A 115343-nucleotide genomic window follows, 5' to 3' on the forward strand; every position below is an offset into this window, starting at 1 on the left:
TATGTTGGGCATGGCACTGTCTGGGTGAATGGCGATAATGGCTATATTGCCATGCAGGTCAGTGGGTTAGAAGTGCTTCCGGGGGCCGGTCTCACGGATTCAGGACTCACCAAAACTTAGGAAATCTAATCAGCCAAAAACTTCACCATCAGACAATATTACTAGAGCCATCCTATGCTTTTAATATGACATTTTAAGTTCAACAAGCCACTCACCGCCTCGACGTTGTTTAAGCATCAAATATATTTTCACCTTATCACCTCAGCCATCCGTACATACCACTACCCGATCACGCCCTGCTCGCTTGCCCACATATAACAGTTCATCGGCGCGCTGGATCAGGTCTTCAAGTTCACTATGGCCATCCTGGGCAGTGGCTACACCAATAGTCACGCTCAGGCGCAGCGATGCCATGTCGCCCGTACTGGCCAGTTCTGCTACCCGCTGCTTCAAGCGTTCGGCTACCTGCTGAGCATCGCTGGCAGTCGTATTGGGCAAAGCGACGATGAACTCTTCCCCACCAAAGCGGCCGATGACATCACCCGGCCGCAGCGACTGCTCGCATACCTCGGCAATACGCGTCAGCACCCAGTCACCATAGAGATGTCCCCAGGTATCGTTGATGCGCTTGAAATGGTCCACATCGATCATGAACAAGCTAAAAGGCGCTTTCTCGACGCCACAGCGCTGCAACGATTTGTTGGCCAGCATCATGAAGTGCGCACGGTTATTGAGCCGCGTCAGCGCATCGTGCTCGGCCACGTGGCGCAACTGTTCTTCCAATGCTTTTCGGCGAGCTATTTCCTGATGCAGTAGCTGGTTCTGACCACGCTCTTCACAAAGCAGGGCATACTGCTTGCGCTGTAGGCTCTCAAGGCGCAACAGGGCGCAGAACCCCACCACGACGCCCATGATCAATAGCAGCGCAATACGCAATGCAACAATGGCATCGATACCCGTAAATTGCAGTGCCGCCAAAAGAAATCCAATATTCAAGAACAGGCTAGCGGGCAGCGCCACGGTGAGCAGATTAGGGATCAACAGAAAAAACGCCATGGTAGCGACCACCACCGCCGTGATTTGAGTAGGCAGGCTTTCAGGGCGCAGCGGAACGATCAGGATGACGCCAGTGGCCAGCACCCATAATGGCAGCGCATGCAGCCAGTGGCGGTAGACATTCCCACCCCAATGCCTCACGAAAAATGCCACCCACAAACAGCTCCCAACCACCACCGCACGCATGGCCATTATTCTTTGGAACCGCTCACCGGGTCCCAACAAAAAGTAATCAGAAATAGCGAACATGGCGAATACCAGCGCCGCCACACTGACAGCGAGGCTAAACGTATGCCGTGCCCCCTCCATCATGGTGCGACGATAATCCTGCTCCAGCATGGCGTCGCAGAATTGTCCCGTCCATTCATGTACGCGATATTGTTGTTTTAATGCCAACTCCGCCACTCCCTTCAGTATCGCGGCCATATTATTGTGGGCCGATACGTGCATGTATCGGCCAAAATGGCTCACGAAATCACGATGCAGGCTCCCCTACTGCGCCTGCGGTTTGGGCTTACGATACACTGCTTGCCGCGCATAAGGTTAGACGAGGTTTCCACGTTTCCAGCGTTCGTCCATCCACCATGCGAGCTACCTGACTCTCAACACGATAAGCTTGACGCACACCCTCGATGACGGCTTGTACCATGACCACCCACTGGATTCTTGGCCCCGGGGCCATCGGCCGCTTGTTGGCACATTCACTGGCACCGCTTGCTGAGGTGGCCGTCATTGGCCGTCGCCCACTGCCTGGGCAGCAAATACTGACCACGCCGGAAGGCGAAACACGTGCGCAACACTTACCTTCGTTCACCGCTGAACGATTGGCGGCTGGTGCGGCGGCACCGCCAGCTTTCGTGCACATCACTACCAAAGCGATGGTTGCCGAGGCGGCGCTGGCGAGTGTCGCCTGCGTACTGCCCCCCTCGACTCCCCTGGTGCTATGGCAAAACGGTTTTTATGCCCAGCCGCGCATCAGCCAAACGTGGCACGGCCCGGTGCTGTGTGCGACGACCACGCAAGGCGCTTATGTAACCGGCGATGATCGTGTCGTCCACGCTGGTCGCGGGCCTACGTTTGTGGGGGATTTGGACAATCAGCACACAGCATTAGCGACCACCCTGGCAGCACTGCTGAGTAACGCCGGATTTACCGCCACGGCGGTAGGTGATACTCGCAGCCGCCTATGGCAGAAATTAGCGGTGAACGCGGCAATCAACCCGTTGGTAGCCCTGCATGGTGTGCGTAATGGAGCGCTGCGCGGCGATACCTACTCAGGCCGTGTGATAGCTGTGGTAGAGGAAGTGGCGACGATTCTAGAAAAAGAAGGTATTGCACCGCCAAACGGTGGTGAAGGGAAAGCCGCTTGGCTGGCGTTGGTGTGGCAGGTGGTAGAAAACACCGCAAATAACAAGGCTTCGATGTTGCAGGATGTGGAGGCGAGGCGGCTTACCGAACGCGGCGCTATTTTGGGGCCGTTGATCGAGAGCGCGGAACGGCATGGGCTGGGGTGTGAGGTGTTGAAAGGGTTGGATCAGGAGCTGGCGTTGCTGGAGGCGGAGTTTTAATTGGGTTTGGGTGGTTTGATCGTCGCGCGCTAAAGCGCCCTCCCACAAACACACCCAAAGTGAGTGCTGTACTAACGGCCAACAGATTGATTGAGCATGACGACAGCCGCCCCGGCAGTTGCGCCCCCTTTCCTTCACGTTACAGGAATCATCACGACCTTACGGTACGCGGGGCGTTCGGCGAGCTGCTCTGTCCAGCGCTGTAGATGGGGGTAGGTTGACCAGGTGAGGCCGCTGTTGAAGAGGTTGTAGGTGAACGGGGCGATGGCGATATCGGCCAGGCCGAAGTCTTCACCGGAGAACCAGGGCTGCTGGCTCAACGTGGTGTCCAGTTGAGCGAAGAGTTTTTCACAAGTGGCGATGGCGGGATCGAGTACCTGACTGTCGCGCTGCTCGGGTGGAGTGCGTACATAGCCCATCAGAATGGTGCGATGGGCAGGCGTGAGCAGACTGGTCGACCAGTCCATCCACTTTTCCATGCGTGCCCGCTGGGCGGGTGCCTCGATCCATAAAGGGTTGGGGCCGTACTGCGCCGCCAGGTAGCGAAGAATGGTATTGGACTCCCACAGCAGGCTTTGAGTGGCGTCATCCTTGAGCAGGGGTACCAGGCCACTGGGGTTCATGGCGAGGTATTCCGGCGTGTCGTTTACCCCGTATTGCAGACCTGCCATGATCTGCTCGTACGGCAGTTGCAGCTCTTCCAGTGCCCAGAGCACTTTCTTGACGTTGGTGGAGTTGTTGCGGCCCCAAAGTGTAATCATGGCAGTCCTTGTGTTTGGCTCAATCGGTTGTTGAGTGTGCCTTGGGTGGGTGTGAGTGGTGAATGGCATACTTACGGGGCAAGGGGCTTAGTCAAGGGATTAGCCAACCGGTCGCGAGCTAAAGCTGCCTACCACCCCACCCATATGCCCATACTCACGACTCACTTTTTACGACTCACTCCTCACTCTTTATCACTCAACTACTCGCTTTTATCCTGATACAGCTTGAGCAGGCTGGAGAAATCGAGTTTGCCGTTGCCACCCGCCTTGTGCAAGGTGAACAGCGCTCGGGCAGCGGAGCCCATGGGAATGGCAGCGGCGCTTTGCTGGCTGACATCCATGGCCAGGCCCAGGTCCTTGATCATCAGATCCACCTGGAAGCCGCCCTGATAACCTTTGGAGGCGGGAGCGTTTTCCATGACTCCCGGATAGGGGTTGTAGACGTTGAGCGCCCAGTTGCCACCGGAACTCTGCTTCATGATTTCCGACAGCACGGCGGGGTTCAGGCCGTTCTTGACGCCCATGTTGATGGCTTCACAGGTGCCTGCCATGAGGATCGAGAGCAGCATGTTGTTGCATACCTTGGCCACCTGCCCTGCCCCGTGGTCTCCGGCGTGGAAGATGTTCTTGCCCATGGCCTGCAGCACGGGCTGCGCCTGAGTGAACTGGACATCCGAACCGCCCACGATGAAGGTCAGCGTGCCCGCCTGGGCACCGCCCACGCCACCGGAGACTGGCGCATCCACGAAGCCGATGCCCTTTTCAGCGCCAGCGGCGGCGACTTGACGCGCGGTGTCGGCGTCGATGGTCGAGCAATCGATCACCAGGGCGCCCGCCTTGATGACGTCGAACAGCGGCGCGTCGCCCTCCATGTACAGCCCCCGCACATGTTTGCCCGCCGGCAACATGGAGATCACGAAATCGGCATCGGCCGCTGCGGCCTGGGCGGTGGCGGCGGTGTCACAGCCTTGGGCACGGGCGGTTTCCAAGGCCTCGGCGGCCAGGTCGAAGGCCCGCACTTGAAAACCGGCTTTCACGAGATTGGCTGCCATGGGGCCGCCCATATTACCCAGGCCGATGAAGGCTACGCTGGTCATGTTGTTATCCTTGTTGAGATTGGTCAGCAGTCGATTGAATAGCGCTCTCGAAAGAGACAGCGCGCGTTATTGAAGATCCGCCAGAGGGCTGGTCTCCCAGGGGGATGTCAGCAACTCCTCCATGAAGCTGGGCGGCACCGCGGCCACGTCCGGGAAACGCCAGCGCGGCTGGCCATCCTTGTCGACCAGTAGTGCACGCACGCCTTCGGGGAACTCCTCATGGCGGCAGCACTGCACGGAAAGCGCCAGCTCGAACTGGAACACTTCAGCCAGCGACATGTGCCGGGCGCGCTTGAGCTGCTCATCGATCAGCCGCAAAGAGATCGGGCTGCCATGGGCCAGAGTGCGCTGGGCTTTACTGAACCACTGGTCGTCGCTGTCGACTCCCAGCACCGCCGCCACCTGCTGCTCGACGGTATCGTGGTCCATCAGCTCGCGTATCAGTGAAGACGCCTTGTAGACAGGCGCTTCCAGCTCGGCAAACGCCGCCTGAGAAGCCTGCTCCAACTCGCGCAACACGCGGTTGACCACGCCATGAGCGTCGGTTTTCTCCCCCTCTCCCCAGCGGGCGTCCAGCAGCGCCTGGGCCAACGCCTCGCGGTGGTGGCTGGCAATTGCTCGATCTGCCAGACCCAGATGCAGCGCATCGGGGGCATTGATCTGGCCTCCGGTCATGGCCAGAAAACGCCCGGTGCCATTGGGCAGGCGATTGAGAAACCAGCTGGCCCCCACATCGGGGTACAGGCCAATGGTCACTTCCGGCATGGCCAGCCGCGACGTTTCAGTGACGATACGGTGGCTGCTGGCACTGAGCAGCCCCATGCCACCGCCCATCACGATGCCATGCCCCCAGCAGATGATCGGCTTGGCGAAGGTGTGCATCAGGTAGTCGAGCCGATATTCACGCTCGAAGAAACGCTCGGGGAAGTCCGGCTCACCATCGCCGGTGATGGCCTTGTAGAGATTGACCACGTCGCCCCCTGCACAGAAGGCTTTTTCGCCTGCGCTGTCCAGCAGAATGGCCACCACACGCTCATCCTCCTGCCACTGGGTCAAGCGGGGCAGCAGCGCGTCGATCATCTCCAGGGTCAGCGCATTCAGCGAACGCTCGGCGTTGAGCGTGATCTCGCCGATCACATGGCCGTCCTGGGTCGTGTGCTCTTCAAACAGTACGCAACTCATTGCCTCATCCTTATCTGCTCGGGCGCCGGGGCTACAGTTCGGCGGCGCCATCGGCCAGCACACGGCGGGATATGATCAGCCGCATGATCTCGTTGGTGCCTTCCAGAATGCGGTGTACGCGGGTATCACGCACGTAGCGCTCCATGGGGTACTCCTTGATGTAGCCATTGCCACCGTAAAGCTGCAAGGCTTCATCGCACACCTTGAACCCTACATCCGTGGCAAACCGCTTGGCCATGGCGCAGTAGGCCGTGGCATCCGGGTGGCCAGCGTCCAGCTTGGCCGCGGCCATGCGCACCAGTTGGCGGGCAGCCACCAGCTCGGTCACCATGTCGGCCAAACGGAACTGCAGGGCCTGGAAATCGGCCAGTCGCTTGCCGAACTGCTTGCGCTCCAGCAGGTATTCACGGGCTTTGTTGAGCGCTTGCTGGGCGGTGCCGATCGAGCAGGTGGCAATATTGATGCGTCCACCGTCCAGCCCCTTCATGGCGATCTTGAAGCCGTCGCCTTCCTTACCCAGCAGGTGGCTGGCAGGCACACGCACGTCTTCGAAGGTAATCATCCGGGTGGGCTGGCTATTCCAACCCATCTTGTCTTCCTTGCGGCCGTAGCTGATCCCGTCACTCTGGGCATCCACGGCAAAGGCAGACACACCGCCCGCCCCTTCGCCGCCGGTACGGGCCATCACCACCAGGAAATCGGTGCTGCCTGCCCCGGAAATGAACATCTTGCTGCCATTCAGCACGTAATGCTCACCGTCGCGCCGGGCGGTGGTCTTGAGCGATGCGGCGTCGGAGCCCGCGTTGGGCTCGGTCAGGCAGTAGGAGCCCAGCAGCTCACCGGTCGCCAATCGCTCGCCCCACTGCTCCACGGCTTCTGGCGTGCCGAAATCCGCCAGCATCCAGGTCACCATGTTGTGGATGGTGAGGTATGCCGTAGTGGAGGTGCAGCCCATGGAGAGTTGCTCGAAAATGATGCTGGCATCCAGCCGCGAAAGCCCCAGCCCGCCCACACGCTCCGGGGCATACAGGGAGCAGAACCCCAACTCGCCTGCCTTGCGAATCACGTCCACCGGGAAAAAAGCCTCGGCATCCCATTTAGCGGCGTGGGGCTCCAGCTCATTCTGGGCAAACCCACGCGCCATATCGGCAAAGGCAACCTGGTCTTCACTCAGCTCAAAATTCATGGCGGTCTCCGCTGCGGCGAGCCCCTGAACTCAGTCAGAAGCCTCGCCCACTATTATCGTTATCGGTCACGTTGACGTTTACGTTAACTTATATTTTTAGGCGGATTTGCGCAACCGAATCCCCCACGACCTTTGGCGTAGAAACGCCACCCTACCCAAGCCAAGCCCCCTCAAGCCAGCTGCCGTCTCACCCATAAAAAAGGGTGCCGCAAGGGCACCCAAATCCACAGACAGACGCAGTTTCTCGGCCCTTCCCGGGCGCTACTTGAAGTTCTTGCGGTATATCTTGGCCAGCTCGCCCACGATACCGCTGCGAAAGCTCAGCACACACACCACGAAAATGATGCCCAGGATGACGCTTACCCAGTTGCCCAGCGGCGATTGGGCCAGAATATGCTGCAGGCTGACCACCAGACCCGCCCCCATTACCGGCCCGAGCAGCGTACCCACACCGCCCAGCAGGGTCATCAGAATCACCTCGCCGGACATGTGCCAGTGAGCATCGGTAAGCGACGCCAGCTGGAACACCACGGTCTTGGTCGCCCCGGCCAGCCCGGCCAGCGCCGCCGACAGGACGAACGCCAGCAGCTTGTAGGCATCGACGTTGTAGCCCAACGAGATGGCACGGGGCTCGTTCTCACGGATGGCTTTGAGCACCTGCCCATAAGGGGAGTGCACGGTGCGCTGAATCAGAGCAAAGCCCAGCAGGAACACGGCAAACACGAAGTAGTACATGCTCAGGTTGTTGCGCAGGCTGATGAACCCGAACAGATGCCCTCTCGGTACCCCATGCAGGCCATCCTCTCCCCCTGTAAAGGGAGCCTGCACGAACACGAAGAACACCAGCTGAGCCAGCGCCAACGTGACCATGGCGAAGTAGATCCCCTGGCGGCGAATGGCCAGCAGCCCGAAACCTGCCCCCAACAGGGTAGCGGTCAGCGTGCCTGCCAGTATGCCCAGCTCCGGAGTCAGCCCCGGGTAACTGGCCAGCAGATACCCGGTCACGTAACCGCCCGTTGCCAGAAAGGCCGCATGGCCAAACGACAGCAGCCCGGCATACCCCAGCAACAGGTTGAAAGCGCAGGCAAACAGGGCAAAGCAGAGAATTTTCATCAAGAACACGGGGTAAGCGACGAAAGGCGCCACCAGCCCGACGACGATGAGTGCAAGGTAGAACATGTTGCGACGCAGCCTGGCCCGACGCTGACGCTCCTGCACGGCGGAAGGCAGCGCGACGGCTGATGAAGTATGCGACGTTGCCATGATTAAGCCTCCTTACCGAACAGCCCAGCGGGGCGTAACATGAGCACCAGGATCATGACCAGGAAAATGACCGTGTTGGAAGCTTCGGGGTAATACACCTTGGTCAATCCTTCGATGACTCCCATGCCCAATCCCGTCACGATAGCGCCCAGAATCGAGCCCATGCCGCCGATGACCACCACCGCAAACACCACGATCAGCAGGCTGGAACCCATGGTGGGTGAAACGGGGTAAAGCGGTGCCGCCAGCACTCCGGCAAAGGCCGCCAGGCCCACGCCGAACCCGTAGGTCAAGGTGATCAACAGCGGAACGTTGACGCCAAACGCCTGCATCAATTGAGAGTTCTCGGTACCGGCCCGCAGATAGGCGCCCAGCCGCGTACGCTCGATCATGAACCAGGTGAACAAGCACATGGCCAATGCCGCCACCAGCACCCAGGCCCGATAGGTGGGCAAGAACATGAAGCCCAGGTTGAGACCACCCTGCAGAATCTCCGGGGTGGCGTAACGCGCCCCGGAAACCCCGAAGAAGTTCACCAGAGTGCCTTCAAAAATCAGCGCCAACCCGAACGTCAGCAGCAATCCGTACAGGTGGTCCAGGTGGGCAATGCGACGCAGCAGAAAACGCTCCATCAGCATGCCGAAACCACCCACCACTACGGGCACCAGCACCAGGGCCAGCCAGTAGTTGATACCCAGATAGCGAAAGCCCAGCAGCGCCGCGAAGGCGCCCAGCATGTACTGCGCCCCATGGGCAAAGTTGACGATCTTCAGTAGCCCGAAGATAACCGCCAGGCCCAAGCTAAGCAGCGCATAAAAGGCTCCATTCACAAGCCCAAGCGTTAGCTGGCCCATGAAGACGGCCAGTGGCACGCCGAATATCATCGTCATGGTGTGATTCTCCTTGTCACCAGGCGGGGGCTGCCCGCCTGGTGCTGTTCAGCGTGATGTGCCGATCAGTTGTTCACCAGTGAGCACTGGCTTTCAGAGAGCGGGCGGTAGGCTTCTTCGGCGGGAATGGTGCTGAGGATGTTGTACAAGTCCCACTCACCGGTAGACTCTTCCGGCGTTTTCACCTGAGCCAGGTACATGTCGTGAATCATGCGGCCATCTTCACGAATACGGCCATTGCGGGCAAAGAAGTCCTCTACCGGCATCTCGGCCATTTGCGCACGAACGGTCTCCGGGTCATCGGTACCAGCGGCTTCTACGGCCTTGAGGTAATGCATGGTGCTGGAGTAGATACCGGCCTGAACCATGGTCGGCATGCGACCCACTTGATCGTAGTAACGCTCGGCCCACTCACGCGACTCGTCGTCCATGTCCCAGTACCAGCCAGTGGTCAGCAGCAGCCCTTGGGTGGCTTCCAGACCCAGCGCGTGCACGTCGTTGAGGAAGATCAACAGGCCCGCCAGTTGCTGGCCGCTTTGGGTCAGGCCGAACTGGCTTGCCGTGGTGATGGCATTCACGGTGTCTGCCCCGGCGTTCGCCAGGCCCACGATCTTGGCACCGGACCCCTGAGCCTGAAGAATGTAGGAGGAGAAGTCGCTGGTGGGGAACGGATGGCGGACACCGCCCACCACTTCACCGCCATTGACGGCTACCACTCGGGTCACGTCGCCTTCCAGAGCATGACCAAAAGCGTAGTCAGCGGTCAGCATGAACCAGGTATCGCCGCCCTGCTCGACGACCGCCTTGGCGGTACCGTTGGCCAGGGGATAAGTGTCGTAGACCCAATGAATATGGTTGGGGGTACAGTGCTCGTTGGTGATACTGGAGGCTGCCGACCCGGACACGATACCCAGGCCGTTGTTCTCTTCCAGCACCTTGGTGACCGCAATGGTCACCGACGAAGCCACCAGACCGCCCACCATGTCCACGTTGCGCTGGTCGATCCACTCGCGCACGGTGTTGGCGCCAACGTCCGCACTATTGCGGTCGTCGGCGCTGAAAATCACGATGGGGGCACCGTTGACGCTACCGCCGAAGTCGGCCACGGCCATTTCCATGGCCGTTTGACCGCCCGGACCCGCCAGATCTCGGTAAGTGCCCGACATGTCGGCCAGATAGCCAATGCGCACTTCGCCGTCGCTGATCTCGGCTTGGGCGGCAGACGCCATCATGCTGGCAGTGGCAGCCACGGCAATGCTGGCGGCCAGCGTTTTCTTGGTAAAGATCATGTTCGTCTCCTGGCCCTTGGGGCCTTTGTTGTTGTGATGCGGACGCTGTGGTGATGCGGACGTTCAATGGTTGTGGTTGTGCTTGTGTTTGAGTGAAGCGTGAGCAGTGCAATCAAATGATGCGTTGTGTGCGGTCTCTATACCCCCAGCATGCTGTTCAAGTGCTCGCGGCGCGAAGGCAGCTGCGCCGCCGTGATCTCTTCGACGATCTGGCCGTGATCCATGACGAAATGGCGGTCGGCCAGCGGCGCGGCAAAACGGAAGTTCTGCTCGACCAGTACGATGGTCATGCCCCGCTCTTTCAGCTGCACCAGCACTTCGCCCAGCTTCTGCACGATGACCGGCGCCAAGCCTTCGGTAATCTCGTCGAGCAGCAGCAGCCGCGCACCGGTGCGCAGAATGCGCGCCATGGCCAGCATCTGCTGTTCACCGCCCGAGAGTCGGGTTCCCTGACTCTTGCGCCGCTCGTACAGGTTGGGGAACATGGCATATATCTCATCCAGGCTCATTCCACCGGAACGTACCGTGGGCGGCAGCAGTAGATTTTCGTGCACGTCCAGGCTGGCGAAGATGCCGCGTTCTTCGGGGCAATAGCCAATACCCAGACGAGGAATATGGTGAGGCTTCATGCGCAGGGTTTCGCTGCCATTGATGACGATGGAGCCGGTGCGGCGCCCCACCATGTTCATGATGGCCTTTAGTGTGGTACTACGCCCTGCACCGTTGCGACCCAGCAGCGTCACCAGCTCGCCCCGCTTGACGTTGAAATTGACCCCATGAAGGATATGCGACTCGCCATAGAAGGCGTGCAGGTCCTGCACGCGGAGCATTTCCAGGCTTTGAGTCTCTGCGACCGGATGTTCGAGGGCTTCTGCAGTCTTCATACGGCGGCCTCCTCACTGGCAGCTTCGCTGCCCATATAGGCTTCACGTACCAGCGGGTTGCGGGAAACGCTGTCGTAGTCGCCTTCCGCCAATACCGCGCCTCGGGCCAATACCGTAATGCGGTCACACAAGCGGCTGACCACGCTCAGGTTGTGCTCCACCATCAGCACGGTACGCCCCTGGGAAACGCGCTTGATCAACGCCACGATGCGGTCCACGTCTTCGGCACCCATGCCCTGGGTAGGCTCGTCCAGCAGCATCATGCTGGGGTCCAGCGCCAGAGTGGTCGCCACCTCCAGGGCACGCTTGCGGCCATAGGGCATTTCGACCGTCAATGTATCGGCATACTCACGCAGCCCCACTTCATCCAACAAGGCCAGGGCACGATCATTGAGGTGATCCAGCGTTTTTTCGGACTTCCAGAAATGAAACGACGTTCCCAACTGGCGCTGCAGCGCAACACGCACGTTTTCCAGCGCCGTCATGTGCGCAAACACCGCCGAAATCTGAAACGAGCGCACCAGGCCCAGCTGGGCAATTTCATTGGATTTCTTGCTGGTAATCGGCTGGCCACGGTAGAGAATCTCACCGCGCGTTGGAGGCAGGAACTTGGTGAGCAGGTTGAACACCGTGGTTTTGCCGGCACCGTTGGGGCCGATCAGGGCGTGGATATGCCCCTCCTGCACCTGTAGGTTGACGTTATCCACGGCCGTAAAGCCGCGAAACTCTTTGGTCAGCCCTCGCGTTTCGAGCACTGGCCTCTGGGTCACTTCATCTGCACGCATGAGGTAGGACGCCTCTTGTTGTTCTTGTAGGGTGGGAAGCGCGGCGGAGTAACCGACAACGCATCCTTACCTGAACGTAAGCTGTAGGTGCAAACTAGCAACCCAGCACCGGGTATTACAATTACAACTTTGGTCTACGCACCACGATAGCGCAGCGCTTGAAAACGCTGAAACAACCAAATTTCAACAGCTTGCAAATTTTAAACGCTTGCCAACGATAGCCACTCGCTACTTTACGTTAACGTAAACTTGTTTTAGCCTCATGGTCAGTGTTCCATAGGGACATTCCCCTATCGACGAGAATAACGATCATGAGCAAAACCTACACGATCAGCGAGTTGGCCAGCGAGTTCGATGTCACCACGCGCAGCATCCGTTTTTACGAAGACCAGGAGCTGCTGCACCCTTCTCGCCGTGGGCAAACACGCATTTACAGCAGCAAGGACCGCGTACGCCTGAAGCTGACCCTGCGCGGCAAACGGCTGGGCTTTTCACTGGCCGAGATTCGCGAACTGTTCGAGCTGTGGGACGAAACGCGCAGCGGCAGCGAAAAGCAGTTGCACCTGATGCTCAGCAAGATCGGCGAACGCAAGGCCGCGCTGGAGCAGCAGATGAAAGACATCACCATGGTGCAACTGGAGCTGGAGAGTGCCGAAATCCGCTGCCGCCAGGCGCTGGAAGAGTTGAACGAGAAGCACCCGGCCACTTCCAAATAAGCCGCTCGAATACCGCCAGCAGACACGGTCCATTAACAATCAACAAGCAACGACGACAAGGTGATTGAGCATGTTTTCCCACTACACAGAACTGAATTTTGGCCTCGACGACGAGCTGAACATGCTGCGCGAACAGGTCAATGCGTTTGCCGCCAGCGAAATAGCGCCCAGAGCCGCCGAGATCGACCGTAACAACGAGTTCCCCAACGACCTGTGGCAGAAGTTTGGTGACATGGGGCTGCTGGGCATTACCGTCCCGGAAGAGGATGGCGGTAGCGGCATGGGCTATCTGGCGCACTGCATTGCCATGGAAGAGATCTCCCGTGCCAGTGCGTCGGTGGCCCTCTCTTATGGCGCGCACTCCAACCTGTGCGTCAACCAATTGAAGATCAACGCCTCCGCCGAGCAGAAAGCCAAATACCTGCCCAAACTGATCAGCGGTGAGCACGTGGGCGCGCTGGCCATGTCGGAGCCGGGTGCCGGTTCCGATGTAGTGTCGATGCAGCTGCGCGCCAAGGACGATGGCGACCACTACGTGCTCAACGGCAACAAGATGTGGATCACCAACGGCCCCGATGCCGACGTGCTGGTGGTCTACGCCAAGACCGACCCGGAAGCAGGCTCCAAGGGCATCACCGCGTTCATCATCGAGAAAGGCATGCCCGGCTTCTCCACCGCCCAGAAGCTCGACAAGCTGGGCATGCGCGGCTCCAACACCTGCGAGCTGGTGTTTCAGGACTGCCGCGTGCCCGCCGAGAACGTGCTGGGCGAGGTAGGCAAGGGCGTGCGGGTATTGATGAGCGGGCTGGATTACGAGCGCACCGTGCTGGCCGCCGGCCCCATCGGCATCATGCAGGCCGCCATGGACGTGGTCATTCCCTATATCCACGAGCGCAAGCAGTTCAACCAATCCATTGGCGAGTTCCAGCTGGTACAGGGCAAAGTGGCCGACATGTACACCACGCTGAACGCTTGCCGCGCTTACCTGTATGCCGTGGCCAGCGCCTGCGACCGGGGCCAGACCTCGCGCAAGGATGCCGCCGGGGTGATCCTGTATTGTGCTGAAAAGGCCACCCAGGTCGCGCTGGACGCCATTCAACTGCTGGGCGGCAATGGCTACATCAACGAATACCCCACCGGCCGCCTGCTGCGCGATGCGAAGCTCTATGAAATTGGCGCCGGCACCAGCGAAATTCGCCGCATGCTGATTGGTCGCGAACTCTTCACCGAAAGCCATTAATCGACTCAGGAAGGTTTGCGCCATGAGCACACTCTCGACACAGATCAACCCGCGCAGCGATGTTTTTCAGGCCAACGAGGCCGCCATGCTGGGGGAAGTGAACAAGCTGCGTGAGCTGACCGCGGCCATCGCCCAGGGCGGCGGCGCCAACGCCCGCACCCGCCACGAAAGCCGTGGCAAGCTGTTCGTACGTGACCGTATCGACCACTTGATCGATGAAGGCTCGCCGTTTCTGGAATTTTCTGCGCTGGCAGCCCATCACGTTTACGACAGCGACGTGCCCGCCGCCGGGGTGGTCACCGGGATTGGCCGGGTATCGGGGGTGGAGTGCGTGATCGTGGCCAACGATGCCACGGTCAAGGGCGGCACCTATTTCCCGCTGACGGTGAAAAAGCACCTGCGCGCCCAGGAAGTGGCTCGCAAGCACCGCCTGCCATGCATCTACCTGGTCGATTCCGGCGGAGCTTTTCTGCCCCGCCAGGACGAGGTCTTCCCCGACCGCGACCACTTCGGCCGGATTTTCTACAACCAGGCCACGCTCTCTGCCGAGGGTATCCCGCAAATCGCGGTGGTCATGGGCTCCTGCACCGCAGGCGGTGCTTATGTGCCCGCCATGGCGGACGAGTCCATCATCGTCAAGGAGCAGGGAACGATCTTTTTGGGCGGCCCACCGCTGGTCAAAGCAGCGACCGGGGAAAACATCAGCGCCGAAGACCTGGGCGGCGCCGATGTGCATACCCGCATCAGCGGCGTGGCCGACCACTACGCCGAAAACGACGCCCATGCGCTGCAGCTGGCACGGGCCTGCGTGTCCCGGCTCAACTGGCAAAAGCGTGGCCAGCTCGCCATGCAACCCCCCAGGCCGCCAAGACTCGACCCCGCAGAGCTGTACGGCATCGTCGGCACCGATCTGAAAAAACCTTACGATGTGCGCGAAGTGATCGGCCGTATCGTCGATGGCTCTGATTTCGATGAGTTCAAGCGCTACTACGGCGACACCCTGGTGACCGGCTTTGCGCATATCCACGGCTACCCGGTGGGTATCGTCGCCAACAACGGCGTGCTGTTTTCGGAAAGCGCCGTGAAAGGCGCGCACTTCATCGAACTGTGTGCCCAGCGCAAGATTCCGCTGGTCTTCCTGCAGAACATCACCGGCTTCATGGTGGGCTCCAAATACGAGCACGAAGGCATCGCCAAGCACGGCGCCAAGCTGGTCACCGCCGTAGCCTGCGCCAACGTACCGAAGTACACCGTGCTGATTGGCGGCAGCTTCGGTGCTGGCAACTACGGCATGTGTGGCCGAGCCTACGACCCCAATCTGCTGTTCATGTGGCCCAATGCGCGTATTTCCGTGATGGGCGGCGAGCAGGCGGCAGGCGTACTTTCCCAGGTGAAGCGCGAGCAGTACGAACGTGAAGGCCGGGAATGGAGCAAGGCAGACGAAGAGGCCTTCAAACAGCCCACCCGCGACCAGTACGAGCACCAGGGCCACCCCTACTACGCCAGCGCGCGCCTGTGGGATGACGGAGTCATCGACCCGCTGCAAACCCGCGACGTGCTGGGTCTCTCGTTGGCCGCCGCCATGAACGCAGAAATCAAAGAGACGCGCTTCGGCGTGTTCCGGATGTAAGGGGCATCACATGGCTTACTCAACCCTGGTTATCGAATCGGGTGTCGCCCGGCTGACCTTGAACCGTCCAGAGGTGCACAACGCCTTTGACGATCGCTTGATCGCCGAACTGAACGGTCATCTGGAGAGCCTGCACGATCTGGCCAGCGCAGGCGACGTGCGCGTAGTGGTCCTCGGCTCCGAGGGCAAGAGCTTTTCGGCCGGTGCGGACCTGAACTGGATGAAGCGCATGGTCGATTACGACCTGGCCGACAACCTGGCCGATTCACGCAAGCTGGCGGCGCTGATGCACGGCCTGGACACGCTGCCCTGCCCCACCCTGTGCCGCGTTCAGGGCGCCGCGTTCGGTGGCGCGGTCGGGCTTGCCGCCTGCTGCGACATCGTCATCGCTTCCGAGAAGGCTCGGTTTTGCCTGTCGGAGGTCAATATCGGCCTGTCACCGGCCGTGATCAGCCCTTACGTCCAGCGCGCCCTTGGCCAACGGCAGATGCGCCGCTACGCGCTGAGCGCCGAAATCATGGATGCCCCTACCGCGCTGCAGCTGGGGCTCGCCCACCAGGTAGTCGAACACGATGCGCTGGATCACGCCATCGATACCATGATCGACACCCTGGCCAAGGGCTCTCCTCAGGCGCAGCGGGCAACCAAAGCCCTGCTGGCCAGCGTGGCCCAGGCCCCGGATTCGGATGCCACCCGCGAGCACACCTGCCAGGTCATCGCCCAGCTGCGGGTCAGTGAAGAAGGCCAGGAGGGCCTGGCCAGCTTTTTCGACAAGCGCCGCCCCGCCTGGACATCCCCCGAAGAACACCAACACGCCGCGGAGCCACGCTCATGACGCCTACCCCGACCCCCTTCGATACCCTGCTGGTAGCCAACCGGGGTGAAATTGCCTGCCGCGTGATGCGCACCGCCCGCCGTCTGGGGCTGAAAACCGTGGCGGTCTACTCGGATGCCGATGCCACCGCCCGCCATGTGCGGGAAGCCGACGAGGCCGTGCGTCTTGGCCCGGCGGCCGCCCGGGAAAGCTACCTGAACATCGAGGCAGTGATCGACGCCGCCCAACGCACCGGCACCGGCGCCATTCACCCCGGTTACGGCTTTCTGTCCGAAAACGGCACTTTCGTCAAAGCGCTGGAACAGGCCGGTATTACCTTCGTTGGCCCGCCCGCTTCCGCCATTGCCGCCATGGGCGACAAATCGGCGGCCAAGGCACGCATGGCCAACGCGGGGGTGCCGCTGGTACCGGGCTACCACGGCGACGATCAGGATGACGCCCTGCTGCGCGCCGAAGCCGACAAGATCGGCTACCCGGTGATGCTGAAAGCCAGCGCAGGCGGCGGCGGCAAGGGCATGCGCGTGGTCGAAAGCGGTGAAGGCTTCAAGGCGGCGCTGGACGGCTGCCGCCGGGAATCGAAAGCCGCCTTTGGCGACGACCGCATGCTGATCGAAAAGTATCTGGTGCAGCCCCGCCATGTAGAGGTACAGGTCTTTTGTGACCGCTACGGCCAAGGCGTGTACCTCTTCGAGCGCGACTGCAGCGTGCAGCGTCGCCACCAGAAAGTCATCGAAGAAGCCCCCGCCCCCGGCATGACGCCCGAGCTGCGCTCTGCCATGGGCGACGCCGCCGTTCGCGCTGCCAAGGAGATCGGCTACGTGGGCGCGGGCACGGTGGAGTTCCTTCTGGACGCCGATGGCTCGTTCTACTTCATGGAGATGAACACCCGCCTGCAGGTGGAGCACCCCGTCACCGAGATGATCACCGGCCAGGATCTGGTGGAGTGGCAATTGAGAGTCGCCATGGGCGAGCCGCTGCCCTGTCGTCAGGACGAGCTGACCATCACCGGTCACAGCTTCGAGGCGAGGCTCTACGCCGAGGACCCGGAGCAGGACTTCTTGCCTGCCACCGGCCTGCTGTCCCGCTTCGAACTGGACACCGAAGGCGCGGGCCTGGCCGCCGACCAGGTGCGCCTGGACAGCGGCGTGGAGAGCGGCGATCGCGTGTCGATGCACTACGACCCCATGCTGGCCAAGCTGATCGTGCACGGTGTCGACCGCGACGCCGCGCTGGCTACCTTGAACCGGGCGCTGGCCGCGCTGGATGTGCAGGGGGTGGTGACCAACCGCGCCTTCCTGCAGCGGCTGGCCAATCACCCCGGCTTCAAGAACGTCGAGCTGGACACGCGCTTCATCGAACGCAACGAAGCGACGCTATTCGCGCCACGCCGCTATACCACGCAGGACTATGCCAGCGCTGCGCTGATCGGGCTGCACCAGCTGGCTCAGGAGTGCGAAAGCGACTCGCCCTGGGACCGCCACGACGGCTTCCGGCTCAATGCCCCGCATACCATCCGCATCACGCTGTGCGACCCCAGCGCGGCGCAAGGCCCGGAGAGTGACAGCCTGGTCGTGGTGGAGGGCAAACGCACGAGCCTGGACGCCCAGTGGCAGCTGACCGTCGGCGAGCACACGCTCAGCGCCAGCCTGCAACCGCTGGCAGGCGATGCGGTGGCGGTGACCCTCGACGGCCATCGCCGTCGCCTGCAGGCCTACCGGGATGGCAATGTCGTCGTGATGGCCGAGCCCAGCGGTGAAACCCGCCTGCTCTGGCAGCGTATCGACGCCATCGACCACGGCCATCAGGAAACCGAGGCGACCCTTACCGCCCCCATGCACGGCACCGTCGTGGCGCTGCTGGTCGAACCCGGCACCACGGTAGAAAAAGGCATGCCCTTGATGGTCATGGAGGCCATGAAAATGGAGCACACCATGACGGCACCGACCCACGGCAGCGTGGCCACGTTCCACTTCCAGGCAGGCGACACGGTCAGCCAGGGTGACGTGCTGCTCGACTTTGCCCCCAGCGAATAGGAGCTTCTCCATGGCACTGCCTACGGCTATCAAGCTGTTTGAAATGGCCCCTCGCGACGGGCTGCAGAACGAACCGGGCACCCTGGTGCCCACTGCCACCAAGATCGCGCTGATCGAGCGCCTGGCAGCGGCCGGCCTGCGGCATATCGAAGCCGCCAGCTTCGTTTCTCCCAAGTGGGTACCGCAGATGGGCGATGCCGCCGAGGTGATGCGCGGCCTCAAGCGCCAGCCCGGCGTGGTGTATTCCGCCCTCACGCCAAACCTGAAGGGGCTGGAAGGCGCTCTGGACGTGGGCGTCGAGGAGGTCGCCGTGTTTGGCGCCGCCTCGGAAGCGTTCTCGCAGAAGAACATCAACTGCTCGATCACCGAGTCGCTGGCACGCTTTGAGCCAGTGCTCGCGCGGGCCAACGAGGCAGGCGTGCGAGTGCGTGGCTACGTATCCTGCGTGCTGGGGTGCCCCTACGAAGGGGACATCGCCCCGCAGAAAGTCGCCGAGGTGGCGAAAGCGCTCTACGACATGGGCTGTTACGAGATTTCCCTCGGGGACACCATCGGTACCGGTACGCCGCTGGCCGCCAAGCGCATGATCGAAGCCACCGCCCAACACGTGCCCATCGAACGGCTGGCCGCGCACTTCCATGACACTTACGGCATGGCCATCGCCAACCTGTACGCCGTACTTGAAGAGGGCGTCAGCGTCATCGACGCCGCCACGGCAGGCCTCGGTGGCTGCCCCTATGCCAAGGGCGCTTCCGGCAACGTGGCCATGGAAGACGTGCTGTACCTGCTGCAAGGACTCGGCATCGAGACCGGCATCGACCTGCAAGCGGTGATCGACACCGGCGACTGGATCACGCGGCAGTTGGGCCGCCAACCCAGCGCCAAAGTGGCGCTGGCCAGAGGGTGCACACAGCGCACTCCCGGCTAGTACGGCCCGGCCCTAATAATTAAAAACGCTTCACTTCCCGTTCAGACAACAAAAAGATTTCGGAGAGACTCACCATGGCATCATCTGCACCGCTTTCCAGCGCCCTGCCCAGCTACACCAGCAGCACCGCCGACAAACCCTTGCTGGGCATGACCATTGGCGACAAGTTCGACCAGATTGCCGCCCAATACCCGGACAACGACGCGTTGATCGCGCTGCACCAGAACATTCACTGGAGCTACCGAGAACTGCAGCGGGAGGTGAATCGCTGCGCTCGGGCCCTGCTTGCCATGGGGGTCAAGAAAGGCGACCGGGTCGGCATCTGGGCACCCAACTGCAGCGAGTGGACGCTGAGCCAGTTTGCCACCGCCAAGATCGGTGCCATTCTGGTCAACATCAACCCCTCTTACCGTACCCACGAGCTGGAGTACGCGCTCAACCAATCCGGTGCACGCTTTTTGATCACCGCCCACCAGTTCAAGAGCTCCAACTACACCGCCATGCTGTACGAGCTGGCCCCCGAGCTGAACCACTGCGCCGAAGGGGCGCTGAACGCCCATAAGCTGCCGCAGCTGCAGTGCATCATCAACCTCAGCGACGAAAAGCACAGCGGCATGTGGCGCTGGGCCGACTTCATTGGCCAGGCCGACACCGTCAGCCAGACCGAAGTGGACGACCTGCAGGCCACCCTGCAGTTCGACGACCCGATCAACATTCAATACACCTCCGGCACCACGGGGTTTCCCAAGGGTGCCACGCTCTCCCACCACAACATTCTCAACAACGGCTTTTTCGTGGCAGAGAGCATGGGCTTTACCAGCGCCGACCGGCTGGTGATCCCCGTGCCGCTCTACCACTGCTTCGGCATGGTCATGGGCAACCTGGGCTGCATGACCCATGGGGCCGCCATGATCTACCCGGACGAAGGCTTCGACCCCGGTAAAGTCCTGAAAGCCGTCCATGAGCAGAAAGCCACCGCCCTCTACGGTGTACCCACCATGTTCATTGCCGAGCTCGAACACCCCGACTTCGCGTCGACCGACTTTTCCTCGCTGCGTACCGGGATCATGGCTGGCTCCATCTGCCCTGCCGAAATCATGAAGCAGGTCATCGACAAGATGAACATGAAGGGCGTGCAGATTGCCTACGGCATGACCGAGACCAGCCCGGTGTCGACACAGACCGGCGCCAACGACACCATCGACAAGCGCGTTTCCACCGTGGGCCGCACACAACCCCACCTGGAAAGCAAGATCGTCGACCCCGGCAATGGCGGCATTCTGCCCCGTGGTGAAATCGGCGAGCTGTGCACCCGTGGATATAGCGTGATGCTCAAGTACTGGAACAACGACAAAGCCACCGCCGAAGCCATCGACGAGGCAGGCTGGATGCACACCGGCGACCTGGCCACCATGGATGACCAGGGCTACATCCAGATCGTGGGACGGATCAAGGACATGGTGATTCGCGGCGGTGAAAACGTCTACCCGAAAGAGATCGAAGAGTTTCTGTACGCCCACCCGGCCATTTCCGAAGTCCAGGTCACCGGCGTGCCCGACAAGAAGTATGGCGAAGAGCTGATCGCCTGGGTGAAGCTCAACGCCACCGCGGGCGAGATCACCGGTGAAGACCTGCGCGAATACTGCAAGGGCAAGATCACCCACTTCAAGATCCCACGCTACTTCAAGTTCGTGGATGCGTTCCCCATGACCGTCACCGGCAAGATCCAGAAATTCAAGATGCGCGAAATCTCGATAGAAGAGCTGGGCCTGGACGAGCAGAAGTAGCCGCCATGGCAAAGCCCCTGGCGCATCACTACGATCAGGGGCTGCGCGACCAGGAGATCCTCCAGCAGTTGCGCAGCCATTATCCTGAGGGTCCGACGCTGCACCAGCTCGCGCCACTGGACCAACTGCATATCGGTGGCCTGGCCGCCTCGGCCAGGCTGTTGGCCCTGATTGAGCCGCAAAGCGAGGTGCTGGACATCGGTGCCGGGCTGGGCGGGCTGATGCGCCAGGGCGCGGCCATGGGCCTGCACATGACCGGGCTGGATATCACCCACCGCTTCAGCGCGCTCAACCGGGCCATCAGCCAACTCACCCCCACCCCCATGGGCGGAAAATTGCGCTGGGTGACGGGAAATGCCAGCGCTCTGCCGTTTACCGACGCGAGCTTCGATGCGGTGGTGTTTCAACACAGCCTGATGAACATGCCTGACCCGGAAAACGTACTGGCCCAGTGCCGCCGAGTGCTGCGCCCCGGTGGGCAGCTGGTGATGCACGAAGTGGTGGGCGGCCCGAACCAGGCGGCGCTGCGCTACCCCGTGCCCTGGGCGGAAGGGCCCGAACATTCACACCTGCTCAGCCTGGAAGCACTGACTACCCTGCTGCAACGGCAAGGCTTCACCTTGCAACACCACGAGGATTGGAGCCAGACCGCCCTGGCCTGGCGCCAGCGTCAACGCCAAAAGGAGCAGACCGCCCAGCCTGCGGTCGTCTCGCCCCAGTGGGTATTTGGCGAGCGCTTCCTGACCATGGGCAAGCACCTGCTGGAAAATCTCGCTCAACAGGCAATTAACGTGGTGGAAATCAGCGCCCGTTGCTAACCTGTAACGGTTGGCTCGATAAATGGCGACAATCACGCATAACGACAAGGTCACGATCAAGGACAAGAGGAACGCCAATGAACCGCCTGGCAAGCACCCTGTTCCTGACGCTGGTGAGCGCCGCGCCCTTCGCCACTGCCCTGGCAAATGACGATACGGCACTGCTTGCCTATGCGGCCCCCGACGGTGAGTGGATTCGGCTGGATAACGGCGTGGTGCTGGAAGGCAGCGACCTGAGCAGCCTCGACACCAACACCACCGGCTTTCGGCTGACCGCGGGCTTCAGCCCCGAACGGCTGCCCCGGCTGGATATCGGTGCCGAGATCGCCTATCGCGAAAGTGAAGAAGTCCCCATTACTTCCCAGGTGAACCCGCTGCTCATGGACACCCTGAGCCTGGGTGGCGCCCTGGTGGCAGGCGTGCGCATGGGCGCCGTCAGCATTTATGCCAAGTCCGGCTTCACCGAGTGGCGTGGTGAAGCGTACCAGCCCCAGGCCGATGATGGCGGCACGGCGCTGCTGCAAGGCTTCGGCGCCACCATGACCATCAACCGGTTGATCAGCCGTTTCGAGTACGAACGTATCGATGCACCCACGCTCAGCCACCTCAATATGCTCAGCGCTTCGCTACACCTGCCGTTTTAATCCCAGTTTTCGATGCTGCCAGCCGAGATGTCTCTTGACCCGGCGTTTATCCGTGTTAATGTACTAGCGTACTAGTACATTAACACGGATTACATCGACCGCTGGTGACTCACTCATGACCCTCTCTCCGTCACACTATCAGACTGAGCTGGTACGCCATCTGGTGGCCATCGAGACCCCCGAGGCCATGGACGCTGCGCTGGCCAGCCTGCTGACACCAGCGGAGTACCAGGAAATCAGCAAGCGCCTGCAGATTTTCAAGCTGCTCAACGAAGGGGTGCCCCACCGCAAGATTGCCGACACCCTCGGGGTCGGTATTGCCACGGTATCCAGGGGCTCTCGCGCACTGAACCAGTCATCTTCATCACGGAACGACCCTTTATGAGCACTCACACTCAGGCCAACACCACTGGCCCAACGCCGTTTACACTGCCTCGTAAACCGCACTACGTGACGCTGGCGGCAGACTGCGACTTCTTCGCCCTGTTTCAGAAAATCGAGCGCCGCTTCGACACCTGCTACATGCTGGAGTCGCTGGGCGAAGATAGCCATATGGCACGCCACTCGATCATTGGCTTCGATCCCGAATATACGCTGTACGCCAATGGCCACACGCTGACCATCGAAAACCGCGACGGTCAGGCCGAGCAGTACACCAGCGAGAACCCCTACGAGCTGCTGCGCAGCCTGATTCCGCAGAACATCATTTCCCGCAAGTACGCCGGCGGCCTCAGCGGCTATCTGGGCTACGACGCCATGCAGTACTTCGAGCCTTCGCTGACGCTGAAAGCCAGCGACGACTTCGATACGTTCCGCTTCGGGCTTTACAAGGATGGCTTGATCCTCGACAAGATGACCGGGGAAGTCACCTACTTCTACTACGACAACAGCCGCTATGATTTTCTGCAGACACTGATCGAAGCAGCAGACGAGCCTGCCGGGGCACTCAGCATTACCGCGCTGGGCGACACCATGAGCAAGGCCCAGCATGCCGAAGCCGTGGCCAAAGTGAAGCAGGACATCATCGACGGCAAGGTGTTCCAGTGTGAAGTGGGATTCAAGAAGCGCTTTCGCATCCAGGGCGATACCCTGGCGCTCTATGACCAGCTGCGCACCATCAACCCGTCACCACAGATGTATTACGTCAAATTCGGTGAACAGAAGCTGATCGGCGCCAGCCCCGAGCTGCTGTTTCGCCTGCGCCAGGGCGAAATGGAAACCTTCCCGCTGGCGGGCACCACGCTCCGTGGCCAGACCCCCCAGGAAGACACGCAGCTGGCCCGCGCACTGCTCAACGACCCGAAGGAGATCGCCGAGCACAACATGATCGTGGACCTGCACCGCAACGACATCGGCCGCGTGGCCCAGTTTGGAACAGTGAAGGTACGCAGCCTGATGGACATCAAGCGGTTCAGCCATGTACAGCACATCTCCAGCGAGATCGTCGGCATCATCGCCGAAGGCGAAGACATGTTCACCGCCCTGGCCAGCAACTTCCCTGCCGGAACGCTGACCGGCGCTCCCAAGATCGAGGCCATGAAGATCATCGACGACCTGGAAACCGACGGTCGCGGCCCCTATGGCGGCGCAGTGGGCCAGTTTTCCTTCAATGGCGACTGCACCTTCGCCATTCCGATTCGTACGGTGTTCGTCAACGGTGAACGCGCCTACGTGCAAACCTGCGGCGGCAACGTCTACGACAGCAACGCCGAGGATGAGTACGAGGAGATTCGTCGCAAGTTTGCCGGTACCCGCAAGGCGCTAGCCCCCTTTATGAGCACGGAAACGGAGAGCCCCGCATGAAGGTGCTGATCATCGACAACTACGACTCGTTCACCTACAACCTCTACCAGTTCATCGGTGAAATTCTCACTACCGAAAAGAATCGCGGGGAGCTGCCGCATTTCGAGATCGTGGTGAAGCGGAACAACCAGATCGACTTCAAGGCCATCGAGGCCATGGCCCCGGACCGCATCATCATTTCGCCGGGGCCGGGCTCGCCGGACGACCCGCGCTACTTCGGGGTGTGTGCCGAGGTCATCGAAAAACTCGGCAAGACGACGCCACTGCTGGGAGTGTGCCTGGGCATGCAGGGAATCGTGCATGTCTTTGGTGGCAAAGTGGTCAAGGCACCGCTGCCCATGCATGGCAAGATCAGCCCCATTCACCACGATGACCGCTCGGTGTTTCAGGGCGTCCCCGACCAATTGGAAGTGATGCGTTACCACTCCTTGATTGCCGACGCCACCACCCTACCCGAGTGCCTGGAAGTGACCGCCACGGTCGGCGCGCTGACCGCCGAGCATTTTGCCGAGCGCAGCGCCTGGCAGGCCGCAGGCGAGTTCGAGCTGATGGGCGTGAAGCACCGCGACTACCCCATCCACGGCATTCAGTTTCACCCGGAGTCGTTTGCCACCGAAGGCGGCAAGGAACTGATCGCCAACTTCCTGTTCAACTCGGCCAAGGTTGCGTAAGCGCCAGAACAGCCGCCAGACAGGCCAGGTTGAGCACCACCGTGACCCAGAATACTCGCCGAAAAGCGGTTTTCTGGGTCTTGTGGCGCAGCTGCTGCTGAGCGCACCACGCGCCTGGCCAACCCCCTAACAGCGCCAGCCAGTGCAGCGTTTTTTCGCTCACCCGCTGGCGCTTCTTGATCGCCGCCCGCTTGTCCCATGCATAGGTGGCATAAGTCACGACGCTGGCCGCTGCATAGAGCGCCAGCCCGAAAAGCATCCATGAATTCATGATGTGCCCTGGCTGACTATTTGCGCCGGGAAGACGGCTTACCGGCGGCTGTTCTGCCCCCACCAGGACGACCACCCTTGATAGCACTCTTGCCCGCGCCCGGCTTGCCACCGGGTTTACTGCCGGGCCTGCCCTTGCCTTTGGCAGCCGGTTTTCCCGTTGGCTTTGCTTTGGCGCCTGGCTTACCCGACGCGGCTACTTTTCCCTTGGAGTCCTGACGGCTCTTGCCACCCGAACGGGCACCTGGTGAGGCCTTTTTCGCTGCCGGTGGTTTACCTTTCGCGCCATGTCTGTTGCCGCTGTAGTCAGGCCTGTCGCTTTTTTTCTTCTCCGGTGCGGCTTGCGAGGTTTCGGTCAGGGCAATGATGGTCTCGATCTCACGGGGCGTCAGATCGCGCCAGTCGCCCAGCGCCAGGCCTTTCAGGGATACGTTCATGATGCGTGTACGCACCAGTTGCGTCACTTCGTAACCGAAGTATTCGCACATACGGCGAATTTGACGATTCAGCCCCTGCACCAGCGTAATATTGAAGACGAAAGTAGACTCCTTGACCACGCGACACTTTTTGGTCACCTGGCCAAGAATGGGCACCCCGCCCTGCATACCGGCAATGAACTCATCGGTGATCGGCTTATCCACCGTCACCACGTACTCTTTCTCGTGATGATTGTTGGCGCGCAGAATCTTGTTGACCAGATCGCCATTGTTGGTGAGAAAGATCAGGCCTTGGGAGTCCTTGTCCAGCCGTCCGATGGGAAAGATACGCGTGCCGTGCTTGACGAACTCGACGATGTTGTCCTTCTCGGCAGACTCCGTGGTGCTGACGATGCCCACCGGCTTGTTCAGCGCGATCAATACCAGGTCTTCTTCTTCCTGCGGTTCGATCTCCTGGCCGTTCACCTTGACCCGATCTCCCGCCACCACCTGATCCCCCGTGGTGGCCCGGCGACCGTTGATATAGACATTGCCCTGCTCCACGAAGCGGTCGGCTTCGCGGCGGGAGCACAGGCCGCTTTCACTGATGTACTTGTTGATACGGGTAGAGGTTCTTAACGGCATAAAGCGCTACGTCATCCCATTGGGTTAAAAAGAGGAGCCCGGCTGCTGGAGGAAGGCGACTTCTTCCGGCGCGGCGAGGGCAGGCGCTAAGGTTTGAAACCAGAAGACCATCACGGCCTGAGCATCTGCGTGCATGGTGCACCTCCCCTGGAGTGCGTCGATAAAAGCTCAACGAAAACAGCAGCCCAACATAAACAAAAGCGCCGCCACCCGAGGAGTGACGGCGCTGGCCCACGGTGCGACTAGCCGGTATTGCGCAGCCCGGCAGCGATGCCTGCCATGGTGACCATCAGCGCCCGTGAGAGATCGGCGCTGATGGCGCCGTCAGCATCCCGGTTACGCTGCAGCAGCTCGGCTTGCAGGCCGTGGAGCGGGTCGATGTAAGGGTTGCGAACATCGATGGCCTGACGGATCAGCGGCGTATTCTCCAGCAGCCGCTCCTGCTGAAGAATGTCCAGCACCACCAGCTCCAGCCGCGCAAAGCGTTCTCGCAGCTGCTTGCCCAACGCCTTCAGCGCAGGCTCGTCGACCAGGCGATGCTCGTAATAAGCCGCAATGGCCACATCGGCCTTGGCCAGCAACATCTCCAGCATGTCCAGATAGGTGCCAAAGAATGGCCACTGCGTACGCATCTCCTGCAGCACTTCCAGGCCGCCCGGCTCCTCCAGGCGTCGGGCAAAGGCCTCACCACTGCCCAGCCAGGCGGGCAGCATCAGGCGAATCTGCGTCCAGGCAAAGATCCAGGGAATCGCCCGCAGCGTTTCCACGCCGCCATCCTGGCGACGCTTGGCGGGCCGCGAACCCAAGGGCAGCCTGCCCAGCGCGCCCTCGGGCGTCACCGCGCGGAAATAGGGGACGAAATCCGGGTCTTCACGCACCACGCCCACGTAAGCCGCGTGGGCAACCTTGGCCAGCTGGTCCATCTCTTCGCGCCAGTGCGGTTGTGGTGCAGGCGGCGGGAGCAGCGTGGCTTCCAGCACCGCGCAGGCGTAGATCTCCATGGAGCGCAGCGCAATGTCCGGCTGGCCGAACTTGAAGCGAATCATCTCTCCCTGCTCGGTTACCCGCAGGCTGCCGTTCACCGACCCCGGCGGCTGAGAGAGAATCGCCGCATGGGCCGGGCCGCCACCACGGCCTACCGTACCGCCTCGGCCATGGAACAGCGTCAAATCCACGCCGTGCTTCTCGCACACGTTGACCAGCGCTTCCTGGGCGCGGTACTGCGCCCAGGCCGCCGCCAGTTGCCCGGCATCCTTGGCAGAGTCGGAGTAACCGATCATGACTTCCTGACGGTCCTGAGTGAGCGCTCGGTAACCCGGCAGCGACAGCAGCTGATCGATGACAGCACCGGCGTGGTCCAGGTCGTTGAGCGTCTCGAACAGCGGCGCGATGGGCAGCGTCACTTGGCCGCCCACCTCTTTCATGAGTAGCGCCACGGTCAGTACATCGGAAGGCTCGCCTGCCATGGAGATGATATAGGTACCCAGCGCTTCGGCATGCTCCTGGGCAATCACCTTGAACGTATCCAGTACTTCTCTTGATTCGGCGGAACACTCCCAGCGGCGCGGGATCAATGGACGGCGCGAGGCCAGCTCGGAAAGCAGGAACTCCTGACGCTGGGGCTCGCTCCACTCCTGATAATGACCAAGGCCCAGGGCACTGGTGAGTTCTTCCATGACCTGGGCATGGCGGCCCGCTTCCTGGCGCAGATCCAGCTTGGTCAGGGTAACGCCGAACACGGCGACCCGTCGCAGCGTATCCAGCAGCGCGCCGTTGGCGATGGTGTCCAGCCCCACATCGCACAGCGAGCGATAGCAGGCCAGCAGCGGCGCATACAGCTGATCACGGGTTTCGATGATGGGCCCGCCATCGTAGTTGCGCCCCTCCAGCTGTGCCTTGGCCCAGTCACGGGTAGCTTCCATCTTCGTCAACAGACGCTTGAGCAGCTCCCGGTAAGGCTCGGCGACATCGCCCACTTCGGCCTTCAAGGCGCTGTTGGCCTTCCACATGGAAAGCTCGGTCTTCAACTGCTCCAGATCGCGCAGATAGAGGTCTGCCGCCATCCAGCGCCCCAGCAGCAGGACTTCCTGGGTCACCTTCGCCGTGACATTGGGGTTGCCGTCGCGATCGCCACCCATCCACGAGGCGTAGCGAATGGGCGCCGCATCCAGCGGCAGGCGCTCGCCTGCCGTTTCCAGCAACAGGCTATCCAGGTCGCGGTGAAAATCGGGCACCGCCTGCCACAGGGAGTTCTCGATGACCGCAAAGCCCCACTTGGCCTCATCCACCGGGGTGGGACGTTCGTGACGAATCTCGTCGGTGTGCCAGGCCTGGCTGATCAGCTCTTCCAGCCGCCCCTGAGCGCGGGCGCCACGCTCCGGGTAATCCTCGGAGCTTTCAATGGCGGTCAGGCACTCGTCGATGGCGTCATACTTCTGAATCAGGGTGCGGCGAATGACTTCGGTGGGGTGGGCAGTGAGCACCAGCTCCACGCGCATGTTGGCCAGGGTTTCGACCAGTTTGCGGGGGGAGTTGCCCGCCTGCTGGGCGCGACTGAGCAGCTCGCCCAGCACTGGCTGGGTGCCTGGCTTGTAATCCTCCACGCGACGAAACCGAGCGCGGTAATGCTGCTCGGCGATGTTGGCGAGGTTCAGGAACTGGTTGAAGGCACGGGTGACCGGCAGCAGGTCGCGCTCGGGAAGCTGGCGCAGATACTCGATCAACTGCCGCTGTTGAAGGGTGTCGCCCTGGCGACCCCGCTTGGCATGGGCACGAATGGTTTCAATCTTGTCGACGAACGACTGGCCCAGATCATCGGCGATGGTACGCCCAAGACTATCACCCAGAATACGGACATTATCGCGCAGCGACTCGTGTAGATCATGGCTCATTGGCGGGGCCTCCTTGCGGGGTCGCGTTGATATTATGAGATATTAGCGTTGTTCCTGGGCTTTCGCGGCTTGCCAGTGGTGTTCCATTTCTTCCAGGGTCGCCTGACCCAGCGGTCGCTCGGCCCTGGCAAGTGCGCCTTCGACATGGCGAAAGCGGCGCTCGAATTTGCTGTTGGTCTGGCGCAGGCACTGCTCCGGATCGGCCCCAAGGGTACGCGCCAGGTTGGTGACCGCAAACAGCAGGTCACCCACTTCTTCCTGCGCATGCTGGCGGTCGCCGGCGGCCAGCGCCTCTTCGACCTCTGCCAGCTCTTCACGAATCTTGTCCAGCACGCCCCGGGCATCGGGCCAGTCGAAACCCACTCGGGCGGCACGCTTGGAGAGTTTGGTCGCCCTGCTCAGCGCAGGCAGGTTACGCGGTACATCGTCGAGCACCGATACCTCTTCGACGCTGCGCTGCGCGCGCTCTTCGGCCTTGAGCGCTTCCCAGCGGCTGTTGACCTGCTGGGTTTTGACGGCGTCTGCGCTCATGCCAGGCGGGCGGCGAGACGCCAGCGTCCCCTCTGGAAACACATGCGGATGGCGACGCAGCATCTTTTCCGTCAACGTATGGACGATATCGTGGAAATCGAAGCGCTGCTCCTCGGCGGCGAACTGGGCGTAATAGACCACTTGAAACAGCAGGTCACCCAGCTCTCCGGGCAGCTCATCGAAAGCACGCCGCTCGATGGCATCGGCAACTTCGTAGGCTTCTTCCAGGGTATGCGGCACGATGGTGTCCCAGTGCTGCTTGACGTCCCACGGGCAGCCCTGCTGCGGGTCACGCAGCACGGCCATCAGCGTCAACAGGTCTTCCAGGCGGTAGCGCATCAGGCCCCTCCTTTACGGGCACTTTTTTCGGGGTCGGCGTTACGCAGGCGGCGAACCTCGGTCACGTTGGGCAACTGCTGAATACGCGAGAACAGCCGTCCCAGGGACTCCAGGCCATCCACCTCCAGGGTGATGCGCAGGCGGGCAATGCCCTCGTCGGTATCGGTCAGCGTGTTGACCGCCAGTACATTGACCTTTTCATTGCCCAGCAGGCCCGTGACATCGCGCAGCAAACCCGAACGGTCCCAGGCCTGAATCTCGATGGTCACCGGGTAGCGGGTATGGGCGCGCTCGCCCCACTCCACTTCGATAATGCGCTGAGGCTCCTCCATGCGCAATTGGAGAATATTGGTGCAATCCTGACGGTGCACGGTGACCCCACGCCCTTGCGTGATGAAGCCGACAATCGGCTCGCCGGGCACCGGTCGGCAGCAGTTGGCCATGCTGGTCTTCAAGTTGCCCACGCCCAGCACGGTAATGTCGCTTTTGGTGGCCTTGCTGGGCTGGCGGCGAGGCTTGGCCAGCAGTCGGTCCAACTGCTCCTGGTCATCGGTCTCGCCAAACAGCTGCTGCGCCTGATGCAGTACCTGGCCTATCCGCAGGTCACCGGCGCCCAACGCGGCGTACATGTCGTCAGCGTTCTGGTAATTGACCGCCTTGGCCAGTTTTGGCAGGTCGAGCCCTTCCACATCCAGACGACGCATTTCACGCTCGAAGAGCGTGCGCCCTTCGTCCAGGTTCTGGTCCCGGGCCTGATGTTTGAACCACGCCTGGATCTTGGCCCGCGCCCGCGAGGTGCGTACGTAGCCCAGGCTGGGGTTGAGCCAGTCGCGGCTGGGGCCACCCTTGGTCGCGGTGAGAATCTCGATCTGCTGGCCAGTCTTGAGCTTGTAGGTCAGGGGCACGATACGCCCATTGACCTTGGCACCTCGGCAGCGATGGCCTATTTCGGTGTGTACCCGGTAGGCAAAGTCGATGGGAGTAGCGATACGCGGCAGGTCGATCACGTGGCCGTCAGGGGTGAAAACATAGATTCGGTCCGGCGCCACGTCGCTGGAGAGCCCCTCGCGCAGGTCTCCAAAGCCGCCCACTTCGTCCTGCCACTCCAGCACCTGCCGCAGCCAGGCGATCTTTTCTTCGTAGCTGCGACTCTTGGCATTGGTATCGTGGCCCTTGTAGCGCCAGTGGGCACACACCCCAAGCTCGGCCTCGTCGTGCATACCGAAGGTGCGGATCTGAATTTCCAGCACCTTGTTTTCCGGTCCCATGACCGCCGTGTGCAGCGACTGATAACCGTTTTTCTTGGGGTTGGCGATGTAGTCGTCGAACTCGTTGGGCACGTGGTGCCAGCGGGAGTGGACGATACCCAGCACGGTGTAGCAGTCGGTGACTTCGGGTACCAGAATGCGCACGGCGCGCACGTCGTGGACCTGGGAAAAATCGATCCGCTTGCGCTTCATCTTGCGCCAGATGGAGTAGATATGCTTTGCCCGGCCACTGACATCGTAACGATGGATATGCTGGGCTTCCATGAGGGTCTTGAGGGTTTCGACCACATCGTGAATATAGCGGTCGCGGTCCAGGCGCTTCTCTGCCAGCAACTTGGCAATCGCCTTGTACTCGTCCTCATGCAGGTAGCGGAACGAGAGGTCTTCCAGCTCCCACTTGATCTGGCCAATGCCCAGGCGGTGGGCCAGCGGCGCGTAGATATCGGCCACTTCCCTGGCCACCTGAAGGCATTTTTCCCGGGGGGCGTCCTTGACCTGACGCAGCGCGCAGGTGCGTTCGGCAATCTTGATCAACGCGACTCGTACATCTCCCACCATATTGACCAGCATTTTGCGCAGGTTTTCCTGCTGGTTATGCTGGCTCATGCCATGGTTGGGCGCCAAGGGGTAGCTGATGGCGGCCATCTGCAGTACGCCATCGATCAGCTTCGCCACTTCATCGCCAAAGCGCTTGGTCACCGCGTCGAGGCTCAGCAACCCTTCGCGCACGGCGCGATACAACACGGCAGCTTCCAGCGTGGCTTGATCGAGCTTGAGATCCGCCAGAATATCGGCCATTTCCAGCCCCATGCGAAAACTGGAACCTGGCGACAGCCACACACGATGGGTGCGGGGAGCTTCTCGCTCCAACTGGTCGGCCAGCTCGCAGGCCTGAAGCAGGCGCTCGGGCTCACGCAGGCGCACATCTTCCTGAAGGCGCGTTAACCATTGTTGTATGTCCACCTTTCCGCTTTCTGTCAGCGGCTGGTCTTCACGCACTTTCACCATGACAATGACTCATCCTTTTGGGTGGCGGCTTGCTGCAAATGGCACGCTAGCCCGTATATTCAAACAGCATCAGCGTTTCCATGTGCGCCGTATGTACGAACATGTCGGCCACGACAACGTGCTTGATAGCATACCCTGCATGCACAAGATGTGCCGCATCGCGAGCCAGGGTTGCCGGGTCGCAGGAAACATACGCGATCTTGGCAATGCGATGGCGGCCCAGCGCCTGACACACCGCCTCGGCACCGCTACGCGGCGGATCCAGCACCAGCGCCTCCACGGGGTGCTGCCGCAGCACCTTGGCCACGGCCTCGGCATTGCTGAGATCCGCTTGTTCCGCGCTGACCGCCAGGACTGCATCGGCATCGCGGGCGTTATGGGCATTGTCGCGCAGCCGTTCGACCATGCCTTGGCTCCCTTCGACCGCATGAACGCGGGCGCCTGCAGCGGCCAACGGCAGGCTGAAATTGCCGATACCGGCAAACAGATCCAGCAGCACCATGCCGGGCTTGGGCGCCAACCAGCCTACCACTTGTGCCACCATCTGCTGGTTCACCTCGGCATTGACCTGCAAAAAATCTCCCGGCACAAAGTCAAGCGACAGGTTGGATGGCAGTGTGCTGGCGTCGATGCCCAGCGCCTGCATGTCAACGCGCTCTCTCAGCAAAGGTGGCGCACCATACCAGTGCAGCTGGGGCTCTTCGCGCCCCAGCCAGGCACCGGCATGTACCTGGTGCTGCTCAGCGAAACGCTGCCAGCGCAGCTCATCGTCAGGCTGTGCCTTCAACTGACGCACCAGCACTACCGTCGCATCCGGGGTCGCCAGCAGTTCAAGGTGGCCGACCAAGCGCGGGGCTTCCAAGCTCGCCAACAGCGCTCGCAGAGGGGCAATGAGCGCCTGCAAGGCAGGCACCAGCACTGGACAGGCGTCGATATCTACCAGCCGATGCGTGCTGGCGGCGCGAAACCCCAGGTGCACCTTGCCCTGGCTATCCACCTTGACACCCAGCCTCGCCCGACGGCGATACGCCGTGGTCTGCCCGTGGAGCAAGCCGATGGCATCATGGGCCAGGCCCTGCCGTGCCAGCAGCTCAGCGACCACCTCACGTTTGTGATGGCGCTGGGTGTCGAGTGCCATATGCTGCAAATCGCACCCTCCGCACTGGCCAAAGTGGGCACAGGGCGGCGTCACGCGCAGGGGCGAGGGAGTCAGCAGAGTTTTGACATGCGCCTCATCGAAGCGTTTGCGGGTCACATGGACCGCGACCTCCACTTCCTCGCCGGGCAGCACCCGGTCGATGAACACGGTCTTCCCGGCAGCGTTGTGGGCCACCCCTCGGCCATCATGGGCCAGCCGCTCGACGACCAGCGGCGCACCGGAGAGCTCGCCAGTCTGCTCTTTTGCGGCTCGCCCACTTGGCGTGCGTGCCAGGCCCGAATGGCCCGAGGCGGGGCGTGGAGGCCGCCGCTTACCCAACATGGCCATTCATACCTCCGGGGCGAACAAGCCCGTGGAGAGATAGCGATCACCACGGTCACAGACGATGAACACGATGACCGCGTTTTCGGTTTGTTCGGCGATGCGCAGCGCACCTGCCAGGCTGCCGCCGGATGAAACCCCTGCCAGAATACCCTCTTCCCGGGCCAGGCGACGCATGTGCTCTTCGGCTTCCTGCTGGGCGATGTCCAGCGTGACATCGACTCTCGGCGCTTCGAAGATGGCGGGCAGGTACTCCTGGGGCCAGCGGCGAATGCCGGGAATACTGGCGCCATCGGCCGGCTGCAGCCCGACGATCTGCACGGCCGGGTTCTGCTCCTTGAGATACCGTGACACGCCCATGATGGTGCCCGTAGTACCCATGGAGCTGACGAAGTGTGTGATCTCACCGTCGGTTTGCCGCCATACCTCCGGGCCGGTGGTGCGATAATGCGCCAGCGGGTTGTCCGGGTTGGCAAACTGGTTGAGCGGCTTGCCCTCGCCTCGGGCAATCATGGCGTCGGCGATATCGCGTGCCTCTTCCATGCCCCCCTCCTTGCTCGCCGAGATGAGCCTGGCGCCATAGGCCGCCATGGCTTGCTTGCGCTCGGCGGAAGCATTTTCAGGCATGACCAGCACCATCTTGTAACCCTTGATGGCGGCCGCCATGGCCAGCGCAATGCCGGTATTGCCCGAGGTCGCCTCGATCAGCGTATCACCGGGACGAATGTCACCACGGGCTTCTGCTTCGCTGAGCATCGACAGCGCTGGGCGGTCCTTGACCGAGCCTGCCGGGTTATTGCCCTCCAGCTTGGCCAGCAGCGTATTGTTGCGGCCTGCCGTGATTCTTTTCAGACGTACCAGCGGTGTGTTGCCGACCACATCTTCAAGCGTGGGATAATTCATCACACATTCCTTATCGTAACCGTTATGCTGCATTATATCGGTGCTGCCCATGCCTGGACAGGCAACCTTCTGGATTCGATGAGCTTCTTTCATGTCTTTAAACACGCGCCTGCTGTTTGCCCTGCTGGGTTTTCCACTGTTGGTGTATGCCATGATGGCGTTTCTGTTCGTCTTTCACGCCGACGCCACAGGCCGTGCGGTACTTGAGGAAAGGCTGGTCAGTACTGGCGAGCTGTTGGCTCCCAGCCTGGGCGAGGCCATGGCCGATGGCGACTCGCAACGCCTGGAGAGCCTCGCGGGAAAACTGCTCGAACAGCGCCACCTACGAGCCGTCACCCTCTTCGATGAACAAGGCAATCGCCTGCTGGTGATGGGTACCTCGCTGCCACCCCCGGCTCGACTGCACGCCCCGGAAACGACGACCATCGCCATGGAAGACGATCTGTGGCGCGTTCAGGTACCGCTGACTAGCGAGTCACTGAGCGGTCGTGGGCGCACGCACAATGGCTGGCTGGAAGCCGAGATGGATATCCGCACGCTGGTGCTGGAGCGCTACAAGCTGATTGCCAGCCTCAGCCTGGGCGGCATGCTGCTGGGCCTGTTGCTGTTTCTGATCGCCTTTGCCATCAGCCGCTATGTTACCCGCCCCATCGAAGAAGCCAGCCAGGCACTTTACCGACTGTCGAGAGGCGATGACCGCCTGCAGATCACTCCTGCCAACCCCATCGAGCTGCGCCAACTGGCCCAGCATATCAATCGGCTGGCGGAGTATTTCCAGCACGCCCGGCGCAACATGCAGAGCCAGATCGAGCAAGCCACCAGTGAACTCCAGGAATCCATGGAGACCATCGAAGAGCAGAACATCAAGCTTGATCTGGCACACCGCAGCGCGCTGAGAGCCAACGCCGTGAAGTCTGAATTTCTGGCCAACATGAGCCATGAGATACGTACACCGCTCAATGGCATCATCGGTTTCTGTCGGCTGCTGGGCCGCTCGTCGCTCGACAGCCGCCAAAAGGAGTGGCTGGATCATGTGCGCCGGGCCTGTGACAACCTGCTGATGCTGGTCAACGACGTGCTGGATTTCTCGAAACTGGAAGCAGACCGCCTGACACTGGAAGAAGTGGACGTGGATATCGTGGCGCTGGTCGATGAAGTGATTGGCCTGCATGCCCCAGAAGCGCAGCGCAAACAGCTCAACCTGGTCGCCATGGTGTATGACGACGTGCCGACCCCGCTATGCGGTGACCCGCTACGCATCCATCAGGTGCTGAACAACCTGCTTGGCAATGCCCTCAAATTCACCAATGAGGGCGATGTGATCGTGCGCGTCATGCTGGACAACCAGGAGGGTCAGCACGTCGTCCTGCACATCAGCGTCAGTGATACCGGTATTGGATTGAGCGACGAACACCAGCAGCAGTTGTTCAGCGCCTTCTCTCAGGCAGAGCCCAGCCACTCCCGACAGTTTGGAGGCAGCGGTCTGGGCCTGTCGATCTGCCGCCAACTGATTCAACGCATGGGCGGCGAGATTGGAGTCGAAAGCGAGTTGGGCAGAGGGTCGACTTTTTCGTTTACGCTCCCCCTGCTCGCCCATCAGGCAGACGAGCGCCCTCCAGAACTGGTGCTGGACAATCCGATCGTGCGCTTGCACGAACCTCACTTGCCCACTCGAAACGTGCTGGAACACTTGCTGGAACGCTGGGGCGCACGCCCTGTATCGTTCATCGATGCCGGCAATGAGGCACTGCTGATGGTCAGCCTCGAACACGATGATTTTGACGGCGAACGTAAGGGCTATTGGCAGAACATCATTGCCCAGACCCCCTGCCCAGTCATCATTCTGGCCAACACCACCAGCTTTGAACTGCCCCACTGGGACCTTCCCCATGGCGGTGACATGCTCTGCAAGCCCTTCACCCGCGCCCAACTGGTCACGATGGTACGACGCTTGCTGCAGCCCACGGTACTGCCAGCGGGTCAGGAGCCGAAACCCCTGGAGCTTGCCAACAAGCCTGCCTCAGGCGCCCCTTTGACGCTGCTGATCGTTGACGACAACACTGCCAACCGTGAGCTGCTCAAGGCCATGCTGGAGAGCAGCACGCTGCGCATCGTCTTGGCTGCCAGCGGCAGAGAGGCATTGGAGTTCGCGCGCCAGCATACCGCCGACATGGTACTGATGGATATTCGCATGCCCGACATGAACGGCATCGAAACCACCAAAGCGCTGCGTCGCGTCAACGGCAGCTGGGCACGCTGCCCCATCATCGCGGTCACCGCCCACGTACTGAATAACGAACGCCAGCAGTGGCTGAGTGAAGGGCTGGACGATGTGTTGATCAAGCCCATCAATGACGTACAGTTGCAGCAGCTCATGCAGCGGTTTCTGGGTATTACGCCTGACCCGGGGTATCAAGACATCACGCCAACTTCTACTGAAGCAGATACCCCACCGGCCACACCAGAGCCCTTGGCAGAACCCTTGGCATTGCCCAGCGCCCTGCCTGCCGTGGATCTCGCCCTGGGGACGCGCTTGGCAGGCGGCAAGATATCATTGGCCAAGCAGCAGGTAGTCAGGCTGATCGACAGCCTGGAAGAGCACGAACGACAAATGCGCGAGGCTTTCCAGGCAGACGACCTGAACGAACTGCTGGACTGGGTGCACGGGCTGAACGGGGCCAGCCGCTACTGCGGTGCACCAGAGCTGGCCCTGCTGGTGGAAACCCTGGAAACTCGGCTACGCACCAGCGGGCTACGCCATGTCGATACGCTGCTGGAGGAGCTTTACGCCGCCATGGCGCGACTTGCCCAATACCGCGATGGCTTAATGGAGTAAACAAGGAGAACGGCATGTGATGGGGGCGATCAGCGCTCCAGCACCACAAACGCCACGGCATACTCGGCTTCGTCACTGAGGGTAATGTGCGCCGTGGCGGCGCCGCTGGCTGCGAAGAGCCGCTGGGCCTCACCATGCAGGTGTAATCCGGGCTTGCCCAGCGCGTCGTTAAGCACCTGGATGTCTCCCCACTGCATGCCCTGGCGCAAGCCAAGGCCCAAGGCTTTCACGAAGGCTTCCTTGGCCGCGAAGCGCTTGGCCAGATAAGCCACCGGGCAACCTTTGGCCCGCCATACCTGCTGCTCCTGCTGGCCCAGAATGCGTTCGGCAAAACGCTCACCGTGGCGCTCCAGGGCCTGACGAAACCGAGCAACGCGAGCAATATCAGAACCGATGCCAACGATCATTCAATGCCCGCAGCAGCCGTGATGGCCATCATGCGCGTCATGCGCGTGCGCGTGCTCGTGCTCATGGGCATCCAACGCGGCCATCAGGCCAGCTTCCTGACCGGCGATCATCAGCCGCTTCATTTCCTGAATGGCTTCTTTCAGCCCTACGAACAGCGCGCGCGCAATGATCGCGTGACCGATGTTCAGCTCGTTGACACCCGGCAAGGCAGCAATGGCTTCCACATTGTGGTAATGCAGACCATGCCCGGCATTGACCACCAGTCCAAGCGAGACGGCATGGACCGCTGCTGCGCTAAGGCGGTCATACTCGGCGTTGGCCGTTTCGCTGCCCGGCCGAGCTTCGGCATAGGCACCGGTGTGCAGTTCGATGGTGGGCGCTCCAGCGCGCTTGGCCGCGTCGATCTGGGACTCATCGGGGTCGATGAACAGCGATACGTCACAGCCCGCGGCTGCCAGACGCTGGCAGGCAGCGGCAATCTGTTCGAACCCACCCACCACGTCCAAGCCACCTTCCGTGGTCAGCTCTTCGCGCTTTTCCGGCACCAGGCAAACGTGGGCAGGCCGCACTTCTTCGGCCAGGGCCAGCATCTCTTCGGTCACGGCCATTTCGAGGTTCATGCGCGTATTGAGCATCTCGGCCAGCAGGCGTACGTCTCGGGGCTGGATATGACGGCGGTCTTCACGCAGGTGAACCGTGATGCCATCGGCACCGGCCTCTTCGGCCAACAGCGCTGCCTGAACGGGGTCCGGGTAGCGGGTGCCCCGTGCTTGGCGCAGGGTGGCGACGTGATCGATGTTGACACCCAGTAGAATACGAGGAGGATGCATCGTGACTCTCCATTGGATGGCACACAGAGGCCATCATTGCTTGTCTGAGTATTGCTTGTCTGAGAATTGCTTGTATGAGAGAGGCCCGCCTAGCGCTGACGGCGGCGGGCCAAATCCATCATCAGCTCTCGCGAGCGTAGTGCCACTGCCCCCAGGTGGGGCGCCAGCGCTGCTCGCATGAGCGCTTTCAAGGCGCTGGCCAGGCTCTCTGATTCCCAGTCACCCTGCTCGATATAGCGCAAGGCACGGCCGTCGATCCCTCGCTCGGCGGGCAAGAATGCACGACTGGCCACCTCGAATCGATAACGGCCATGGGGGTCCAGAGGGGTACCTTGAGGCGTGCAGAAGCGCGGCGTGGCTTCCAGGGCTTCCAGTAGCGCCCACTCATAGCGTCTCAGCGCCAACCCGCGCGCGGCGGGCACCGGAAGTGCCTCCAGCAGCGCACTGTAAAAGGCAAACACATTCGCGGATGCCAGTTCCAGCGGCAGCAAGCGGGTGGCAATTTCATTGGCATAAAGGCCACACAACAGCCCTTCACCCGCCAGCAGCGCGGTCTGCCCCCGGGACTCCATCAAGGTAAGCCGCTTCAGCTCACGCTCTCCGCGCCAAGCGATGAACAGCGGCGTAAAGGGTTGCAAACGCTGGCGCGATTTCGAACCGGGGCGCTGCCCGCCCTGAGCCACCGCACGGATGCGCCCGTGGTTGAGCGTCAGCAGGTCGACCAGCGCGCTGGTTTCCCGATACGCCTTGCGGTGCAACAGAAAGGCAGGCTCGGGGGTCATGGCCGCGCTCAATCCAGGTCGTAACCCAGGCTCTTCAAGGCACGCTCATCGTCCGACCAGCCTCGCTTGACCTTGACCCACAGGTTGAGCATGACCTTGGTGCCCAAGGCACGCTCCATGTCCAGCCGCGCCTCTCGGCCGATACTCTTGATCCGATCGCCGTTTTCACCGATCAGAATCACTTTCTGGCCCTGGCGCTCCACCAAAATCAACGCGCTGATATGGGTCACCCGCTCGGTCTCGCGAAACTCCTCGATCTCGACGGTCATCTGATAGGGCAGCTCGTCGCCCAGCTGACGCATGACCTTTTCGCGCACCAGCTCGGCGGCCATGAAGCGCAGACTCTTGTCGGTAATCTGGTCTTCAGGGAAGAAGTGAATACTTTCTGGCAGGTGTTTGGCCACCTCATCTTCCAGCGCTTCGACCTGCGTGCCGTGCTTCGCTGAAATGGGGATGACGGCAGCAAATTCACGCCGTGCCCCCACCTCCGCCAACCAGGGCAGCAGGTCGGCCTTGTCCTGCAGGCGGTCGACCTTGTTCACTGCCAGAATCACCGGCGCCGTGACATGCTCCAGACGCTTGAGCACCGCCTGGTCTTCCTCGGTCCAGCGCGTACGATCGATGATGAAGACGACACAATCCACGTCACGCAGCGCCTGGGTGGCTGCCTGGTTCATGAATCGGTTGATCGCCTTGTTGCGATCCTTGGACATGATGTGCATGCCCGGGGTGTCCACGTAGATGAACTGCGTCTCATCGACGGTCTTGATACCCATCACCTGATGGCGGGTAGTTTGCGGCCGCCGAGAGGTAATCGAGATCTTTTGCCCCAGAATCCGGTTCATGAGGGTTGATTTGCCTACGTTGGGACGGCCAACGATGGCCACGAATCCGCAGGTTTGGCTCATGATTTGTCTCCAGGGGGTTGTTCAAGATAGGACAGAGCTTCTTCCGCCGCCTGTTGCTCTGCATGTCGGCGGCTAGGACCTTTACCAGTGGTATGCTCGCTCAACAGATCGATATAGCACTCCACGGTAAACGTCTGGGCATGCGCCTCGCCCTTGACCGAGACCACTTCGTAGCGAGGCAACGCGGCCTGGCGTGACTGGAGAAACTCTTGCAAGCGCGTTTTGGGGTCCTTCTGAGTATCCTGAAGAGAGATGTTTTCCAGCCTCTCCGCATACCAGGCCAGTACTCGGTCACGCACGGCGTCCATACCTGCATCCAGGTAGATGGCCCCGATCACGGCCTCGACGGCATCGGCCAGGATGGATTCACGGCGGTGACCGCCGCTTTTCATCTCTCCCGAGCCAAGTCGCAGGCACTCGCCAAATGACATTTCACGGGCCAGCTCGGCCAAGGTCTGCCCCTTGACCAGACGCGCGCGCAGACGGGAAAGCTGACCTTCTCGCGCCTGGGGGAAGCGCTGAAACAGCGCTTCGGCAATGACAAAGTTGACGATAGAGTCACCCAGAAATTCCAGGCGCTCATTGTTGCGACCACCATAGCTGCGATGGGTCATGGCCAGTTCCAGTAGCGTTGGGTCGCCAAAGGTATGGCCGATTCGTCGGCAAAAAGCGGTTAAGGAATTGCTCACGGTGCTCCTACGTCATTGACGTTATACAAAATAACCACGCTGACCTTGTTGTTTAACAGGTGCTTCATTCGATGCGACGCACGCTGCTGAAGCTGGGCAAACCACCATCCCAGTGCATCCAGACTGCAAAGGCGCGCCCGACGATGTTTTCTTCCGGAACAAAGCCCCAGTAGCGGCTATCGTTGGAGTGATCACGGTTATCGCCCATGGTGAAATAGTGCCCTTCCGGCACCACTACCTCACGCATTTGCGGGCCAGGATCACGCGGATTGTTATAAATGAAATGGCTCACTTCACCCAGCTGCTCTTCGAGCAACAGCTGCTGAGGAGACAAGGCCGGGCCTTCTTCGACCAGCACCTTGCTGACTGCTTCGCCGTTCACATAGAGCTGCTTGCCTTCATACCGAACACGGTCGCCGGGCAGGCCCACTACGCGCTTGATGAAATTGACCGAGGGCTCGTCAGGGAAGCGAAACACCATGACATCACCACGCTCCGGGTCGTCCACTTCCAGAAAGCGGTGGTGCACCACGGGCAGGCGCAGGCCATAGGCAAACTTGTTCACCAGGATGAAGTCGCCTACTTCCAGCGTCGGCTTCATGGAACCCGAGGGGATCTGGAACGGTTCGACGATGAAGCTACGCACCACCAGTACGACCAGCAACACGGGAAAGAAAGAGCGAGAGTAGTCGACCGGCCAGGGCTCCTTGAGAAGCTTTTCCCGGCTGGCATCGTCCAGCCCGTCTACCGTGGCGGCTTCGGCAGTGGCCACCCGCTCACGGCGCTTGGGCCGCAGCACCAGTACATCCAGCAGAAAGATGGCCCCGGAGAGTACGACGGCAAGTACCAGTAATAATGAAAAATCCATGTGAGGTCGAGTCCCTAGTCGTTGACCTTGAGCACAGCAAGGAAGGCATCCTGGGGAATTTCGACACGCCCCACCTGTTTCATCCGTTTTTTACCGGCTTTCTGTTTTTCCAGCAGTTTTTTCTTGCGGCTGACGTCACCGCCATAACACTTCGCGGTCACGTTCTTGCGAAGCGCCTTGACCGTCGAGCGCGCGACCACCTGCCCGCCAATGGCAGCCTGGATGGCCACGTCGAACATCTGCCGCGGAATCAGCTCTTTCATCTTCTCCACCAGCAGACGGCCGCGGGTGTGGGCATGATCCCGATGGATGATGACCGCCAGCGCGTCTACCTTGTCGCCATTGATCAAGACGTCCAGACGCACCAGCTTGGCGGCTTCAAAACGCTCGAAGTTATACTCCAGCGACGCGTAACCGCGAGAAATCGACTTCAGACGATCGAAGAAGTCCATGACCACTTCCGACATCGGCAGCTCATAAGTGAGCTGAATCTGGTTGCCCAGAAACTGCATGTCCAGCTGGGTGCCACGGCGCTGCTCGCACTCGGCAATCACGTTGCCCACGTACTCCTGGGGCACCAGAATACTGGCCCGCACGATAGGCTCGCGCATCTCGTCGACGTCGGCCATGTCCGGCAGTTTGGAGGGGTTGGAGACGTATTTGATGTCGCCATTTTTCATGCCCAGCTCATACACCACCGTGGGTGCTGTCGTGAGCAGATCCAGGTCGTATTCGCGCTCCAGGCGCTCCTGGATGATTTCCATGTGCAGGGTGCCGAGGAAGCCCACGCGGAAACCGAAGCCCAGGGCATCCGAGTTTTCCGGCTCGTACTCCAGCGACGCATCGTTCAGCGCCAGTTTCTCCAGCGCATCGCGGAAGTCTTCATAGTCATCGGCGCTGACCGGGAACATACCGGCGTATACCTGCGGCTTGACCTTCTGGAAGCCCGGCAGGCGTTCGACATCGGGGGTTTTGGTGTGGGTGATGGTATCACCGACCGGGGCACCATGAATTTCCTTGATCCCGGCAACCACGAAACCGACCTCACCCGCGCGCAGAATATTGGTCTCTTTACGCAGCGGTGTGAAGATGCCTACTTCGGTGGCGTTCCAATCCCGCCCGGTCGATTTGATGCGAATCTTGTCGCCCTTGCGCAGCGTACCGTCGAACAGCCGCACCAGCGAAACGACGCCGAGATAGTTGTCGAACCAGGAATCGATGATCAGCGCCTGCAAGGGCGCGTCCGGGTCCCCTTTGGGGGGCGGAATGTCACGCACCAGGCGCTCCAGCAGTGCGTCGATACCAATACCGCTCTTGGCCGACACCTGGCAGGCATCGGTGGCATCCAAGCCGATGATTTCTTCCACTTCCTGAGAAACGCGGTCCGGGTCGGCCTGGGGCAGGTCGATCTTGTTGAGCACCGGCAGGACTTCCAGGCCTTGCTCGATGGCGGTGTAGCAGTTGGCCACCGACTGAGCTTCGACGCCCTGAGCGGCGTCCACTACCAGCAGCGCCCCTTCACAGGCGTACAGCGAGCGGGATACTTCGTAGGAGAAGTCCACATGCCCTGGTGTATCGATGAAGTTGAGCTGATAGACCTGACCATCGGCCGCGGTGTAGTCCAGCGTGACCGACTGCGCCTTGATGGTAATGCCGCGCTCGCGCTCGATATCCATGGAGTCGAGCACCTGCTCCTTCAGTTCACGCTCGGACAAGCCACCACAAGTCTGAATCAAACGATCGGAAAGCGTCGATTTACCGTGGTCGATGTGGGCGATGATGGAGAAATTGCGAATATGCTTGAGCTTTCCGCCGGAAACGTCATGAGACATCGAGTGTGTTCTGCCTTATTGGTACGCAAGCGATGGTGTTGGGGACAGCGCCAACAAGGCGTAACGTGAACACCGCACCACTGCATTGCCAAAGTTCGTCAAAAGATAAGCGCTATTGTAGCGATATGCGGGGGATAGGAACAGCAGTCCGGCGAGAACCGCCGGACTGGAGGGAGCGAAAAGCGTACTTATTCCAGACGCAGCGCTACAAAAAGTGAGCGTCCATCACGATACAGGCGCAGCGGGATGGCACGATCGGTGGGCAAGGCTTCGACGATTCGCATCAGCTCATCCGCAGAAGCAACGCTACGGTGGTCGAGGCTGACCAGAATATCTCCCGGACGGAGCCCCGCCTGGGCGGCAACGCTGTCCGGCTCCACCTGACGAACCTCCACGCCACCGGTGATGTTGAGCCGCTCGCGCGTGGCTTCATCCACTTCGGCCACAGCGACACCTAGTCGCATCTGATTGTTGCTGCTGGAAGCTTGCTCGACGCCTTGGGCATCCGGCCAGCTTCCCAGTTCGATGGTTTCAGTCACCTGCTCACCATCGCGCATCAGGGTAAGCTCCACATCGCTGCCAGGGGCAACACGCCCGATGAGGCGCGGCAACGTGCTGGAACGATCGACCTCTTCGCCATTGACTTCCAGAATCACATCCCCAGCCTGCAGGCCACCCTGCGCGGCGGGACCTTCGGGGTCCAGGTCGGCAATCAGCGCACCGATGGCTTCGTTCATACCAAACGACTCGGCCAAATCACGAGACACCGGCTGGATCATCACGCCCAGCCAACCACGGTTCACCTGGCCATCTTCACGAAGTTGGCTGGCAACGTCCATGGCGACGTTGATCGGAATGGCGAACGACAGACCCATGAAACCACCGCTACGGGTGAAGATCTGCGAATTGATACCGACGACTTCACCTTCCAGATTGAACAGTGGACCACCGGAGTTGCCCGGATTGATGGCCACGTCGGTCTGGATGAAGGGGACGTAAGCGTCCTGTGGCAACGTACGGTTGATGGCACTGACGATACCCGCAGTGACCGAATGGTCGAAGCCGAAAGGCGAGCCAATGGCCGCCACCCACTCCCCTACCTTGAGCTCATCGGAATTCCCCAAAGTGAGCACGGGCAGGTCGCTGGCATCGATCTTGAGCAAGGCAACGTCGGTCTGCACATCGCTGCCGATCAGCTCGGCGGGCAGTTCGCGACGGTCGTTGAGGCGCACCAGAATTTCATCGGCATCCTGCACGACGTGGGCGTTGGTCATCACGTAGCCATCTTCACTGATGATGAAGCCAGAGCCCAATGACTGTCGTTCCTGGCTACGCCCCTGACCACCACTGGGCGGCGCTGGAAAACTGTCACCAAAAAAGTGGCGAAAGATTTCGGGAATTTCCTGACCACCAAACCCTTGTGCCGACGGCGAGCTGCTGCGCTGCACCGTGCGCGTGGTAGAAATGTTGACGACGCCCGGCGCCGCTTCTTCTACCAGCACCGTGAAATCGGGCAAGGTTTGCGCCTGGGCACTGTGGCCCACCATGAACAGCGCAACCAGGCATAACCATAACGTTGAGGGGAGAACCAAGCGCTTCATGAAACAGCTCCTAGTCAAGCAGGGACGACACCATGGAAGTGCAACTCTTAGCGAGCTACAGGACAACTAACTGACCAAACGCGGACGGAAGCGTTCCATCCCCCCGCGCATGAGAAATCTAAGCGCCACCAAGGCGCACGCCAAGGTACCAAAAAAGACACTCGCGCTGATCCATTGACTCTCTGCCACCCTGGCAATCGCCCCCGACACGACCAGCGCCAGCAGCATGGGCGCGGCATAGACCAAAAGCGCCAGATAGCCAACGGCTTGCCGCTCCACCGTCAGCGTCACCGCACTGCCCAAAGGGTAACGCTCTGCCAATTGGCTTTCCAGACACTCAGGCCGCACCTCGACACGCTGGTGCTGGCGGCGCGCCAGCAGGCCCATGCCACAACCGCGCCCCTTGGCGCAGGCATCACATTCACTGGCCACCGATACATCCACCACCAATCGCCCTTCGACATGCCCTGTTACTCGGCCAGTGCGATAGAGCGCAGAACAGGGTGCGGGCTCGGCCAATGACATCAGGGCTGAATCACGATGGACTGAACGATACGGCGCATGACAGCAGCTGGCAGCTCACCAACGCCTACCAGCTGCCAACGCTGATCATCGACCTCCACGACCGATACCGTGGCCGTAGAAACGCCTAACTGATGGCTACCTTCCGAGAGCGCCTGTTGCTCCACGGGCGCTGCAAACAAGCTGACCGAAGCCAAGCCGTCGCTGTAGACACGCTGACTCGATAACGAACTCGTTTCGACCGGCTGAGAAACGAAGCCATCCGGCAGCCACTCCGCCTGCCAATTCACTGCTGACTCCTCCGGCGAAGCAGGGTTTGCAATCACGCCCTCATAAAGCACCGGCGACTGTAGCTGTGTGATCTGAAACGTTTCCAGCGCCCGCGATTGACTATCGCGCATGACATGCTTGAGCAGCAGCCCCGTCTCTTTGTCCAGCCACCACTCATGCTGATAGCGCTCACCATCCTGAGGCACGAACTTGAGCTGCACGGCTTCGCGGCCCGCCACGCGATCATCGTTGAGCAGCTCGATCTCATAATAATGGGCCACGTGAGCCGCCCAGGCTTCCGCTGCGCTGCCGGTCTCTTGATCTTCAGGAATGAAGCGGGCGCGATAGCCCACGGCCGACTGACGCTCGACACTGACAGAAGGCCCATCCAGGTGTTGGACGACCTGTTGTCGAATGCCATCTCGGATACGATGCGAAAGCGCCAGAGTGCGCACTCCCAAGGCATCGATGGAGACGGCTCTGGCCTGGAAATCGTAGCAATGACCGGCCTGTTTGCTGAGCACCAGCCACTCTTGAGCACTGGCAGGCTCGGTCAATGAAGTGAGGTCATCGCAGCTGAAAGCGGACTGCTCTGCGATGACCGGCATGGAGAAGGAGAATAGGCTTACCAGCCCAGCAGACGCGACGGCCTGAATTCCCCACTGTCGGCACTTGTCCATCGCCATAATGCTCAGGCTACCCTGTCCGCCATCAACGCTGGCCCAACGGCTCAGTGACCGAGGAGCGCATCAGCGGCATCCAGCTGTCACCACCGCCACTGGCGGCGCCTTGGGCGTGCTGCTCCAGATAGGACTGCAACAGGCGCAGTTGATCGATATCGATGGACGTTGGCTGCTGAGCCATGACGCTTTGCGGCGCAGACGGAGCCGCGAAACCGGCTTCGCTGACGTTCATCAAGCCGCTATTGCCTGCCTGCCCATTGATCCGGAACGGCGTGGGCTCGAACATCGGCATATCGGAGGCTGCCAGGGCTCCCGTCTGGGCACCAGACAAACTGACCGGCTGTACCTGCGCACCCACTCCAGCGCCGGGCTGAACGGCAATGTTGCCATCAGGCTGGCCGCTCGACCCTGTACCGCTATTGAAGAACTGTACGCCCGTGATCACCATCAGTGATACGGCCGCTGCCACGCCAGCACCGCGGGCAAACGAGATGCCGCCCGCACGATGATTCGCCGCCGTGACCGGCTCGGTGATCGGTACCGGCTCGTCACGCAGTCGAGCCATGATGCCCGCCGAAAGGTCGACGCTGACATCCACTTCGCGCTCACGCTGCATCATGCTGCGCGCCAGATGATAGCGGCGCCAAGTCTCTGCCGCGTCGGCGTCGTCAGGTAGTGATTTCAACACTCGGCGAAGTTCCAGCTCATCACTTTCACCGTCCATCAATGCGGAAAGTGACTCCCGTGTGTTTTGACTCATACTTCACACCCTCACACTGTGTTGGAAGAAGCTTCACGACAACACGGCTAGTGCGTGTTTTAGCCGCAAAACCTCACAGGCCAAGACTCAGATTATCTATCACCGTCTGCACAACGCCATTGCCAAGTTGGCAGGCAACATGATTGGGCTGCTCGGCGGCTCAACTCAATAACGCTGGCAGCCCTTATGACGCCTGACTCGCCAGACAGTTCACAAAAAAAGTAAAAACGTAAATGTTTGTGTCCATGCGCAGGCAGCGGCCCGACGCTCAGGGCTCTTCACGGCTGTTGCGCGCCGTGGTGACCAGCGGGCGGATATGCTCGTCTACCGCCTCCCTGGCACGAAAAATACGCGAACGCACCGTACCCACCGGGCACTGCATTATTTGCGCGATGTCCTCGTAGGCCAACCCATCCAGCTCACGCAGGGTAATGGCCGTGCGCAGGTCATCCGGCAAGCGTTCGATGGCTTCGAACACAGCGGCTTCCAACTGGTCCCGCGCGATGGAAGCTTCGGGAGACTCGGAGTCGGCCAAGCGGCCGCTTTGATCGACGATTTCGGCATCGACGATATCCAGGTCGCTGCCGGGTGGACGACGCCCTCTGGATACCAGGTGGTTCTTCGCGGTATTGATGGCGATCCGGTACATCCAGGTATAGAAAGCACTTTCTGCACGAAACTTGCCCAACGCACGGTACGCCTTGATGAAGGCTTCCTGCGCCACATCCTGCACTTCGGCGTGGTCGTGCACGTAGCGTCCTATCAGGCCAATGATCTTGTGCTGATACTTCTTAACCAAAAGATCGAAAGCGCGTGTATCGCCTTTCTGGGCACGCTCAACCAACTGCTGGTCCGTTTCACGAGTGCCCATTCACACGCTCCTTCCGCGCCGGTATCACACCGGCCGCTTCATATTCTTGTCGCCCTGTTGATCGGGCCTTCACAGCAAGCAGCATAGTGTCCCTTGGGCATTGGTTAATCGTCATGGAGAGCTCGAGGCCCATGAGGCCTGGTGGCTCACCTGTTCTGGAGGGCGTTTGGTGGCATAACGCCAATGTCATCTAGTGTTACGCGTTCTTAGCAGCGCATCAAGCGCTTCCCCCTTTCTTGAAACCCTGTGGCTGACATTTTTCCTTAATGCAAAGTTCCGTAACAATTGATTTTTACCACCGTGACGCGCCATAGTAGTGACCACTTTTCGTCCATCGCGCATGTACAGGTAGCAAGATGTCTGATCAACAGGTTAGCAATCTCAACGTCCTCGCTCAGGATGTTCTCACCACCCCCGACGCTCTGAAGTCGGCCATTCCCCTCACCGAAGCCGCCGAGCGCTCCGTCGTGGAAGGCCGTCGCGTCATTCAGAACATCCTGGATGGCAACGACCCGCGCCTGCTGGTGGTCGTGGGCCCCTGCTCCATCCATGACGTGGATGCCGCGCTGGATTATGCCCGCCGCCTGCGCGCGCTGGCCGACAAGGTGAGCGATAGCCTGTACATCGTCATGCGCGTCTATTTCGAAAAACCGCGCACCACCGTGGGCTGGAAAGGGCTGATCAACGACCCCCACCTGAACGACTCGTTCGAAATCGACGAAGGCCTGCACATCGCCCGCAAACTGCTGGTCGACCTAGCCGAGATGGGCTTGCCCCTGGCCACGGAAGCGCTGGACCCGATCTCGCCCCAGTACCTGCAGGACTGCATCAGCTGGTCAGCCATTGGCGCCCGCACCACCGAGTCACAAACCCATCGCGAGATGGCCTCAGGCCTCTCCTGCCCGGTCGGTTTCAAGAACGGCACCGACGGCAGCCTGGATGTCGCCATCAACGCCCTGCAGTCGGTGGCCAACCCGCATAACTTCCTGGGCATCAACCAGGCCGGCCAGGTCGCCATCATCCGCACCCGGGGCAACGCTTATGGCCACGTGGTACTGCGCGGCGGCAACGGCAAGCCCAACTACGACAGCGTCAGCGTCGCGCTGGCCGAAAAAGAGCTAAGCAAAGCCAAGCTGTCGGCCAACATCATGATCGACTGTTCCCACGCCAACTCCAACAAGGACCCAGCCCTGCAGCCCTTGGTACTGGAAAACGTGACCAACCAGATTCTGGAAGGCAACCGCTCCATCATCGGCCTGATGGTCGAGTCCAACATTGGCTGGGGTGCCCAGAAAGTGCCTGCCGACCTGAGTGAATTGCAGTACGGCGTCTCGATTACCGATGCCTGTATCGACTGGGACACGACCGTCGAAACCTTTACGCGCATGAACGAAAAGCTTGCTCCGGTGCTGGCCAAACGTATTGCCTGAAGCCAACCTGTCGACGCCCCGCCAGATCCCTCTGGCGGGGCGTTTTTCATTAGCATCACCCGCTGCCGAGTTCAGGCCTGAATGTCACGCCTGAAGGGCGGCAAGGCATCCAGCAGCGCCTGACCGTAGCGCCGCGTGATCACGCGGCGGTCCAGCAACGTGATCACGCCCCGGTCGTTCTCCTTGCGGATCAACCGACCACAGGCCTGTACCAGCTTGATGGAAGCATCGGGCACGCTGATACGCATGAAAGAGTTGCCGCCCTGGCTTTCGATCCACTCGGCCAACGTGGCACCCACCGGGTCATCGGGCACCGCAAAGGGTAACCGAGTGATGACTACATGAGTCAGGTAATCCCCAGGCAGGTCGATGCCCTCTGCAAAGCTGGCCAAGCCGAAGATGATGCTCCCCTTGCCGCTATCGACCGCAGCACGATGCCGCTCGATCAACTCGCGTTTGGGCAGCGCATCCTGCGCCAGCAGGCGCTCTTTCAAGGCTGCTGGCAGCACTTTTTCCACCGCCCTGAGCTGGGCCCGGGACGAAAACAGTACCAGCACCGCTTCATCCTCCCCCAACTGGGAGACACAGCGCACGATGGCACGCTCATGGGCCTCTCGGTCGCTGGGGTCCGTGGCTTCCGCGGGCACGCGCAGCACCGCGTTGGCATAATCGAAGGGGCTGGGCAGCGCCTGGTACCGATAGCGACTGGCCAGGCCAGCGCGCTCCTGAATACGTTCGAAGCGCCCCAGTGCCGTCAAGGTGGCGGAGGTGACCACCGCACCATGGCAGCGCCCCCACAAATGCTTGGCCAGCGTGTGCGCCGCCGAGACAGGGCTGGCGGAGAACTCGATTTCGGGCTCCCCGGCCACACGACTCAACGTGATCCAGCGCGCACAGGGCGGCGCATTGGGCGGGTCCTGCTCGCTGAACGCCTGCCAGAGCGCGTGGGCTTCCAGGGCGCGACCATGCAGCAGCGCCACCAGCGGTAGCCAGGCTTCGGCCTGATCGCGGTCCAGCCCCGTCTGCTTGTCCGGGTCCAGGCTCTCACGCAGGATATCGGCTATGCTTTCCAGGCTGCGTGATAGCGTGGCAAACATCACCAGCAGCTGCCGCGCCTGCTCGCGCAGCGCTTCCGGCACCTCGCCCTTCTCGAAACGCTGCTGGTGGCTGGCCTCTTCATCCGCCAGCCCCTGCTCGCGCCCGGCCAGCTGGTGCCCCAGGCTGAACACGTCCCCCAGGGCAGGCTCCAGGCCATGCAGCACTTCAGGCAGGCTGGCCAGCAGCCGGGCCACGGTGGGCTGAACTGACAGCCCTTGGTGGAGATCGGTCAAGCTGCTGCGCAGCGTCTTGAGCCAGCGCAGACAGCCATGCACCGCGAAGCGGTGGGCAAAGTGCGACAGCGCCTTGTCCGGCAGGTGATGACCTTCGTCGAAGATGAAGATACAGTCGGCAGGGTCCGGCAGAATGGCGCCGCCCCCCAGGGCCAGGTCCGCCAGTACCAGATCGTGGTTGGCCACGATGACATCGGCATCTTCCAGCTCACGGCGTGAGCGGAAGAACGCGCAAGCACCGAAATGGCCGCAGCGGCGCCCGGTACACTGGCGGTGATCGACGGTGAGCTGACGCCAGTGGGCATCATCGATGGTGTCAGGCCAGGTATCACGGTCACCCTGCCACTCGCCTTTGCCATAGGCATCGGCAAGGTCGCTGGCAAGCACCTGATAGTCGCTGCTATCGCTTTGCAGGGAGTGCTCGAACAGCGACATGGTCGGGTTCGGCTCACTGCCCTCCAGGGCCTGATCCAGCCGCGCCACGCACACATAGCGCCCGCGTCCTTTGGCCAGCGCGTAGCGAAAGGCGATGCCACTGTGCTCGGCCAGCGAGGGCAGGTCCTGATGCAACACCTGCTCTTGCAGAGCCACCGTGGCCGTGGACACGATCAGCCGCTTGCCCTTCGCCTTGGCAATGGGCAAGCCTGCAATCAGATACGCCAGCGTCTTGCCCGTGCCGGTACCGGCTTCCAGCACACAGACGTGGCTGTCGCTGGTGCGCTTGCCATCGCTGTCGCACTGAATATCGCCCAGGGTGCGGGCAATCTCGGCAATCATCAGCCGCTGACCGTAGCGTGGGGTCAGCGCTAACTGCTCCACCACGTTACGGTACGCTTGCTGAATATCGGCCTTGAGCGCGTTATCCAGCATGTGCGTTACAGCATGCCTTCCGGCGGATGCTCGCAGGGCAGCTTGCCGTTGATGTAGCGCTCGATTTCCGGCAGCGAGAAGGCGTCTTCTTCACCCACGAAGCTGATCGACACCCCTTTGGCACCGGCACGACCGGTGCGGCCAATACGGTGCACGTAGTCTTCCGGGTCTTCCGGCAGGGTGTAGTTGATCACGTGGCTGACGTCTTCGATATGGATGCCACGACCGGCCACATCGGTGGCCACCAGCACCTGGATCTCGCCTTCGCGGAAGCTTTCCAGCGTCTTGATCCGCTGATTCTGGGGCACGTCACCCGACAGCATGGCGGCACTCACGCCTGCCTTTTTCAGCAGGTCATCGAGTTTGCGCACCAGATCCCGACGGTTGCCGAACACCATGACCCGCTCGAAGCTCTCCTGTTCCAGCAGCTTGACCAACAGGCGCTGCTTGTCGTCATCCGACACCAGGTATACGCGCTGGTCGATATCGGCCTGATTCTCTACCGTGACTTCGATCTCGACATGGGCCGGTTCCTGTGTCCACTGGCTGGCCAGATTGAGAATGTCGTCGGTGAAGGTGGCCGAAAACAGGAACGTCTGACGCTCCTCTTTCTTGGGGGTATAGCGGATGATGCGCTTCACATCCGGGATGAACCCCATGGAAAGCATGCGATCCGCTTCATCGAGCACCAGTACTTCGGTTTCGGACAGGTCGATATCGCGCTTCTGATGGAAGTCGAGCAGACGGCCAGGCGTGGCCACCAAAATATCGAGTTTCTTGCCGAGGCTCTCACGCTGTTTCTGGTAATCCATGCCACCGACCACGCTGGCCACGTTCAACGACGTGAAGCGGGCGAGCGCCTTGGCGTCTTTCTCGATCTGCAGCGCCAATTCGCGGGTGGGGGCGATGATCAGCGCACGGGGAGCCCCCGGCTTCTGACCGTCCGGCGCGGGCTCTTCCAGGAAGTAGGCCAGCACTGAAATCAGGAAGGCAGCGGTCTTGCCAGTGCCCGTCTGGGCCTTGCCCACAATGTCGCCACCCAGCAGCGTGTGGCGCAGCGCCTCTGCCTGAATGGGAGTGCAGTATTCATAGCCTTGGGCATGAATAGCGCGCATCAAGGGCAGCGGCAGATCAAAGTCATGGAAGCGCCACTTGCCGGCAACGGCGGGCACCTGAAACTGACGAAGATCCCAGTTCGACTGACGACGACGCGGCTTGCGACGACGGCGTTTAGGCTTGCGGTTCTGGTCCGATGCTGTGATCTGTTCCGACTCGCTCATAGGCTGTGTATCTGTCCATTGCTGTGGAGGTTAGGCATCACGAATCGCGCATTGTAGCAGGGCTTGGCGATAAGAGCGCGCTCTGCTGTCGAAGGAGCGCCCTTGCCTGTTAGAATGAGGCATAAATTAACCCAAGGAGCGCGACGATGACGCGTAAGAAAAAGACTCGTTCACTGGCAGACAAGGTGACGATCCGCACCGGTCGCCGCAAGGATTACAAAAAGTGGCGCCATGAAAACCCGGATCAGGTGACCTCATCACGCCGTTTCGTGGCCAAGAAACAGCAACAGCGCAAACTGCAGGCAGTGCGCAAGCTGGCACGCCAGCAAAGTGGCCAGAACATTGCCATCCACCCTGACAAGGGGAGCGACTCCTCTTCGGGAGAGCCCTCCTGATGCGTCTGGTGTCTTTCAATATCAACGGTATCCGGGCAAGGCTGCATCAGCTTCAAGCGCTCATCGACACCCATCGCCCTGATGTGATCGGCCTGCAGGAAATCAAGGTGCAGGATAGCGAGTTTCCCTTGGCCGACGTGGAAGCCATGGGGTACCACACCTTTCATTATGGCCAAAAGGGCCACTACGGTGTGGCCTTGCTCTGCCGACAGAAACCTCAGCAGGTCTTCTACGGCTTTCCTGATGATGAGGAAGATGCCCAGCGACGCATGATCGGCGTGCGCCTGCTGACCACCGACGGCCAGCCGATCACCGTGTGGAACGGTTACTTCCCCCAGGGCGAAAACGTCGATCACCCCACCAAATTTCCGCACAAGGAGCGCTTTTACCAGCAGTTGGCCAATCTGCTGGCCACGCAGCACTCCTCGGAAGAGCATCTGGCCGTCATGGGTGACTTCAACATTTCACCCGAAGACCAGGACATCGGCATTGGGGAAGCCAACCGAAAGCGCTGGCTACGTGATGGCAAGGCCAGCTTTCAACCCATCGAGCGGGAGTGGCTGGCAGGCATCAAGGCGTGGGGGCTCAGCGACAGCTATCGGCTCTGCCACCCCGACAACAGCGAATGGTTCAGCTGGTTCGACTACCGCTCGAAGGGCTTTGACCAGGAACCCAAGCGCGGGCTGCGCATCGACTACATCCTTGTCTCGCCTCCCTTGGCACAGCGAGTCACCGATGCAGGTATCGACTATCCCCTGCGTGCCATGGAACGATCTTCGGATCACGCTCCCACCTGGAGCGACTTTTCCCTGACCCTGGCAGACTGACCGCCCCTTGGCTGCCGCCCACTCGGGCGGCACGGCTCACCCCCTGAGCCCCCTCAATCGAAATAGCCAAGCCACTGCTCGGCCTGTTCGTCGCCCAGCTCCGCCGCTCGCGAGAGCGCCTCTTTCGCCAGCGACTCATTGCCCCACGCGTAGGCCAACTGACCATACTGGCGCCAATCGTCAGCCGCCCGAGTGGTTTCAGCCAGCGCCTGCCAAGCGTTCAGGGCATGCTCGACATGCCGGGCCTGCTGCCAGGCCGTGGCTCGCAGGCGCAGCGTCTCTTCATCATCAGGCAGCTCCCCTGCTTCCAGCGCTGCCTCCAGATGCTCACCGGCACGCGCTGGCGTGCCCCCTGCCAGGTGCAGCCGAATCAGGGTCAAACGATCCTCGGGCGCAGTGAACTTGCCCATCTGCCAAGCCGCTTCCCAGACGCCGGCGGCAGCGCCCAGCAGCCCCGCCTGCTGCGCCAATCCAGCCGCCTGACGCCACTCCTCGGCGCTGCTGCGCTCGCTCAGGTTTTCCAGCAGCCAGGCCAGCGCCTGCTCGCCTTCGCCTGCATGGCGCAACACGACGTTGACCAGCGCCTGCTGGGCATCACTCAGTTCTCTGCCCGGCTCCAGCTGGGGGGTGAGCCATTCGAGGGCCTCTTCCCAGCGCTCCTCTTCTGCCAATAGGCGCACCAACGCCCAAACCGACTCAAGGTAGCGCTCATGGCCCGCCGACTCGCCGAGCCACTGCGCGTAGAGCTCGATGGCCCGAGAGCGCTGTCCTGCCGCACGGCGCAGGGACGCTTCGTCACGCAACCAGCGCAGCCGTTGGCTGTTCGGCACGCTGGTACGCTGGCGGGCACTGGCCAGCTCATCCGCTGCCGCCTCGGGCGCCTCTTGACGCACCAGCGCACTGGCCGCCAACTGATGATATAGCGCGCTGGCCCACTGATCGGCTCGATTGCCCGAGGCCAGCCTGGCGGCCTGGGAGCGCGCACGGCTCAGAATGGTGTCCAACGACTCATTCTCTGCACCAGAACCGGAAAGTTCCGCCAACTGGCTCTGCAACCCATTCAGGTCGAGAATGATATCTTCACTCAGTGGCACATCCGCCACCGCCATCGTGCTCCACACACCGAGCACTGCAATTGCCAATAAACGCTGCATAACGCTCCCTCGACGGGCTTACCGCAACTGAAATTCGATGCGCTGAGTGGCACGGCGCAGCTGCTGACTCGGCTCGAATTGCCAGCGTGCAATGGCCTCCTCCGCCGCCTGCTCGAACACCCGGCGCGGCTGGGCATTGACGACGCGAATCGTCCCGCCATCGACGCTGCCATCACGCCGAATGACGAACTCCACCTCGACAAAGCCCTCCATGCCACGCCGCTGGGCACGGGTGGGGTACGTGGGATTGACGCGACTCGTGGGCGCCACCTGCCCGACACTCACCGGCTCATTGGAAGGTGCTGGTTCTGCCGCAGGCGCCGCTTCACGCTCGGCCGTCGCGGGTGCCGTGGATGGCTCGGAGCGCGACGCGGGCTCTGCGGCAGGCTCCGGCGTGGGTTCTGACGCAGGCTGCGGCTCCGGACGTGGCTGTGGCGTCGGCTCTGGCCTTGCCTCGGTCAGCTCCGGCAGCTCACTCTCCAACTCCAGCGGCTCTACCGGTGCATCCGGCAAAGCCAGATCGGGCAGTGCAATCTGACTCGTCGCGACCGGCGCAGGGGCAGGCGCTGGTACAGGAGGGGGAGCCGCAGGAGCCGCCTGGGCAGGCTCTGGCGGCGGCGTTTCCGGCTCGGCAGCCTGCTCAGGCGCTTCCACCATGGTCATGGCCATGGACATGACCGGCTCGTCGACGCTGCGCTCCGGCGGTGCCACCAGCAGCGCCAGCATCCAGAACAGCCCCATCGCCAGCGCAGCACCAGCCAGCAGCGAGAACCCGTGGCGTATCATGGCGCACTCCGACTAGCCGCCACCGCCACTTGCTCGACGCCTGCCTGCTGCAGGCGATCCATCACTTCGATCAGCAGTCCAGTGGTGGACGCTCTATCGGCCTGGATGACCACCGAGCCATCGCCACTGAGCATGCCGGCCACTTCCTGACCGATGCGATGGGCATCGACCGGACGACCATCCACCCAGACGGCTCCTTCCGGCGTAATCGCGATCAGCACCTGGGCGTCCGGACGCTGTGTGGCGGCGGCCGCTTCCGGGCGCTCGATCTCTACGCCACTCTCCTTGATAAAGCTGGTCGTCACGATAAAGAAGATCAACATGATGAAGACCACATCCAGCATCGGGGTCAAGTTGACTTCATTGCTCTCTTCGACGGCCTCTATGGAACGGCGTCTACGCATCATTTTCCTCCAGGGCACGTGCCAGGCGATCATGCAGACGCTGGTCTTCTCGCCGAATCACGTGCTCCAAACGGCTGATAAACAGCATACCCACCACGGCAATGGCCATGCCTGTCAATGTAGGTAGCGTGGCTCGGGCCACGCCATCGGCCATGGCCCTGGCCTGATGGGTGTCACTCATGGAAAGGCTGTCGAACACGGTGATCATGCCAGTGACCGTGCCCAGCAGACCCAACAGCGGGCACAACGCCACCAGCAATTTGATCCACGGCAGCGGCCGACGCAGCTTGGCCACCAGGGCCGCACTCCACACATCGCGCAACGTTCGTGCGCTCCAGCTGCGATGGTCGCTACGCGCTGCCCAGCGGTGCACCAGCTGACGACGCGCACGTCGCCAGCTGATGCGGTAGTACCACCAGCGTTCGATGGCCATGGCGAACACCAGCACAGCCACCAGCGCCAGCACCACCAGCACCGCTCCACCGGCGTCCAACAGCCGCTCTACCGGCTCCAGCCAAAGGGGCAACGTCGGCATATCAGTTCACCGCTTGCCCGGGATGGGCAGACTGCGCTTCCAGATGATCGGCCAGGGTGGCGCTGGCCTCCCCTTCGATCACTTGCGTAATGAACCGGCTTCGGCTGGACAGTGCCGTTTGTGCGAACAGCAGCGGCACCGCCGTCACCAGCCCCAGCACCGTCGTCACCAGCGCCTGACTGATCCCACCGGCCATGAGCTGCGGATCGCCAGTACCGAACACGGTAATGGCCTGAAAGGTGACGATCATGCCCGTTACCGTACCCAACAGGCCCAGCAGCGGCGCAATGGCTGCCAACAGTTTGACGATGGGCTGGCCTCGCTCGATGCGCGGCAGCTCTGCCAGCACCGCTTCATCCAGGCGGGCTTCGAGGGCTTCGGGGGTTTGATGTTTGTCCATGTCCTTGAATCGCTGCAGCACTCGGCCCAGCGGATTGTCGGCTCGCGGCTGCTCCAACTGACGGCGTTGACGACGCACCCGTGCGCTCACCAGCAGCAGATAGAGGTATTGCGCCAGCGCCACCAGCAGGCCGACACCCCCCAGCACCACGACCACATAGCCGACATACCCCCCCTGCTGGAAACGCTCCCAGAGACTGGGCTGCTGTGCCAACGCCTGCAGTACGCTGCCCTGGGTAGGGTCGATGGCAAATTCACGACTGTCGCCTTGATGGTAGGCGGCGAGCAGACGGCGGATTTCCGACGGCGTACGCGGCAGCTCGGCCAGGCTCTGGTCATCCTGCCCCTTGCGGAGCAGTACCGACTCCGTGAAAGCGGCAAAATCCCCCAAACGAACCACCTGACGAGGCGCAATCTCGCCCGCTCCGTCTGCCACGGGCAGCTCGAGACGCTCGGCCTGCCCAGTGTTCATGGTCAGGGCTGCCAGGCGGTCTACCACGCTCTCCAGGTGCTCACGCTCCAGCACCTCGACGTCGTTGAGGCGCGGAGGCAAAGCGTCAGGCGTCAACGTCAGCCAGCTCTCCCCTCCCAATTCGTTGCGCAACTCCTCGCTGTGCCGCGTCAGATCGGCCAACAGTGCCGTAAGGGCCTCCCCCTGCTCATCCTGACGCTGAGCCAGAACCTCGGCCTGTTCGGCCTGCTCTTGCTGTTGCGCCTGCAGGGCAGCTTGCTCCTGCTCGGCTGCTGCGTGCGCAGTGCGCGCTTCCTCCAGGGCCGCGGTCAGGGCGTCCTGATCTTCCAGAAACGACTGCAGCCGCGCCTGGTCTCGCGCTTCTGCTGCTTCGCGGGCATCACGCAGCGTCGTGACATCACTGCTTTGGGCGATGGCCGGGGCGCTCGCCCAAACGCTCATGGCCAGCAGCAGGCAGGCCATCTTGTGCACGCCGCGCCGATAGCTGGATAGTTTCATTACGGCGCTCCTGTGGCGGTGATCGATAGCGGCAATTGCAGCAGTTCAGGCGTACGCTGATCATCGGCAATACGCAGGCCATTACGCACTTCTCGGCGTGCACGCTCTTCCAGCGCCAGCCATTCGCCGCGCTGCTGGTCCCATACGCCGCCCTCACGGCCATCCGGCGTCAGGTAATAGAGGCCAATACGCCCAATACGCAGATAATCGACTTCCCGAGGAGCCCCGCCGTCGCGTTGCAAACGCCCCCGCCAGCTACCTACCTGGCGGCCGTATGCCAGCTCTGCACGCCAGGCTTCGAGCAGCTCGGCAATCCGTTCGGCGCTCTCCTGGGAGGATACCTCTACCCCTTCTACCCGTGCCAAGCGCTCGCCACGCAGGAAAGGCAGATCCGACTCTATCCATCGGGTGAGCTGTTCGGCCATATCCTGCTCGATGGCCGGCAGCGCAGCACGCGTATCGCTCAGCGTATCCAGCGCCTGGGCCAACCGCTGCTGGCGCTCCGCCTCACTGGCCAGGCGACTGCTCAGGGCAGCATTGGAAGCGCTCATCTGCCGCGTCTCCTGCTCCAGTTGGCGCAGTTCTTCCAACTGTTCTCGCGTTGCTTCGTCGGCCCTGTCGATTTGCTGCTGCAGCTCAGATTGCACTTGCTGGGCCTCGACACTCTGGGCCGCCTGATCCATCGTTTCATCGCTCGCCATCAGCGATGTACTGGCCAGCATTCCAGCAAGCCAATATCCGCTCAAGGCAAAGAAAGGCCTTTTCAGCACGTCGTCTCTCCATCACTGCTCAGCGCGCCATCTGCATCAGCTCGCCAAGGCTCACCAAATATAAGAACGATTTGCGTTTAAATCGTTAGCGTGCATAGCCTACCATCAATAGAAGAAATGACAATATTTATCATTAACATTCAATAACGAAATCTTTTCATCGTCCATAAAAAAACGGGAGCCCTGAGGCTCCCGCTGAGTGGCACACTAATGGACTGATCAGAACGACCAGTCGTCGTCTTCGGTAGCGACCGCCTTGCCGATGACGTAGGACGAGCCGGACCCCGAGAAGAAGTCGTGGTTCTCGTCTGCGCTGGGGGACAGCGCCGCCATGATCGTCGGGTCGACGTCCGTGACGCTGCTGGGAAACAGCGGCTCGAAACCGAGGTTCATCAACGCCTTGTTGGCGTTGTAGTGCAGGAACTTCTTCACGTCTTCGGTCAAGCCCACCGCATCATAGAGCGACTCGGTGTAGCGCACTTCGTTGTCGTACAGCTCCAGCAGCAGCTCGTAGGCATAATCCTTCACTTCCTGCTGACGTTCCGGGGTGGCTTCCGCCAGCGCCTGCTGGAACTTGTAGCCCACATAGTAACCGTGTACCGCTTCGTCACGAATGATCAGACGAATCAGGTCAGCGGTATTGGTCAGCTTGGCATGGCTGGACCAGTACATGGGCAGATAGAAGCCAGAGTAGAACAAGAACGACTCCAGGAAAACGCTGGCCACTTTGCGCATCAACGGGTCATCGGAGCGATAGCGCTTGAGGATCAGCTCGGACTTCAGCTGGAGCGACGGATTCTCCTCACTCCAGCGGAACGCATCGTCCACGTCCCGGGTGGCGCACAGCGTCGAGAAAATCGAGCTGTAGGAGCGCGCATGCACCGATTCCATGAAGGCAATGTTGGTATACACCGCTTCTTCGTGGGGCGTACGCGCATCTTCCATCAGCACCGGCGCACCCACGCTGCTCTGGATGGTATCGAGCAGCGTCAGGCCGGTGAAGACCCGGATGGTCAGCTGCTTTTCCTGCTGAGTCAGTGTGTTCCACGACTGAATGTCGTTGGACAGCGGCACTTTTTCCGGCAGCCAAAAGTTGCTGGTCAGGCGGTTCCACACCTCCAGATCTTTATCGTCCTGCAGACGGTTCCAGTTGATCGCATTAACCCGCGACAGGCGTTGCATCGTTGTCATCAGCGCTCTCTTCTAAACGTCATCACATGCCAGTGGGGATATCGTTACAGCGTGCAGGAGACACAGCCTTCTACCTCGGTGCCTTCCAGCGCGCTTTGGCGCAAGCGAATGTAGTAAAGGGTCTTGATGCCCTTCCGCCATGCATAGATCTGCGCCTTGTTGATATCCCGAGTGGTAGCGGTATCAGGGAAGAACAGTGTCAGTGACAGCCCCTGATCCACATGCTTCGACGCTTCTGCATAAGTATCGATGATTTTCTCAGGGCCAATTTCATAGGCATCCTGGAAGTAATCGAAGTTGTCTTCATTCAAGAACGGCGCCGGATAATAGACCCGCCCCAGCTTGCCTTCTTTACGAATCTCGATTCTCGCCGCCACCGGATGAATGCTGGAGGTGGAGTTGTTGATATAGGAAATCGAGCCCGTGGGCGGCACTGCCTGCAGGTTGCGGTTGTACAGGCCGTGCGCCATGACCGAGGCCTTCAGGGCCTGCCAATCTTCCTGGGTCGGCAGTGCAATACCACTGCGTTCGAACAGCTGGCGTACTTTTTCGGTACGCGGCAGCCAGGCCTGGTCGGTGTACTTGTCGAAGAACGTGCCCGACGCGTAGGTGGAGTCTTCGAAACCGGCGAAGGTGGCGCCATGCTCGATGGCCAGCTGGTTCGAGGCACGAATGGCATGGAACGCGACGCAGTAGAAGTACAGGTTGGTGAAATCCAACCCCTCTTCCGAGCCGTAATAGATGTGCTCACGCGCCAGGAAACCGTGCAGGTTCATCTGCCCCAGACCAATCGCACGCGACTTGGCATTCCCTTCGGCAATCGAGGGCACGCTGCTCAGGTTGCTCATCTCGGACACGGCAGTCAGGCCGCGAATGGCGATCTCGACGCTGGTGCCGATATCGCCCGAATCCATGACCTTGGCAATGTTCATCGAGCCCAGGTTGCAGGAGATGTCCTGACCGATGTCGCGGTATCCCAGGTCGTCGTCATACTCGGTCGGCGTGTTGACCTGCAGAATCTCGGAGCAGAGGTTGCTCATGTTGATGCGACCGGCAATCGGGTTGGCGCGATTGACCGTATCTTCGAACATGATGTACGGGTAACCGGACTCGAACTGCAGCTCAGCCAGCGTCTGGAAGAAGGCGCGAGCATTGATCTTCTGCTTGCGAATGCGCGCATCCGCCACCATTTCATGGTACTTCTCGGTGACGCTGATATCGCCAAACGGCACCCCGTAGACCCGCTCTACATCGTAGGGGGAGAACAGGTACATGTCGTCGTTGCGCTTGGCCAGTTCGAACGTGATGTCCGGAATGGTCACGCCCAGCGAAAGCGTCTTGATGCGGATCTTTTCGTCGGCATTTTCACGCTTGGTGTCGAGGAAACGCAGAATGTCAGGGTGGTGAGCATTCAGGTACACAGCCCCGGCACCCTGACGAGCCCCCAGCTGGTTGGCGTAAGAAAACGCATCTTCCAGCAGTTTCATGATGGGGATGATGCCCGACGACTGGTTTTCGATACGCTTGATCGGCGCGCCAGACTCACGGATGTTGGTCAGCAGGAACGCCACCCCACCACCACGCTTGGAGAGCTGCAGCGCCGAGTTGATCGACCGACCGATCGACTCCATGTTGTCTTCGATACGCAGCAGGAAGCATGACACCAGCTCACCGCGCTGCTGTTTGCCGCAGTTCAGGAAAGTCGGCGTGGCTGGCTGGAAGCGACCACTGATCACTTCATCCACCAGCGACTTGGCCAGCGCTTCATCCCCACGAGCCAGCGTCAGCGCAACCATGCACACGCGATCTTCGTAGCGCTCCAGGTAACGCTTGCCATCGAAGGTCTTCAGCGTATAGCTGGTGTAGTACTTGAAGGCACCCAGGAAGCTGGGGAAGCGAAACTTGTAGGCATACGCCTGCTCGAACAGCGACTTGATGAATTCGAAGCTGTACTGATCGAGTACGTTGGCCTCGTAATAGCCCTCTTCCACCAGGTAGTCCAGCTTCTCTTCCAGCGAGTGGAAGAAAACCGTGTTCTGGTTGACGTGCTGAAGGAAGTACTGACGCGCCGCTTCGCGGTCCTTGTCCAACTGCAGTTCGCCGTTGGCACCGTACAGATTGAGCATCGCGTTGAGCGCATGATAATCCAGCGTACGCGCTTCGGTGGTACCCGCAGCAGGACGTTTCGCTTCTGCCGACTTCTTGGTAGCGGCGCTGGTGGACGCTACGTTGTTAGAGACTGAGCTTGACGTTTCCAAAACTCTTCTACTCCTTTGCGGACCTTGGCGACATCGTCATCGGTGCCAAACAGTTCAAAGCGATAAAGCAACGGTACCTGGCACTTTTGCGCGATGATGCGCCCTGCCAACCCGTAAGCTTCACCAAAATTCGTATTACCCGAGGCAATGACACCTCGAATGAGGTGCCGATTGTGCTCATCGTTCAAGAAGCGAATCACCTGCCCCGGTACGGCGCCTTGTGCATGGCCACCGCCGTAGGTAGGCGTCACCAATATGTAAGGCTGCGTGACGCGTGGAGTGGGCTCTTCACGATTCAATGGCAGCCGCTGGGCACTCAAGCCAAGCCTTTCGATAAACCGGTGGGTATTGCCTGACTTGGTGGAAAAATAGACCAGCGTACCCGCCTGTCTGGTTTCCACCGTGGCCGTGTGCATGGCGGCGGAGCTACGCCAGCGCCTGGATACGGTCAGGGCGGAAGCCGGACCAGTGATCCTCACCTACCACGACGACCGGCAGCTGACGATAGCCCAGAGCTTCGACCTGCTGCTGCGCGCCTGACTCTTCCGTAATGTCGATCACGGTGTACTCCAAACCCTGCTTGTCCAGCGCACGATAGGTAGCGGTGCACTGTACGCAGGCAGGCTTGCTATAAATTTGGATTTCCATGGCTATTTTCCTTTTCATAGCGACACTTTTCGGGTAGCGCATGGCAATGGCGCCACCCCTCTGAAATTCTCCACGCATACTATATATAGACCACCAGAAAATCAATTCAAGCATATATGGTATTTTTTCATCCACAGGTTATTGACAAGCCATACCCAGCGCTATACCCAGAAACAAAAAAAGCCGCCCCCTGAAAGGGGGCGGCTTTGGCTGCAAAATCACGCGCTCAGGCGCAATTTTCGACCATTATCAGGCCTTGGCAGCTTGGTAGCGACGCTCGACGTCTTCCCAGTTCACGACGCTGAAGAATGCGTCAACATAGTCGGGGCGCTTGTTCTGGAACTTGAGATAGTACGCGTGCTCCCATACATCCAGACCCAGCAGCGGCGTGTTGCCATGCATCAGAGGGCTATCCTGGTTGAGCGTGTTCTCGACGACCAGCTTCTTCTCGGGTGTGACAGATAGCCACGCCCAGCCGCTGCCAAAACGGCCCAGCGCCGCTTTCTTGAAAGCGTCCTTGAACGCATCGAGGCCACCCAGCTCGGCGTCGATGGCCTTAGCAACATCACCCTGGGGCTGACCGCCACCATTGGGAGACATCATCTGCCAGAACATGGAGTGGTTGGCGTGCCCACCACCGTTGTTGATCACGGCCTGACGCTTCTCTTCCGGCACGCGATCCAGATTGGCAACCAGCTCTTCTACCGGCATATCTTCCAGACCAGTGCCTTCCAGGGCACCGTTCAGGTTGGTCACGTAGGTGTTGTGGTGACGAGAGTGGTGGATCTCCATCGTCATCGCATCGATGTGCGGCTCGAGTGCATCGTAAGCGTACGGTAATTCAGGAAGGGTATGGGCCATGCTATCTTCTCCTTGAGTGGCTTCTATAACGTTCACTACCTAAGGTGCGGTCTTGCTTCACCCTTTTCAACTGCCGCCCCGGCAATTTTTCTACCAGCGCGACGACTTCTTTATCCCAGTACTTTAGTCAACTATTTTCAGTTTATCGAATTCATCGCCATTAAAAAAGCCGACCTCTTGCGACGTCGGCTTTTGGTAAAACGGCGTTCCTGCTTACAGCTTGCTCTCCAGCTCCGGCAGGATCTCGAACAGATCCCCCACCAAGCCGTAGTCGGCTACCTGGAAGATCGGGGCCTCTTCGTCCTTGTTGATCGCCACGATCACCTTGGAGTCTTTCATCCCCGCCAGGTGCTGAATCGCGCCGCTGATGCCCACGGCAATGTAGAGCTCGGGGGCGACGATCTTGCCGGTCTGGCCTACCTGCATGTCGTTGGGCACGAAGCCTGCATCCACCGCCGCACGAGACGCGCCAATGGCGGCGCCCAGCTTGTCGGCAATGCCGTCCAGCAGTTTGAAGTTTTCGCCGTTGCCCATGCCACGGCCGCCGGAGATGACGACCTTGGCACCGCCGAGTTCCGGGCGGTCGCTCTGGGCCAGCTCCTGCTTCACGAAACGGGACTGGGCGTTGTCGACGACCACGTCCACGGCGTCCACGCTGGCGCTGCCGCCGCTGCCTACCGCATCGAAGGCGGTGGTGCGCACGGTGATGACTTTCAGCGGGTCGTCGCTTTTCACCGTGGCGATGGCGTTACCGGCGTAGATCGGGCGCAGGAAGGTGTCGGCGCTCTCGACGCCAATCACTTCCGACAGTTGGCTGACGTCTTTCAGCGCGGCCAGCCGGGGCAGCACGTTCTTGCCGGTGGTGGAGGCGCTGGTCAGCACGTGGGTGTAGTCGTCGGCCAGGGCGACCAGCAGCGCGCCCATGGGCTCGGCAAGCTGATGGGCGTAGACGGCGTTGTCTGCCACGCGCACCTTGCTCACGCCGTCGAGTGTCGCGGCGGCTTCGACGGCGGCCTGGACGCCTTCACCGGCGACCAGTACATCGATATCGCCACCGATCGCCTGGGCGGCTGCCACGACGTGGGCGGTGGCGCTGGCCAACTGACCTTCATGCAGGTCGGCAAGTACCAGAATGCTCATGAGATCAGCTCCTTTTAAAGCACTTTGGCTTCGTTTTTCAGTTTATCGATCAGCTCGTCCACCGAGGCGACCTTGATACCGCCCTTGCGCTCGGCGGGTGACTCGACCTTGAGCAGCGTGACGTTCGACGCGACCTCAACCCCATAGTCGGCGGGGGTCTTGACGTCCAGCGGCTTTTTCTTGGCCTTCATGATGTCCGGCAGCTTGGCATAGCGCGGCTCGTTGAGGCGCAGGTCGGTGGTGACGATGGCGGGCAGCGTGAGGGCGACGGTTTGCAGGCCGCCGTCGATTTCACGGGTCACGTTCACCTTGTCGCCATCGATGGCGACTTCCGAGGCAAACGTGCCCTGGGGCAGATTGGTCAGCGCCGCCAGCATCTGGCCGGTCTGGTTGTTGTCGGTGTCGATGGCCTGCTTGCCAAGAATCACCAGACCAGGCTGCTCTTCATCCACCACCTTGGCCAGCAGTTTGGCCACCGCCAGCGATTCGACGCGCTCGTCGGTCTCGATGTGGATGGCGCGATCGGCGCCCAGCGCCAGCGCGGTGCGCAGCTGCTCCTGGGCAGCCTTGGGGCCTACCGTCACGGCGACCACTTCACTGGCCGCTCCCTTCTCTTTCAAACGCACGGCCTCTTCCACGGCGATTTCGCAGAAGGGGTTCATGGCCATCTTGACGTTGGTCAGATCCACATCGGAGTGATCCGCCTTGACGCGGATCTTGACGTTGTAGTCGATGACGCGTTTTACCGCGACCAATACTTTCATAGGTTCCTCGCTTGGCCTGGATGACAGCCGTTGACCTGAACAGACGCTGCTCGGATGGCAGCGTAAAAAAATTCATGCAAGCGTTTGATAGGCTAGTAAATGAAAAACCCTATCAATTTGCCACAGCCTACCTTTATGCAACAACACCTAATCACTGCGGCCTTGGTCGTAGTCGCTGGCGGCTTTTACCGTAAAGTGCGCTTTTGCCATCGTAGGGGTTACCTGACACAGGTATTATGCCTATCATGGGAGACAACCAGAAGCAAACGACCGTTTTAAATTAAGGCCATCTTTTCATAAGCTAGTGCTCAATCGCTAGCATCGGCGGGTGGCGCTTATGAGAATAAGGAGAAACCAGGTGGAAACCGTTGAACGCGATGTAATGGATTTTGACGTGGTCATCGTGGGCGCAGGCCCCTCTGGCTTGGCCGCCGCCTGCCGTTTGATGCAGCAGGCCAACGAAGCGGAGCAAGAGCTGACCGTTTGTGTGGTCGAGAAAGGGTCTGAAGTGGGAGCGCATATTCTGTCTGGCGCGGTATTCGAACCCCGTGCCCTGGCGGAGCTGTTTCCCGACTGGGAAGAGCGCGGCGCTCCCCTGAATACGCCCGCCACGCGCGACGATGTCTATTTGCTGAAGGATGCCGAAAAGGCGCAGAAAATCCCCAATGCGCTGGTACCCAAGAGCATGCACAACACCGGCGGTGAACTGACTCGCTACGTGATCAGCGCAGGCAACCTGTGCCGCTGGCTGGGTGAGCAGGCAGAATCCTTGGGCGTCGAGATATTTCCGGGCTTCGCCGCCCAGGAAGTGATCATCGAGGATGACGTGGTGCGCGGCATCCTGATTGGTGACATGGGCATCGGTGCCGATGGCACACCCAAGGATGGCCATATGCCCGGTATGGAGCTGCGCGCCAAGTATACGCTCTTTGCCGAGGGTGCCAGAGGCCATCTAGGCAAACGTCTGATCAAGCAGTTCTCGCTGGATGCTGGCCGAGACCCCCAACACTACGGTATCGGGCTAAAAGAGCTGTGGGATGTACCCGCCGACAAGCACGAGCCCGGCCTGGTGGTTCACGGCTCTGGCTGGCCACTGGACAGCAAGACCCACGGCGGCTGGTTTCTCTACCACGCAGAAAACCAGCAGGTCGTGGTAGGGCTGATCATGGACCTTGGCTACCAGAACCCGTGGCTCTCGCCCTTCGACGAGTTCCAGCGCATGAAGCATCACCCGGTGCTCAGCCAATATCTGGAAGGCGGCAAGCGGGTGGCTTATGGCGCGCGCGCGATTGCCAAGGGAGGCTTCAACTGCCTGCCCAAGATGACCTTCCCTGGTGGCCTGCTGATTGGTTGTGACGCGGGCACGCTGAACTTTGCCAAGATCAAGGGGCTGCACACTGCCATGAAATCAGGCATGGTGGCGGCAGAAAGCGTCTTCGAAGCCATCAAGGGCGGCGACGAGGGTGGCCAGACGCTGGCCAGCTTCGAACGCTTGTGGGAGGCCAGCTGGGCTTACCAGGAGTTGAAAGAGAGCGCCAGCTTTGGTCCGGCGATCCATAAATATGGTACGGTCGGCGGCGGGGCTTATAACTTCGCGAACCAGCTGCTGGGCAACAAGCTGCCCAACGTGCACGACACCACCACCGACCACGGCGCCCTGAAACCGGCGGCTGAATTCGAGAAGATTCAGTATCCGAAGCCGGACGGCAAGCTGTCCTTCGACAAGTCCACCTCGGTATTTCTCTCGAACACCAACCATGAGGAAGACCAGCCCTGCCACCTGCGCCTGGCTGACCCGGCGTTGCCGATTCGCGACAACCTGCCGACATACGCCGAGCCCGCACAGCGCTACTGCCCAGCGGGTGTCTATGAAGTGGTGGAGGATGACCAGGGCCAGCCACGCTTCCAGATCAACTTCCAGAACTGCGTACACTGCAAGACCTGCGATATCAAGGACCCGGCCCAGAACATCACCTGGGTAGCCCCCGAAGGCGGTGGCGGCCCGAACTATCCGAACATGTAACGCTTGCCTGTCTCGTGCTGCCCCTTCAGGGGGCAGCACCGACTGCGAATCTTCGCTAAACCGATTCAGCGTAAAAAAATGCTGCGTTCTTGCCCGCCTGCTTGGCTCGATACATTGCTATATCGGCACACTTCATCAACGTTTGCTCATCGAGCCCATCGTCGGGAAAGAAGGCGACGCCAATACTGACCGAAATCGAGCACGTCTCTTGGTGAAGTATGAAAGGCTCCTGGATCGTTGCCACCAACTGATCGGCTATGCGAGCCACCGGCTCACGCTGGGTGACGCTTCTTACCAGAATGACAAACTCATCGCCGCCCAGGCGAGCGACGACATCCTGTTCACGCACTGCCGCCACCAAGCGCTTCGCCACGAGCTCCAGCAGCCTGTCCCCCGCCTCATGACCCAGTGAATCGTTGACGTTCTTGAAGCGATCCAGATCGAGGAACAGCAGGGCAAAGCCCCCCTCATCACGCTTTTGCTCCAGCGCTTTGCGCATCACAAAACTCAAATAGACTCTGTTGGGCAAATTGGTCAGCGTATCGTGAAACGCGAGGTGCTCGATATGATGGGCATGTCGCAAGCGTTCGTCTGTCGCCCGCTGTCGCTCGCGCTGCAGTTGCAGGCTCTGCCAGGTCAGCACCCCAAGGATCAACAGCGCCACCACACTCGCGATCACGGCGCGTAGCCAGTAACGACGTATCATCGGACTGGCACTGGCCAGCTTCTCATCAACGGAGATACCCACCACGACAGACAAGGGGAAGTTATACAGCGGCTTCACCAACGTCATTCGTTCGCTACCAAGCCAATGGGCAATAAAGGGCGCATCGCCGCTGCCCAAAGCGTCCTCATCGTTACTCAGTTCCATGGCAACGCCCGAATACAGGCGATCCCCACTTCGTGCAACACGAGTGACATGTGAGGCATCGACTAACGCCAAAACACCCCGCTCACCCAACGCGGCAGCGTCATAGCCACTGACAAAATAGTCTGCACTCACCGCCAAAATGCCCCATACGGGAGCATTGCCATATCCAACGTCGCTCAACAATCTTGCAAAGAGAAACAGCTCGCGCCCCTCGTCCGAAAAGGCCTCGATGAACAATCCAGGAGCCAACGACAAGGGAGGCAATACGATGCTCGCAGCTCCATCCCAGACACCGGAGCTCTCCATCACCTGCCCTTGCGCATCGACGATACCCACGGAAAAGATCAGCTCGGGCGGGAGCAAGGCATACTCTTGAAGCGCATCCAGGATGCCTGTTTGCTGCTGGCTGGCGACCAGGTCGACGAGCTTCAAGGTGGAATCAATTTCTCTCAGCGAGCGCAACACTCGCGCTTCATAAGTATCCGCAACGTCCAAAATGGACAGCTCGACCTGCCGCTTGATGGCAGCTTGCTCACGCGTGACCAGATAATGAGTACTGCTCCAGATGATGGCCAGCATGAGCATGACAACCGTTCCGAACAGCACACGAGGGTCGGCCAACCATTGGTGCCAAACACCCTCGCTCTGCTGAGTCGCCCTGCCGGGTTCCGGGCCTTTGAGGCTACTCAACCGTCACCACCTTGAGCCGCTCATCCAGAAAGCGGGCATCTATGTACCCCAAGGCTCTTGGATCACCAATCAGCCTATCCACGACGGCTTGGCTATCGGGCAATGTGAGCGGCGGCTGGCCGCGTCCGGTAAAAATCAACCTGGCCCAATGAGCCCGCAGCTGCGCGGGCGTTTTTTCAATATAACGACGATAAAACTCGCTATGCTCGGGTGTCCGCTCGGACTGATCTATAGGAACCATATGCGCCTGCCCTCGGAGCGGGGAGCGACTTTCCAAATAGAGATCTTTTAGCTCTTGGCGCTGTATGCGATCCAGCGTCGCCTCTGCGGCCACTACCACAAGAAGGTCAGCCATCACCGTGCAGGGAAGCACACAGAGCATGACAAGGTAACAGACCCGAGTTAACCGCTTAGTCATGTTCACGCCCCCTAAAATACAAAGTCGAGCGCAAGGCTGAACACGTTGACAGCGCCACCTGGCTGAAAGCCGGGCTGCTGGTTGATGAGCCCTCCTGGGGAGCCCGAGCGAAAATCCAGATGATCATATTGTGCGGTCAAGGCCATGCCGGGGCGAAAGTCCCAGCGTACCCCCAAGGTCTGGCTATCCTGCTGAAGCCCGGAGGCCAGCAACGCATTGAGCGTGCCGTTCAGCAATAGGGCCCCCTCTGCGAAAGGAGAGGGATAAAGCGCAGGATCCAGCCCCGGCTCGAAGGTGTCGCTCAATACGCGCGCGCTGCCAAACGCGGCAAAAGGCGTCCAGCTACCAAAACGATAACCTGCAGTGACATGAACACTTTCTCCACGCCCCACCAACGATGCTGAAGAGAGCCGGGCCCACTCTGCCTGAGCAAACCAGGGGCCAGGGTCATAGCCAACACCAATGCCAAGTACTCGCAACGCCTTGCCATCCACCTCGTAGCGATTGGCAAGCGATTCACCCGGTGGGCCAAAGAGCCGGTAGATGTCAAAAAACCGGGTCAACTCTTCGGCGCTGACGCTGAGCTCACCATAGCTGGCGAAGAGCGTGACATCGCCCCATTGGGTGCGTTGCGATATACCCCACGAGTCGGAGGCCTCGATATCGCCAGACGAATACTCCACGTTGCCGCCACCGTAGCTGAGCCGCAGATCATGCACGACCGTGCCTGTAGAGTAGCGGTAGCGCAGATCGACACCGTCAAAGTTGGCAACGGGCACGAGGCGATAAACCTCAGAGGGAGGCCTGACCCACGGCGTGGCGTAGTTGACCTTGCGGTATTCGGAGTTTAGAAAATTGCCCTGCACCATACGACCAGCGCGAAGGCTCAGCTGTGGCGTGGCATCAAACTGGAGATAAGCCCACTCGAACTCAGGCGCATAAGAGCCATCGAAGCGCTTTTCACTGACCACCTGTACGGTGGCGGAAAGCGTTGACGTCGCCGACACCATTGCCTGCAGGCCAAGGCGACTATCGACTTCGGCACTCCAGTGTCCACTGAAACCTGCCCCCGAAGAAGCGAGTGGGTCAGCAACAAAATCGGCATTGGAGATATCGGCATGCACTACTCCAAGAGTGCCAAAGCCGTTCAAGGTGGCGCTGGGTAGCGAGCCGTCAGCCGTCGTAGTGCTGCTGTATATCACGAGGAAGATGGCGAACGACCTGACGAAATGCCTTGGCATGCCGATTACCCGCAAGGTAAATAGTTAACTTCAAAGCATTTAATCGGCAGTATCAGGGTAAGTCAAACACCGGATGGAGACCTTGCGTCGTATACAGTTAAAGGTGGACTATTGACAAGGTCGGCAGGCACTCAAGAGCGTCAGCCAATGGCGCTGCCAGCAGGTTCCACGACTTCGATGGGCGCACGCCGTGCGATCAGCCGTCGACGCCCCGCTTGCACGAATCTCACGTCGATGACGGGGTCCGACGGGTTGCCCTCCACGGCCGCCACCTCCCCTTCCCCAAATACGGCATGTCGCAGACGCTGGCCCGGGTAGAACGACATGGTCACTTGATAGTCCGCAGGCGCTTCCTTGAGCTGCGCGGCGGCCAGAACGATATCACTGCGCCCCAACCGGTCGAGGTAGCGTCTCACCAGGCTAGGTGACGATACCTCCAGCGGCTCGGCGCTACCGCCCTCATCATGCAGGCATTCAGCAATACGCACGGCATCCTGCCAGGCGCTTTCACCAATGAACCGGCTGGGGCGATGAGCGCCACCGTCGTGCAGCACCAATAGCTGCTCTTTGGCGCGGGTGATGGCCACGTAAAACAGTCGCCGCTCCTCTTCCAGACGATCATCGCTGAGCGGGTTGTCACGGCTGTAGTGGGGAAAGTCCTCTTCATTGACGCCGGCCACTGCCACCAGCGGCCACTCCAGACCTTTGGCACCATGCACCGTGGTAATCAACACGCCCTGGGCCTGATTTTCTACTGGGCGCTCCAGCAGCTCGATGAAGGCATCAGGATCCTGGACGCTCTCCGCCTGTTCGATCAACACGTCCAGCAGACGCACGTCTTCCTCGCCTTTATCGCGCCGAGCAGCCGCGCGCTTGAGGGTTTTCTCGGCATCGATGGTATCCACTACGTGATGCAGCAGCCGAGCTGGCGGCCAGCCAGCCAAACGCGGCAGCTCGCACAGCAGTTCCCAGCGTTTTTTCAGCGTACGCCGCTGCAAGGGTTTGAGCGTTGACAGCACGGCATCATCTCGCTCTGGCCAGCGCTGGGTGGCCGCCAGCTGAGACGCCAGGCGCTGCAGGCGCTCACGGGCCACGAAGGGCGTGGGCTGGGACAGCAACAGCAGCAGATGCTCGGGATCGTGCAGCAGTTCGGCCCGCCGCGACAGCTTCAAATAGCCTGCCAGTGCCTGTACCAGCGGCAGGCGAAACACGAAGCGATCCTCACGCAGCAGCCGAAAAGGCACCCCGGCCTGAAGCAGCGCCAGCTGAAAAGGCACCGAAAGCGCCCAGCTGCGCACCAGCAGGCTGGCATCACTCAATGCCCGCCCCTGGGCCTGCCAGTCCATCAGGGCATCCAGCAACAGGCGGCTGCCCAGCCCCACGCGGACCTGAGTCTTCGGATTCTGGGCAGCCGCCAAGCATAGCTGGTCGGGGCGGCGCTGGTTCGCCATGATGGCGTGGTTGGCCGTCAGCGCCAGCGCGTGCCCATGGCGAAAGGTCGTGGAGAGCGGATAATCCGTGGCGGTGCCGAACGTGGCGGTAAAGTTTTCCAGCATGGTGTCCGGCCTGGCACCCCGCCATTCATAGATGCACTGATTGGCATCTCCCACTGCCATGACGCTGGCATCAGGGCCTGCCAGCACGGCCAGAAGCCGCTGCTGAACGGTATTGATATCCTGGTATTCATCTACGATGACGTGGTCGAGGAACCCTTCGACCCGCTGACGCAAAACAGGTTCGGCCTCCAGCGCTTGCAGCGGGCGGTAGAGCAAGTCCGCGTAAGTCATGACGCCTTCGGCTTCCAGCAGGCGCTCGGCCTCGCCGAAGGCCGCCGGAAAGTAATCGGTGTCAGGCTCGTAGCTCAGTTGCTCATACAGCGTGGCAGCAGGCAACATTTCTGCTTTGACCAGAGCACAAAAATGGGCCAGCGCTTCCAGGCGGTCCCCTTCCAGGGCGGCATCGTGTTGCTCGGCATCGTCCAGCACATTGAGGCTTGCCTGGCGCAGCAGACGCTCCATCTGCCACTCGGCAGAGAGCAGCCGCCGCGGCGCCAGCGCCCCCCAACGACACAAACTTTGCGTGAGCCGATGCCCGAGCGAATGGAAGGTACGCACATCCGGCAGGGCTTGCCCCTGCGGTGCCATTTTGGCAAGGCGGCGTTGAAAATCATCCTTGGCCGAGCGGTTGAACATCAGCACCAGCATCCGACGTGGGGAGACTCCCTGCGCCAACAGGTGCAGCACGCGTGCGGCCATGGTGGTCGTCTTACCGGCTCCTGCTACCGCCGCCACCCGCGCATGCCCGGCACCATGACGAACGACGGCCTGCTGTTCGGCGGTCAGTTTCACGATACCTCACCCGCCACGCCGTTATCCCAAATGCCCAACCGATGCCATTCACCCGCACTGTAGAGGCGGCATTCGCTGCGGCCACCGGCCAGCTCGTGTATCTGGGCCTGCTCGACCAGCCGATAGAACACGTTGCGATGCAGGCGCGCGGCCAGGCCAAAGCGCACCGCACACTCGGGGGCCAGCTCTCCGTCGGGGGTGGCGGTCAGCGTCAGCGGGTGCTGGTGGTCCAGCCGCACCACATCGTCGAACTGAGTCTTGAACCACCAGGCATCATCGTAGAAATCCGCTTCCACGATCAGCAGCGGACGATCCACTACTTGAACGCGCCAGCGCTCTGCAGGTGTCACCAGGCAGTATCCCTCATCGTCCAGGCGTAGCAGGCTTGCCAGCAGCTTCGCCACCGCCGGACGCGCAAACGGCTGCCCCTCGTGCTGCCAGGTGCCGTCTGGATGAATCACGATATCCATGTCGCCAGACAACGCAGGGTGCCAGGTATCCAGCGGGGGAATATCTGCCGCGTCACCCCGTTGCTGCAGTAGCCGATCCAGCGTCATCGCCCTTCTCCTGAACTGCGCCGAGCGCTATACCAACAGACCCGACTGGGCCAGCGCTTCTTTGACATGAGGCGGTGCATCGGGAACGGCACCACGAAACAGATGGTAGAAATTGGCGGTGGTCTGCATGGCGACCTCGTCGGTGGTGATACCGCGCTGCTGAGCAATGCACTCGGCGACTTCGACGACCCAGGCAGGCTCATTGGGCTTACCGCGATGAGGCACGGGGGCCAGATAGGGACTATCGGTTTCAATCAGCAGCCTGTCGAGGGGCAGTTGTCGAGCCAACTCTCGCAATGGCGCGGCATTACGAAACGTTATGATTCCCGACAGCGAAATGTAAAAGCCGAGCCGGACCGCCTCTCGAGCCATGTCCAGATCTTCGGTGAAGCAGTGCAGTACCCCACCGACGTGAGGATCGGCATATTCACGCAGCAAGGCCAAGGTGTCCTCCTTGGCCTCTCGCGTATGCACGATGACCGGCAGCTCCAGCTCGGCAGCGGCCATCAGGTGACGCTTGAAGCGTTCATGCTGAACGGCCTGAGGCACGCTCTCCTGATAGTGGTAATCCAGCCCGGTTTCCCCGATGGCCACCACGTCGTACTGCTGGGCGGCCTCCACGATCTGCTCCACGCTGGGCTCTACCGGAGCCTGGTGCAGCGGATGCAGCCCTGCCGATATCACCACGTCCTCATGTTCTCTGGCGATGGCGGCCAGACCAGGCAACTCTTCCAGCGAGGTCGAGATGGCCAGAAACTGATGCACGTGAGCAGCACGCGCAGCTGCCAGCGTGGCAGCAACGTCGCCGCCGTGAGTAAGCTCGGATAGGCGGTCCAGATGACAGTGTGAATCAACGAACATGAAAATCTCGCAGGGGATGAGTGGCGTGACGACGATGTTACAACGTGAACGAAGGCGGCGCCTTGTCCAACTGACCGGCCAGCAAAGTCTCGATCCGGTCGCGAACGGGATAATCCTGTTGGCTGAAGTGCACCCCGATGCCCGGCATCCGCCGACCGCTGACACCTTCGGGCGAAATCCAGATGACCTGACCGCTGACAGAAAGGCGTTCGGTCTCTCCCGGCAGCGTCAACAGCAATACCACCGGCTGCCCGAGACGATAGAGCGAAGACGTGGGGACAAAGATCCCGCCGCGATCCAGAAAAGGCATATAGGCAGCGAGCAGCGTAGGCACATCCGGTATGGTCAAGGAGAGCGCTTTTTGAGCAGCCATCACCACCTCGTCAGAAACACGTTGTCATGAGCGCAGCAGGGCCGACCAACGTACCAGCCAGGCCTCCAGCACCAGTTGCGGATTGGGGTTGGCTCCCACGGCCAGTAGCCGACGTTGCTCGCGGGCGTAATCGAGCAGTCGAAACCAGTCCTGAACCCGGCCATTCTTGACGGCTTGTCGATACAATGGCGCAAGATCGGGATTGTGCAACGCGCTTTGCTCGCCCGACAGCCCCAGCCGGATCAAGTCTTCAAGCCAGGCGATACCGTACCACAAGATCGAATCGATCGCCTGACGATCCAACCTCGCCGCCTCCGCCACCGGTTCGGCACCCCTGACCAGCTGCTCGAAGCAGTCATGAATCTGATGGCGTAGCGCCCGCTCCTCCGGCGCCGCCAGCTCCACCGCCAGCAAGGGCAGTCCGCCTGAAACTTGCCACCAGAAGTGTGCCTCGTCACCGCCCAACTGCTGGGTCAGCCAGCCACGGCACTCGTCGAATGCCACGCTGGGTAGCGCCCACTGCTGGCAGCGCGAACGGATGGTGGGCAGCGTGCGAGAGGGTACATCGGAGAGCAGAATGAACAGCGTCTTTTCACCTGGCTCCTCGAGGCTCTTGAGCAGCGCATTGGCCGCCGCGATGTTCATGGCCTCCGCCGGTGACACGACGATGACTCGGTAGCCGCCCTGCTGCGCCGTTTGTGACACGAAACGGTTGACCTCGCGAATGGGGTCTATGCGAATTTGACGCTTGCCCTCCTCCGGCGACACCCTCAGCAGGTCGGGGTGATAGCCTGACGCCAGCATATGGCAGGCATGGCAATGACCACACGCCTGGTCACCGGGCTGCGCGCACAGCGTGCGTGCGATCAGCGCTTCGGCAAGCTGCTGCTTGCCCACCCCATGGGCGCCGCTGAGCAGCAGCGCATGGGGCATGCGACCGCTGTCGGACAGGCGCACCAGCTGCCGCCACGTCGCCTGGTGCCACGGCAAGACATCATTCACGACCATTGCGCCATCCGTGCTTCCAGTGCGCGCGCAATGGCCGCCTGCACGCCTTCGAGAGGCTGTGCCGCATCGACCACGGCAAAGCGCTGCGGTGCCGCCTGGGCCCGCGCCAGGTAAGCCTCACGCACGGCGCTGAAAAACGCGGCATGCTCCTGCTCGAAACGGTCGCGCTGGGTGTTGAGATCACGCAACCGCCCTTCCAGGCGTTGTCGGGCAGCCTCGACGGGCATGTCCAGCAGCAGCGTCAAATCCGGAGAAAGCCCTTGCTGAACGAAGCACTCCAACTGAGCAATGCGCGCCGGATCGATGCCACGCCCGCCACCCTGATACGCAAAGGTGGCATCGGTGAAGCGGTCACAGACCACCCAGGCCCCGCGCTCCAGAGCCGGCACGATTTTTTCGGCCAGATGCTGTGCTCGGGCCGCGAAGACCAGCAGTAGCTCAGCGTCCACGCTCAGCGGCTCCTGAGGTGCAGGATCCAGCAGCAGCTCGCGAATGGCTTCGGCACGCGGCGTGCCACCGGGCTCACGGGTTCGCACTACGTCGAGCCCCTGCTCTTTCAGCCAGGCCTCCACGAACGCCACGTTGGTAGATTTTCCGACGCCCTCACCACCCTCCAGGGTGATGAAGCGACCACGCTTGCTCATTGCTGCCCCTTACGGAATAGATACGCCATGATAATGCTCGCCATGATCTGTGTGTCAGCGGTTGCGAATATAGCGATTCACCGCATTGTTGTGCTCGCGCAGGGTGCGCGAAAAGTGGTGCGTACCATCGCCACGGGAAACGAAGTAGAGCGTTTCACCCGGCAACGGATTCACCGCCGCCTCCAGCGAGGCGCGCCCCGGCATGGCGATGGGCGTGGGCGGAAGGCCATCGATCACGTAAGTATTGTAGGGGGTTGCCTCGCGGATGTCGGCGCGAGTAATGCGCCCCTGATAACGCTCGCCCATGCCATAGATGATGGTCGGGTCGGTCTGCAGCCGCATGCCCTGCTCCATACGACGCTTGAACACCCCGGCGATTTCACGACGCTCTTCCGGCGCACCGGTTTCGCGTTCGATCAACGACGCCATGATCAACGCCTCGTAGGGGGTATCGATGGTCAGGTCGTCATCACGCTGCTCCCAGACCTCTTCCAGGATTCGCTCCATGCGGCTCAGCGACTGGCGCAGAATATCCACATCGCTCATGCCCAGGTGGTAGCGGTAGGTATCCGGAAAGAACCAACCCTCAGGAAACGTGCCTTCACGCCCCAATAAGGCCATGACCTCGTCATCGCTCATCTCGGCGGTGCGATTTTCCAGCTTCGGGGCACTGTCCAGCAAAGCGCGCATCTGGCGGAAGGTCCACCCCTCCGGGATGGTCAACGGGTACGTCACCACGTTGTTGCTGCCCAGCAGTGCCACCAACTCCATACCGCTCATGCCCGGCACCAGCTGATATTCACCTACCCGCAGACGCGGCACTTGCTCGGGCTCCAGCCGCGCCAGCAGTTGGAAGGGCCAGCGCGCCTGGATAATGCCTTCCGCTTCCAACTGACGAAGCACCTGATTGAAGCCTGCACCGGCAGGCACCTGGTAAAGCGCTGGCTCATCCAGCGCAATAGGCGCCGCCAGACGATGCTGCCAATAGGCGTAGCCACCGGCCACTGCGGCAACGCCTAGCGCAATGATCAGCCCCACGGCGATAAGAAACCGTTTCACGATGTCACCTCAGTGATTTCAAAGTCGTTGTTGGCTATTCAGGCTGGATAGCCCAATAGCGGATGGGCCACCCGCTGTAACGGGTCGGGGCCTTGCACCTCCGGCCAGGTACGCAAGATGCTGCCCTGCGGGTCATCCAACCGATGCACGGGCCACACGCCTTGCACAGAGTTGCCCACCCAAAGGCGCTCGACGCTGGAGAGCACGCTCACAGGCAGCTTGCTCTCCCTGACATGCCCCAGCTCCAGCAGCGCAGCCCGCAGCGTTCCTGCGACGCCGCAGCCATCGACGAAGGGCGTGAACAACGCCTGACCCGATTGCCAGAACAGGTTCATGCTGGTCGCTTCGATGACGTTATCGCTGTGATCGAGCAGCAGCCCTTCAGCAATGGCACTTGCCCGCCATTCTCGGCGGGCAAGCACGTTTTCGAGGCGGTTCAAGTGCTTGATGCCCGCCAACTGCGGCTGGTGACCCAGCCGCAGTTGGCATAAGCGCACGCGCACCCCCTGCTGCCAGCGCTCGGGGCTGGCAGCGAAGGGCGTTCTACGACTCAGCAGCCTTGGCGCTACTGGATCGGGGAGCGCGTAACCACGCCCCCCGCTGCCCCGGGTCACGATGACCTTGAGCACCTCCAGAGGTGCCTCTGCTGGGGTTTTCCACGTATCGGCAAGTGCTGAATCAGCAGGCATCGGGATACCAAGCCGCTGGCACCCCGAGGCCAATCTTGCCTGATGGTATGACCACAGCACGGGCTGCCCTTCACGAAGCAGCACCGTTTCGAACAGGCCATCCCCATACGCCAGCCCTCGGTCATCGAACGGCACACAAGGCATGGTCATGACGCGCTATACCCGCTTGAACAGCAGCGAACCGTTGGTGCCACCAAACCCGAAGGAGTTGGAGAGCGTGATATCGATGCGCATGTCGCGGGCAGTGTGGGGCACGTAGTCGAGGCGACAGCCCTCCTGGGGGTTATCCAGGTTGATGGTGGGCGGTGCCACCTGGTCACGAATTGCCAGGATACTGAACACCGCCTCGACCGCACCGGCCGCGCCCAGCAGGTGGCCAATCATGGACTTGGTCGAACTGACCGCCACGTCTTGAGCAGCGCTCCCCAGCACCTTCTCGACGGCACGACTTTCGGCCAGATCGCCTGCGGCCGTCGAGGTACCATGGGCATTGATATAATCCACGTCGGAGGGGTCGATACCTGCGTCCTTGATGGCGTTGCTCATGGAAAGCGCAGCGCCTCGGCCATCTTCCGGCGGGGCAGTCATATGATAAGCATCATCACTCATGCCAAAGCCCGCCAGCTCCGCATAGATATGCGCCCCGCGTGCCTTGGCGTGCTCATACTCTTCCAGCACCAGAATGCCTGCCCCATCGGACAGCACGAAACCGTCCCGATCCCGATCCCAGGGGCGGCTGGCCGCTTGCGGGTCGTCATTACGAGTGGACAGGGCACGCGCCGCCGAAAAGCCCCCCAGGCCCAAAGGCGTGGTGGCCATTTCCGCGCCACCACACACCATCACGTCGGCATCGCCATAGGCGATGGTACGCGCACTGTAGCCGATATTGTGAGTACCCGACGTACAGGCCGTGGTAATCGCGATATTGGGGCCCTTGAAGCCATGCTGAATGGCCATGTTGCCGGAAATCATGTTGATGATGGATCCCGGAACGAAGAACGGCGACACGCGACGAGCGCCCCCCTTGAGCAGCGCACTGTGGTTCTGCTCGATCATCGGCAGGCCGCCAATGCCCGAACCCACCGCCACACCAATCCGCTCGGCATTCTCTTCGGTGCACTCGATGCCAGAATCCTTAATGGCCTGGGCTCCGGCTGCCATGCCGTACTGAATGAATAGATCCATCTTGCGGGCATCTTTCGGATTCAGATAAGGACTGATATCGAAGTCCTTGACCGAACCGCCAAACCGCGTGTTGAAACCGCTGGTATCGAAATGCTCAATGGCTGCGATTCCACTTTTACCGGCGACGATATTCGCCCACGATTCAGCCACGTTGTTGCCCACTGGGGTCACCAGGCCTAACCCAGTTACCACTACCCTTCTTCGCGCCATCAGCTTTCCTCCAGGCATCCTTGGTGACACGACCCGTCCGGGTCATCTTGCAGCACAAAATTGGTGACTAGTATAACGGAGATTGCACGTTATATTCATTGTGACCGCAAAGCAAAAAAGCCGCCCCATATCAGGACGGCTTTTTTAACATGGGTGGACAGCTTGCCACCCTGGTTCACAGCGTCGACCGAGCCCTTACTGGTGGGCGTTCACGTAGTCGATGGCTTCCTGAACCGTGGTGATCTTCTCGGCTTCTTCGTCAGGAATTTCGGTGTCGAATTCCTCTTCCAACGCCATCACCAGTTCAACGGTGTCCAGAGAGTCAGCACCCAGGTCTTCTGTGAAAGAAGAGCTATTCTGGATATCTTCTTCTTTTACGTTCAGGCGCTCTGCCACAACTTTTTTAACGCGCTCTTCAATAGTACTCATCAACGTACTCCAGTCGTTCACATTAGCCGTTATAGATAACCAGCTATTTGGAAACCGCAAGCCAAAAGCTGCGGGGTAGTTTATAGACGCCCTCAAGCTGACGCAACCGCCAGTCTCAAGGCCATCAACGCATATTCATACCGCCGTTGACATGCAGGGTTTCACCCGTGATGTAACCTGCAGCATCACTGGTCAAGAACCCTACTGCGGCGGCGATCTCTTCCGGCCCACCCAGGCGAGCGAGCGGAATCTGCTTGAGCAGCATCTCGTGCTGCGCCTCCGGCAGCGCTTCGGTCATGTCGGTCGCGATGAAACCCGGTGCCACGGCATTGACCGTGATCGCACGCGAGGCAACTTCACGGGCCAGTGCACGACTGAACCCTTCCATGCCCGCCTTGGCAGCCGCGTAGTTGGCTTGCCCCAGGTTGCCCATGGTCGCCACCACCGAGCTGATCGACACGATACGACCAAAGCGTGCCTTGGTCATGCCGCGCAAACAAGCCTTGCTGACACGATAGACCGACTTGAGGTTGGTATCCATGACGGAATCCCACTCCTCTTCCTTCATGCGCATGAGCAGGTTATCACGAGTGATACCGGCATTGTTGACCAGAATGGTCGGCGCACCGAAACGCTCGGTAATGCTCTTCAACACCTCATCGATGCTGGACTGATCGGTCACGTTCAGACACAGGCCAGCGCCTTCGATACCATTGGCTTTGAGATCGGCATCGATTTTCTCGGCACCCGACTCACTGGTGGCGGTTCCCACCACGATGCGCCCTTGGCGACCCAGCTCGTGAGCAATGGCTCGCCCGATACCTCGGCTGGCGCCAGTGACCAGCGCCACTCGTTTTTCTTGCGTCATTACGTTTATCCTTTCACCAAACTAGCAAAGGTAGCAGAAAACAACCGCTGGTCACGCACCATCTGCCAACGCTTCGCGAGCCAACTCCAGCGCGGCATCCAGGCTATCCGGGTCATTGACCGCCAACCCCTTGGCACTGCGCACGATCCGCTTGTTCAAGCCGGTCAGCACCTTACCAGGACCACACTCGATAAACACGCTCGCCCCTTGCTCGGTCATCGCTTCGACGCAGGCAGACCAGCGCACCGGCTGATAAAGCTGTTCGATCAGCCGCGTGCGCAGCGTATCGATATCGGCATGCGCCTGGGCATCTACATTCTGAACCACCGTATAGCGCGGTGCACGCAGTTCAATCTTCTGCATGGCCTCGGCCAACTGCTCGGCCGCAGGCTTCATCAGCGCACAGTGCGAAGGCACAGAGACCGGCAGGGACAGAGCACGCTTGGCACCCGCCTCCTGGCAGGCAACGATAGCACGCTCTACGGCTGCCTTGCTGCCCGCGATGACCACCTGGCCAGGCGAATTGTAGTTGACCGCAGCGACCACGTCGCCCTGGGCTGCTTGCGCACAGGCGTCTTCTACCGCCTGATCATTCAGCCCGAGGATGGCCGCCATCCCCCCCTGACCAGCGGGCACCGCCTGCTGCATGGCTTCACCGCGCAGGCGTACCAGCTGCACACCCTCGGCAAACCCCATGACACCGGCACACACCATGGCACTGTACTCGCCCAGGCTGTGGCCAGCCATCATGTTGGGGCGCGGTCCTTCCAACTCCTGCCATACACGCCAGATGGCCACGCTGGAGGTCAGCAGCGCCGGCTGGGTGCACGCGGTCGCGTTCAATGCATCTTCAGGTCCTTCCTGGACTACTTTCCACAAATCGTAGCCCAACGCATCTGACGCTTCCTCAAAGGTCGTTCCCACTACGCTGTAGCGCTCGGCCAGCTCTCGCAGCATTCCAAGCTGCTGAGAGCCCTGCCCGGGAAAAATGAGGGCAAGGGGTTGAGACATGTCGTTCACCTTTGCTCTTGTAGGCATTTGCTCAATTGAGCGATAGGCGTAGCTATTGTCCCCGTTTGACAACGGGTGTCGGCATCTCCTGCTGCCTCCAATAACCCGCAAAGTCGTATATCGTTTATTGTCATACACTCACGGCGGCATCAGCAAAAACGCTTTGCCAATTGGGCAGGCAGGGCCTGCTCCACCTCATGCAGTGCCCGCAAAATGGCATAATAAAAGCCGTCTGCCTGGGCTCCGCCATGACTTTTCACCACGATATGCTTCAACCCAAGCAGGCTGGCTCCGTTATAGCGCACCGGATCCAGCTCTTGCTTGAGGCGCTTGAGTACAGGCTTGGCCAGTAGACTTGCCAGCCGCCCAGTGAGGCGCGATTCAAACGCCATCTGAACACGCTCGACCAGCATACGAGTCAAACCTTCACTTGCCTTGAGCATCACATTGCCGACAAAGCCATCACACACGACCACGTCCAGCTGACCCTGAAAGACATCACTCCCCTCAGCATAGCCACAATAGTCGAAACCAGGGTCTGCATGACGACGAATCAAGGCATCTGCCTCGCGCACCGTGGCACTGCCCTTGGTGGCTTCCGAGCCAACGTTCAATAGCGCCACGCGCGGACGTTCGATACCGTCCATGCATTGCGCCATGGCCGCCCCCATGACGGCAAAATCTACCAACCGTTCTGCGGGGGAATCGACATTGGCACCCAGATCAAGCAGATAGCAACGCCCCCCTGATCGTGCAGGAATGGCGGTGCTGATCGCTGGCCTGGAAAACCCCGCCAGCATGCCCAGCTCACGCCTTGCAAGCGCCACCAGCGCTCCGGTATTGCCTGCGCTGACCCCCGCAACGGCGTGCCCAGCCGACACATGGCGCAGCATGGAGGCCATGCTGGTGTGCTGGCCGCGGCGCAACGCCCAGGCGGCGGTAGCGTCGGGCGCCACGCTATCAGGCGCGTCGATGACCGCCAAACGTGACACTGCCGCAGCCAAGGGCTGCGGCAAGCGCGAAAGCTCAGCGACAATGCGCTGATGCGGGCCAAACAGAGCAAGTTCGAGAACAGGATTTTCCACCACTGCCCTCGCAGAGCCTTCGACAATGGCACGGGGGCCTTGGTCACCCCCCATGACATCAATCGCCAGGCGCACTGCACTCACGCTGACTGGCCGCGCGAAAGGTCGAGTGAGGCTTAAACCTCAACCACCTTGCGACCACGGTAGAAACCGTCCGGAGAAACGTGGTGACGCAGGTGAGTCGTGCCGGTTTCCTTGTCCTGAGACAGGGTCGGGGCGCTCAGCGCATCGTGGCTACGACGCATACCGCGCTTGGAACGAGTTTTACGGTTCTGTTGAACTGCCATGGGTGTTTACTCCAAGGTATGTAGGGTAAGTGATGCTTACTTTTTGCCTTTCAAAGCGCCACTGCTTTTCAAAGCATTGAGCACCGCGAAAGGGTTTTTGGCAGGAGCGGACTCGTCCGCTGCGCCTTCGGTCTTGCTGACCAGCTGCTCCGCCGAGACATGGCATTCGGTCTCATCGTGATAGACCACCTGCGGCAAGCTGAGGATCAACTCATCCTCGATTACCGTCAGCAAGTCCAGCTGTTCGTTTTCCACCAGCACAGGCTCATGACTGGCAGGCAGCTCGGCAGCCAACGCTTCGTCTGAAATCATTCCCAGAAGGAATTCACTCGACACGTCTTGGCTCAGCGGCACCAGACAACGACGACAAGGCAGCGCCAAGGTCGCTTTCAGGGAACCACGAATTTCGCGACGACCTTGGGCATCGACACCAAACTCAAGAGTGACGTGGCAGTCACCCGTTTGGTCACCGGCTTCTTCAGCCAGACGAGGCAGCTTGTTCAACGCTACCAGGCCTTCGAGTCGTTCGCGGCGGGCTGCAAGCTTATAAGGCTCAACCCGGCTGGGGAGTTGTGAGGTCAACATAGGCGCGCAATGATAGGCACTCGCCCCGCCGGTGTCAAAGCCAGCGGCATAATTCTTGACAGTTTCTGTTCGCAGACAGCCTCTGCAGGCATGCGCCAGGGCTTTTCGCTACACTGTCGGCGATGCGTTTTTTCTTTTCGATCGCCCAAATCTTGCCCTTCACAGGAGAGTATCGTGCCCCTCGCCCCCAATGCCACGCTGGTACTGGCCTCCAGCTCACGCTCGCGACAAGCCCTGCTCGACCGATTACAGCTCCCCTATCAGTGCCAATCGCCGGATATCGATGAGACACCGCTGCCCCATGAAACACCAGAAGCCCTGGTGCATCGACTATCGCTGAGCAAGGCACACGCCGTCGCCGAATCGTTTCCGGCACACTGCATCATCGGGTCGGATCAAATTGCGCTGTTCGAAGGCGACGTACTGGGCAAGCCTCATACCGCCGAGCGCGCCTGCGCCAACCTAAAACGCTTCTCAGGCCAGCGCGTCAGCTTCCTGACAGGCCTGGCACTACTGGATACCCGCCAGCAGCGCCACCTGGTGCATATAGAGACGTTCGATGTCGTGTTTCGCCACCTGCGCGATGCCGAAATCGAACGCTATGTGGCCCTGGAGCAACCGCTGGACAGTGCGGGCAGCTTTCGCATGGAAGGACTCGGCATCACGCTGTTCGAGCGCCTGGAAGGGCGCGACCCCAATACGCTCATCGGCCTGCCGTTGATCGCTCTTTGCGACATGCTGCGCCAGGCAGGCCTGGACCCGCTCGGTGCAGCATAGTCACGATCTGGAGGCTTACCACTAGGGGGCCTGGAAGCGCAGCGGCGAGCGGGCGCTTTCCACCCCCAGCACTTCCGCTGCCGCCTGGGTAAAACGACGCGTCAGGCGCTCGAAGGGGTCCAGCCGAGGCGTGTAATTCTCCCACTCGGCTTCTCCGATACGCGCTCGCGCCACTTGCTCGAGACTGGCCAGCTCATCCACCAGCCCCAGCGCCAGCGCCTGCTCGCCGCTCCATACCAGCCCGGAAAAAATCTCAGGATCGCCACTCAATCGCTCGCCTCTCCCGGCCCGGACGTCTGCAATGAACTGCTCATGGGTCTGCGCCAGCACCGTTTGCCAGAACTGAACCACCTCCTCATCGAGCGGCTGGAACGGATCAAGAAACGCCTTGTTCTCCCCAGCGGTCATGACACGCCGCTCCACGCCCAGCCGATCGATCGCCTCCTGGAAACCAAAGCCTGCGTAGATGACGCCTATGGAACCCACCAGGCTGGCGGGAGAGGCAATGATCTCATCCGCCGCCGACGCGATATAGTAGGCACCGCTGGCCCCCACGTCTTCGATGACCGCCAGGATGGGTTTGTCTCCCAGGTCACGCAGCCGCATGATTTCCGCATGGATGCGCTGGGATTGCACCGGGCTCCCGCCGGGGCTGTCGATATGCAGCACGACTGCCGCCGCGCTCTCGCTCTCCCAGGCACGATTCAAGCCGCGAATGATGCGTTCGGCATTGGCGGGCGCATCACTGGCAATGACGCCCTGCACCTCGACCAACGCCAGATGCTGCTGCTCCGGCACGCTTGAGGCCGGCTCTGCGACGAACACGCGGTAAAGCGTCGTGGTGATCGACACCAGCACCAGCGTCAATACGACGAAACGGAAAAACAGCTTCCACCGCCGCGCCCGGCGCTGCTCGGTCAAGACGCCACCAATCCAGCGGTCCATCATTTCCAGCTGGGCCAGACGCTGACGTTCGCGCAGCGTTTCGGCATCGTCGCTCGGCTCACCTGCGGCCGATGCTTTCGATTCGGTCGCAGCGACTTGCGGGCCCTGTGTCCATGGATCCTTCGCGCTTCCCGACGACGCTTCGTGGGAGGGAGCGCTTCGCTCTCTATCGCGTGACTGGTCGTCGCTCATGCTATCTCCCTCATATCGACACCCCTCATACGACGTCTCTCATACTGTCTGTCTTCCTGACCCAAGCTTGAAAGTGGCCATGCACAAGTGGCTATACAGAGTAGCCATGCAGAACTCAGCCCCTTTGTCACCCAGCGTCAGCCATGCAACCATTCGAACAGCGCGGGAATGTCATCCGCCATCCACACAGGCTGGCACGCCGCCAGCCGCTCGGCAGAGTGCACCCCATAGGTCACACCGACACGATCCATGCCGATGGCACGTGCCATCTCCAGGTCGTATTCGGTATCACCCACCATCACCGCACGCTCTACCGGCGTATTCAGCTCGGCGAGCAGCTCCAGCAGCATCTGCGGATGGGGTTTGGAGCGGGTTTCGTCTGCGGTACGACTGGCATCGAACCACTGGCCGCTATCGGTTTCTCGAAAGACACGATCCAGGCCGCGACGACTCTTGCCCGTGGCCACGGCCAGCCGCTGCCGGGGACGCTGGCGCAGCTTGGCCAACTGCTCCTCGACACCGTTGAAAAAAGGCATGGGCGTCGTGTCGCCACTCACAAAGTGATGCGAGTAGCGCTGGCGCAAGCGCTCTGCCTGCTCCGGAGAGATGCCTGGACACAGCGTTGCAATGGCTTCAGGCAGGCCAAGACCAATGATGTTTTCGATGGCGCTGTCTTCCAGGGGCGGCCAGCGTACATCCGCCGCAGCGGCATGCATGCACGACACGATCTTGGGCACCGAATTCATCAGCGTCCCATCCCAGTCGAAGATGATCAGTTCGTAACGCATCTGGCTCCCCCTACTTGCTCGGCTGACGCGCACGCGCCAGCGTCTCTTCCAGCGCTTCAGGCAGCGGCGCCTTGACCGTCACCGGACGACCGTTACCAGGCTCGGGAAAGGTCAATGAGCGCGCATGCAGGAACAAGCGCCCCAAACCCAGCTGCCTGGAGAGTAGCTCGCTTTCACGCGTCGCGTATTTGTCATCGCCCAGCAAAGCGTGCCCCGCGTGAGCAGCGTGTACACGAATCTGATGGGTACGCCCAGTCACCGGCTCGGCCTCGATGAGCGTCACTTTCTCGAAGGTTTCCACAACGGAAAAGTGAGTACGCGACACCTTGCCGTTGGGATCCACCCGTACACGGCGCTCGCCATTTCCAGCATCGAAACGGTCCAGCCGAGCACTTTCATAGGTCTTTCTGGCAGGCCAGCGCCCTGCCACCAACGCCAGGTAGCGCTTGTCCATACCGTGTTTCTTGAGCGCCTCGTTGAGGGTCACCAGCGCCTCACGCGACTTGGCCAACAGCAGGCATCCAGAGGTGTCACGATCCAGACGATGGACCAGCTCGAGAAAGCTCAAGTCGTCACGCACCTGACGCAATGCCTCGATCAGACCGATCTTGACGCCACTCCCACCATGCACCGCCAAGCCAGAAGGCTTGTTCAACACCATCCAGTCCGGCCCTTCCATGATGACACTACCCACCAACACGTCGCGCAGGTTATCGCTGACCTCCTTGACCGCCTCCTTGGGCGCCAGGCGCAACGGCGGCACGCGAACGAGGTCTCCCCCCTGCAGGCGATAGTCCACTTTCACGCGTTTCTTGTTCACTCGAACTTCACCCTTGCGCACGATACGGTAGATCAGCGCCCGTGGAGCGCCCTTCAATCGAGTCATGAGAAAATTGTCGATTCGTTGACCCGCCTGCTCCGGGGCGATTTCCACCCACTGTACTTCACGCCCTTCGGACATTACCGTGCACTCCTAGTGTCATCCACGCCACATGATGGCCAGTGACCTTGATTGAAAAGCGGCATTCTAGCGTAGACCTTACCCCATTGCGTCAATTGCTGGCGCTTCTCTTTACTGTTATATTCCAAGACGCTCATCGGCCAACGTGACTTGCTGATCTGAAACGCAATAAGCCGCCTTGCATGGCAAATTGTCGTCTAGCGAATTGTCCGTCACGTCAGCCTAGGCACCTGCCCGACCAACATGCAGGTCAGAGCAACGAAGCCTTCGGCAGTGTACGCATTGCCTGCTTCCTACGTAATGAAATGCAGCAACTCTGTCGCTTGACCGCGGCAGAGCGAAAAGAATATCGCCAGCCACGACTGGCAATAAAACGTTACGCCCCTGCCAGGCAGTTACCTTATTCGTCACAAGGCGCTGTCATGCCGGGGCGCAAAGATCAACGCTGTGCCGACAGCCGGCGTTGACGAATCGATGAATGCCAGGTGTAGGCGGTGTCAGCAGAGCCGGATGGACGTGACAGCCACCGAAACACGTTCTGCCTCCGCCACGTACTCAACGCCCTATTTGGCCGGGTCGGCTACGATGCCTTCCCGGCTTGATGCGTCAGCATAGCCATGCGCCGAGCACAAGCACGCAGCACACAGCGGTTCGTCGACGACTCCTCGTTTGACGGCACGACATGCTACGTGAGACCACATGAAACGGATGCTTATTAATGCGACCCAGCCCGAAGAGCTGCGGGTCGCCCTGGTAGACGGACAGCGCCTTTACGATCTGGATATCGAGTCCGGCGCACGCGAACAGAAGAAAGCCAACATCTACCGGGGCAAAATCACCCGGGTAGAACCCTCCCTAGAAGCCGCCTTCGTCGACTTTGGCGCCGAGCGCCACGGCTTTCTGCCGCTGAAAGAGATCTCTCGCGAATACTTCATCAAGGATGTTTCGGGCCGCCCCAACATCAAGGAAGTATTGAAAGAGGGCCAGGAAGTCATCGTCCAGGTAGACAAGGAAGAGCGTGGCAACAAGGGCGCTGCCCTGACCACCTTCATCAGCCTGGCCGGACGCTTTTTGGTACTGATGCCCAACAACCCTCGTGCCGGTGGCATATCGCGGCGTATCGAAGGCGATGACCGCAGCCAGCTCAAGGATGCCATGGGCCAGCTGACAGTACCCGACAAGATGGGCCTGATCGTGCGTACCGCCGGCATTGGCCGCAGCTCCGAGGAGCTGCAGTGGGACCTGGACTACCTGGTACAGGTGTGGGAATCGATCACCACCGAGTCCGCCAAGCGCCCTGCGCCTTTTTTGATCTACCGCGAATCCAACGTCATCATCCGCGCCATGCGCGACTACCTGCGCCAGGACATTGGCGAGGTGCTGATCGACAGTCCCGACATCCACGCCGAGGCGCTGGCGTTCATCCGCCAGGTGATGCCCTCCTACCAGCAAAAGATCAAGCTGTATGCCGATGAAGTGCCGCTGTTCTCGCGTTTCCAGATCGAATCTCAGATCGAAACGGCCTACCAGCGGGAAGTGAAGCTGCCCTCTGGCGGCTCCATCGTCATCGATCACACCGAAGCATTGGTCTCCATCGACATCAACTCGGCCCGCGCCACCCGCGGCAGCGATATCGAAGAGACCGCCCTGCAGACCAACACCGAAGCCGCCGACGAGATTGCTCGCCAGCTCCGCCTGCGCGACATCGGTGGGCTAGTGGTCATCGACTTCATCGACATGGGCCCTGCCCGCAACCAGCGTGAAGTCGAAAACCGCATGCGTGATGCGCTCAAGCTGGATCGCGCCCGCGTACAGATCGGCCGCATTTCGCGCTTCGGCCTGATGGAAATGTCGCGCCAGCGCCTGCGTCCCTCGCTGGGTGAAACCAGCGGCGTGGTCTGCCCGCGCTGTAACGGCCAGGGCACCATCCGCGATGTGCGCTCGCTGTCCCTCTCCATCATGCGCCTGATCGAAGAAGAGGCCATGAAAGAGCGCAGCGCCCAGATCCGCGCCATCCTGCCCGTGCCGGTCGCCACTTATCTGCTCAACGAAAAGCGCAGCGTGCTGGCGGATATCGAGTCACGCCAGGGCGTACGCGTGGTCATTCTGCCCAGCCCGGACATGGACACCCCGCACTACGACGTTCAGCGCCTGCGCGATGACCACCTGGACGAAGACGACAGCCACACCCTATCGAGCTTCGAGCTTTCCACGGACACCGAGATTGGCAAAGAGCCGCCTCCCAGCTTCGCGGCTCCGGCTCAGCGGGCAGAAGCCGCGGTCAAGAGCATCGCTCACAACGCTCCGGCCCCCGAGTCGCTGCAAACCGAAGAAGCGCCTGCCAAACCAGCCGCAGCCGTGGCGCCCGCAGAACAGCCCAGCGTACTGGGCCGCTTCATTCGCGGTTTTGCCAAACTGCTGGGTGGCGATGAGACCAGCACGACAGCCTCTCAGGAAGCCAGCTCGACGAACCGCAAGCCCGAGCAGCCGGCAGCCCCAAGCCGCCCGCCGCGCAATGAGCGTCGCCAGAAGCCTGCGCAAGAGCGCCAGTCTCAGGAGCGCCAGCCCCAGGAGCGTTCAGCACCCGAGCGTCAGGAAAACAGCGCCTCACGCGACCAGCGCAACGAGACCACCAAGGCACCTGCTGCCCGCAACGACGATGCAAACGACAAGCGCAGCGGCCCTAGCCGCACACGCAACCGTCGCCGTCATCCGCAGCAGGACGACGGCCGGGCTCAGGAAAGCACGCCCCGCAACGCGCGTCAGAAAGAGACTGCCAAGGAGTCGTCGCAGAACGATGCTGCCAGCAGCGCCCCGCAGCCGGAACAGCGTCGCGAGAAACCCCGCGACAACAAACCCAAGCACGACGATAGCCGCTCGGAGGCCGTTCAGCAGGACGAGCCGCAAAAGGATGACGGCAAACCGAAGCGCACGCGCAACAACCCGCGCCAGCGTTCACGCAAGCAGGCACTGAGCCCACAGGCCGAAGCCGAGCAGTTGAAGCTCCAGGCAGAAGCCCAGCAGGCACCCGAGGAAGCCCCTGCCCCAGCGGAGGCAGATGCTGAAACGCCTGCAAAGAAAGCCGCGTCAGCGCCAGAAACGGCGACTCAAGCAACCGCTGCTCAAGAGACAGCCACGCAAGAGCCCGCGGCTCAATCGCCAAACGAAGCGGCAGAAGCGCACACTGACACACGTCAGGAGGCCACCGAAGAGGCCGCGGCAGAGGACACCACGGCCACCGCTCGCGCCAGCAGTGCGGACAAAGCACGCAAGTCAACGCGCCAGCGCCGTCAACCGGCCATTCGCGACGAAGCGGCCAAGGAAGCCAACGCGTCTGGAGACGACAACGGTACCCCCGCCGCAGCCACAGAAGAGCCGACAGCGCCACGTGAGGAACAACCAACCTCGGCGGCTGATCAAGAGCCCTCAGCGGCGGTAGAGAAAGAGCCTTCAGCGGCGGTTGAAGAGAAGTCCTCAGCGGTTACTGAAGAAAAGCCTTCAACGACCGTGGCAGAAGCACCTTCTGCCGATGAGAGCCAATCTTCCGCCACTACTGAAGAGCCTTCAGCGGTAGTAGAGAAAGAGCCCTCAGCGGCGGTAGAGAAAGAGCCTTCGGCGGTGGTTGAAGAGAAATCTTCTGCGGTGGTTGAAGAAAAATCTTCTGCAGTAGTTGAAGAAAAAGTCTCAGCAGCCGTTGAGGAGGAGCCTTCAAAAGCGTCTTCCGCAGTAGCAGCAGAAGACACCTCAGCAGCCACTGAAGCGCAATCTTCCGTCACCACTGAGGAAAAGCCCGCCACGGCCGAGGAGCAAGCGCCCACGGAAGCGGCTCAGGAGCGCTCGACGCCTGCTGCAGAAAACGCAGCAGCAGAGAAAGCCCCCGAAGCCCCTCAGGCAGCGGCCGACGCCAATGCCAGTGGCGAGCCTGCCGCTGACGAGGAGGCCTCCAAGCCACGTCGTCGCCGCCGCCGGGCTCATAACGACCCGCGTGAACAGCGCAAGCAGCAGGCCCAGCAAAACTCACCCGAGTAATGCTGACAGCCATAAAAAACCCCGCCTCGGCGGGGTTTTTTTATGCGCTAGCGTCAAGAGATCACTCGTGGCTCCGCTTCCAGCCTGACGCCAAAACGTTCGGCGACCGCATCTGCAACGACATCCGCAAACGCCAGCAGCTCTGCACGGTTACCGCCACCAAAGTGCACCAGCACCAGCGCCTGATGCTGATGCACGCCAAACGCCCCCTGGCGGTGCCCTTTCAGGCCACACTGATCGATCAGCCATCCGGCCGCAAGCTTCACCCCATCGGGCTGGGGAAAATGCGGCATACCAGGATAGTCGTTCAACAGCCGCTGGGCATGGTCACCGCTCACGAGCGGGTTCTTGAAGAAGCTGCCGGCATTGGCCAGCACGGCGGGGTCCGGCAGTTTCTGCTGGCGAATGGCGCAGACGGCACGCGCCACCTCCAGCGGGTCAGGCGCGGCAGACACACGTGCGGCCAGGTCGCCATACCCCAATTGCGGATTGGGCGTTTCCGAGAGCCGCAAGACGAGCTGCGTAATGACCACCTTGCCTGCCAACTCACGTTTGAAGAGACTGTCTCGATAACCAAACTGACACGCCTCGGCATCCAGCCAGCGCACTTCCCCCGTGGCCAGCTCGACCACCTGCACCGCCGCCAGCACGTCGGCCAGTTCGACACCATAGGCACCTATGTTCTGCACCGGAGCGGCCCCACAGTCACCGGGGATCAGCGCCAGATTCTCACAGCCCCACAGACCACGCGCTGCCAGCGCCATCACCAGGGCGTGCCAATTCACCCCCGCCCCTACGTAGGCCAGCACCTCCCGGCCACGCCGCTCCAACCACCACTGCCGGAGCGAAGGACGAATGACCACTCCTGACAACTGGCTCGGCAACAGGACGTTACTGCCCCCCCCGAGCAGCGTCATCGGCCTCCGCTGCTGCCGTGCCTGATGCAACACGTCCTGCAACGCCGCCAGCGTGGTCGGCGCCGCGTACTGTTCGGCCACACAGGGCAAGCGCAGCGTATTGGCCTGGGTCAGATCCCAGGATGCCATCAGAACCTCAGGGCGGGAGACAGCGCTAGCGTTCACGCTGCAACTCATCGAGCAGACCCTGCGATGCACGCTCGATCAAGTCCAGCACTTGCTCGAACCCCTCGTCGCCACCGTAATAGGGGTCAGGCACATCGCTCTGCGGCAGCCCTGCGTAATCGAGCAGCAGCCCTACTTGGGCCTGGCTATTGGCCGGTTGCAGAGCACGCATGGCGGCGAGGTTTTCGCGATCCATGCCCAGCACGTAGTCGAACTCGTGGAAGTCACTGACTTTCAATTGGCGAGCGCGAAGATGGCCAATCTCGATACCTCGTTGTCGCGCCGCCGCCTGGGAGCGGGGGTCTGGGGCTTTCCCCACGTGCCAGTCACCTACTCCGCAGGAGTCGATGGTGATGCGGTCATCCAGCCCTGCTCGCACCACGGCCTGCTGAAAAACGCCTTCCGCCGTGGGCGAGCGGCAAATATTGCCTAAACAGACGAACAGCACGCGCTTCATGAACGATCCTCCGATGACGTCAACAAGGCGCGTACCCGTGTCAGGTCCTCAGGGGTATCGACCCCCGCCGGGTTCGCAGCCGCGGCCAGCGCCACCTGAATGGCATGACCGTGCTGCAATACACGCAGCTGCTCGAGCTGTTCCAACTGCTCCAGGCTGGACGCCGTCAGATCACGGTAGGTGGCCAGAAAGCTGGCACGATAAGCGTAGATGCCAATATGGCGCAGCCAGGCATCGGTGGTGAGCAAATCGGGCTGAGTCTTGAACTGCTCTCTGTCCCAAGGGATCGGCGCTCGGGAAAAATAGAGCGCGCGCCCTTGCAGTGAACGCACCACCTTGACCACATTGGGGTTGAATAGCGTATCCACATCGCCGATGGGCTCGGCCAAAGTGGCCATGGCCGCCTCAGGATCGTCTGCCAGCCGCTGGGCTACCTGGTCGATCAACACGGGAGGAATCAATGGCTCATCACCCTGCACGTTGACGACCAGCGTGTCACCCGCCAGTGAGAGCTGTTCGGCCACTTCGGCCAGCCGGTCCGTGCCGGAGGGATGGTCGGCCCGGGTCATGACCACTTCCGCGCCGTAGGCCTGCATGGCCTCACGGATACGCTCGTCGTCAGTGGCCACGATGACTCGCTGCGCCTGGCTCTCGCAGGCACGACGCCATACGTGGGCCACCATGGGCTCACCGGCGATATCCAGAAGCGGCTTGCCAGGCAGCCGTGAAGAGCCGAACCGCGCCGGGACGACCGCGATGAATTGCGCCGCAGAGCCCATCACACCTCCCCAGTACGGCCAGGTGAAGTGGCCAGCTTCTCATCGGCGTCCATCTGTCGCGCTTCTTCAGGCAGCATCACCGGAATCCCGTCTCGGATGGGATAGGCCAGACCATCATAGTGGCAGCACAACTCCTGTGCGTCGCGCTGATACTTCAGCTTGCCGTTGCAGAGCGGGCAAACCAGCATTGCCAACAGTTCCTTATCCATCGGTGCTTCCCCTTTGTGTCAGTTCTGCCAGCCTGGAAGCCAGCCAATCTTCAAACTCTTCTGGAAGCCGTGCTTCCACCTCCAGCACCCAGCTGTCCGCCGGGGCCAACTCACGGCATTTGACCGCATCCTTGGCCGTCATGACCACCGGCCCGAAGGCCATGGGCTTGAAGGTTCGCTCATCGAAAGCGTGATGATCCGCCAAGGGGTGCTGTTCCCCGTGGACCCCCAGCGTTTCGAGGGTCTTGAAAAAGCGCTGCGGGTTGCCGATCCCCGCCAGCGCATGTGCTGGCAGCGTAAAGGGCAAGGGAGCCAGCGGGTAGTGCTGGCCACTGGCCAGCTTGCGCCAGCCCTGGGGCACCAGCTGCATGGACACCGAAGGCACCGGCAAGGGAGCCGTCAGCGTGCCATTGACGATCACCGCATCCACTTGCTGCAAGCGAGCAACGCCTTCGCGCAGCGGTCCTGCAGGCAGGCAGCGCTGGTTGCCCAGCCCACGGCTGCCATCGACCACCACCAGTTCAATATCGCGCCCCAGTGCCAGGTGTTGCAAGCCGTCATCGCTGATCACGATATCGCAGCCCATCTCGACCAGCGCTCGGGCGCCCCGAGCCCGCTGCGGGTCTGCGATGACGGGCAGCCCGGTCTGTTGAACCAGCATGAGCGGTTCGTCACCGCTATGCGCGGGGTCCGTGGTGGGCGTGACATGAAGCGGATAATGGGGTGCGGTGCCACCATACCCCCGGGTCACGATGCCTGGCGAGTAGCCCTGCGCGACCAGCCAGCGCCCCAACCAGGCCACCAGCGGTGACTTGCCGGTGCCGCCCAGGGTGATATTGCCGACCACGATCACCGGCACCTCCGCCCGCCAGACGGGCTTGCGCCCCCGTCGGTATTCGCGCGCTCGACGACACATAAGATAACGGTATAAATTGCCTAGCGGAAACAGCGGCGCCAGCCACGGGCTTCCCCCGTAGGCGGCGTCCAACCAGCGCTTCGCCAGGCTCACTCGTGCTCCTGAAACTGAAGCTGGTGCAGGGCCGCATAAGCACCTGACTTTTCCAGCAGCGCCTGATGGGTGCCCTGCTCCACGATACGCCCCTGATCCATGACCAGAATGCGGTCGGCACGCTCGATGGTCGACAGGCGGTGGGCGATCACCAGCGTGGTACGCCCCTCACAGACCCGCTCCAGAGCTTTCTGGATATAGCGTTCGGATTCGGTATCCAGCGCCGACGTGGCCTCGTCCAGAATCAGAATCGGCGCATCCTTGAAGATGGCTCGGGCAATCGCCAACCGCTGGCGCTGCCCGCCCGAGAGCATGACCCCATTTTCGCCTACCACGGTGAGATAGCCTTCCGGCAGTTTCTCGATGAACTCACTGGCGTAGGCGGCTTCTGCGGCAGCTTTCACGGCGGCCATGTCCGGATTTTCCACGCCATACGCGATATTGTCGGCGATGGTGGCATTGAACAGGGTGACCTGCTGGGAAACCAGCGCTATCTGCTGCCGCAGCGGCCCCAGCGCGTAGCGGTCGGCATCGATGCCATCGATCAGGATCTGGCCTTCGGTGGGTCGATAGAAGCGCGGCAGCAGGCTCACCAGGGTAGACTTGCCGCTTCCCGAGCGCCCTACGATAGCGACCAATTCGCCGGGGGCGACGCGCAGCTGAATATCGTGCAGCACGTTGGGCTGGTCGTCGGCGTAGCGGAAGCTGACATGGTCGATGACCACCTCGCCAGTCAAACGGCTCGGCACCACGTCGCCCTCATCGCGCTCCGGGGTCAGGTCCATGAGACCGAACAGCTCGGCAGCAGCAGCAATGCCCTTCTGAATCTCACTGTTCACTTCAGTGAGCTGACGTACCGGCTTGATCATCAGCGCAGCGGCAGTAATGAAGGCAACGAATTCACCGGGCGTCATGTTGGCCATCAAACGAGGGGCCATGGCCAGCCATACCAGCAGGGCCATGGAAATGGCCACCAGCATCAGAATCACCGGCGAGCTGACCGCCCGGGTCATGGCTTCTTTCATGCTTTGCCGACGATTCTCTTCGCTGACACGTTCGAAGCGCTGCTTTTCATAGGCTTCGGCACCATGGGTGCGCACCACGCGATACCCCGAGAGGGCTTCCGAGGCCACGTGCGTCACATCGCCCATGGAGTGCTGGATGCGCTTGGAGATGCGCCGAAAGCGCTTGCTGACGTAACTCACCACACCGGCAATCAACGGCGTCACGCCCATGAACAGCAGAGTGAGCATCCAGTTGGTCCAGAACAGGTAGCCAATCAGGCCCACCACGAAGAGTCCTTCACGGAGAATGATGGTCACCGCGTTGGTCGCTGCCCCGGCAACCTGCTCGACATGGTAGGTCACCCGCGACACCAGATGCCCGCTGGAGTGGTGATCGAAGAAGCGCCCCGGCAAATGCAGCATGTGATCGAATACGTTACAGCGCAGCGTATGAATCACATAGCGCCCTACGTAGGCCATGAAGTAAGTACTGAGGAAAGTACCCAACCCTCGGGCTGCGAACATCAGCACGACGAACAAGGGCAGGAAAAGCCGAAACGCGGCATCGGGATTCTGAATGCCATCGATGAGGCGCTTCATCATCTCGGCCAGCGCAGTGCTGGACGCGGCGTAAATCAGAAACCCGACCACGGCCAGCGAAAAAGCGCGCCAGTGTGGCTTCACATAACTCAACAAGCGTTTATAGAGTACCCAACCTGAATCAGTCACACGCGCTCCCGGCAGTAGTGTGCAGTGGGGGCGATTCTACCCTATGGTGGCCCGCTTCAACACCGCTTCTGGCCACCGGGGACACGCCGCTGGGTATCTATCTGCACGGGCACCCCCGGTTCCAGGCGGATACGCACCGCGCCATCATGGGCGGTACTCCACAGGCAGCTGTGCTGGCGGCGGAAGCGCCGTACCACCTCATCGGCCGGGTGCTGGAAGGCATTATCGCGTCCGGCACTGAAGATGGCATGCCGAGGTATCGCTTCACGGACGAACTGCACACCGGAGCTGGTGTGACTGCCGTGATGGCCCGCCACCAGCACCGTGACGTCACCGGCCAACAAGGGCAGCAAGTGGCGTTCCACCTGACGCCCCACATCACCGGTGATCAGCAGCCGATGCTCTCCCACCTGGACTTCCAGCACGCAGGAGCGGTCATTGGAAGAGAGCTGCTGATGTCCTGCCGGGGGCCAGAGGAAACGATAGATGATCCCCTCCTGCTGCCACTGCTGGCCCTGCTCACAGGGCGTGCTGGCAACGATCAGCGGCTCGTCCAGCGGAGCACGCCAGTCCGCCACCTGATGTTCGTCCCGCAACGCTTCGACGCCGCCTGCGTGGTCGGTATCGGCATGGCTGACCACCACCAGGTCGAAGGCCTGACCAGGCGGCCAGAGCGTTTGCAAGGGCATGAAACCGCTGCGAAAACGCGGCCCCGTGTCGTAAAGCATCCGATAATCGGCGCTGCGCAGCTCGACCAGCTGGCCCTGCCCCACATCGTGCACGGTGACGACCAGCCGACGCTCTTCGACGCGTTCACTTGGCCACCAGGGAGCGCTGAGCGCCAATAGCGTGACCAGTATGCGCACCCCGCTGGGCGTGGCGGGCAATCCCCAGCCAAGCGCCAGCAGCAGCCAGGCCAGTGCCAACGGGTAAACGTGCTCGGGCGGTGGCTGCCACAGCGGTGCCAGGGCCAACGAGGCCTCCAGTAGATAATGGAACAGCGCCAGCGCCTGTGTGAACACCCACCAGGCTGCCAGCCCAATGCCCGGCAGCGGCGCGAGCAGCCACCCCAGCAGCGCCGAAGGCACCATGATCGAGCTGACCCAAGGTACGGCCAACAGGTTGACCAGCGGAGCCGCGGGCGCCACTCGGCCAAATGCCAACAGAACCGCCGCCGCCATCAGCGGGGCCAGCAACAGCTGGGAACGCAGCAGCGCCCAGCACCAGCCTTTGATACCCCGAGGGCGAGGGCGCCCCTGCCAGATCACGATCAGCCAGCCCACCGCCACGAACGACAGCCACAAGCCGGGCCGCCATAGAGAGAGCGGGTCGGCCACCACGATAACGGCGAGGGCCAGCCACCAGGCCTGCCAGGGGCCTGGCGCATGGCGCCCGCTCAACACCCATAGCCCCAGCAGGGTCATGATCATGGCGCGCATGGCAGGAGGTGCCAGCCCTGCCAGCAGTGCATAGCCCACGGCAGCCGCCCCCGCCACCCACCAGGGCCAGACGCGCAGGCGCCAGTCACCGGGAGTCATCAGCCGTGCTGCCAAGCGGGCCAACAGCAGCGCAAAGGACGCCACCAGGCCAACGTGCAAACCGGAAATCACCACCAGGTGCGTGGTGCCGGTGGCATTCAACAGCGCCCAGTCCTGCTGCGTCAGCTGGTCGCTATCGCCCAGCGTCAACGCAGCCAGCCAGCGCTGGGTACGCGCCTCTGGCGCAGTACTCTCCAGGTAGGCCACCGCCTGCTGGCGTAGTTGGAAAGGCGCCTCCGACAAACGTTCGGGCGCAGGGTCGTTGCGTACATAGCCAGTGGCATGAATACCTTCACGCCACAGCCACTGGGCATAGTCAAAGCTGTTGGGGTTGGCAAAGCCTCTGGGTGGGCGCAGCCGAACGGTCAGCTGCCAGCGCTCGCCAACGGCGTAAACCGCACTGGACTGGGTGGCAGACGAGGGAAAAGCCGAGTAGGCGCTGACCCGCACTTGCTTCAGCCGATCACAGGGCAGCAGGGACTCCGGCGAGCGGCACGCTTCTACCGCCAGCCTCAAACGCTGGCTGCCGCCGTCCTCTCTTTGCACGTGGAGCACGCGGGCCTCCAGGGTCAGGTCCTGGCCGCTCAAGCCGTCGGGCAGTCGCTTGCCCCACTCCTGCTGAAGGGTCAGCACCATCAGTGCCACCAGCGCCAGCCATATCCACCAGCGTGGGCGCATCGTCGCCACGATTACGGCAGCCACCATCAGCAGTGCCAGCGCCAGGGTGGCGTCCCGCTCGGCCCCCAGCCAACCCGCCAGCGCACCCCCCAACAGCGCAGCCAAGGCCGCTGGCACCGCACTCCCTCGCCCCATTCCACCTCCCTGGCCGAGACTCTTCGCCTCAGTAACGTAGCCTAAGCCCTGCGCTATGTGGATAATAGCCTGCACCAATAGCAAGAGTACCTGACATGCCGCGCCGTTTCCTGCAGCGCTACATGCCTAAACCGGACACCATCCGACGCCAACGATCGCTACGTTTCATGGCGCCGTTGATTGCCGATCCAGGTTTGTGGCTACTCACTCGACGCAGCGTTGCCAACGCATTCAGTGTCGGGCTTTTTTGTGCCATGCTGCCCATTCCTTTTCAAATGGTCGTGGCCGCGCTGGGGGCACGGCTGGCTCGCTGCAATCTGGCGCTCTCGGTAGGCCTGGTGTGGGTCACCAATCCGCTGACCATGCCGCTGATCTTCTACATCAATTACCGGATCGGTACTTTTTTGCTGGGCGCTCCGGTACGCGAGGCGCCATCACGCATTTCGACCCGCTGGATAGCCGAGCAGATGCACGACATCCTGCCGCCCCTCCTGCTGGGCTCACTGATTACTGCCATCGCACTGGCCCTCATCGCCAACGTCGCAATTCGGCTCATCTGGCGCTGGCACGTCTCCCATAACTGGAAACGCCGCCGCCTGAAAAGGCGACGGCGCAGAGCCTGCATCGAATCGCAGTTCGACGATTAACCCCTGAGCGATTAACTCTGGAGCTGCTCGACGAGCCGCCCACCATCCAGCTTCATGACCCGATCCTGATGAGCTGCCAGGCTCACATCGTGAGTCACGATCACGAAGGCACAGGCGCTCTCCTTGGCCAGCTCATCCATCAAGTCCAGAATGGTGCTGGCGGTGGTCTGATCGAGATTGCCAGTGGGTTCATCCATCAACACCAGGCTCGGGTCGGTCACCAGCGCCCTGGCAATGGCCACACGCTGGCGCTCGCCGCCCGAAAGCTCACCAGGCTTGTGGTCGGCACGCGCCTTCATGCCCACCCGGTCGAGCAGCTGCAAGGCGCGCTGTTCGGCGACCTTTTTCGCCTGGCCGCGAATGATCAGCGGCAGCGCGGCATTTTCCAGCGCAGTGAACTCGGCCAGCAGGTGGTGGAACTGGTAAACGAAGCCAATGTAGCGGTTGCGAAATTTGCCAAGCGCGGCTTCGTTCAGCTCCGACAGCGGTTCGCCAGCGATCACCACGCTGCCTTCACTGGGGCGATCCAACCCTCCCAGCAGGTTCAACAGCGTGGTCTTGCCGGAACCGGAGCTGCCAACGATGGCCACGCGCTCCCCGGCATGTACCTGAAGGTCCAGCTGGTCCAGCACCGTCAAATCTTGCGGCCCTTCGCTATACACCCGTGTCAGGCCACGGCATTCCAGCATGACGGCGGGTGGTTGAGTAATCGTCGAAGTCATCGGAGCATCCTTATTCATAGCGCAGTACGTCAGCCGGTTGAACCCGAGCTGCTCGCCAGGCAGGGTAAAGTGTCGAGAGGAACGTCAGGCCGAAGGCGGCCAGCACGATGTCCCGCACATCGCTCCACTGCAAGCGCGAGGGCAAGTCGCTGATGAAGTAGACCCCGGCATCGAGGAACTGGATGCCGAAAGCACTCTCGAACCAGGCGATGATGTCGGAAATGGTCAGCGCCAGCGCGATGCCGACCGCTACGCCAACGGCAATGCCGATCAAGCCGATGGCCAACCCTTGGACGATGAAAATACCCATGATCGAGCGCGGCGTGGCACCGATGGTGCGCAAGATGGCAATATCGGCACGCTTGTCGGTCACTACCATGACCAGGGTGGACACGATGTTGAACGCCGCCACCGCAATGATCACCGTCAGCAGCAGCGCAATCATGCGCTTCTCCATCTGGATGGCCTGGAACAGGTTGCCGTGGGAGAACGTCCAGTCGGTGCCACGATAACCCGAGCCCAACTCCCTGACGATGGCCTGGGTTTCGCTCCCGGCCACGAACAGGTCATCCAGCTCGAGTCGCAGCCCACCTACGGCGTCGCCCATGCGCGCCAGGGTCTGCATGTCTTCGATGTTGGCATAGGCCAGATTGGCATCTAGATCCGCGCCCACGCTGAAGATTCCACTGACCGTGAAACGCTTCAGCCGGGGAAAGACCCCAGCGGGCGTAATCGACGCTTCGGGCACCAGCAGCGTGACGCGGTCACCCACCCCGACGCCAAGACGCCTGGCCAGCATGGAGCCCAGCACCACATTCCACTCGCCGGGCACCAGATCGGCCAGCTCACCTTCCCGCATGTGCTGGCCAATGATCGATACCTGGCCTTCCCAGTCGGGGTGGATGCCGTTCACCATGGCCCCCTGATTACGCCCACCCGACGAAAACATGCCCTGCTGCTCGACATAAGGCGCCGCGCCGATCACTCGCTCGCGCTGCGTCAGCCGGTTGGCCAAGGCCTCCCATTCGACCAGACCCTCCTGCGCTTCGATCTTGGTGTGTGGCACCATGCCGAGGATGCGCGTACGCAGCTCATGATCGAAGCCGTTCATGACCGACAACACCAGAATCAACACCGCCACGCCGAGCATCAATCCGAGCATCGAGGTCAGTGAAATGAACGAAATAAAATGGTTCCGGCGTTTAGCGCGCACATAGCGCAGCCCCACCAGGAAAGGCAAACGATCAAGCATGGCTTCATTCCTTAATAATGAGCGTCCATGGTACGGTTTTTTCAGCATGGCTGCATGTACAAACGCAGCCTTAGAGTAGCGAAAGCAGCGGCTGTTCCCTGGCACACGGTAACGCTTGCAAGTTGCGTGGCAACCCCCTAAATTGCGGCCGTTCCTCTTGCCCGCTGGGCGAGCTCTCTTACCTCGACACGAGTACCCGTGACATTGGCTATCAAGACGTATCGCTTGCTCCCCGAATGGCATCCACAGGATGGCCTACAGTTGACCTGGCCCCGCCCAGACGGCGACTGGGCGCCCATGCTATCGCGGATCGAAGCGACCCTTGAGCGCATTGTGTTGGCCACCGCACGCTATCAACGCGTCATCATCAGCGTGCCGGATGAGGCGACTCGGCAACGCCTGCTCGCCACGTTCAGCGCTTATGGCATCCCCGACGCGCAGCTGCAGCTGATTGTCGCACCCACCGACGATACCTGGGCGCGCGATCACGGCCCCATCACGGTGCTGGACGAAGAGGATCAGCCCCTGCTGCTGGACTATACCTTTACCGGCTGGGGCGGCAAATTTCCTGCCGAGCACGACAACCAGCTCACCCAATGGCTGGCCGACGCCGGAGTATGGGCCTGCCCCGTCGCCTCTCGGGCCATGGTACTGGAAGGGGGCGGCATCGAGACTGACGGCGAAGGCACGCTGTTGACGACCGAAGCCTGCCTGCTGAACCCCAACCGCAACCCGACCCTCAGCCGCGCCGACGTGGAAGCCCGGCTGGCTGACGATTTCGGCGTGGACCGCTTTCTGTGGCTAGCTCATGGCCACCTGGAAGGCGACGACACCGACAGCCATGTGGACACGCTGGCACGCTTTTGCGACCCCACCACCATTGCCTACGTGCGCTGCGACGATCCAACAGATCCGCATTATCCGGCATTGCAGGCCATGGAACAGGAGCTCAAGGCGTTCCGCCAGCGCAATGGCGAGCCCTACCGCCTGATCGCCCTGCCCTGGCCACAGGCCTGCTTCGACCCGGAAGATGGCCACCGGCTGCCGGCCACCTACGCCAACTTCCTGATCATCAACGAGGCGGTGCTGGTGCCCACCTATGGTGACCCCGCCGACGTGGTTGCCCTGCAAGCCCTGGCCACGGCGTTTCCGGAGCACACGCTGATCCCGATCGAGTGCGTCAGCGTGATTCGCCAGCACGGCAGCCTGCACTGCCTGACCATGCAGCTACCCAAAGGCACACTCGCCCCGATTGTTTCCATGTCTTGAAGATAATGTCTTGAAGCTAATGTCTTCAAACTAACGTCTTGAAGTGAACGTCTTGAGGAGAACGGCATGTCACACACGCTGAACGTTGCGGTCATTCAACAGGCCGCCTGGCCTGACAAGGCACGCAGCCTGGCAGAGAGCGAAGCCGGTATTCGCGAAGCAGCACGTCAAGGTGCCCAGCTGGTGCTGCTGCAGGAGCTGCATGCTACCCACTACTTCTGCCAATACGAAGACCCGGCGCTGTTCGATCTGGCCGAGCCGCTGGATGGCCCCACCGGGCAGCGCCTGGCCGACCTGGCAAAAGAGCTGGATATCGTGCTGGTGGGCTCGCTGTTCGAGAAGCGCGCCGCAGGCCTCTACCACAATACCGCCGTGGTGTATGACCGCGCCCAGGGTCGCGTGGGCCAGTATCGCAAGATGCACATTCCCGACGATCCCGGCTTCTACGAGAAATTCTACTTCACCCCCGGCGATGCCGATGCCGCCCGTGGCGATGGTTTCACCCCCATCGACACCTCGGTGGGACGCCTGGGCATCCTGGTGTGTTGGGATCAGTGGTATCCGGAAGCCGCACGACTCATGGCGCTGGCGGGCGCGGAGCTGCTGCTCTACCCCACGGCGATTGGCTGGGACCCCAGCGACGACCCTGCCGAAAAAGCTCGCCAGAAGGAAGCCTGGACGCTGATTCAGCGTGCCCACGGCGTCGCCAATGGCCTGCCGGTACTGGTCGCCAACCGGGTGGGCTTCGAAGCCGACCACTCGGGCGTCGGCGAGGGTATCGAATTCTGGGGAGGCAGCTTCATCTGCGGCCCCCAAGGGGAGCTGCTGGCCCACGCTGGCGAGCAGCGCGAGCAGCTGGTGGTGACTCTGGACATGGCGCGCAGTGAAAACACGCGACGCATCTGGCCTTACCTGCGCGACCGCCGTATCGATGCCTACGGTGACCTGACGCGCCGCTACCGGGACTGAGCCAAGCGTCCTTTCAACCACCGCCATCGTAAAAAAACGCCTGCTCGGGTAACCCGAGCAGGCGTTTTCATTTGCACCACGAGGTGTCCCTTCCTCACGCCATGTCGCCCGTCGCCTGCCGACAAGCAGGGCTGGACGTCACGGGCTCACTTCCAGAAATCGCGGATCGACGCGATCCCCTGAGCCCCCACGGCGCGGGCGTGGTTGGCATCGAAGCGCGTCATGCCACCCAGCGCAAACACCGGCATGCCCGCCCGCTCGACCAACTGCTGGAAGTCGTGCCACCCCATGGGGGCCACTTCCGGGTGGGAGGGCGTGGTACGCAGGGGTGACAGCGTCACGAAATCGCAGCCCAGCACGGCGGCTTGAGACAGCTGTGTCTGGTCATGGGTCGAGGCAGAGAGCCACTTGTTTTCGGCAATGGGGCGGCGGTCCAGCGACATCAAACGCGCACTGGTGAGATGAATACCGTCGGCATCCACCTGCTCCAGCACTTCCGGCTCGGCATTGAGCAGCAGCTTGGCACCGTACTGGCGGCACAGCGCCAACGCACGCTCTGCCCGCGTCAGGTAGGCCGCTTTATCCAGCGACTTGGCCCGCAGCTGCACCAGGCGAACACTATCCTCACGCAGGGCACGTTCCAGCAGCGCTGCAAACCGCTCATCATCGGCCTCTTCACCGGTGATGAGGTATTCGGTAGGCAGCATCACTGCGCGCAGGATGGGCAGATTGGCGGCGGGGAATGGGTAGTTCACCAGCTCGTCCATGGGTACCCAGCGCACGGCCTGACCTTCACGCCCGAAAGGTTCACCGGCAAACTCATGCACTTGCCACACGTCCAGCAGAATGTGCTTGTCCGGGTACTCGTGGTGCACACGAATCAGAGGCTGGGCGCGCACGATCTCTACCCCCAGCTCTTCATGCAGCTCACGCTTCAGGCCTTCCAGGCCCGTTTCATAGGGCGCCAGCTTGCCGCCAGGAAACTCCCACAGGCCGCCATGATCGACATTGGACGGCCGACGCGCGATCAACACGTGCTTCTGATCAGCGCTGATGATGGCCGCTGCCGCGACATGAACCCGTCGTTTTACCATTACACTCATTACGTCTAATCCACTCTGTGCGCGCCGCACGGGACAGGTACGGCGCTATCTGGCTTTGTTGAGCACGATGCCACAGCCTAGCTGCGGTAATCCGCATTGATGGACACATAGTCATGGGAAAGATCGGAGGTCCATACGGTAGCCCCCTCCTCACCACGACCCAGCGTGATCCGAATGGTGATCTCCTCCTGCGCCATGACCGCACTGCCAGCGGCCTCGGTATAACTGCTGGCGCGACCGCCCTGCTCCACCAGCCTCACGTCCCCAAGGTCGATGACCACTCGGCTGACGTCGAAGGCCTCAACTGGCGCACGGCCCACTGCGGCCAGAATACGCCCCCAGTTGGCATCCGAGGCATACAGCGCGGTTTTCACCAGCGGCGAGTGGGCAACGGTGAAGGCGACATCCAGTGCTTCCTGGCGGGTACGCGCTTCATCGACCTGCAGAGTGATGAACTTGGTCGCTCCTTCGCCATCACGAATGATGGCCTGTGCCAGCTCGGTCATCACACGCTGCAGGCCATTGCGAAAAATCGCCACCTGCTCATCGCTTTCGATGCGAACTCCGGTACCCGTGGCCGCCAGCATGCAGGCGTCGTTGGTGGATGTGTCGCTATCCACCGTGATGCAGTTGAACGAACGATCAACGGTCTCGCGCAGCAGGGTTGCCAACAGCGTTTGCTCGATGGCCGCATCGGTGACCACGAACCCCAGCATGGTGGCCATGTTGGGCTTGATCATGCCCGACCCTTTGGTGATGCCGTTGATGGTGACCTGCTGGTCCCCCAGCGCTAGCGTCACCGTTGCCCCTTTGGCGCGGGTGTCCGTGGTCAGAATACCTTCGCCGGCGTGTTGCCAAGCCTGACTACTGGCCGCCAGGGTGTCCAGCGCTGGCGGCATACCCGCCAACAGCCGCGCCATGGGCAGCGGCTCACCGATCACACCGGTCGAAAACGGCAGTACCTGCTCCGCCAAAACGCCTGCCTGGGCGGCCAGTGCCGCGCAGCTCTCACGCGCATCCTGCAGCCCTGAGTCGCCGGTACCCGCATTGGCATTACCGGTATTGATCAGCCAGTAGCGAGGTGCCTTCCCCGCCGCCTGACACTGTGCCATGTGCTCCTTGGCCACGGTGACCGGCGCTGCGCAGAACGCATTGCGAGTAAACACGCCCGCCACGCTGGCGCTTTCGGGCAGTTCGATCACCACCATATCGCGGCGGCCCGGCTTCTTGATGCCCGCCATTGCAGTGCCCAGACGCACCCCTTCAAGGGGTGGCAACTCCGGAAAGGGAAGGTTACCCACCGCCATGTTTCTCTCCTTAACGTGCGCTAACGATAATCAGCTTAGTTTGCCGCAGCACTGCTTGTATTTCTTGCCGGAACCACAGACACACGGATCGTTACGGCCGACTTTCGGCCCCTCACGGCGCAGCGGGCGACCATCGGCACCAGGCGCGACTGCCTCACCGTCTTCGCTGGGCGCATCGTGGCGGCTGGCCGCCGTGGCCTTCTCACGCGCCAGCTCTTCGCGGCGCTTCTGCTCCAGCGCATCCACTTCTTCTGGTTGGCGCACCTGGACATGACTCAGGATGCGGGTGACATCGGCCTTGATGTTGGTCAGCAGATGCTGGAACAGTTCGAAGGACTCGCGCTTGTACTCCTGCTTGGGGTTCTTCTGGGCGTAGCCACGCAGATGGATACCGCGACGCAGGTGGTCCATGGATTGCAGATGCTCTTTCCAGCGCGTATCCAGCACCTGCAGCATGACCTGCTTCTCGAAGCGACGAATCAGTGCCGCGCCCGCCGTGGCAATCTTGGCTTCGTAAGCTTCACGATGCATGGTCTGCAGGCGCTCACGCAGCTTCTCTTCACTGAAGCGCTCGTCCTCTTCCGCCCACTGAACCACCGGTGCGTCCAGATTGAACTCGGTTTTCAGATGCGACTCCAGGCCATGCAGATCCCACTGCTCGGCCAGGCTCTGCGGCGGCACGTAGGTGCTGATGGCCTCTTCCATCACCTCCTCACGAATACCCAGCACGGCGCTCGATACGTCGTCAGAGGCGAGAATTTCGTTACGCTGCTCGTAAATGACGCGGCGCTGGTCGTTGGCGACGTCATCGTACTCGAGCAGCTGCTTACGAATATCGAAGTTGCGCCCCTCGACTTTCTTCTGGGCACGCTCGACGGCGTTGGACACCATCTTGTGCTCGATGGCTTCGCCACGTTCCAGACCCAGCGCCTGCATCAAGCGCTTCACTCGGTCCGAGCCGAACAGTCGCATCAGGCTGTCTTCCAGCGAGAGGAAGAAGCGCGTGGAGCCAGGGTCGCCCTGACGGCCCGCACGGCCACGCAGCTGATTGTCGATACGACGCGATTCGTGGCGTTCGGAACCGATCACGTGCAGCCCGCCAGCTGCCAGTACCGCATCATGACGCTCCTGCCACTCGGCTTTCAGGGCATCGAGCTGGGCCTGGGTCGGGTTCTGCAGCTTGGCGGCATCAGCCTCCCAGTTGCCGCCCAGCATGATATCGGTACCACGACCGGCCATGTTGGTGGCAATGGTGATGGCGCCGGGACGCCCGGCCTGGGCAATGATTTCGGCTTCGCTCTGGTGCTGCTTGGCATTGAGCACGCTGAATTTGAGGCCCGCGTCACGCATCAGGCGTGCCAGATATTCGGAGGTCTCGATGGAAGCCGTACCGACCAGCACCGGGCGGCCCGCCTCGGTCTCGGCAGAGACGTCCTTGATGATCGCTTCGTACTTCTCTTCGGCACTCAGGTAGACGAGGTCGTTGAGATCCTTGCGTGCCAGAGGCCGGTTGGTGGGAATGACGATGACGTCGAGGCCGTAGATCTGACGAAACTCGAAGGCCTCGGTATCTGCAGTACCGGTCATGCCCGCCAGTTTTTCATAAAGGCGGAAGTAATTCTGGAAGGTGGTCGATGCCAGGGTCTGGCTTTCACGCTGAACGGTAACGCCCTCTTTGGCCTCGACCGCCTGGTGCAGGCCTTCCGACCAGCGGCGGCCAGGCATGGTGCGCCCAGTGTGCTCATCGACGATGACCACTTGCCCGTCGGCGACGATGTAGTCGACGTCAAGATGATAGAGGTGCCGCGCCCGCAGCGCCGAGTGCATGTGCTGCAACAGGTTGAGGTTTTGCGCCGCATAAAGCGAATCGCCTTCGCCCAGCAAGCCTTCGGCGCGCATCAACTCCTCGACCTTGTTATGGCCTTGCTCGGTGAGCTCGACCTGCTTCTGCTTCTCGTCCAGCACGAAGTCGCCTTCGACAGGAGCGTCTTCGTCTTCGGATACTTCCGCCTGCTCCAGCTGCTGGGCCAGACGGTTGACGATGGTGTACAGCTCGGTGTTCTCGTCCACCGCACCGGAAATGATCAGCGGCGTACGTGCTTCGTCGATCAGGATGGAGTCCACTTCGTCGACAATGGCATAGTGCAAACCGCGCTGCACCTTGTCCTCCAGCGAGAACGCCATGTTGTCGCGCAGGTAGTCGAAGCCAAACTCGTTGTTGGTGCCGTAGGTGATGTCACATTGATAGGCGTGGCGCTTCTCTTCACCGGTCTGGCCAGCAAAAATCACCCCTATCGACAGCCCCAGGAACTCATACAGCGGGCGCATCCACTCGGCATCACGGCGGGCCAGATAGTCGTTCACCGTGACCACATGTACCCCTTTGCCCGTCAAGGCATTCAGGTATACCGCCAGCGTGCCCACCAGGGTCTTGCCCTCGCCGGTTTTCATTTCGGCGATACGGCCGCGGTGCAGCGTCATGCCACCGACCATCTGCACATCGAAGTGACGCATGCCCATGACTCGCTTGCCGGCTTCGCGCACTACCGCAAAGGCCTCAGGCAGCAGTTTATCCAGGCTTTCCCCAGCCTCCAGACGCTGGCGCAGCTCGGCCGTCTTGGCCTGCAGCTCGCCATCGCTCAAGCCGACCAGGGTCTCTTCCAGCACGTTGACACTCTGCACGCTCTTGAGCATGCGTTTGACTTCACGGTCGTTCTTGGAGCCAACGACTTTGCGTAACAAGGAATTAATCATGAAATATCCACATCAACAGGAGCGACCTCTTCAGGCGCACTCTTTCATAGGGTCAATTAACGTCGGGTAAATGAACGTACCGCTAGCGGCAGGTCAACGGGCTGGCGGCCCCCGAGGAGAGCATACATCCAGAGCGACCGTCTGGCGGGGCATGACGGGAAAGAAAGAGATAAAGCTTTTTAGAACAGGAAGTTGACGCTGCTGACGTGCTACCCAGCGCCTTAGCGCGCGGCGCTTTTTGGCGATCCACTGCGACTGGGCACGCAGCATGGCGGGCACCCAAAAGCAGATACACACGCTCCGGTCGCTGCTGCGCAGATCGGAAGGGTGTAAACTGGCGGGCAGCAGACAGCTCACCAGCAGGCCCGCAAGCCACCAACGCGCCAGCCCATGGCGACGATGTCGCCGAGGCAGAGCAGATAATGTATCGAGCGTTGATGGCATGCTGTGGCGTGGCTCCTGAGCGTGTTAGGCTCTGTCGATAGACGAAAAACATGGGTGCTGCGCGCACTCGTCAGCACGATACTATCCGCAACACCCCAGGAATCAGGTAAATGAGTATAAAGGTTAAGCGTTCCCGCGCACAGCCCATTACCCAATTGCTGAACACGTCCGCTGGCGCAGGCCACCTAATGCGTCAGTCGCGCCTGATCGATCAAGCCCAGACCCATCTTCGGGCCCACTTGCCCGAAGAGATGCGTGCGCATGTGTTCGTCGGCGGCTTCAGCAATGGACGACTGACCCTGATCAGCAGCCAGGCCAGCTGGTTGACCTGGTTGCGCTACGAGCAACCGCGCCTTTTGAGCCTACTGCAGCAACTCCCCGGCTTTGCAGGGGTCACTGGCTTTACGCTGAAAGTACGCCCCGTACGCACCGCGACACCACCGGCACGCTATGCGCGCACTCTCTCTACCAGCGCTGGCACGACCCTCATGGAGTGCGCCGAAGACACCGAACACCCCAAGCTGAAGCAGGCCCTGGAGCGCCTTGCTTCGCATGCCCAGCGCTCTTCATGAGCCACCTGCGCAGCACGTCATACACCTGACTGTCAGGCCAAACGCAATAAAGCACCGCATGGCGGTGCTTTATTATTAGTGGGGGGCATTCCCCCGATTTCAACCTGCGCGCTTCAAAAACCACGTCACGCCATGGCGGGTGCCGCATAGGAGATAGGCGCAACAGCCTTCTCTTCTTCGAAGGTCACGATTTCGTAGGCATCGGGCTGCGCCATCAGCTCACGGCACAGACGATTGTTGAGGGCATGGCCGGATTTCACGCCACGGAACTCGCCAATCAGGCTGTAGCCAAGCTGATACAGATCGCCGATGGCGTCGAGCACCTTGTGCTTCACGAATTCGTCCTCGTAGCGCAGACCACCTTCATTCACGATACGGTAATCATCCACCACGATGGCGTTGTCGAGACTGCCACCCAGCGCCAGATTGTTCGAGCGCAGGTATTCCAGGTCACGCATGAAGCCAAAGGTTCTGGCCCGAGAGACTTCCTTGACAAACGAGGTCGTGGAAAAGTCGATCAATGCCGTCTGCTTCTGCTGCTCGAAGACAGGATGGTCGAAGTCGATGGCAAATGACACCTTGAAGCCTTGATGGGGCAGGAATACGGCTTCCTTGTCACCATCACTGACCGCCACACGACGCTTGATGCGAATGAATTTCTTGGCCGCGTCCTGCTCGAGAATACCTGCAGACTGGATGAGGAAAACGAACGGGCTGGCGCTACCATCCATGATCGGCACTTCCGCGGCACTGATATCCACGTAGGCATTGTCGATACCCAAGCCAGCAAAGGCAGACATGAGGTGCTCGACGGTGGCTACCTTGACGCCTTCATGGGAAAGTGCCGTGCACAAGGTAGTGTCTTCCACCAGCTCGGCGCGGGCAGGAACGTGAACCACTGGGTCCAGATCGGTTCTGACAAACACAATACCCGTGTTGGCCGGTGCCGGGCGCAAAGCCAGATGGACTTTCTTGCCAGAGTGCAGACCCACTCCAGTGGCGCGGATGACGTTTTGTAGTGTGCGTTGTCTGATCATGGGCAGTGGTCAAGCTCTAATATCGGCGGCGTGTAACGAGTCGCTACCCAGCCGCAGGGGGAGAAAAGTTATCAAACAGTGTTCACTTTAACAGCAAACGAGCGTTTTACCAATAAAACTCTCGTTTGCTGCCTCAATAAACCTGATAGCGCAGATCAATCTGCCTGGCGGCGCAGGAACGCGGGGATATCCAGATAGTCATCGGCATCGGCCGAACGACGTTTTTCAGGGCGTGGCTTGGCTGCTGCTTCCGGCGCTTCGGCACGCGCGGTAGCCTGTTGCCGCATGACGGTGGGCTGCTGCAATTTACGGTAGTCGGAGCCACCGGCATCTGCAGCGGAGCGGCGTGCCGGTTCGCGAGACACGGCCTTGGCCTTGCTGCCATCCAGGCCAGCCGCCACAACGGTCACGCGCAGCTCGTCGGACATTTCCATATCGATGGAAGTACCCACGACGATGGTGGCTTCCTGAGAGGCGAACTCCTGCACCGTGGCACCGACGTCATTGAATTCGCCAATGGATAGGTCGGGACCAGCCGTGATGTTGACCAGAATGCCGCGGGCACCGTGCAGGTCGATATCTTCCAGCAGTGGGCTGCGGATGGCTTTCTCTGCAGCTTCACGGGCACGGTTCTCACCAGTGGCGCCGCCAGTGCCCATCATCGCCATGCCCATTTCGGACATGACAGTACGCACGTCGGCAAAGTCGACGTTGATGATGCCCGGGCTGGTGATCAGCTCGGCAATGCCTTGCACCGCCCCCAGCAGCACGTCGTTGGCAGCGCTGAATGCCGTCAGCAGGGTCGCGTTCTTGCCCAGCACCGACAGCAGTTTTTCGTTGGGGATGGTGATCAACGAGTCGACATGCTCGGAAAGCTCTTTCATGCCCTCCTCGGCCGCTCGCATGCGCTTTGGCCCTTCGAACGGGAAGGGACGGGTGACCACGGCAACCGTCAGGATGCCCAGCTCTTTGGCGACCTGGGCAACCACTGGAGCGCCTCCTGTCCCCGTGCCGCCGCCCATACCGGCAGTGATGAAGACCATGTCGGCGCCACTGAGCAGCTCGGCAATACGATCACGATCTTCCATCGCGGCCTGACGACCCACCTCAGGGTTGGCGCCTGCGCCCAGCCCTTTGGTGATTTCCCCCCCCAACTGAAGCACCGTTTTTGCCGACACTCGCTTGAGCGCCTGTGCATCGGTGTTGGCGCAAATGAATTCGACGCCTTCGATGTTGCTCTCGACCATGTGGTTGACAGCATTGCCGCCGCCACCGCCAACACCGACTACTTTAATGACCGCACTGCTCGAGGGTGCGTTATCTACCAATTCGAACATAAGCCCCGTCTCCTGAACCGCGTCGCGGCCCTATCAGAAATTTCCTTTGAACCAGCCTTTGATTCTTGCCAGCGCCGAATGGCCATCCTTGATATCACGTCGGGCAAATTCACTGCGTCCTTTGTGTCCCGCAGCGCTTCCCCCGTGGCTTTCTAGGCCTTGCCCATGACGCGTTTCCTGCAGTGCATAGTGCAGCAAACCAACGCCCGTCGCATAGATAGGATTGCGAACCACATCTGCCAAGCCTCTGACATTTTGTGGGCAGGCAATACGAACCGGCATGTGAAAAATTTCTTCGGCCAATTCGCTGACACCTTCCATGCGTGAAGTGCCGCCGGTAAGCACCACTCCCGCCGCCACCATATCTTCATAGCCACTGCGGCGTAATTCGTCTCTGACCAGCGTGAAGAGCTCTTCATAGCGAGGCTCCACGACTTCTGCCAACGCTTGGCGCGACAGATCTCGTGCCGCGCGATCGCCCACGCTGGGTACTTTGATCATTTCATCGCTGGCGGCCAGCTGCGTCAGCGCGCAAGCGTATTTTACCTTGATTTCTTCTGCGTGCTGAGTGGGCGTGCGCAACGCCATGGCGATATCGTTGGTGACCTGATCACCCGCGATCGGTATGACCGCCGTATGGCGTATGGCACCTTCGCTGAAGATGGCCATGTCAGTGGTTCCCCCACCGATATCGACCATACAGACACCTAGCTCGCGCTCGTCTTCGGTCAGTACCGCCATGCTGGATGCCAGCTGTTCCAGAATAATAGCATCCACATCCAGACCGCACCGCCGCACGCACTTTTCGATGTTCTGCACGGCATTCAAGGCAGCCGTGACCAGATGCACCTGAGCTTCCAGACGAACCCCGGACATGCCCAACGGTTCGCGGATGCCCCCTTGGGCGTCGATGGAAAACTCCTGGGGTAATACATGCAGCACTCGCTGCCCTTCGGAAATGGCCCGTGCCCGCGCGGAATCGATGACCCGTTCGATATCGTAAGGAGTGACTTCGCGCTCCTTGATGGCCACCACGCCGTCGGAATTCATGGAGCTGATATGGCTGCCTGCCACACCGACATAGACGGAATGGATGTCGCAACCCGCCATCAGCTCTGCTTCTTCTACTGCACGCTGAATCGACTGAACCGTGGATTCGATATTGATGACCACTCCCCGCTTCATGCCACGAGAAGGGTGAGAACCGATACCGGCGATTTCAATCCCACCATCATCGGTGGGTTGACCGACTATCGCGACGACCTTGGACGTTCCAATGTCCAGCCCGACAACCATATTGGATGCGTTGGGTGAGCCTGCCATGAGTCGGTAAATCTCCTTGTCGTCGTTTTATAAGAACGGGGATCGCTTTTAATGCTTAAGCAAAAGCAGGCGAAACCCAAAGATAAAATAAATAACCTGACTAAAACTGTGTGACGCCGCTAACCGCTGACCGAATAATAAAAACTGACCCACAGCATCGCCT

General features: G+C 60.9%; 105 protein-coding genes. 24 read left to right on the forward strand and 81 right to left on the reverse strand.

From position 1 onward, the window contains the following. Positions 1–261: 261 nt before the first annotated feature. Positions 262–1452 (reverse strand): GGDEF domain-containing protein, encoded by a 1191-nt coding sequence (locus tag IE091_RS03260; RefSeq protein WP_189462847.1) that lies wholly within the window; start codon positions 1450–1452, stop codon positions 262–264. A 251-nt stretch (positions 1453–1703) separates the two neighbouring features. Between IE091_RS03260 and IE091_RS03265 the strand changes: the two genes are divergently transcribed. Further along, positions 1704–2624, forward strand: coding sequence for a ketopantoate reductase family protein (locus IE091_RS03265; protein ID WP_189462848.1), 921 nt, complete (start codon positions 1704–1706; stop codon positions 2622–2624). A 134-nt stretch (positions 2625–2758) separates the two neighbouring features. Here IE091_RS03265 and IE091_RS03270 read toward each other — a convergent pair whose 3' ends face one another. The 9 genes from IE091_RS03270 to IE091_RS03310 all read right to left on the reverse strand — a co-directional run bounded on the left by IE091_RS03270 (position 2759) and on the right by IE091_RS03310 (position 11961). Beyond that, positions 2759–3385 (reverse strand): glutathione S-transferase family protein, encoded by a 627-nt coding sequence (locus IE091_RS03270; RefSeq protein ID WP_189462849.1) that lies wholly within the window; start codon positions 3383–3385, stop codon positions 2759–2761. Between the two features lie 200 nt (positions 3386–3585). Next, complete coding sequence (gene mmsB, locus IE091_RS03275; protein ID WP_189462850.1) at positions 3586–4482, reverse strand: 3-hydroxyisobutyrate dehydrogenase; 897 nt, start codon at positions 4480–4482, stop codon at positions 3586–3588. 66 nt (positions 4483–4548) lie between these two features. Further along, positions 4549–5664 (reverse strand): enoyl-CoA hydratase/isomerase family protein, encoded by a 1116-nt coding sequence (locus tag IE091_RS03280; RefSeq protein WP_189462851.1) that lies wholly within the window; start codon positions 5662–5664, stop codon positions 4549–4551. A 31-nt stretch (positions 5665–5695) separates the two neighbouring features. Next, positions 5696–6850: an acyl-CoA dehydrogenase family protein gene (locus tag IE091_RS03285; RefSeq protein WP_039177097.1), complete on the reverse strand. Its 1155-nt coding sequence runs from the start codon at positions 6848–6850 to the stop codon at positions 5696–5698. A 261-nt stretch (positions 6851–7111) separates the two neighbouring features. Continuing rightward, a complete protein-coding gene (locus IE091_RS03290; RefSeq protein WP_039177099.1) occupies positions 7112–8113 on the reverse strand; it encodes a branched-chain amino acid ABC transporter permease in 1002 nt (333 codons plus the stop codon). A gap of 2 nt (positions 8114–8115) precedes the next feature. Continuing rightward, on the reverse strand, positions 8116–9003 hold the full coding sequence (locus IE091_RS03295; protein WP_189462852.1) for a branched-chain amino acid ABC transporter permease: 888 nt from the start codon (positions 9001–9003) through the stop codon (positions 8116–8118). 65 nt (positions 9004–9068) lie between these two features. After that, positions 9069–10292: an ABC transporter substrate-binding protein gene (locus tag IE091_RS03300; RefSeq protein WP_189462853.1), complete on the reverse strand. Its 1224-nt coding sequence runs from the start codon at positions 10290–10292 to the stop codon at positions 9069–9071. 137 nt (positions 10293–10429) lie between these two features. Beyond that, complete coding sequence (locus IE091_RS03305; protein WP_039177107.1) at positions 10430–11176, reverse strand: ABC transporter ATP-binding protein; 747 nt, start codon at positions 11174–11176, stop codon at positions 10430–10432. Beyond that, positions 11173–11961, reverse strand: coding sequence for an ABC transporter ATP-binding protein (locus IE091_RS03310; protein WP_039177114.1), 789 nt, complete (start codon positions 11959–11961; stop codon positions 11173–11175). Before IE091_RS03310 ends, IE091_RS03305 begins: the two co-directional genes overlap by 4 nt. 311 nt (positions 11962–12272) lie before the next feature. Here IE091_RS03310 and IE091_RS03315 point away from each other — a divergent pair, with 311 nt between their 5' ends. From IE091_RS03315 to IE091_RS03370, 12 genes are all read left to right on the forward strand, one after another. Next, entirely contained in the window at positions 12273–12677 is a 405-nt protein-coding gene (locus IE091_RS03315) for a MerR family transcriptional regulator (protein ID WP_039177116.1), read from the forward strand. A 70-nt stretch (positions 12678–12747) separates the two neighbouring features. Continuing rightward, positions 12748–13917 (forward strand): isovaleryl-CoA dehydrogenase, encoded by a 1170-nt coding sequence (locus tag IE091_RS03320; RefSeq protein WP_039177118.1) that lies wholly within the window; start codon positions 12748–12750, stop codon positions 13915–13917. A gap of 22 nt (positions 13918–13939) precedes the next feature. Next, entirely contained in the window at positions 13940–15547 is a 1608-nt protein-coding gene (locus tag IE091_RS03325; RefSeq protein WP_039177120.1) for a carboxyl transferase domain-containing protein, read from the forward strand. Positions 15548–15557: 10 nt separating this feature from the next. Beyond that, on the forward strand, positions 15558–16382 hold the full coding sequence (locus IE091_RS03330; RefSeq protein ID WP_096923123.1) for an enoyl-CoA hydratase/isomerase family protein: 825 nt from the start codon (positions 15558–15560) through the stop codon (positions 16380–16382). Further along, positions 16379–18415, forward strand: a complete 2037-nt coding sequence (locus tag IE091_RS03335; protein WP_189462854.1) for an acetyl/propionyl/methylcrotonyl-CoA carboxylase subunit alpha — start codon at positions 16379–16381, stop codon at positions 18413–18415. The genes IE091_RS03330 and IE091_RS03335 overlap by 4 nt, the downstream gene beginning before the upstream one ends. A gap of 10 nt (positions 18416–18425) precedes the next feature. After that, positions 18426–19343 (forward strand): hydroxymethylglutaryl-CoA lyase, encoded by a 918-nt coding sequence (locus IE091_RS03340; RefSeq protein ID WP_039177129.1) that lies wholly within the window; start codon positions 18426–18428, stop codon positions 19341–19343. 74 nt (positions 19344–19417) lie between these two features. Further along, positions 19418–21130 (forward strand): AMP-binding protein, encoded by a 1713-nt coding sequence (locus tag IE091_RS03345; protein WP_039177131.1) that lies wholly within the window; start codon positions 19418–19420, stop codon positions 21128–21130. A gap of 5 nt (positions 21131–21135) precedes the next feature. After that, on the forward strand, positions 21136–21948 hold the full coding sequence (locus tag IE091_RS03350; protein WP_039177133.1) for a class I SAM-dependent methyltransferase: 813 nt from the start codon (positions 21136–21138) through the stop codon (positions 21946–21948). 77 nt (positions 21949–22025) lie between these two features. Next, positions 22026–22592: a hypothetical protein gene (locus IE091_RS03355; protein ID WP_189462855.1), complete on the forward strand. Its 567-nt coding sequence runs from the start codon at positions 22026–22028 to the stop codon at positions 22590–22592. A 115-nt stretch (positions 22593–22707) separates the two neighbouring features. Further along, a complete protein-coding gene (locus IE091_RS03360) occupies positions 22708–22977 on the forward strand; it encodes a Trp family transcriptional regulator (protein WP_039177138.1) in 270 nt (89 codons plus the stop codon). After that, complete coding sequence (locus tag IE091_RS03365; RefSeq protein WP_016913603.1) at positions 22974–24395, forward strand: anthranilate synthase component I family protein; 1422 nt, start codon at positions 22974–22976, stop codon at positions 24393–24395. Before IE091_RS03360 ends, IE091_RS03365 begins: the two co-directional genes overlap by 4 nt. Continuing rightward, positions 24392–25066 carry an anthranilate synthase component II gene (locus tag IE091_RS03370; RefSeq protein WP_100732072.1) on the forward strand — a complete coding sequence of 225 codons (675 nt, stop codon included), beginning with the start codon at positions 24392–24394 and terminating at the stop codon, positions 25064–25066. The genes IE091_RS03365 and IE091_RS03370 overlap by 4 nt, the downstream gene beginning before the upstream one ends. Here the strand turns inward: IE091_RS03370 and IE091_RS03375 are convergent. The 7 genes from IE091_RS03375 to cysM all read right to left on the reverse strand — a co-directional run bounded on the left by IE091_RS03375 (position 25044) and on the right by cysM (position 34817). Next, complete coding sequence (locus IE091_RS03375) at positions 25044–25337, reverse strand: DUF1294 domain-containing protein (protein ID WP_229800729.1); 294 nt, start codon at positions 25335–25337, stop codon at positions 25044–25046. The genes IE091_RS03370 and IE091_RS03375 overlap by 23 nt on opposite strands. 16 nt (positions 25338–25353) lie before the next feature. Next, positions 25354–26397, reverse strand: a complete 1044-nt coding sequence (gene rluF / locus IE091_RS03380; RefSeq protein WP_189462856.1) for a 23S rRNA pseudouridine(2604) synthase RluF — start codon at positions 26395–26397, stop codon at positions 25354–25356. 242 nt (positions 26398–26639) lie between these two features. Beyond that, the gene (gene ppc, locus IE091_RS03385; protein WP_081137151.1) at positions 26640–29288 is read right to left on the reverse strand and encodes a phosphoenolpyruvate carboxylase; all 2649 of its coding nucleotides are present in this window, start codon (positions 29286–29288) and stop codon (positions 26640–26642) included. A gap of 42 nt (positions 29289–29330) precedes the next feature. After that, positions 29331–30158, reverse strand: a complete 828-nt coding sequence (mazG, locus tag IE091_RS03390) for a nucleoside triphosphate pyrophosphohydrolase (RefSeq protein ID WP_039177156.1) — start codon at positions 30156–30158, stop codon at positions 29331–29333. Next, positions 30158–32434, reverse strand: coding sequence for a GTP diphosphokinase (gene relA / locus IE091_RS03395; RefSeq protein WP_039177160.1), 2277 nt, complete (start codon positions 32432–32434; stop codon positions 30158–30160). The genes mazG and relA overlap by 1 nt, the downstream gene beginning before the upstream one ends. A gap of 46 nt (positions 32435–32480) precedes the next feature. Then, the gene (locus tag IE091_RS03400; RefSeq protein ID WP_039177162.1) at positions 32481–33920 is read right to left on the reverse strand and encodes a 23S rRNA (uracil(1939)-C(5))-methyltransferase; all 1440 of its coding nucleotides are present in this window, start codon (positions 33918–33920) and stop codon (positions 32481–32483) included. Next, on the reverse strand, positions 33921–34817 hold the full coding sequence (cysM, locus tag IE091_RS03405) for a cysteine synthase CysM (RefSeq protein ID WP_039177164.1): 897 nt from the start codon (positions 34815–34817) through the stop codon (positions 33921–33923). Positions 34818–34908: 91 nt separating this feature from the next. On the opposite strand from cysM, the gene IE091_RS03410 reads away from it, so the two are divergent. Then, the gene (locus tag IE091_RS03410; protein ID WP_189462857.1) at positions 34909–37653 is read left to right on the forward strand and encodes an ATP-binding protein; all 2745 of its coding nucleotides are present in this window, start codon (positions 34909–34911) and stop codon (positions 37651–37653) included. Between the two features lie 29 nt (positions 37654–37682). On the opposite strand, the gene acpS is transcribed toward IE091_RS03410, so the two are convergent. The 12 genes from acpS to rpoE all read right to left on the reverse strand — a co-directional run bounded on the left by acpS (position 37683) and on the right by rpoE (position 48677). Beyond that, positions 37683–38060, reverse strand: coding sequence for a holo-ACP synthase (acpS, locus tag IE091_RS03415; protein WP_039177167.1), 378 nt, complete (start codon positions 38058–38060; stop codon positions 37683–37685). Next, positions 38061–38891, reverse strand: a complete 831-nt coding sequence (gene pdxJ / locus IE091_RS03420; RefSeq protein WP_039177169.1) for a pyridoxine 5'-phosphate synthase — start codon at positions 38889–38891, stop codon at positions 38061–38063. An 89-nt stretch (positions 38892–38980) separates the two neighbouring features. After that, a complete protein-coding gene (gene recO / locus IE091_RS03425; RefSeq protein WP_189462858.1) occupies positions 38981–39673 on the reverse strand; it encodes a DNA repair protein RecO in 693 nt (230 codons plus the stop codon). Between the two features lie 8 nt (positions 39674–39681). Next, complete coding sequence (era, locus tag IE091_RS03430; protein WP_039177179.1) at positions 39682–40581, reverse strand: GTPase Era; 900 nt, start codon at positions 40579–40581, stop codon at positions 39682–39684. Next, positions 40578–41270, reverse strand: a complete 693-nt coding sequence (gene rnc, locus IE091_RS03435) for a ribonuclease III (protein WP_039177180.1) — start codon at positions 41268–41270, stop codon at positions 40578–40580. The genes era and rnc overlap by 4 nt, the downstream gene beginning before the upstream one ends. Before the next feature lie 64 nt (positions 41271–41334). Then, positions 41335–42138, reverse strand: coding sequence for a signal peptidase I (lepB, locus tag IE091_RS03440; RefSeq protein ID WP_039177182.1), 804 nt, complete (start codon positions 42136–42138; stop codon positions 41335–41337). Positions 42139–42152: 14 nt separating this feature from the next. Further along, complete coding sequence (gene lepA / locus IE091_RS03445; protein WP_039177184.1) at positions 42153–43970, reverse strand: translation elongation factor 4; 1818 nt, start codon at positions 43968–43970, stop codon at positions 42153–42155. A gap of 188 nt (positions 43971–44158) precedes the next feature. Further along, complete coding sequence (locus IE091_RS03450) at positions 44159–45571, reverse strand: DegQ family serine endoprotease (protein ID WP_096923135.1); 1413 nt, start codon at positions 45569–45571, stop codon at positions 44159–44161. A 66-nt stretch (positions 45572–45637) separates the two neighbouring features. Further along, positions 45638–46096 (reverse strand): SoxR reducing system RseC family protein, encoded by a 459-nt coding sequence (locus IE091_RS03455; RefSeq protein ID WP_229800731.1) that lies wholly within the window; start codon positions 46094–46096, stop codon positions 45638–45640. Further along, entirely contained in the window at positions 46096–47049 is a 954-nt protein-coding gene (locus IE091_RS03460) for a MucB/RseB C-terminal domain-containing protein (RefSeq protein WP_229800739.1), read from the reverse strand. The genes IE091_RS03455 and IE091_RS03460 overlap by 1 nt, the downstream gene beginning before the upstream one ends. 25 nt (positions 47050–47074) lie before the next feature. Beyond that, positions 47075–47806: a sigma-E factor negative regulatory protein gene (locus IE091_RS03465; RefSeq protein ID WP_189462859.1), complete on the reverse strand. Its 732-nt coding sequence runs from the start codon at positions 47804–47806 to the stop codon at positions 47075–47077. A gap of 268 nt (positions 47807–48074) precedes the next feature. Beyond that, the gene (gene rpoE, locus IE091_RS03470; RefSeq protein ID WP_039177195.1) at positions 48075–48677 is read right to left on the reverse strand and encodes an RNA polymerase sigma factor RpoE; all 603 of its coding nucleotides are present in this window, start codon (positions 48675–48677) and stop codon (positions 48075–48077) included. A gap of 356 nt (positions 48678–49033) precedes the next feature. On the opposite strand from rpoE, the gene IE091_RS03475 reads away from it, so the two are divergent. Then, entirely contained in the window at positions 49034–50107 is a 1074-nt protein-coding gene (locus IE091_RS03475) for a 3-deoxy-7-phosphoheptulonate synthase (RefSeq protein WP_189462860.1), read from the forward strand. 71 nt (positions 50108–50178) lie between these two features. Here IE091_RS03475 and dinG read toward each other — a convergent pair whose 3' ends face one another. Further along, entirely contained in the window at positions 50179–52308 is a 2130-nt protein-coding gene (gene dinG / locus IE091_RS03480; RefSeq protein WP_189462861.1) for an ATP-dependent DNA helicase DinG, read from the reverse strand. Positions 52309–52313: 5 nt separating this feature from the next. Beyond that, complete coding sequence (gene rhlB, locus IE091_RS03485) at positions 52314–53588, reverse strand: ATP-dependent RNA helicase RhlB (RefSeq protein WP_039177199.1); 1275 nt, start codon at positions 53586–53588, stop codon at positions 52314–52316. A gap of 146 nt (positions 53589–53734) precedes the next feature. Here rhlB and IE091_RS03490 point away from each other — a divergent pair, with 146 nt between their 5' ends. Then, positions 53735–53983, forward strand: a complete 249-nt coding sequence (locus tag IE091_RS03490) for a hypothetical protein (protein WP_016913576.1) — start codon at positions 53735–53737, stop codon at positions 53981–53983. Further along, the gene (gene xthA, locus IE091_RS03495; RefSeq protein ID WP_189462862.1) at positions 53983–54810 is read left to right on the forward strand and encodes an exodeoxyribonuclease III; all 828 of its coding nucleotides are present in this window, start codon (positions 53983–53985) and stop codon (positions 54808–54810) included. Before IE091_RS03490 ends, xthA begins: the two co-directional genes overlap by 1 nt. Before the next feature lie 53 nt (positions 54811–54863). Here xthA and IE091_RS03500 read toward each other — a convergent pair whose 3' ends face one another. The 13 genes from IE091_RS03500 to IE091_RS03560 all read right to left on the reverse strand — a co-directional run bounded on the left by IE091_RS03500 (position 54864) and on the right by IE091_RS03560 (position 66690). Then, the gene (locus tag IE091_RS03500) at positions 54864–55964 is read right to left on the reverse strand and encodes a hypothetical protein (protein ID WP_039177211.1); all 1101 of its coding nucleotides are present in this window, start codon (positions 55962–55964) and stop codon (positions 54864–54866) included. Between the two features lie 18 nt (positions 55965–55982). Then, positions 55983–56750, reverse strand: a complete 768-nt coding sequence (locus tag IE091_RS03505) for a TonB family protein (RefSeq protein ID WP_189462863.1) — start codon at positions 56748–56750, stop codon at positions 55983–55985. Further along, the gene (locus tag IE091_RS03510) at positions 56747–57154 is read right to left on the reverse strand and encodes an ExbD/TolR family protein (RefSeq protein ID WP_039177216.1); all 408 of its coding nucleotides are present in this window, start codon (positions 57152–57154) and stop codon (positions 56747–56749) included. The genes IE091_RS03505 and IE091_RS03510 overlap by 4 nt, the downstream gene beginning before the upstream one ends. Continuing rightward, positions 57147–57689 (reverse strand): MotA/TolQ/ExbB proton channel family protein, encoded by a 543-nt coding sequence (locus IE091_RS03515; protein ID WP_039177218.1) that lies wholly within the window; start codon positions 57687–57689, stop codon positions 57147–57149. The genes IE091_RS03510 and IE091_RS03515 overlap by 8 nt, the downstream gene beginning before the upstream one ends. A gap of 1 nt (position 57690) precedes the next feature. Next, positions 57691–59058 (reverse strand): MotA/TolQ/ExbB proton channel family protein, encoded by a 1368-nt coding sequence (locus IE091_RS03520; protein WP_189462864.1) that lies wholly within the window; start codon positions 59056–59058, stop codon positions 57691–57693. After that, the gene (locus IE091_RS03525) at positions 59058–59828 is read right to left on the reverse strand and encodes a DUF3450 domain-containing protein (RefSeq protein ID WP_229800740.1); all 771 of its coding nucleotides are present in this window, start codon (positions 59826–59828) and stop codon (positions 59058–59060) included. Before IE091_RS03525 ends, IE091_RS03520 begins: the two co-directional genes overlap by 1 nt. Positions 59829–60047: 219 nt before the next feature. Then, positions 60048–61019 carry a class 1b ribonucleoside-diphosphate reductase subunit beta gene (nrdF, locus tag IE091_RS03530; RefSeq protein ID WP_039177224.1) on the reverse strand — a complete coding sequence of 324 codons (972 nt, stop codon included), beginning with the start codon at positions 61017–61019 and terminating at the stop codon, positions 60048–60050. A 44-nt stretch (positions 61020–61063) separates the two neighbouring features. Beyond that, positions 61064–63277, reverse strand: coding sequence for a class 1b ribonucleoside-diphosphate reductase subunit alpha (gene nrdE, locus IE091_RS03535; RefSeq protein WP_268246852.1), 2214 nt, complete (start codon positions 63275–63277; stop codon positions 61064–61066). Further along, complete coding sequence (nrdI, locus tag IE091_RS03540) at positions 63244–63693, reverse strand: class Ib ribonucleoside-diphosphate reductase assembly flavoprotein NrdI (protein WP_052196365.1); 450 nt, start codon at positions 63691–63693, stop codon at positions 63244–63246. Before nrdI ends, nrdE begins: the two co-directional genes overlap by 34 nt. A gap of 10 nt (positions 63694–63703) precedes the next feature. Beyond that, positions 63704–63925, reverse strand: coding sequence for a glutaredoxin-like protein NrdH (gene nrdH / locus IE091_RS03545; RefSeq protein ID WP_039177227.1), 222 nt, complete (start codon positions 63923–63925; stop codon positions 63704–63706). Between the two features lie 249 nt (positions 63926–64174). After that, entirely contained in the window at positions 64175–64786 is a 612-nt protein-coding gene (locus tag IE091_RS03550) for a superoxide dismutase (protein ID WP_039177232.1), read from the reverse strand. A 213-nt stretch (positions 64787–64999) separates the two neighbouring features. Continuing rightward, positions 65000–65926 (reverse strand): electron transfer flavoprotein subunit alpha/FixB family protein, encoded by a 927-nt coding sequence (locus IE091_RS03555; protein WP_039177234.1) that lies wholly within the window; start codon positions 65924–65926, stop codon positions 65000–65002. A gap of 14 nt (positions 65927–65940) precedes the next feature. Continuing rightward, positions 65941–66690 carry an electron transfer flavoprotein subunit beta/FixA family protein gene (locus IE091_RS03560; RefSeq protein WP_039177239.1) on the reverse strand — a complete coding sequence of 250 codons (750 nt, stop codon included), beginning with the start codon at positions 66688–66690 and terminating at the stop codon, positions 65941–65943. A gap of 358 nt (positions 66691–67048) precedes the next feature. On the opposite strand from IE091_RS03560, the gene IE091_RS03565 reads away from it, so the two are divergent. Continuing rightward, a complete protein-coding gene (locus tag IE091_RS03565; protein WP_144983600.1) occupies positions 67049–68713 on the forward strand; it encodes an electron transfer flavoprotein-ubiquinone oxidoreductase in 1665 nt (554 codons plus the stop codon). Positions 68714–68768: 55 nt separating this feature from the next. On the opposite strand, the gene IE091_RS03570 is transcribed toward IE091_RS03565, so the two are convergent. The 18 genes from IE091_RS03570 to IE091_RS03655 form a co-directional block, all read right to left on the reverse strand. Next, positions 68769–70163, reverse strand: coding sequence for a diguanylate cyclase domain-containing protein (locus tag IE091_RS03570; RefSeq protein WP_157779984.1), 1395 nt, complete (start codon positions 70161–70163; stop codon positions 68769–68771). A gap of 103 nt (positions 70164–70266) precedes the next feature. Beyond that, positions 70267–70692 carry a hypothetical protein gene (locus tag IE091_RS03575; RefSeq protein WP_039177248.1) on the reverse strand — a complete coding sequence of 142 codons (426 nt, stop codon included), beginning with the start codon at positions 70690–70692 and terminating at the stop codon, positions 70267–70269. An 11-nt stretch (positions 70693–70703) separates the two neighbouring features. Further along, positions 70704–71933 (reverse strand): porin, encoded by a 1230-nt coding sequence (locus tag IE091_RS03580; protein ID WP_039177251.1) that lies wholly within the window; start codon positions 71931–71933, stop codon positions 70704–70706. A 140-nt stretch (positions 71934–72073) separates the two neighbouring features. Then, positions 72074–74281 carry an ATP-dependent helicase gene (locus IE091_RS03585; RefSeq protein ID WP_189462865.1) on the reverse strand — a complete coding sequence of 736 codons (2208 nt, stop codon included), beginning with the start codon at positions 74279–74281 and terminating at the stop codon, positions 72074–72076. Next, the gene (locus IE091_RS03590) at positions 74278–74838 is read right to left on the reverse strand and encodes a DUF1285 domain-containing protein (RefSeq protein ID WP_189462866.1); all 561 of its coding nucleotides are present in this window, start codon (positions 74836–74838) and stop codon (positions 74278–74280) included. Before IE091_RS03590 ends, IE091_RS03585 begins: the two co-directional genes overlap by 4 nt. 27 nt (positions 74839–74865) lie before the next feature. Continuing rightward, positions 74866–75699: a TatD family hydrolase gene (locus IE091_RS03595; protein ID WP_039177263.1), complete on the reverse strand. Its 834-nt coding sequence runs from the start codon at positions 75697–75699 to the stop codon at positions 74866–74868. Positions 75700–75736: 37 nt separating this feature from the next. Next, a complete protein-coding gene (locus IE091_RS03600) occupies positions 75737–76072 on the reverse strand; it encodes a PilZ domain-containing protein (protein ID WP_039177267.1) in 336 nt (111 codons plus the stop codon). Positions 76073–76096: 24 nt separating this feature from the next. Further along, a complete protein-coding gene (locus tag IE091_RS03605) occupies positions 76097–77080 on the reverse strand; it encodes a DNA polymerase III subunit delta' (RefSeq protein WP_039177270.1) in 984 nt (327 codons plus the stop codon). Continuing rightward, on the reverse strand, positions 77071–77724 hold the full coding sequence (tmk, locus tag IE091_RS03610) for a dTMP kinase (RefSeq protein ID WP_144983594.1): 654 nt from the start codon (positions 77722–77724) through the stop codon (positions 77071–77073). Before tmk ends, IE091_RS03605 begins: the two co-directional genes overlap by 10 nt. A gap of 54 nt (positions 77725–77778) precedes the next feature. Then, the gene (mltG, locus tag IE091_RS03615) at positions 77779–78786 is read right to left on the reverse strand and encodes an endolytic transglycosylase MltG (protein ID WP_039177276.1); all 1008 of its coding nucleotides are present in this window, start codon (positions 78784–78786) and stop codon (positions 77779–77781) included. A 35-nt stretch (positions 78787–78821) separates the two neighbouring features. Then, positions 78822–79622 carry an aminodeoxychorismate lyase gene (gene pabC / locus IE091_RS03620; RefSeq protein ID WP_189462867.1) on the reverse strand — a complete coding sequence of 267 codons (801 nt, stop codon included), beginning with the start codon at positions 79620–79622 and terminating at the stop codon, positions 78822–78824. Between the two features lie 6 nt (positions 79623–79628). Beyond that, positions 79629–80867 (reverse strand): beta-ketoacyl-ACP synthase II, encoded by a 1239-nt coding sequence (fabF, locus tag IE091_RS03625; protein WP_039177283.1) that lies wholly within the window; start codon positions 80865–80867, stop codon positions 79629–79631. A 195-nt stretch (positions 80868–81062) separates the two neighbouring features. Then, positions 81063–81296 carry an acyl carrier protein gene (gene acpP / locus IE091_RS03630; RefSeq protein WP_008956801.1) on the reverse strand — a complete coding sequence of 78 codons (234 nt, stop codon included), beginning with the start codon at positions 81294–81296 and terminating at the stop codon, positions 81063–81065. Positions 81297–81420: 124 nt separating this feature from the next. Next, positions 81421–82164, reverse strand: coding sequence for a 3-oxoacyl-ACP reductase FabG (fabG, locus tag IE091_RS03635; RefSeq protein WP_039177293.1), 744 nt, complete (start codon positions 82162–82164; stop codon positions 81421–81423). Between the two features lie 51 nt (positions 82165–82215). Continuing rightward, positions 82216–83175: an ACP S-malonyltransferase gene (gene fabD, locus IE091_RS03640; RefSeq protein WP_189462868.1), complete on the reverse strand. Its 960-nt coding sequence runs from the start codon at positions 83173–83175 to the stop codon at positions 82216–82218. Between the two features lie 149 nt (positions 83176–83324). Continuing rightward, positions 83325–84335, reverse strand: a complete 1011-nt coding sequence (plsX, locus tag IE091_RS03645) for a phosphate acyltransferase PlsX (RefSeq protein ID WP_189462926.1) — start codon at positions 84333–84335, stop codon at positions 83325–83327. Positions 84336–84376: 41 nt separating this feature from the next. After that, on the reverse strand, positions 84377–84547 hold the full coding sequence (gene rpmF, locus IE091_RS03650) for a 50S ribosomal protein L32 (protein WP_009099300.1): 171 nt from the start codon (positions 84545–84547) through the stop codon (positions 84377–84379). Between the two features lie 36 nt (positions 84548–84583). Continuing rightward, positions 84584–85132 (reverse strand): YceD family protein, encoded by a 549-nt coding sequence (locus tag IE091_RS03655; RefSeq protein ID WP_039177300.1) that lies wholly within the window; start codon positions 85130–85132, stop codon positions 84584–84586. A gap of 174 nt (positions 85133–85306) precedes the next feature. On the opposite strand from IE091_RS03655, the gene IE091_RS03660 reads away from it, so the two are divergent. Continuing rightward, a complete protein-coding gene (locus tag IE091_RS03660; protein ID WP_229800743.1) occupies positions 85307–85909 on the forward strand; it encodes a Maf family protein in 603 nt (200 codons plus the stop codon). Positions 85910–85930: 21 nt separating this feature from the next. Here IE091_RS03660 and sppA read toward each other — a convergent pair whose 3' ends face one another. From sppA to IE091_RS03675, 3 genes are all read right to left on the reverse strand, one after another. After that, on the reverse strand, positions 85931–87046 hold the full coding sequence (gene sppA, locus IE091_RS03665) for a signal peptide peptidase SppA (protein WP_189462870.1): 1116 nt from the start codon (positions 87044–87046) through the stop codon (positions 85931–85933). A gap of 137 nt (positions 87047–87183) precedes the next feature. Further along, entirely contained in the window at positions 87184–87834 is a 651-nt protein-coding gene (locus IE091_RS03670) for an HAD family hydrolase (protein WP_039177308.1), read from the reverse strand. Positions 87835–87844: 10 nt separating this feature from the next. After that, entirely contained in the window at positions 87845–88795 is a 951-nt protein-coding gene (locus tag IE091_RS03675) for an RluA family pseudouridine synthase (RefSeq protein WP_039177310.1), read from the reverse strand. Between the two features lie 699 nt (positions 88796–89494). Between IE091_RS03675 and rne the strand changes: the two genes are divergently transcribed. Further along, complete coding sequence (rne, locus tag IE091_RS03680; RefSeq protein ID WP_189462871.1) at positions 89495–92824, forward strand: ribonuclease E; 3330 nt, start codon at positions 89495–89497, stop codon at positions 92822–92824. Between the two features lie 53 nt (positions 92825–92877). Here the strand turns inward: rne and murB are convergent, their stop codons facing one another. The 7 genes from murB to IE091_RS03715 are packed head-to-tail and all read right to left on the reverse strand — an operon-like array spanning position 92878 to position 100444. After that, positions 92878–93870, reverse strand: a complete 993-nt coding sequence (murB, locus tag IE091_RS03685) for a UDP-N-acetylmuramate dehydrogenase (protein ID WP_189462872.1) — start codon at positions 93868–93870, stop codon at positions 92878–92880. A gap of 25 nt (positions 93871–93895) precedes the next feature. Next, positions 93896–94363: a low molecular weight protein-tyrosine-phosphatase gene (locus IE091_RS03690; RefSeq protein ID WP_189462873.1), complete on the reverse strand. Its 468-nt coding sequence runs from the start codon at positions 94361–94363 to the stop codon at positions 93896–93898. Beyond that, the gene (gene kdsB / locus IE091_RS03695) at positions 94360–95142 is read right to left on the reverse strand and encodes a 3-deoxy-manno-octulosonate cytidylyltransferase (RefSeq protein ID WP_189462874.1); all 783 of its coding nucleotides are present in this window, start codon (positions 95140–95142) and stop codon (positions 94360–94362) included. The genes IE091_RS03690 and kdsB overlap by 4 nt, the downstream gene beginning before the upstream one ends. Next, the gene (locus IE091_RS03700) at positions 95142–95351 is read right to left on the reverse strand and encodes a Trm112 family protein (RefSeq protein ID WP_026001654.1); all 210 of its coding nucleotides are present in this window, start codon (positions 95349–95351) and stop codon (positions 95142–95144) included. The genes kdsB and IE091_RS03700 overlap by 1 nt, the downstream gene beginning before the upstream one ends. Further along, complete coding sequence (gene lpxK / locus IE091_RS03705; RefSeq protein WP_189462875.1) at positions 95344–96360, reverse strand: tetraacyldisaccharide 4'-kinase; 1017 nt, start codon at positions 96358–96360, stop codon at positions 95344–95346. Before lpxK ends, IE091_RS03700 begins: the two co-directional genes overlap by 8 nt. Next, the gene (gene msbA / locus IE091_RS03710) at positions 96357–98093 is read right to left on the reverse strand and encodes a lipid A export permease/ATP-binding protein MsbA (RefSeq protein ID WP_039177328.1); all 1737 of its coding nucleotides are present in this window, start codon (positions 98091–98093) and stop codon (positions 96357–96359) included. Before msbA ends, lpxK begins: the two co-directional genes overlap by 4 nt. 56 nt (positions 98094–98149) lie before the next feature. Continuing rightward, positions 98150–100444 carry a DNA internalization-related competence protein ComEC/Rec2 gene (locus IE091_RS03715; protein WP_189462876.1) on the reverse strand — a complete coding sequence of 765 codons (2295 nt, stop codon included), beginning with the start codon at positions 100442–100444 and terminating at the stop codon, positions 98150–98152. Positions 100445–100539: 95 nt separating this feature from the next. On the opposite strand from IE091_RS03715, the gene IE091_RS03720 reads away from it, so the two are divergent. Next, positions 100540–101091, forward strand: coding sequence for a DUF2062 domain-containing protein (locus tag IE091_RS03720; protein ID WP_039177335.1), 552 nt, complete (start codon positions 100540–100542; stop codon positions 101089–101091). A gap of 11 nt (positions 101092–101102) precedes the next feature. Here the strand turns inward: IE091_RS03720 and IE091_RS03725 are convergent, their stop codons facing one another. Together IE091_RS03725 and IE091_RS03730 are read right to left on the reverse strand one after the other, a co-directional pair. Beyond that, positions 101103–101813: an ABC transporter ATP-binding protein gene (locus tag IE091_RS03725; RefSeq protein WP_039177339.1), complete on the reverse strand. Its 711-nt coding sequence runs from the start codon at positions 101811–101813 to the stop codon at positions 101103–101105. 10 nt (positions 101814–101823) lie between these two features. Continuing rightward, positions 101824–103065, reverse strand: a complete 1242-nt coding sequence (locus IE091_RS03730; protein ID WP_081137070.1) for a lipoprotein-releasing ABC transporter permease subunit — start codon at positions 103063–103065, stop codon at positions 101824–101826. A gap of 198 nt (positions 103066–103263) precedes the next feature. Between IE091_RS03730 and IE091_RS03735 the strand changes: the two genes are divergently transcribed. Together IE091_RS03735 and IE091_RS03740 are read left to right on the forward strand one after the other, a co-directional pair. Beyond that, complete coding sequence (locus IE091_RS03735; RefSeq protein WP_189462877.1) at positions 103264–104334, forward strand: agmatine deiminase family protein; 1071 nt, start codon at positions 103264–103266, stop codon at positions 104332–104334. 66 nt (positions 104335–104400) lie between these two features. After that, positions 104401–105303: a carbon-nitrogen hydrolase gene (locus tag IE091_RS03740; protein ID WP_039177348.1), complete on the forward strand. Its 903-nt coding sequence runs from the start codon at positions 104401–104403 to the stop codon at positions 105301–105303. A 146-nt stretch (positions 105304–105449) separates the two neighbouring features. Here IE091_RS03740 and IE091_RS03745 read toward each other — a convergent pair whose 3' ends face one another. From IE091_RS03745 to IE091_RS03760, 4 genes are all read right to left on the reverse strand, one after another. Next, positions 105450–106406, reverse strand: a complete 957-nt coding sequence (locus IE091_RS03745; RefSeq protein WP_026001651.1) for a Nudix family hydrolase — start codon at positions 106404–106406, stop codon at positions 105450–105452. A gap of 77 nt (positions 106407–106483) precedes the next feature. Next, positions 106484–107713, reverse strand: coding sequence for a bifunctional glutamate N-acetyltransferase/amino-acid acetyltransferase ArgJ (argJ, locus tag IE091_RS03750; protein ID WP_189462878.1), 1230 nt, complete (start codon positions 107711–107713; stop codon positions 106484–106486). Positions 107714–107743: 30 nt separating this feature from the next. Continuing rightward, positions 107744–110467 carry a preprotein translocase subunit SecA gene (secA, locus tag IE091_RS03755; protein ID WP_039177355.1) on the reverse strand — a complete coding sequence of 908 codons (2724 nt, stop codon included), beginning with the start codon at positions 110465–110467 and terminating at the stop codon, positions 107744–107746. Positions 110468–110560: 93 nt separating this feature from the next. Then, positions 110561–110911, reverse strand: coding sequence for a hypothetical protein (locus IE091_RS03760; RefSeq protein WP_016913527.1), 351 nt, complete (start codon positions 110909–110911; stop codon positions 110561–110563). Positions 110912–111021: 110 nt separating this feature from the next. On the opposite strand from IE091_RS03760, the gene IE091_RS03765 reads away from it, so the two are divergent. After that, on the forward strand, positions 111022–111483 hold the full coding sequence (locus tag IE091_RS03765) for a DUF721 domain-containing protein (protein WP_189462879.1): 462 nt from the start codon (positions 111022–111024) through the stop codon (positions 111481–111483). A gap of 125 nt (positions 111484–111608) precedes the next feature. On the opposite strand, the gene lpxC is transcribed toward IE091_RS03765, so the two are convergent. From lpxC to ftsA, 3 genes are all read right to left on the reverse strand, one after another. Next, a complete protein-coding gene (lpxC, locus tag IE091_RS03770; RefSeq protein WP_039177362.1) occupies positions 111609–112520 on the reverse strand; it encodes a UDP-3-O-acyl-N-acetylglucosamine deacetylase in 912 nt (303 codons plus the stop codon). A 155-nt stretch (positions 112521–112675) separates the two neighbouring features. Continuing rightward, positions 112676–113857 carry a cell division protein FtsZ gene (gene ftsZ / locus IE091_RS03775; protein ID WP_039177365.1) on the reverse strand — a complete coding sequence of 394 codons (1182 nt, stop codon included), beginning with the start codon at positions 113855–113857 and terminating at the stop codon, positions 112676–112678. Between the two features lie 33 nt (positions 113858–113890). Beyond that, positions 113891–115180 carry a cell division protein FtsA gene (gene ftsA / locus IE091_RS03780; protein ID WP_039177368.1) on the reverse strand — a complete coding sequence of 430 codons (1290 nt, stop codon included), beginning with the start codon at positions 115178–115180 and terminating at the stop codon, positions 113891–113893. Positions 115181–115343: the final 163 nt, after the last annotated feature.

The organism is Vreelandella hamiltonii (genome assembly GCF_014651775.1).
Lineage (GTDB): Bacteria > Pseudomonadota > Gammaproteobacteria > Pseudomonadales > Halomonadaceae > Vreelandella > Vreelandella hamiltonii.

Coding starts and splice junctions, on each gene's coding strand:
- IE091_RS03295 (WP_189462852.1), bottom strand. CDS start 9,003: ATGACGATGATATTCGGCGTGCCACTGGCCGTCTTCATGGGCCAGCTA.
- acpP (WP_008956801.1), bottom strand. CDS start 81,296: ATGAGTACTATTGAAGAGCGCGTTAAAAAAGTTGTGGCAGAGCGCCTG.
- dinG (WP_189462861.1), bottom strand. CDS start 52,308: ATGCTGGATAACGCGCTCAAGGCCGATATTCAGCAAGCGTACCGTAAC.
- lpxC (WP_039177362.1), bottom strand. CDS start 112,520: ATGATCAGACAACGCACACTACAAAACGTCATCCGCGCCACTGGAGTG.
- lepB (WP_039177182.1), bottom strand. CDS start 42,138: ATGGATTTTTCATTATTACTGGTACTTGCCGTCGTACTCTCCGGGGCC.
- IE091_RS03520 (WP_189462864.1), bottom strand. CDS start 59,058: ATGAAACTATCCAGCTATCGGCGCGGCGTGCACAAGATGGCCTGCCTG.
- IE091_RS03570 (WP_157779984.1), bottom strand. CDS start 70,163: ATGCTGGCCATCATCTGGAGCAGTACTCATTATCTGGTCACGCGTGAG.
- IE091_RS03600 (WP_039177267.1), bottom strand. CDS start 76,072: ATGGCTGCTCAAAAAGCGCTCTCCTTGACCATACCGGATGTGCCTACG.
- IE091_RS03760 (WP_016913527.1), bottom strand. CDS start 110,911: ATGCCATCAACGCTCGATACATTATCTGCTCTGCCTCGGCGACATCGT.
- IE091_RS03595 (WP_039177263.1), bottom strand. CDS start 75,699: ATGTTCGTTGATTCACACTGTCATCTGGACCGCCTATCCGAGCTTACT.
- IE091_RS03460 (WP_229800739.1), bottom strand. CDS start 47,049: ATGGCGATGGACAAGTGCCGACAGTGGGGAATTCAGGCCGTCGCGTCT.
- tmk (WP_144983594.1), bottom strand. CDS start 77,724: ATGAGCAAGCGTGGTCGCTTCATCACCCTGGAGGGTGGTGAGGGCGTC.
- murB (WP_189462872.1), bottom strand. CDS start 93,870: ATGGCATCCTGGGATCTGACCCAGGCCAATACGCTGCGCTTGCCCTGT.
- IE091_RS03465 (WP_189462859.1), bottom strand. CDS start 47,806: ATGAGTCAAAACACACGGGAGTCACTTTCCGCATTGATGGACGGTGAA.
- IE091_RS03335 (WP_189462854.1), top strand. CDS start 16,379: ATGACGCCTACCCCGACCCCCTTCGATACCCTGCTGGTAGCCAACCGG.
- IE091_RS03350 (WP_039177133.1), top strand. CDS start 21,136: ATGGCAAAGCCCCTGGCGCATCACTACGATCAGGGGCTGCGCGACCAG.
- IE091_RS03500 (WP_039177211.1), bottom strand. CDS start 55,964: ATGCAGCGTTTATTGGCAATTGCAGTGCTCGGTGTGTGGAGCACGATG.
- IE091_RS03340 (WP_039177129.1), top strand. CDS start 18,426: ATGGCACTGCCTACGGCTATCAAGCTGTTTGAAATGGCCCCTCGCGAC.
- IE091_RS03555 (WP_039177234.1), bottom strand. CDS start 65,926: ATGAGCATTCTGGTACTTGCCGACCTGCATGAAGGTCAGTTGGCCAGC.
- ftsA (WP_039177368.1), bottom strand. CDS start 115,180: ATGGCAGGCTCACCCAACGCATCCAATATGGTTGTCGGGCTGGACATT.
- nrdH (WP_039177227.1), bottom strand. CDS start 63,925: ATGGAAATCCAAATTTATAGCAAGCCTGCCTGCGTACAGTGCACCGCT.
- IE091_RS03325 (WP_039177120.1), top strand. CDS start 13,940: ATGAGCACACTCTCGACACAGATCAACCCGCGCAGCGATGTTTTTCAG.
- IE091_RS03675 (WP_039177310.1), bottom strand. CDS start 88,795: ATGTCCGAAGGGCGTGAAGTACAGTGGGTGGAAATCGCCCCGGAGCAG.
- rne (WP_189462871.1), top strand. CDS start 89,495: ATGAAACGGATGCTTATTAATGCGACCCAGCCCGAAGAGCTGCGGGTC.
- IE091_RS03410 (WP_189462857.1), top strand. CDS start 34,909: ATGTCTTTAAACACGCGCCTGCTGTTTGCCCTGCTGGGTTTTCCACTG.
- sppA (WP_189462870.1), bottom strand. CDS start 87,046: ATGAGCGACGACCAGTCACGCGATAGAGAGCGAAGCGCTCCCTCCCAC.
- IE091_RS03400 (WP_039177162.1), bottom strand. CDS start 33,920: ATGGCCATGTTGGGTAAGCGGCGGCCTCCACGCCCCGCCTCGGGCCAT.
- IE091_RS03720 (WP_039177335.1), top strand. CDS start 100,540: ATGCCGCGCCGTTTCCTGCAGCGCTACATGCCTAAACCGGACACCATC.
- IE091_RS03305 (WP_039177107.1), bottom strand. CDS start 11,176: ATGAAGACTGCAGAAGCCCTCGAACATCCGGTCGCAGAGACTCAAAGC.
- IE091_RS03700 (WP_026001654.1), bottom strand. CDS start 95,351: ATGGATAAGGAACTGTTGGCAATGCTGGTTTGCCCGCTCTGCAACGGC.
- IE091_RS03670 (WP_039177308.1), bottom strand. CDS start 87,834: ATGCGTTACGAACTGATCATCTTCGACTGGGATGGGACGCTGATGAAT.
- rluF (WP_189462856.1), bottom strand. CDS start 26,397: ATGCCGTTAAGAACCTCTACCCGTATCAACAAGTACATCAGTGAAAGC.
- lepA (WP_039177184.1), bottom strand. CDS start 43,970: ATGTCTCATGACGTTTCCGGCGGAAAGCTCAAGCATATTCGCAATTTC.
- IE091_RS03365 (WP_016913603.1), top strand. CDS start 22,974: ATGAGCACTCACACTCAGGCCAACACCACTGGCCCAACGCCGTTTACA.
- rpoE (WP_039177195.1), bottom strand. CDS start 48,677: ATGGGCACTCGTGAAACGGACCAGCAGTTGGTTGAGCGTGCCCAGAAA.
- IE091_RS03490 (WP_016913576.1), top strand. CDS start 53,735: ATGACGCGTAAGAAAAAGACTCGTTCACTGGCAGACAAGGTGACGATC.
- mmsB (WP_189462850.1), bottom strand. CDS start 4,482: ATGACCAGCGTAGCCTTCATCGGCCTGGGTAATATGGGCGGCCCCATG.
- IE091_RS03725 (WP_039177339.1), bottom strand. CDS start 101,813: ATGACTTCGACGATTACTCAACCACCCGCCGTCATGCTGGAATGCCGT.
- IE091_RS03475 (WP_189462860.1), top strand. CDS start 49,034: ATGTCTGATCAACAGGTTAGCAATCTCAACGTCCTCGCTCAGGATGTT.
- nrdF (WP_039177224.1), bottom strand. CDS start 61,019: ATGACAACGATGCAACGCCTGTCGCGGGTTAATGCGATCAACTGGAAC.
- pdxJ (WP_039177169.1), bottom strand. CDS start 38,891: ATGCATCCTCCTCGTATTCTACTGGGTGTCAACATCGATCACGTCGCC.
- xthA (WP_189462862.1), top strand. CDS start 53,983: ATGCGTCTGGTGTCTTTCAATATCAACGGTATCCGGGCAAGGCTGCAT.
- nrdI (WP_052196365.1), bottom strand. CDS start 63,693: ATGCACACGGCCACGGTGGAAACCAGACAGGCGGGTACGCTGGTCTAT.
- cysM (WP_039177164.1), bottom strand. CDS start 34,817: ATGAATTATCCCACGCTTGAAGATGTGGTCGGCAACACACCGCTGGTA.
- IE091_RS03320 (WP_039177118.1), top strand. CDS start 12,748: ATGTTTTCCCACTACACAGAACTGAATTTTGGCCTCGACGACGAGCTG.
- IE091_RS03550 (WP_039177232.1), bottom strand. CDS start 64,786: ATGGCCCATACCCTTCCTGAATTACCGTACGCTTACGATGCACTCGAG.
- IE091_RS03510 (WP_039177216.1), bottom strand. CDS start 57,154: ATGCGTAGACGCCGTTCCATAGAGGCCGTCGAAGAGAGCAATGAAGTC.
- IE091_RS03345 (WP_039177131.1), top strand. CDS start 19,418: ATGGCATCATCTGCACCGCTTTCCAGCGCCCTGCCCAGCTACACCAGC.
- IE091_RS03280 (WP_189462851.1), bottom strand. CDS start 5,664: ATGAGTTGCGTACTGTTTGAAGAGCACACGACCCAGGACGGCCATGTG.
- IE091_RS03580 (WP_039177251.1), bottom strand. CDS start 71,933: ATGCCAAGGCATTTCGTCAGGTCGTTCGCCATCTTCCTCGTGATATAC.
- era (WP_039177179.1), bottom strand. CDS start 40,581: ATGAGCCAAACCTGCGGATTCGTGGCCATCGTTGGCCGTCCCAACGTA.
- IE091_RS03290 (WP_039177099.1), bottom strand. CDS start 8,113: ATGGCAACGTCGCATACTTCATCAGCCGTCGCGCTGCCTTCCGCCGTG.
- IE091_RS03370 (WP_100732072.1), top strand. CDS start 24,392: ATGAAGGTGCTGATCATCGACAACTACGACTCGTTCACCTACAACCTC.
- IE091_RS03590 (WP_189462866.1), bottom strand. CDS start 74,838: ATGACGCTGGATCGGCTACTGCAGCAACGGGGTGACGCGGCAGATATT.
- IE091_RS03605 (WP_039177270.1), bottom strand. CDS start 77,080: ATGGTCGTGAATGATGTCTTGCCGTGGCACCAGGCGACGTGGCGGCAG.
- ppc (WP_081137151.1), bottom strand. CDS start 29,288: ATGAGCCATGATCTACACGAGTCGCTGCGCGATAATGTCCGTATTCTG.
- IE091_RS03505 (WP_189462863.1), bottom strand. CDS start 56,750: ATGATACGCCACGGGTTCTCGCTGCTGGCTGGTGCTGCGCTGGCGATG.
- mazG (WP_039177156.1), bottom strand. CDS start 30,158: ATGCGCTACCGCCTGGAAGACCTGTTGACGCTGATGGCCGTGCTGCGT.
- IE091_RS03715 (WP_189462876.1), bottom strand. CDS start 100,444: ATGGGGCGAGGGAGTGCGGTGCCAGCGGCCTTGGCTGCGCTGTTGGGG.
- IE091_RS03360 (WP_039177138.1), top strand. CDS start 22,708: ATGACCCTCTCTCCGTCACACTATCAGACTGAGCTGGTACGCCATCTG.
- fabF (WP_039177283.1), bottom strand. CDS start 80,867: ATGGCGCGAAGAAGGGTAGTGGTAACTGGGTTAGGCCTGGTGACCCCA.
- IE091_RS03730 (WP_081137070.1), bottom strand. CDS start 103,065: ATGCTTGATCGTTTGCCTTTCCTGGTGGGGCTGCGCTATGTGCGCGCT.
- ftsZ (WP_039177365.1), bottom strand. CDS start 113,857: ATGTTCGAATTGGTAGATAACGCACCCTCGAGCAGTGCGGTCATTAAA.
- IE091_RS03455 (WP_229800731.1), bottom strand. CDS start 46,096: ATGTCATTGGCCGAGCCCGCACCCTGTTCTGCGCTCTATCGCACTGGC.
- IE091_RS03265 (WP_189462848.1), top strand. CDS start 1,704: ATGACCACCCACTGGATTCTTGGCCCCGGGGCCATCGGCCGCTTGTTG.
- rhlB (WP_039177199.1), bottom strand. CDS start 53,588: ATGAGCGAGTCGGAACAGATCACAGCATCGGACCAGAACCGCAAGCCT.
- IE091_RS03745 (WP_026001651.1), bottom strand. CDS start 106,406: ATGAGTGTAATGGTAAAACGACGGGTTCATGTCGCGGCAGCGGCCATC.
- IE091_RS03310 (WP_039177114.1), bottom strand. CDS start 11,961: ATGCGTGCAGATGAAGTGACCCAGAGGCCAGTGCTCGAAACGCGAGGG.
- IE091_RS03690 (WP_189462873.1), bottom strand. CDS start 94,363: ATGAAGCGCGTGCTGTTCGTCTGTTTAGGCAATATTTGCCGCTCGCCC.
- IE091_RS03560 (WP_039177239.1), bottom strand. CDS start 66,690: ATGAAAGTATTGGTCGCGGTAAAACGCGTCATCGACTACAACGTCAAG.
- IE091_RS03450 (WP_096923135.1), bottom strand. CDS start 45,571: ATGAAGCGCTTGGTTCTCCCCTCAACGTTATGGTTATGCCTGGTTGCG.
- fabG (WP_039177293.1), bottom strand. CDS start 82,164: ATGACGCAAGAAAAACGAGTGGCGCTGGTCACTGGCGCCAGCCGAGGT.
- kdsB (WP_189462874.1), bottom strand. CDS start 95,142: ATGGGCTCTGCGGCGCAATTCATCGCGGTCGTCCCGGCGCGGTTCGGC.
- IE091_RS03315 (WP_039177116.1), top strand. CDS start 12,273: ATGAGCAAAACCTACACGATCAGCGAGTTGGCCAGCGAGTTCGATGTC.
- IE091_RS03355 (WP_189462855.1), top strand. CDS start 22,026: ATGAACCGCCTGGCAAGCACCCTGTTCCTGACGCTGGTGAGCGCCGCG.
- fabD (WP_189462868.1), bottom strand. CDS start 83,175: ATGTCTCAACCCCTTGCCCTCATTTTTCCCGGGCAGGGCTCTCAGCAG.
- argJ (WP_189462878.1), bottom strand. CDS start 107,713: ATGGCGGTGGGTAACCTTCCCTTTCCGGAGTTGCCACCCCTTGAAGGG.
- IE091_RS03765 (WP_189462879.1), top strand. CDS start 111,022: ATGAGTATAAAGGTTAAGCGTTCCCGCGCACAGCCCATTACCCAATTG.
- IE091_RS03655 (WP_039177300.1), bottom strand. CDS start 85,132: ATGTTGACCTCACAACTCCCCAGCCGGGTTGAGCCTTATAAGCTTGCA.
- secA (WP_039177355.1), bottom strand. CDS start 110,467: ATGATTAATTCCTTGTTACGCAAAGTCGTTGGCTCCAAGAACGACCGT.
- rpmF (WP_009099300.1), bottom strand. CDS start 84,547: ATGGCAGTTCAACAGAACCGTAAAACTCGTTCCAAGCGCGGTATGCGT.
- IE091_RS03330 (WP_096923123.1), top strand. CDS start 15,558: ATGGCTTACTCAACCCTGGTTATCGAATCGGGTGTCGCCCGGCTGACC.
- recO (WP_189462858.1), bottom strand. CDS start 39,673: ATGACCCCCGAGCCTGCCTTTCTGTTGCACCGCAAGGCGTATCGGGAA.
- IE091_RS03285 (WP_039177097.1), bottom strand. CDS start 6,850: ATGAATTTTGAGCTGAGTGAAGACCAGGTTGCCTTTGCCGATATGGCG.
- IE091_RS03515 (WP_039177218.1), bottom strand. CDS start 57,689: ATGCCGACGTTGCCCCTTTGGCTGGAGCCGGTAGAGCGGCTGTTGGAC.
- IE091_RS03270 (WP_189462849.1), bottom strand. CDS start 3,385: ATGATTACACTTTGGGGCCGCAACAACTCCACCAACGTCAAGAAAGTG.
- IE091_RS03300 (WP_189462853.1), bottom strand. CDS start 10,292: ATGATCTTTACCAAGAAAACGCTGGCCGCCAGCATTGCCGTGGCTGCC.
- IE091_RS03740 (WP_039177348.1), top strand. CDS start 104,401: ATGTCACACACGCTGAACGTTGCGGTCATTCAACAGGCCGCCTGGCCT.
- acpS (WP_039177167.1), bottom strand. CDS start 38,060: ATGATCGTTGGCATCGGTTCTGATATTGCTCGCGTTGCTCGGTTTCGT.
- pabC (WP_189462867.1), bottom strand. CDS start 79,622: ATGACCATGCCTTGTGTGCCGTTCGATGACCGAGGGCTGGCGTATGGG.
- IE091_RS03575 (WP_039177248.1), bottom strand. CDS start 70,692: ATGACTAAGCGGTTAACTCGGGTCTGTTACCTTGTCATGCTCTGTGTG.
- relA (WP_039177160.1), bottom strand. CDS start 32,434: ATGGTGAAAGTGCGTGAAGACCAGCCGCTGACAGAAAGCGGAAAGGTG.
- IE091_RS03375 (WP_229800729.1), bottom strand. CDS start 25,337: ATGAATTCATGGATGCTTTTCGGGCTGGCGCTCTATGCAGCGGCCAGC.